Annotated in this window: 101 protein-coding genes and 1 pseudogene (1 of these 102 running past the window's edge); 45 read left to right on the top strand and 57 right to left on the bottom strand. The window is 66.0% G+C overall.

Annotation, left to right across the window (positions count from 1 at the left end; genetic code table 11):
- On the top strand, positions 1-377 hold the end of the coding sequence (locus VK92_RS00585; protein ID WP_048021497.1) for an acyltransferase family protein. 763 nt of this gene lie to the left of the window's left edge; only the last 377 of its 1,140 coding nucleotides appear in the window; its start codon lies off the left edge, out of view; it ends in the stop codon at positions 375-377.
- 172 nt (positions 378-549) lie between these two features.
- Here the strand turns inward: VK92_RS00585 and VK92_RS00580 are convergent, their stop codons facing one another.
- From VK92_RS00580 to VK92_RS00555, 6 genes are all read right to left on the bottom strand, one after another.
- Positions 550-1,293 (bottom strand): hypothetical protein, encoded by a 744-nt coding sequence (locus VK92_RS00580; RefSeq protein WP_048021495.1) that lies wholly within the window; start codon positions 1,291-1,293, stop codon positions 550-552.
- Between the two features lie 33 nt (positions 1,294-1,326).
- Complete coding sequence (locus VK92_RS00575) at positions 1,327-2,718, bottom strand: alkaline phosphatase (protein WP_048021494.1); 1,392 nt, start codon at positions 2,716-2,718, stop codon at positions 1,327-1,329.
- A gap of 32 nt (positions 2,719-2,750) precedes the next feature.
- Positions 2,751-4,190: an alkaline phosphatase gene (locus VK92_RS00570; RefSeq protein ID WP_048021492.1), complete on the bottom strand. Its 1,440-nt coding sequence runs from the start codon at positions 4,188-4,190 to the stop codon at positions 2,751-2,753.
- Between the two features lie 154 nt (positions 4,191-4,344).
- The gene (locus VK92_RS00565) at positions 4,345-4,935 is read right to left on the bottom strand and encodes a class I SAM-dependent methyltransferase (protein WP_048021490.1); all 591 of its coding nucleotides are present in this window, start codon (positions 4,933-4,935) and stop codon (positions 4,345-4,347) included.
- Between the two features lie 243 nt (positions 4,936-5,178).
- Complete coding sequence (gene poxB, locus VK92_RS00560) at positions 5,179-6,900, bottom strand: ubiquinone-dependent pyruvate dehydrogenase (protein WP_048021573.1); 1,722 nt, start codon at positions 6,898-6,900, stop codon at positions 5,179-5,181.
- A gap of 257 nt (positions 6,901-7,157) precedes the next feature.
- Positions 7,158-7,685: an Lrp/AsnC family transcriptional regulator gene (locus VK92_RS00555; RefSeq protein WP_027789923.1), complete on the bottom strand. Its 528-nt coding sequence runs from the start codon at positions 7,683-7,685 to the stop codon at positions 7,158-7,160.
- Positions 7,686-7,848: 163 nt separating this feature from the next.
- Here VK92_RS00555 and mdeB point away from each other — a divergent pair, with 163 nt between their 5' ends.
- Positions 7,849-10,581, top strand: coding sequence for an alpha-ketoglutarate dehydrogenase (mdeB, locus tag VK92_RS00550; RefSeq protein WP_048021488.1), 2,733 nt, complete (start codon positions 7,849-7,851; stop codon positions 10,579-10,581).
- 113 nt (positions 10,582-10,694) lie between these two features.
- On the opposite strand, the gene VK92_RS00545 is transcribed toward mdeB, so the two are convergent.
- Positions 10,695-11,195: an Lrp/AsnC family transcriptional regulator gene (locus VK92_RS00545; RefSeq protein ID WP_048021486.1), complete on the bottom strand. Its 501-nt coding sequence runs from the start codon at positions 11,193-11,195 to the stop codon at positions 10,695-10,697.
- 198 nt (positions 11,196-11,393) lie between these two features.
- On the opposite strand from VK92_RS00545, the gene VK92_RS00540 reads away from it, so the two are divergent.
- The 10 genes from VK92_RS00540 to VK92_RS00495 all read left to right on the top strand — a co-directional run bounded on the left by VK92_RS00540 (position 11,394) and on the right by VK92_RS00495 (position 24,232).
- Positions 11,394-12,410 (top strand): 1-aminocyclopropane-1-carboxylate deaminase, encoded by a 1,017-nt coding sequence (locus tag VK92_RS00540; RefSeq protein WP_048021484.1) that lies wholly within the window; start codon positions 11,394-11,396, stop codon positions 12,408-12,410.
- A 595-nt stretch (positions 12,411-13,005) separates the two neighbouring features.
- The gene (locus VK92_RS00535; protein WP_048021482.1) at positions 13,006-14,418 is read left to right on the top strand and encodes an undecaprenyl-phosphate glucose phosphotransferase; all 1,413 of its coding nucleotides are present in this window, start codon (positions 13,006-13,008) and stop codon (positions 14,416-14,418) included.
- 52 nt (positions 14,419-14,470) lie between these two features.
- Positions 14,471-15,622 (top strand): polysaccharide biosynthesis/export family protein, encoded by a 1,152-nt coding sequence (locus tag VK92_RS00530; RefSeq protein WP_048021481.1) that lies wholly within the window; start codon positions 14,471-14,473, stop codon positions 15,620-15,622.
- A complete protein-coding gene (locus VK92_RS00525; RefSeq protein WP_048021480.1) occupies positions 15,619-16,116 on the top strand; it encodes a low molecular weight protein-tyrosine-phosphatase in 498 nt (165 codons plus the stop codon). The genes VK92_RS00530 and VK92_RS00525 overlap by 4 nt, the downstream gene beginning before the upstream one ends.
- The gene (locus VK92_RS00520; protein WP_048021478.1) at positions 16,113-18,410 is read left to right on the top strand and encodes a polysaccharide biosynthesis tyrosine autokinase; all 2,298 of its coding nucleotides are present in this window, start codon (positions 16,113-16,115) and stop codon (positions 18,408-18,410) included. Before VK92_RS00525 ends, VK92_RS00520 begins: the two co-directional genes overlap by 4 nt.
- A 113-nt stretch (positions 18,411-18,523) precedes the next feature.
- Positions 18,524-19,654 carry a glycosyltransferase family 4 protein gene (locus tag VK92_RS00515; RefSeq protein WP_231600487.1) on the top strand — a complete coding sequence of 377 codons (1,131 nt, stop codon included), beginning with the start codon at positions 18,524-18,526 and terminating at the stop codon, positions 19,652-19,654.
- Entirely contained in the window at positions 19,651-20,823 is a 1,173-nt protein-coding gene (locus VK92_RS00510) for a polysaccharide pyruvyl transferase family protein (protein WP_048021474.1), read from the top strand. Before VK92_RS00515 ends, VK92_RS00510 begins: the two co-directional genes overlap by 4 nt.
- Positions 20,817-22,109, top strand: a complete 1,293-nt coding sequence (locus VK92_RS00505) for a polysaccharide biosynthesis protein (protein WP_048021472.1) — start codon at positions 20,817-20,819, stop codon at positions 22,107-22,109. Before VK92_RS00510 ends, VK92_RS00505 begins: the two co-directional genes overlap by 7 nt.
- Complete coding sequence (locus VK92_RS00500; RefSeq protein ID WP_231600486.1) at positions 22,099-23,226, top strand: hypothetical protein; 1,128 nt, start codon at positions 22,099-22,101, stop codon at positions 23,224-23,226. The genes VK92_RS00505 and VK92_RS00500 overlap by 11 nt, the downstream gene beginning before the upstream one ends.
- Positions 23,219-24,232 (top strand): acyltransferase family protein, encoded by a 1,014-nt coding sequence (locus VK92_RS00495; RefSeq protein WP_048021470.1) that lies wholly within the window; start codon positions 23,219-23,221, stop codon positions 24,230-24,232. Before VK92_RS00500 ends, VK92_RS00495 begins: the two co-directional genes overlap by 8 nt.
- A gap of 619 nt (positions 24,233-24,851) precedes the next feature.
- Here VK92_RS00495 and VK92_RS00490 read toward each other — a convergent pair.
- The 14 genes from VK92_RS00490 to VK92_RS00430 form a co-directional block, all read right to left on the bottom strand.
- Positions 24,852-25,526: a hypothetical protein gene (locus VK92_RS00490; protein ID WP_048021469.1), complete on the bottom strand. Its 675-nt coding sequence runs from the start codon at positions 25,524-25,526 to the stop codon at positions 24,852-24,854.
- A gap of 176 nt (positions 25,527-25,702) precedes the next feature.
- A complete protein-coding gene (locus tag VK92_RS00485; RefSeq protein WP_048021467.1) occupies positions 25,703-26,251 on the bottom strand; it encodes a hypothetical protein in 549 nt (182 codons plus the stop codon).
- A gap of 7 nt (positions 26,252-26,258) precedes the next feature.
- Complete coding sequence (locus VK92_RS41400; protein ID WP_131723275.1) at positions 26,259-27,281, bottom strand: hypothetical protein; 1,023 nt, start codon at positions 27,279-27,281, stop codon at positions 26,259-26,261.
- A 94-nt stretch (positions 27,282-27,375) separates the two neighbouring features.
- Positions 27,376-27,855, bottom strand: a complete 480-nt coding sequence (locus VK92_RS00480; RefSeq protein ID WP_048021465.1) for a hypothetical protein — start codon at positions 27,853-27,855, stop codon at positions 27,376-27,378.
- Complete coding sequence (locus VK92_RS00475; protein ID WP_156187216.1) at positions 27,846-28,526, bottom strand: pilus assembly protein; 681 nt, start codon at positions 28,524-28,526, stop codon at positions 27,846-27,848. Before VK92_RS00475 ends, VK92_RS00480 begins: the two co-directional genes overlap by 10 nt.
- Positions 28,527-28,555: 29 nt before the next feature.
- The gene (locus VK92_RS00470) at positions 28,556-30,685 is read right to left on the bottom strand and encodes a TcfC E-set like domain-containing protein (RefSeq protein WP_048021569.1); all 2,130 of its coding nucleotides are present in this window, start codon (positions 30,683-30,685) and stop codon (positions 28,556-28,558) included.
- 237 nt (positions 30,686-30,922) lie between these two features.
- On the bottom strand, positions 30,923-31,603 hold the full coding sequence (locus tag VK92_RS00465) for a CS1 type fimbrial major subunit (protein ID WP_331457504.1): 681 nt from the start codon (positions 31,601-31,603) through the stop codon (positions 30,923-30,925).
- 332 nt (positions 31,604-31,935) lie between these two features.
- Positions 31,936-34,977, bottom strand: a complete 3,042-nt coding sequence (locus tag VK92_RS00460) for an ATP-binding protein (protein WP_048021460.1) — start codon at positions 34,975-34,977, stop codon at positions 31,936-31,938.
- A gap of 174 nt (positions 34,978-35,151) precedes the next feature.
- Complete coding sequence (locus tag VK92_RS00455) at positions 35,152-35,817, bottom strand: response regulator (protein ID WP_048021458.1); 666 nt, start codon at positions 35,815-35,817, stop codon at positions 35,152-35,154.
- A 399-nt stretch (positions 35,818-36,216) separates the two neighbouring features.
- On the bottom strand, positions 36,217-36,414 hold the full coding sequence (locus VK92_RS00450) for a hypothetical protein (RefSeq protein WP_021160564.1): 198 nt from the start codon (positions 36,412-36,414) through the stop codon (positions 36,217-36,219).
- A 100-nt stretch (positions 36,415-36,514) separates the two neighbouring features.
- A complete protein-coding gene (locus tag VK92_RS00445) occupies positions 36,515-39,598 on the bottom strand; it encodes a hybrid sensor histidine kinase/response regulator (RefSeq protein WP_048021457.1) in 3,084 nt (1,027 codons plus the stop codon).
- Positions 39,599-39,962: 364 nt separating this feature from the next.
- Positions 39,963-40,994: a hypothetical protein gene (locus VK92_RS00440; RefSeq protein WP_048021456.1), complete on the bottom strand. Its 1,032-nt coding sequence runs from the start codon at positions 40,992-40,994 to the stop codon at positions 39,963-39,965.
- Between the two features lie 123 nt (positions 40,995-41,117).
- Complete coding sequence (locus tag VK92_RS00435) at positions 41,118-41,945, bottom strand: hypothetical protein (protein WP_021160568.1); 828 nt, start codon at positions 41,943-41,945, stop codon at positions 41,118-41,120.
- 120 nt (positions 41,946-42,065) lie between these two features.
- Complete coding sequence (locus VK92_RS00430; RefSeq protein ID WP_021160569.1) at positions 42,066-42,653, bottom strand: tetratricopeptide repeat protein; 588 nt, start codon at positions 42,651-42,653, stop codon at positions 42,066-42,068.
- Positions 42,654-43,012: 359 nt separating this feature from the next.
- Here VK92_RS00430 and VK92_RS00425 point away from each other — a divergent pair, with 359 nt between their 5' ends.
- From VK92_RS00425 to atsR, 3 genes are read left to right on the top strand one after another with little or no spacing between them, the layout of a single operon-like run.
- Positions 43,013-43,885, top strand: coding sequence for a response regulator (locus VK92_RS00425; protein ID WP_021160570.1), 873 nt, complete (start codon positions 43,013-43,015; stop codon positions 43,883-43,885).
- A gap of 49 nt (positions 43,886-43,934) precedes the next feature.
- A complete protein-coding gene (locus VK92_RS00420) occupies positions 43,935-44,438 on the top strand; it encodes a molybdopterin-dependent oxidoreductase (RefSeq protein ID WP_048021454.1) in 504 nt (167 codons plus the stop codon).
- Positions 44,435-46,255: a hybrid sensor histidine kinase/response regulator AtsR gene (gene atsR / locus VK92_RS00415; protein ID WP_048021452.1), complete on the top strand. Its 1,821-nt coding sequence runs from the start codon at positions 44,435-44,437 to the stop codon at positions 46,253-46,255. Before VK92_RS00420 ends, atsR begins: the two co-directional genes overlap by 4 nt.
- Before the next feature lie 63 nt (positions 46,256-46,318).
- Here the strand turns inward: atsR and VK92_RS00410 are convergent, their stop codons facing one another.
- Both VK92_RS00410 and VK92_RS00405 read right to left on the bottom strand, forming a co-directional pair.
- On the bottom strand, positions 46,319-46,738 hold the full coding sequence (locus VK92_RS00410) for a secondary thiamine-phosphate synthase enzyme YjbQ (protein ID WP_048021450.1): 420 nt from the start codon (positions 46,736-46,738) through the stop codon (positions 46,319-46,321).
- Positions 46,739-46,748: 10 nt separating this feature from the next.
- On the bottom strand, positions 46,749-47,075 hold the full coding sequence (locus VK92_RS00405) for a thioredoxin family protein (protein ID WP_021160574.1): 327 nt from the start codon (positions 47,073-47,075) through the stop codon (positions 46,749-46,751).
- Between the two features lie 226 nt (positions 47,076-47,301).
- On the opposite strand from VK92_RS00405, the gene VK92_RS00400 reads away from it, so the two are divergent.
- A complete protein-coding gene (locus tag VK92_RS00400; RefSeq protein ID WP_021160575.1) occupies positions 47,302-48,003 on the top strand; it encodes a flavin reductase family protein in 702 nt (233 codons plus the stop codon).
- Between the two features lie 155 nt (positions 48,004-48,158).
- Here the strand turns inward: VK92_RS00400 and gcvA are convergent, their stop codons facing one another.
- Complete coding sequence (gene gcvA, locus VK92_RS00395; RefSeq protein WP_021160576.1) at positions 48,159-49,091, bottom strand: transcriptional regulator GcvA; 933 nt, start codon at positions 49,089-49,091, stop codon at positions 48,159-48,161.
- Between the two features lie 138 nt (positions 49,092-49,229).
- Here gcvA and VK92_RS00390 point away from each other — a divergent pair, with 138 nt between their 5' ends.
- The 5 genes from VK92_RS00390 to VK92_RS00370 all read left to right on the top strand — a co-directional run bounded on the left by VK92_RS00390 (position 49,230) and on the right by VK92_RS00370 (position 53,586).
- Positions 49,230-50,432 (top strand): MFS transporter, encoded by a 1,203-nt coding sequence (locus VK92_RS00390; protein ID WP_048021567.1) that lies wholly within the window; start codon positions 49,230-49,232, stop codon positions 50,430-50,432.
- Positions 50,433-50,446: 14 nt separating this feature from the next.
- The gene (locus VK92_RS00385; RefSeq protein WP_048021565.1) at positions 50,447-51,343 is read left to right on the top strand and encodes an oxidoreductase; all 897 of its coding nucleotides are present in this window, start codon (positions 50,447-50,449) and stop codon (positions 51,341-51,343) included.
- 198 nt (positions 51,344-51,541) lie between these two features.
- Entirely contained in the window at positions 51,542-51,874 is a 333-nt protein-coding gene (locus VK92_RS00380) for a DUF2322 family protein (protein ID WP_048021448.1), read from the top strand.
- Between the two features lie 88 nt (positions 51,875-51,962).
- The gene (locus VK92_RS00375; protein WP_419761806.1) at positions 51,963-52,823 is read left to right on the top strand and encodes a hypothetical protein; all 861 of its coding nucleotides are present in this window, start codon (positions 51,963-51,965) and stop codon (positions 52,821-52,823) included.
- A 130-nt stretch (positions 52,824-52,953) separates the two neighbouring features.
- Positions 52,954-53,586 carry a LysE family translocator gene (locus VK92_RS00370; RefSeq protein ID WP_048021444.1) on the top strand — a complete coding sequence of 211 codons (633 nt, stop codon included), beginning with the start codon at positions 52,954-52,956 and terminating at the stop codon, positions 53,584-53,586.
- Between the two features lie 18 nt (positions 53,587-53,604).
- On the opposite strand, the gene VK92_RS00365 is transcribed toward VK92_RS00370, so the two are convergent.
- From VK92_RS00365 to VK92_RS00355, 3 genes are all read right to left on the bottom strand, one after another.
- Complete coding sequence (locus VK92_RS00365) at positions 53,605-54,306, bottom strand: YebB family permuted papain-like enzyme (RefSeq protein ID WP_048021442.1); 702 nt, start codon at positions 54,304-54,306, stop codon at positions 53,605-53,607.
- A 144-nt stretch (positions 54,307-54,450) separates the two neighbouring features.
- Positions 54,451-55,020: a hypothetical protein gene (locus VK92_RS00360; protein ID WP_048021440.1), complete on the bottom strand. Its 570-nt coding sequence runs from the start codon at positions 55,018-55,020 to the stop codon at positions 54,451-54,453.
- A 228-nt stretch (positions 55,021-55,248) separates the two neighbouring features.
- Positions 55,249-55,707 (bottom strand): Lrp/AsnC family transcriptional regulator, encoded by a 459-nt coding sequence (locus tag VK92_RS00355; protein ID WP_012365188.1) that lies wholly within the window; start codon positions 55,705-55,707, stop codon positions 55,249-55,251.
- A 125-nt stretch (positions 55,708-55,832) separates the two neighbouring features.
- On the opposite strand from VK92_RS00355, the gene VK92_RS00350 reads away from it, so the two are divergent.
- The 3 genes from VK92_RS00350 to surE all read left to right on the top strand — a co-directional run bounded on the left by VK92_RS00350 (position 55,833) and on the right by surE (position 57,844).
- The gene (locus VK92_RS00350; protein WP_048021436.1) at positions 55,833-56,567 is read left to right on the top strand and encodes an AzlC family ABC transporter permease; all 735 of its coding nucleotides are present in this window, start codon (positions 55,833-55,835) and stop codon (positions 56,565-56,567) included.
- Positions 56,560-56,868: an AzlD family protein gene (locus tag VK92_RS00345; protein ID WP_048021434.1), complete on the top strand. Its 309-nt coding sequence runs from the start codon at positions 56,560-56,562 to the stop codon at positions 56,866-56,868. The genes VK92_RS00350 and VK92_RS00345 overlap by 8 nt, the downstream gene beginning before the upstream one ends.
- A 196-nt stretch (positions 56,869-57,064) precedes the next feature.
- Positions 57,065-57,844, top strand: coding sequence for a 5'/3'-nucleotidase SurE (gene surE / locus VK92_RS00340; protein ID WP_048021432.1), 780 nt, complete (start codon positions 57,065-57,067; stop codon positions 57,842-57,844).
- 201 nt (positions 57,845-58,045) lie between these two features.
- Here the strand turns inward: surE and VK92_RS00335 are convergent, their stop codons facing one another.
- The 7 genes from VK92_RS00335 to VK92_RS00305 all read right to left on the bottom strand — a co-directional run bounded on the left by VK92_RS00335 (position 58,046) and on the right by VK92_RS00305 (position 68,084).
- Positions 58,046-58,867, bottom strand: coding sequence for an SDR family NAD(P)-dependent oxidoreductase (locus VK92_RS00335; RefSeq protein ID WP_021160587.1), 822 nt, complete (start codon positions 58,865-58,867; stop codon positions 58,046-58,048).
- Positions 58,868-59,119: 252 nt separating this feature from the next.
- Complete coding sequence (locus VK92_RS00330) at positions 59,120-61,783, bottom strand: GH92 family glycosyl hydrolase (RefSeq protein ID WP_048021430.1); 2,664 nt, start codon at positions 61,781-61,783, stop codon at positions 59,120-59,122.
- 67 nt (positions 61,784-61,850) lie between these two features.
- Positions 61,851-64,310 (bottom strand): GH92 family glycosyl hydrolase, encoded by a 2,460-nt coding sequence (locus VK92_RS00325; protein WP_048021428.1) that lies wholly within the window; start codon positions 64,308-64,310, stop codon positions 61,851-61,853.
- Positions 64,311-64,637: 327 nt separating this feature from the next.
- A complete protein-coding gene (locus tag VK92_RS00320) occupies positions 64,638-65,105 on the bottom strand; it encodes a cupin domain-containing protein (protein WP_048021426.1) in 468 nt (155 codons plus the stop codon).
- 239 nt (positions 65,106-65,344) lie between these two features.
- Positions 65,345-66,697 (bottom strand): pyridoxal phosphate-dependent decarboxylase family protein, encoded by a 1,353-nt coding sequence (locus tag VK92_RS00315; RefSeq protein ID WP_021160593.1) that lies wholly within the window; start codon positions 66,695-66,697, stop codon positions 65,345-65,347.
- 25 nt (positions 66,698-66,722) lie between these two features.
- The gene (locus VK92_RS00310; protein WP_021160594.1) at positions 66,723-67,022 is read right to left on the bottom strand and encodes an ArsR/SmtB family transcription factor; all 300 of its coding nucleotides are present in this window, start codon (positions 67,020-67,022) and stop codon (positions 66,723-66,725) included.
- 174 nt (positions 67,023-67,196) lie between these two features.
- Complete coding sequence (locus tag VK92_RS00305) at positions 67,197-68,084, bottom strand: LysR family transcriptional regulator (protein ID WP_048021423.1); 888 nt, start codon at positions 68,082-68,084, stop codon at positions 67,197-67,199.
- Positions 68,085-68,217: 133 nt separating this feature from the next.
- On the opposite strand from VK92_RS00305, the gene VK92_RS00300 reads away from it, so the two are divergent.
- Positions 68,218-69,255, top strand: coding sequence for an aldo/keto reductase (locus tag VK92_RS00300; protein WP_048021421.1), 1,038 nt, complete (start codon positions 68,218-68,220; stop codon positions 69,253-69,255).
- A 34-nt stretch (positions 69,256-69,289) separates the two neighbouring features.
- Here VK92_RS00300 and VK92_RS00295 read toward each other — a convergent pair whose 3' ends face one another.
- On the bottom strand, positions 69,290-71,116 hold the full coding sequence (locus tag VK92_RS00295) for an ABC transporter ATP-binding protein (protein ID WP_230965846.1): 1,827 nt from the start codon (positions 71,114-71,116) through the stop codon (positions 69,290-69,292).
- Between the two features lie 36 nt (positions 71,117-71,152).
- Here VK92_RS00295 and VK92_RS00290 point away from each other — a divergent pair, with 36 nt between their 5' ends.
- From VK92_RS00290 to VK92_RS00280, 3 genes are all read left to right on the top strand, one after another.
- A complete protein-coding gene (locus VK92_RS00290; RefSeq protein ID WP_048021417.1) occupies positions 71,153-71,455 on the top strand; it encodes an ArsR/SmtB family transcription factor in 303 nt (100 codons plus the stop codon).
- A 61-nt stretch (positions 71,456-71,516) separates the two neighbouring features.
- Positions 71,517-72,512, top strand: coding sequence for a zinc-dependent alcohol dehydrogenase family protein (locus tag VK92_RS00285; RefSeq protein ID WP_048021415.1), 996 nt, complete (start codon positions 71,517-71,519; stop codon positions 72,510-72,512).
- 157 nt (positions 72,513-72,669) lie between these two features.
- Positions 72,670-73,146: a GNAT family N-acetyltransferase gene (locus tag VK92_RS00280; RefSeq protein WP_048021413.1), complete on the top strand. Its 477-nt coding sequence runs from the start codon at positions 72,670-72,672 to the stop codon at positions 73,144-73,146.
- Positions 73,147-73,332: 186 nt separating this feature from the next.
- On the opposite strand, the gene VK92_RS00275 is transcribed toward VK92_RS00280, so the two are convergent.
- Complete coding sequence (locus VK92_RS00275; RefSeq protein WP_048021411.1) at positions 73,333-74,058, bottom strand: class I SAM-dependent methyltransferase; 726 nt, start codon at positions 74,056-74,058, stop codon at positions 73,333-73,335.
- 193 nt (positions 74,059-74,251) lie between these two features.
- Here VK92_RS00275 and VK92_RS00270 point away from each other — a divergent pair, with 193 nt between their 5' ends.
- From VK92_RS00270 to VK92_RS00260, 3 genes are all read left to right on the top strand, one after another.
- The gene (locus VK92_RS00270; protein ID WP_048021409.1) at positions 74,252-75,259 is read left to right on the top strand and encodes a hypothetical protein; all 1,008 of its coding nucleotides are present in this window, start codon (positions 74,252-74,254) and stop codon (positions 75,257-75,259) included.
- A 258-nt stretch (positions 75,260-75,517) separates the two neighbouring features.
- Complete coding sequence (locus tag VK92_RS00265) at positions 75,518-76,105, top strand: DUF4410 domain-containing protein (RefSeq protein ID WP_048021408.1); 588 nt, start codon at positions 75,518-75,520, stop codon at positions 76,103-76,105.
- Between the two features lie 727 nt (positions 76,106-76,832).
- Positions 76,833-77,642, top strand: coding sequence for a TlpA disulfide reductase family protein (locus VK92_RS00260; RefSeq protein WP_021160604.1), 810 nt, complete (start codon positions 76,833-76,835; stop codon positions 77,640-77,642).
- A gap of 34 nt (positions 77,643-77,676) precedes the next feature.
- On the opposite strand, the gene VK92_RS43270 is transcribed toward VK92_RS00260, so the two are convergent.
- Entirely contained in the window at positions 77,677-77,808 is a 132-nt protein-coding gene (locus VK92_RS43270) for a hypothetical protein (RefSeq protein WP_269431937.1), read from the bottom strand.
- Positions 77,809-78,305: 497 nt separating this feature from the next.
- Between VK92_RS43270 and VK92_RS42740 the strand changes: the two genes are divergently transcribed.
- Together VK92_RS42740 and VK92_RS00250 are read left to right on the top strand one after the other, a co-directional pair.
- Positions 78,306-78,500: a SymE family type I addiction module toxin gene (locus tag VK92_RS42740; protein WP_226167818.1), complete on the top strand. Its 195-nt coding sequence runs from the start codon at positions 78,306-78,308 to the stop codon at positions 78,498-78,500.
- Positions 78,497-78,817 (top strand): helix-turn-helix domain-containing protein, encoded by a 321-nt coding sequence (locus VK92_RS00250; RefSeq protein ID WP_048021404.1) that lies wholly within the window; start codon positions 78,497-78,499, stop codon positions 78,815-78,817. The genes VK92_RS42740 and VK92_RS00250 overlap by 4 nt, the downstream gene beginning before the upstream one ends.
- A gap of 173 nt (positions 78,818-78,990) precedes the next feature.
- Here VK92_RS00250 and VK92_RS00245 read toward each other — a convergent pair whose 3' ends face one another.
- The 4 genes from VK92_RS00245 to VK92_RS00230 form a co-directional block, all read right to left on the bottom strand.
- Positions 78,991-79,395, bottom strand: coding sequence for a hypothetical protein (locus VK92_RS00245; protein ID WP_021160608.1), 405 nt, complete (start codon positions 79,393-79,395; stop codon positions 78,991-78,993).
- 264 nt (positions 79,396-79,659) lie between these two features.
- A complete protein-coding gene (locus VK92_RS00240) occupies positions 79,660-81,246 on the bottom strand; it encodes a DHA2 family efflux MFS transporter permease subunit (RefSeq protein WP_048021403.1) in 1,587 nt (528 codons plus the stop codon).
- On the bottom strand, positions 81,243-82,361 hold the full coding sequence (locus tag VK92_RS00235; RefSeq protein ID WP_048021401.1) for an HlyD family secretion protein: 1,119 nt from the start codon (positions 82,359-82,361) through the stop codon (positions 81,243-81,245). Before VK92_RS00235 ends, VK92_RS00240 begins: the two co-directional genes overlap by 4 nt.
- A 47-nt stretch (positions 82,362-82,408) precedes the next feature.
- Positions 82,409-83,833, bottom strand: coding sequence for an efflux transporter outer membrane subunit (locus VK92_RS00230; protein WP_122982914.1), 1,425 nt, complete (start codon positions 83,831-83,833; stop codon positions 82,409-82,411).
- A gap of 194 nt (positions 83,834-84,027) precedes the next feature.
- Here VK92_RS00230 and VK92_RS00225 point away from each other — a divergent pair, with 194 nt between their 5' ends.
- The gene (locus VK92_RS00225) at positions 84,028-84,801 is read left to right on the top strand and encodes an AraC family transcriptional regulator (protein WP_048021399.1); all 774 of its coding nucleotides are present in this window, start codon (positions 84,028-84,030) and stop codon (positions 84,799-84,801) included.
- Between the two features lie 95 nt (positions 84,802-84,896).
- On the opposite strand, the gene leuA is transcribed toward VK92_RS00225, so the two are convergent.
- A complete protein-coding gene (gene leuA, locus VK92_RS00220) occupies positions 84,897-86,606 on the bottom strand; it encodes a 2-isopropylmalate synthase (RefSeq protein WP_042975707.1) in 1,710 nt (569 codons plus the stop codon).
- Positions 86,607-87,566: 960 nt separating this feature from the next.
- Between leuA and VK92_RS00215 the strand changes: the two genes are divergently transcribed.
- From VK92_RS00215 to VK92_RS00205, 3 genes are all read left to right on the top strand, one after another.
- Complete coding sequence (locus VK92_RS00215) at positions 87,567-87,956, top strand: fucose-binding lectin II (RefSeq protein WP_021160613.1); 390 nt, start codon at positions 87,567-87,569, stop codon at positions 87,954-87,956.
- A 124-nt stretch (positions 87,957-88,080) separates the two neighbouring features.
- Positions 88,081-88,899, top strand: a complete 819-nt coding sequence (locus VK92_RS00210; RefSeq protein ID WP_048021396.1) for a fucose-binding lectin II — start codon at positions 88,081-88,083, stop codon at positions 88,897-88,899.
- Between the two features lie 153 nt (positions 88,900-89,052).
- A complete protein-coding gene (locus VK92_RS00205) occupies positions 89,053-89,898 on the top strand; it encodes an AraC family transcriptional regulator (protein WP_048021394.1) in 846 nt (281 codons plus the stop codon).
- Here the strand turns inward: VK92_RS00205 and VK92_RS39280 are convergent.
- Both VK92_RS39280 and VK92_RS00200 read right to left on the bottom strand, forming a co-directional pair.
- The gene (locus tag VK92_RS39280) at positions 89,786-90,220 is read right to left on the bottom strand and encodes a type II toxin-antitoxin system RelE/ParE family toxin (protein WP_231600499.1); all 435 of its coding nucleotides are present in this window, start codon (positions 90,218-90,220) and stop codon (positions 89,786-89,788) included. The two genes, VK92_RS00205 and VK92_RS39280, sit on opposite strands and share 113 nt — an antisense overlap.
- Before the next feature lie 286 nt (positions 90,221-90,506).
- Entirely contained in the window at positions 90,507-91,871 is a 1,365-nt protein-coding gene (locus tag VK92_RS00200) for a M23 family metallopeptidase (RefSeq protein ID WP_048021392.1), read from the bottom strand.
- A gap of 339 nt (positions 91,872-92,210) precedes the next feature.
- Here VK92_RS00200 and VK92_RS00195 point away from each other — a divergent pair, with 339 nt between their 5' ends.
- Positions 92,211-93,080: a mechanosensitive ion channel family protein gene (locus tag VK92_RS00195; protein WP_021160618.1), complete on the top strand. Its 870-nt coding sequence runs from the start codon at positions 92,211-92,213 to the stop codon at positions 93,078-93,080.
- Positions 93,081-93,160: 80 nt separating this feature from the next.
- Here VK92_RS00195 and VK92_RS00190 read toward each other — a convergent pair whose 3' ends face one another.
- Both VK92_RS00190 and VK92_RS00185 read right to left on the bottom strand, forming a co-directional pair.
- On the bottom strand, positions 93,161-94,303 hold the full coding sequence (locus VK92_RS00190; RefSeq protein ID WP_048021390.1) for a branched-chain amino acid ABC transporter substrate-binding protein: 1,143 nt from the start codon (positions 94,301-94,303) through the stop codon (positions 93,161-93,163).
- Between the two features lie 69 nt (positions 94,304-94,372).
- Entirely contained in the window at positions 94,373-95,410 is a 1,038-nt protein-coding gene (locus VK92_RS00185; RefSeq protein ID WP_048021388.1) for a histone deacetylase family protein, read from the bottom strand.
- Positions 95,411-95,525: 115 nt separating this feature from the next.
- Between VK92_RS00185 and VK92_RS00180 the strand changes: the two genes are divergently transcribed.
- The 3 genes from VK92_RS00180 (at position 95,526) to mqo (ending at position 98,551) form a co-directional block, all read left to right on the top strand.
- On the top strand, positions 95,526-96,014 hold the full coding sequence (locus tag VK92_RS00180; protein ID WP_048021386.1) for an Lrp/AsnC family transcriptional regulator: 489 nt from the start codon (positions 95,526-95,528) through the stop codon (positions 96,012-96,014).
- Positions 96,015-96,079: 65 nt separating this feature from the next.
- A complete protein-coding gene (locus tag VK92_RS00175) occupies positions 96,080-96,367 on the top strand; it encodes a hypothetical protein (protein WP_048021384.1) in 288 nt (95 codons plus the stop codon).
- Positions 96,368-96,889: 522 nt separating this feature from the next.
- Positions 96,890-98,551 carry a malate dehydrogenase (quinone) gene (gene mqo / locus VK92_RS00170; RefSeq protein ID WP_197092526.1) on the top strand — a complete coding sequence of 554 codons (1,662 nt, stop codon included), beginning with the start codon at positions 96,890-96,892 and terminating at the stop codon, positions 98,549-98,551.
- Between the two features lie 31 nt (positions 98,552-98,582).
- On the opposite strand, the gene VK92_RS00165 is transcribed toward mqo, so the two are convergent.
- The 8 genes from VK92_RS00165 to VK92_RS00130 all read right to left on the bottom strand — a co-directional run bounded on the left by VK92_RS00165 (position 98,583) and on the right by VK92_RS00130 (position 107,952).
- Positions 98,583-98,843: a hypothetical protein gene (locus VK92_RS00165; RefSeq protein ID WP_124469656.1), complete on the bottom strand. Its 261-nt coding sequence runs from the start codon at positions 98,841-98,843 to the stop codon at positions 98,583-98,585.
- A 223-nt stretch (positions 98,844-99,066) separates the two neighbouring features.
- Positions 99,067-99,393 carry a PAAR domain-containing protein gene (locus VK92_RS00160; RefSeq protein ID WP_330769699.1) on the bottom strand — a complete coding sequence of 109 codons (327 nt, stop codon included), beginning with the start codon at positions 99,391-99,393 and terminating at the stop codon, positions 99,067-99,069.
- A complete protein-coding gene (locus VK92_RS00155; protein ID WP_048021378.1) occupies positions 99,347-100,006 on the bottom strand; it encodes a hypothetical protein in 660 nt (219 codons plus the stop codon). Before VK92_RS00155 ends, VK92_RS00160 begins: the two co-directional genes overlap by 47 nt.
- Before the next feature lie 99 nt (positions 100,007-100,105).
- Positions 100,106-101,005, bottom strand: a complete 900-nt coding sequence (locus VK92_RS00150; RefSeq protein ID WP_048021376.1) for a DUF6708 domain-containing protein — start codon at positions 101,003-101,005, stop codon at positions 100,106-100,108.
- 4 nt (positions 101,006-101,009) lie between these two features.
- Entirely contained in the window at positions 101,010-101,735 is a 726-nt protein-coding gene (locus tag VK92_RS00145) for a DUF6708 domain-containing protein (RefSeq protein WP_231600485.1), read from the bottom strand.
- 133 nt (positions 101,736-101,868) lie between these two features.
- Positions 101,869-104,871: a T6SS effector BTH_I2691 family protein gene (locus VK92_RS00140; RefSeq protein ID WP_048021371.1), complete on the bottom strand. Its 3,003-nt coding sequence runs from the start codon at positions 104,869-104,871 to the stop codon at positions 101,869-101,871.
- Positions 104,864-105,814, bottom strand: a complete 951-nt coding sequence (locus VK92_RS00135; RefSeq protein WP_053076240.1) for a DUF4123 domain-containing protein — start codon at positions 105,812-105,814, stop codon at positions 104,864-104,866. The genes VK92_RS00140 and VK92_RS00135 overlap by 8 nt, the downstream gene beginning before the upstream one ends.
- On the bottom strand, positions 105,811-107,952 hold the full coding sequence (locus VK92_RS00130) for a type VI secretion system Vgr family protein (protein WP_231616423.1): 2,142 nt from the start codon (positions 107,950-107,952) through the stop codon (positions 105,811-105,813). Before VK92_RS00130 ends, VK92_RS00135 begins: the two co-directional genes overlap by 4 nt.
- Before the next feature lie 822 nt (positions 107,953-108,774).
- Between VK92_RS00130 and VK92_RS00125 the strand changes: the two genes are divergently transcribed.
- Positions 108,775-108,972: a hypothetical protein gene (locus tag VK92_RS00125; protein WP_021157994.1), complete on the top strand. Its 198-nt coding sequence runs from the start codon at positions 108,775-108,777 to the stop codon at positions 108,970-108,972.
- A complete protein-coding gene (gene dbpA, locus VK92_RS00120) occupies positions 108,969-110,366 on the top strand; it encodes an ATP-dependent RNA helicase DbpA (RefSeq protein WP_048021368.1) in 1,398 nt (465 codons plus the stop codon). Before VK92_RS00125 ends, dbpA begins: the two co-directional genes overlap by 4 nt.
- Positions 110,367-110,495: 129 nt before the next feature.
- Here dbpA and VK92_RS00115 read toward each other — a convergent pair whose 3' ends face one another.
- Positions 110,496-111,320: a phosphate/phosphite/phosphonate ABC transporter substrate-binding protein gene (locus VK92_RS00115; RefSeq protein WP_048021366.1), complete on the bottom strand. Its 825-nt coding sequence runs from the start codon at positions 111,318-111,320 to the stop codon at positions 110,496-110,498.
- A gap of 298 nt (positions 111,321-111,618) precedes the next feature.
- Between VK92_RS00115 and VK92_RS00110 the strand changes: the two genes are divergently transcribed.
- Positions 111,619-112,644 (top strand): fatty acid desaturase, encoded by a 1,026-nt coding sequence (locus tag VK92_RS00110; RefSeq protein ID WP_048021364.1) that lies wholly within the window; start codon positions 111,619-111,621, stop codon positions 112,642-112,644.
- Between the two features lie 240 nt (positions 112,645-112,884).
- Positions 112,885-114,087 (top strand): benzoate/H(+) symporter BenE family transporter, encoded by a 1,203-nt coding sequence (locus VK92_RS00105; RefSeq protein WP_048021361.1) that lies wholly within the window; start codon positions 112,885-112,887, stop codon positions 114,085-114,087.
- A 34-nt stretch (positions 114,088-114,121) separates the two neighbouring features.
- Here VK92_RS00105 and VK92_RS00100 read toward each other — a convergent pair whose 3' ends face one another.
- Together VK92_RS00100 and VK92_RS42735 are read right to left on the bottom strand one after the other, a co-directional pair.
- A complete protein-coding gene (locus tag VK92_RS00100) occupies positions 114,122-115,009 on the bottom strand; it encodes an NmrA family NAD(P)-binding protein (RefSeq protein ID WP_048021360.1) in 888 nt (295 codons plus the stop codon).
- Between the two features lie 153 nt (positions 115,010-115,162).
- Positions 115,163-115,343: pseudogene (locus tag VK92_RS42735) on the bottom strand (AraC family transcriptional regulator); the annotation flags it as partial.

Here is a 115,343-nt window from a genome sequence, read left to right as displayed (position 1 = left end):
ATCTGGCCTGGCCGATCGCGGAAAGCCACGTCGCCGGCGTCACCGCGATGGCGCTCGGCACGGCCGTGCTGCTGATCGGCGCGCACGTCAACGGCACGCGCGCGCCGGGCCGGCTGCTCGCGCCGTTGCGCCGGGCCGGCACGCTGAGCTATGAGCTGTACCTGTTTCACCTGATCGTGCTCGGCGGGCTGCGCACGTTCTGGCCGCCGTCGGCCACGCATGGCGACACCCGGCTGCTGTTGCTGATCGCGTATCTGGCGTTGTCGGCAGTGCTGAGCGCGGCGATCGCGCGCGGCTATGCGACACCGCTCGACCGCTTCATCAAGCGGGTCGCGTCGCGACCGTCAACGCGCGTGCCGGACGGCGCGCGGTTCTAGCGGATCGTCGGCATCTCCTGCCGGGCGACATCAATTCGGAAAAAGAAAAAAGCGGCCAGCGCCCGGCCGTATCGCGATGGCGATACCGGCCGGCCTGACCGCAAACCCCGCGTATGCATCGCACGATCGGCCGAAGCCGTCGGGTGATCGGTAGCGTGTCGCCGCCCGCCGGTCAATCCAGATAGTCGGCGTATTCCTTGCGCGCGTAGCGGGCGAGCGTCGTCCACGGCGGCGGCTCGCGCCGCGCGGCCGGCGCCGGTGTCAACGTCAGCTTGCGCACGACGCGGCCATCGGCGCTCCGGTATTCGACCGACAGCGGCGCCTGCAGCGTCTCGCTCCACAGGATCCGGTTCACGCCGCGCGCGCCGGGCGTATCGACCGCCTGCTCGTACCAGAGGGTGCCGGGCGCGTCGCCGCGCTTCGCGACCGCGAGCCGCTTCAGCTGCGACGGCGGCGTGACGTAGTACGCGTTGTCCCACGAGCCGTCGAAACCCGTGGTTTCGTACTCGGCCGGCGGCACGCTGACGACCGTCCGGTTCGCCGCGTCGACGTACTCGATGCGGGCCGTCTTGCCGTCGTAAGTCACATGCCGTGCAGCCGCCTGGAAGTTGAAATGCCTGTGGCCCGCGTGGGCGGACGCCGGTTGCACGCCGGCGCGGCGGCCCGGGCCCGCGTCGTGGTCATGATCGTGATCGTCGCCCTGCCCGCCGCCGGCCGACGCGGCGGGCAGCACGCGTTCGACCCACACGTGCCCGTCGCGCCGCACCATCCGTTCGCGATACAGCGTCGTGCGCGTCACGCCGTCGGCCGTCACCGTTCGGCTCTCGTGCAGCAGCACGGCGTCGAGATCGGCCGCTGCACAAGCCGGCAGCGCAATCATCCCGCCGGCGAGCGCACAGAAGATCTGGCGTTTCATCGCGCGTTCCTGTTCATCGTCCCATCACCCGCCTCAGAAACCGAACGCCGAGCGCACGAGACCGAACACCTTCGTGTTGTCGATCGTGCCCTTGAACGCCTTCGCTTCGGCGCCGTCGGCGAACAGCATCACGTCGCCGCCGCCGTGCGTTTCCGACCCGGCGCTGCCCATCCGCACGCCCACTTCCTGCAGATACGCATCGTTCGTCGCGGTGGCCGAATCGACCGACGCGCGCACGTTCGGCCGGTTCGCGCCGTTGCCGAACACCAGCGTCGTGTAGGTATTGCCGTCGGCGTCCTTGCTCGGCTGGCCGTCGCGATAGTTGCGGCTGATGTCGAGAATCGGGTTGCCGCGCTTCGAATAACCGTTGATCGTCATCGTGTGGTCGTGGTCGGCCGTCACGACGATCAGCGTGTTCGACAGGTCGACCTTCGACAGCGCGACGCGGATCGCTTCGTCGAATGCCGCCGTGTCCTCGAGCGCGCGCTTCGCGTTGGTGCCGTGCAGCGCGTGATCGATCCGGCCGCCTTCGACCATCAGGAAATAGCCGTTCGAATTCTTCGACAGCACGTCGATCGCCTTCGACGTCATCTCGGCAAGGCTCGGCTGCGACGGCCCTTCGCCCTTGCCCGCGACGCGGTCCAGCTCGTACTCGAGATGGCTCGTCGAACTGAACAGGCCGACCAGCTTGCCGTTGCCGGCCTGCGCGAGCTGATCCTTCGTTGCGACGACCGTGTAGCCCTTCGCCTTCATCTCGTTGAGCAGGTTGCGCCCGTCCGCGCGGCCGCGCTTGTTGGCCACCGGATCGAACGGCGTCCAGTGGTTGCGGCCGCCGCCCATCAGCACGTCGACGCCGTCGCCGAGCGCCGCGTTGTAGCCCGCGCCGCCCGGCGCCGCCTGCGCGGCGATGTCGTATTGCGCGTCGCGATGGCAGATGTGCGAATAGGTCGCGGCAGGCGTCGCGTGCGTGAGCTCGGTCGTCGTGATCGCGCCGACCGCCTTGCCGCGCGCCTTCGCCAGTTCCAGCAGCGTCGCGACCGGCTGGCCGTTGCCCGGCGCGCAGTTGTTGACCGTCTTGTTGCCGTTCGCGTCGCTGCCCGGCGCAACCGCGCGCGTGTCGGACGACATCGACAGCACTTCGTTGTTCATCTTCACGCCGGTCATGTACGCGGCCATCGACGGCGCACTGTCGGTCGTCTGCGCGTCGTTCGAGAAGGTCTTGATGCGCGCGGTGCGCGCCAGCTTCTCCATCGTCAGTTGTCCCGACTCACCGACCTTGTAGATCCGGCTCGCCGTCACGGTCGTCGGCCCCATGCCGTCGCCGAGAAAGAAAATCACGTTCTTCGCCTGGCCGGCGGCCTGCGCCGCGCCGCATGCGAAACCCGCGACGGCCAGCGCCGCCGCGATGCACTTGATGGTCGACATCCTGTATTCCCCTGTACCCGTGTAGTCGGCGCTCACAGCTGCACCGCGTTGCGCACCAGCTCGAAGACCTTGTTGTTCTCGATCACGCCGTGGAACGCATCCGCGCCGCGGCCGATCGCACCGAGGAACACATCCGTGCCGCCGTGCGTCTCGTTGCCCTTGTCCATGCGCACGACCGCCTCCTGGCGATAGTCGTCGGCGCCGGTCACCGCGTCGGTGAGTGCGGTGCCCGCGCGGCTGCCCTGCACGCGGTTCTCGCCGTTGCCGAAGCCGATGATCGTGTACGGCGCGCCGTCCGCGTCCTTCGCGACCGCGCCCGTCTGGTAGTTGCGCAGCACGCCCAGCACGCCGGCCTTGCCCGCTTCGGTCTTGCCGGTGCGCGCCGCATAGCCGTTCAGCACCAGCGTGTGGTCGTGGTCGGCCGTGACGACGATCAGCGTGTTCTTCAGGTCGGGATCGGTCTTGCGCACCTTGTCGATCGTGGCCTTGATCGCGTTGTCGAACGCGACCGTGTCCTGCAGCGCGCGCTTCGCATTGGTGTCGTGCAGCGCATGGTCGATCCGGCCGCCTTCGACCATCAGGAAATAACCGTTCGGGTTCTTCTGCAGCACGTCGAGCGCGCGCGTCGCCATGTCGGTGAGGCTCGGCTCCTTCGTCGCGCCGCGATCGAGGTCGTAGCTCATGTGGCTCGACGAGAACAGGCCGACCAGCTTGCCGCTCTTCGTCGCATCGGCCGCCAGCAGGTCGTCGCGGTTCTGCGCGAACGCGTAGCCCTTCGCCTTCAGCTCGTTGACGAGGTTGCGCCCGTCGGTGCGCTTGCCGCCGCCGTCCTTCGGCACGAAGAATTGCGTGCCGCCGCCGAGCACGACGTCGACGCCGTCGCCGAGCGCACCGTTGTAGCCCGCGCCGCCCGGCACGAGCTGCGCCGCGATGTCGTTCTCGGCGTCGCGATGGCACACGTGCGCGTAGGTCGCGGCGGGTGTCGCGTGCGTGACGCGCGTGGTCGTCACGACACCGGTGGCCATGCCCTTCGCCTTCGCGATCTCGAGCAGCGTCGTCGCCGATTTGCCGTTGTTCGCGCCGCAATTGCCGGTCAGGCTCGCGCTCGGCTCGATCGCCTTCGTGTCGGGCGACATCGAGATCACTTCGTTGTTGGTCTTCACGCCGGTCATGTACGCCGACATCGACGGCGCGCTGTCCGTCACCTGCGCATCGTTCGAATAGGTCTTCACGAACGCGGTTTCCGGCAGCGTGTCGATCGTGAGCGCGCCCTCTTCACCGACACCGTAGATGCGTGCGGCCGTCAGCGTCGTCATCCCCATGCCGTCGCCGAGGAAGAAGATCACGTTGCGCGCGGCCGTCTGAACGGGCGGCTGGGTGGGCGACGTGCTGGTCGGGCCGTCATCGCTGCCGCAGCCGGCGAGCGCAAGGGCGCCCGCGCACAGCAGCGCCGCCGTTTTGATTCGATTCATGGTGCCGGTTCTCCCCGCCGTTGATGCTTTCGAAATGAAAGGCGATGGTAGGAACCCGATGTGACGGCAATGTGAATGGAAACTGGAAGGTATCGAATGAATTATGAAAGGCGACGGCGAGGCGCCACGGCCGGGCGCCGCGCGTGCTGCGGCGTCATTCCGCGTGTTCGGCGGCGATGTTGCGCACGGTCACGATGCGCGCTGGCGGAATGTTTGCCCACACGATCCGGCTGTCGCAGGCAACGAATGCCGAATCGCCGAGCGGGTGACGGCCGGGCGGCCGCAGGTCGTACGTGAACTGGATCATCACGCCGTCAGCGGACAGCACGCGATGGCACTGGCCGACGATCGCCGTCACGTCCTGCCGCGGCAGCGTGCGCAGCGGCAGGCACGACACGATCGCGTCGACGCGCGCGTCGGGCGGCAGCAGGCGTCCGAGCTGCCGCGCGTCGCCCGACACGATCGAGATGCCCGGAAAACGTCGCCGCAGATGCTGGACGAACGCCGGCGAACGCTCGACCACGACGAGCCGCCGCGGCGCGACGCCGCGTTCGAGCAAGGCCGCGGTGATCGCGCCGGTGCCGCCGCCGAGCTCGACGACGAGCCCGTCGCCGTCCGGCACCGCATCGGCCATCTCGCGCGCCAGCTGCCGCGAACTCGGGCACAACGCGCCCACCGCAGCCGGACGGCCGACCCACTCGCGCACGAACAGTGCCGACACTCGCCACGCATTCGGCCAGATCATGGGCAGCCCTTGAGCGATTGCGCCGCCGGCAACGACGCGTCAAAGACTTCATGGAACAGGGCTACGGCGACACGGGGCTTTGGCATGCGCATCCTCCTGGACGAATCGGTCCGTCGCAGGAAGCGCGACGATCAAATCGATTCTAGGAAACGCAAACTTAAGGCGACGTGAAGATTGACCCTGATTCCCCTGATCAATTCGTACCGGATCAACGGCCGACGCCCGCCCCGTGCGCGGCCCGTCTCACCGCAGGTTGGTTCTCGCCAGCTCGACGATCTCGTCACCGCGCCCGCTGAGGATCGCGCGCAGCATGAACAGGCTGAAGCCCTTCGCATGCGCGAGTTCGATCTTCGGCGGCATCGCGAGCTCGTACTTCGACGTGACGACGTCGACGACGGCCGGCCCGTCATGCGCGAACGCCATGCGCAGCGCTTCCTCGACGTTCTCCGAGTGCTCGACCCGCACGCTGAAGATGCCCGCGCCCTTCGCGATCGCCGCGAAATCGGTCGGGCTCAGGTCGACGTTCGTGTCCAGATAACCGGCCGCCTTCAGCTCCATCGACACGAAGCCGAGCAGGCTGTTGTTGTACACGACGATCTTGACCGGTAGCTTGAGCTGGCGCGCGGTGAGCAGGTCGCCGAGCAGCATCGACAGCCCGCCGTCGCCGGACAGCGACACCACCTGCCGCCCCGGATGCGCGCCCTGCGCGCCGAGCGCCTGCGGCATCGCATTCGCCATCGAGCCGTGATTGAACGAACCGTGCAGTTGCCGCTTGCCGTTCATCGTCAGGTAGCGCGCGGCCCACAGCGTCGGCGTGCCGACGTCGGCCGTGAAGATCGCGTCCTCCGCCGCGACTTCGTCGACGATCTTCGTCAGGTATTGCGGATGAATCGCGCGGCCCGGCGGCTCGGCCACCGCGAGATCGTCGAGCCCCTTGCGCGCGGCCGCGTAGTGCTTCAGCGCATTCTCGAGGAAACGCCGCTGCGTCTTGCGCGTCAGGCGCGGCAGCAGCGCCGCGATCGTTTCCTTCACGGTGCCGACGAGGCCGAGCGCGAGCGGCGCGCGATGGCCGAGCTGCGAGCCTTTCCAGTCGATCTGCGCGATCTTCGCGTTCGACGGATAGAACGGCCGGTACGGGAAATCCGTGCCGAGCATCAGCAGCGTGTCGCACGATTCCATCGCGTGATAGCCCGAGCTGAAGCCGATCAGCCCCGTCATCCCGACGTCGAACGGGTTGTCCCATTCGACGAACTGCTTGCCGCGCAGCGCATGCACGACCGGCGCGCCGAGCGTGTCGGCCAGCGCGACCACCTCGTCGTGCGCGCCCTGCGTGCCGCTGCCGCACAGCAGCGTGACCGCGTCCGAGCCGTTCAGCAGCGCCGCCAGCCGGTCGAGATCGGCGTCGGCCGGCAGGATCGACGGCGGCGCCGCTTCGCTCCATGCCGGCGCTTCGTCCGGGCCGTCGCCCAGCGCGATGTCGCCCGGCAGCACGATCACCGCGACGCCGCGTTCGTCGATCGCGGTGCGCATCGCGCGCGCGAGCACGCGCGGGAACTGCGATGCGTTGGTCACGAGCTCGGCGAAATGGCTGCACTCGCGGAACAGCTCCTGCGGATGCGTTTCCTGGAAGTAGCCGAGGCCGATCTCGGTCGACGGGATGTGCGCGGCGATCGCGAGCACCGGCTGATGATTGCGGTGACAGTCGTAGAGGCCGTTGATCAGGTGCAGGTTGCCGGGGCCGCAACTGCCCGCGCACACCGCGAGCCGCCCGGTCGACGCGGCATCCGCGCCGGCCGCGAACGCGGCGCTTTCCTCGTGCCGCGTATGCATCCAGCGGATCGAGCCGATCTGGCTCAAGCTGAACGACAGGCCGTTCAGGCTGTCGCCCGTCACGCCCCAGATACGCTCGACGCCCGCTGCCGCCAGCGTCTTCGCCAGGTATTCCGCCATCGTCTGTCTAGCCATCATGCCCTCGCTCGTTGATCGGTCGTCACACGATTGATCCGGCAACGGCGGCCGCCGTTGCCGCTGACGGGACGAGCATACGCGATCGTCCCGCGCGGCGTCGTGACGATGCAAGCGCCCTGCACGCCGCCGCGGCAGCGATCCGTCATGCCGCACGCGGCCCCTTTCGACGGCGTCGGGCAATCGTCGGCGCTTTGTCATGGTTCCGACTCCAGCCGGCAGCCGAAAAGCGGGCAGGCGCGCCTGCGATGCCCCGCTCAGCTCCAGTCGGATGCCGCCTCGTCCGGATCGACGAGCGTCAGTCCGGACGCCGGCAACGGCAGCGCGGTCTTGTAGCGCACCTGCTTCAGCGCGAAGCTCGACCGGATGTTCGATACACCGGGGATCGTCGTCAGGCGCTCGATGATGAAACGCTCGAGCGTGCGCATGTCGGGCATCACGACGCGCAGCAGGTAGTCGGCGTCGCCCGACATCAGGTAGCACTCCATCACCTCGGGCCGCTGCGAGATCGCTTCCTCGAAGCGCTGCAGCGCGTCCTCGACCTGCTTCTCGAGGCTGACCTGGATGAACACGTTGATCCGCAGCCCGAGCGGCTCGGGGTCGAGCAGCGTGACCTGCTGCCGGAACAGCCCGAGCTTCTCCAGCGCGCGCACGCGGTTGAAGCACGGCGTGGCCGACAGGTTCACCGCACGCGCGAGTTCCGCGTTCGTGATCCGCGCGTTCTGCTGCAGCTGGTTCAGGATGCCGATGTCGATGCGGTCGAGCCGCCGCGGGTTTGAACTCATGGTCGAAATATTCCGGAAGAGTGGCCACAACCGGAATATTTACACTATCGGCGCGTGAAATCCGAATGAAATCAGACGCATATTTTGCGGATCGGCGGGTAGCATGATCCGACCGATTGCCACTGATGCGCGCCGCTCTGAACCGGCGCGCGGGAGACCTGCGATGACGGACCTGTCGAACGGTATCGACGCCACGCGGCGCGCGGGCGGCGCTCACGCCGACACCGACCCTGAAGAAACCGCCGAATGGCTGGAGGCGCTCGACGCCGTCGTCGCGCACGTCGGCAAGGAGCGCGCCCAGTACCTGCTCGGCCGCCTCGCCGCGCATGCGCACACCCGCGGGCTCGCGGCGCCGCGCGGCCCGGTCACGCCGTACATGAACACGATCGCCGCGCACGAGCAGCCGCCCTATCCGGGCGACGCCGATCTCGAGGAACGGCTGTCCGCCGCGCTGCGCTGGAACGCGCTCGCGATGGTCGTGCGCGCGAACCGTGCGTACGGCGAGCTCGGCGGCCACATCGCGAGCTACGCGTCGGCATCCGACCTGTTCGAAGTCGGCTTCAACCACTTCTTCCGCGCGACGCCGGCCGGCGCGGGCGATGAAAGCGGCCCGGGCGGCGATCTCGTGTACTTCCAGCCGCATTCGTCGCCGGGCGTCTATGCACGTGCGTATCTCGAAGGTTTTCTCGGCGAGGACCACCTCACGCACTATCGCCGTGAAATCACCGGGCCCGGGCTGTGCTCGTATCCGCACCCGTGGCTGATGCCCGATTTCTGGCAGTTCCCGACCGGCTCGATGGGCATCGGCCCGATCAACGCGATCTACCAGGCGCGCTTCATGCGCTACCTGCAGCATCGCGGGCTCGCGAACACCGCGGGCCGCACCGTGTGGGGCTTCTTCGGCGACGGCGAGATGGACGAACCCGAATCGCTCGGCGCGCTGTCGCTCGCCGCGCGCGAGGGGCTCGACAACCTCGTGTTCGTGATCAACTGCAACCTGCAGCGGCTCGACGGCCCGGTGCGCGGCAACGGCCGCGTGATCGACGAACTCGAGGCGCAATTCGCGGGTGCCGGCTGGAACACGATCAAGGTGCTGTGGGGCTCCGACTGGGATCCTCTGTTCGCGCGCGACCACGCCGGCGCACTCGCACGCGCATTCGCCCATACCGTCGACGGGCAGTTCCAGACCTTCTCCGCGAACGACGGCGCCTACAACCGCGCGCGCTTCTTCAGCCAGGACCCTGCGCTCGAAGCGCTCGCCGCGCAGCTCACCGACGCGGAGATCGACCGCCTGCGCCGCGGCGGCCACGACGCGCGCAAGCTGCACGCCGCGTATGCGCGTGCGCTCGCGCACCGCGGCCAGCCGACGGTGATCCTCGCGAAGACGATGAAGGGATACGGGATGGGTGCGGCCGGCCAGGGCCGGATGACGACCCATCAGCAGAAGAAGCTCGACGTCGACGATCTGAAGGCGTTTCGCGACCGCTTCCGGTTGCCGCTGTCGGACAGCGACGTCGAGCAGTTGACGTTTTACAAGCCAGCGGAAGACAGCCCGGAAATGCGTTACCTGCATGCCCGCCGGGCTGCCCTGGGAGGCTATCTGCCCAGAAGGCGGATGGCGGCATCGAAGGGGCTGACCGTCCCTTCGATGCCGGCCTGGGGTGCGTTCGCGCTGGATGCGGCCGGCCGCGAGATGTCGACGACGATGGCGCTCGTGCGCATGCTCGCTGCGCTGATCAAGGATCGCGAGCTCGGCCCGCGCGTCGTGCCGATCGTCGCTGACGAAGCGCGCACGTTCGGCATGGCGAGCCTGTTCCGGCAGGTCGGCATCTACTCGCCGCTCGGCCAGCGCTACGAGCCGGAGGATCTCGGCTCGATGCTCTATTACCGCGAGGACACGCGCGGCCAGATTCTCGAGGAAGGCATTTCGGAAGCGGGTGCGATCTCGTCGTGGATCGCCGCCGCGACGTCGTACAGCGTGCACGACCTGCCGATGCTGCCGTTCTACATCTACTACTCGATGTTCGGCTTCCAGCGCATCGGCGACCTGATCTGGGCCGCCGCCGACCAGCGCGCGCGCGGCTTCCTCGTCGGCGCGACGTCCGGGCGCACGACGCTCGGCGGCGAAGGGTTGCAGCACCAGGACGGCAGCAGCCACCTCGCCGCGTCGACGATTCCGAACTGCCGCGCATACGATCCCGCGTTCGCGTACGAAGTCGCGACGATCGTCGATGCCGGCATGCGCGAGATGGTCGAGCAGCAGCGCGACGTGTTCTATTACGTGACGGTGACGAACGAGAACTACGCGCAGCCTTCGCTGCCCGGCGGCGATGCGCAAGCCTTGCGCGAAGGAATCCTGAAGGGGATGTATCCGCTGGCGGCGGAATCGCATGCGACCGCGCAAGTGCAGTTGCTCGGCGCGGGCGCGATCCTCGGCGAAGTCATCGCCGCGCAGCGCATGCTGAAGGAAGACTGGGGCATCGATGCGGCCGTGTGGAGCGTCACGAGCTTCACGGAACTGCAGCGCGACGGGATGGAGGCCGAGCGTCGCGCGCGGCTCGACGACGACAGCCCGCACGCAATGCCGTATGTCACCGCCGCGCTCGCCGCGACGCGCGGGCCCGTGATCGCCGCGACCGACTACTTGCGCGCGGTGCCCGAACTGATCCGCGCGTACGTGCCGCGCCGCTACGTGACGCTGGGCACCGACGGATTCGGCCGCAGCGACACGCGCGACGCGCTGCGCGCGTTCTTCGAGGTCGATCGTGCAAGCATCGTGCTCGCGGCGCTGAAGGCGCTGGCGGACGAGCACGAGATCGACCCGGCCATCGTGCGGGCCGCGCGCGAACGCTACCGGCACGACACATCGCCGGATACGCCGCCCTGGCAACGCTGACGCGAAACGCCGCGCGACCTGCGCGGCGTTTTTGCATGGATCGGCCGTTGCGTGCCGTGACCGCCGACGGTCATTGATGCCTCGCGCTCAACACCACCCGCTGCCGAACCGCACTACACCGGCAACGCGTGCGTGGACAGAATCTCCTTGAGCACCATGAACGAGCGCACCTGCCGCACGCCCGGCAGATAGATCAGCTGCTCCGCATGCAGCCGGTTGAAGCTCTCGTTGTCGCGCGTGCGCACCAGCATGAAGTAGTCGAACTCGCCGGTCACGACGTGACATTCGACACACCCCGACACCTTCTGCGCGGCCTTCTCGAACGCGGCGAACGCCTCCGGCGTCGAGCGGTCGAGCACGAAGCCGATCACGACGAGCATGCCGGCCCCGAGCGGCTTCGGGTCGAGCAGCGCGACGATCCCGCGAATCATCCCCATCTCCTTGAGCCGCTCGACGCGCCGCAGGCACGCCGGCGCGCTCAACTTCACCTTCGCGGCGAGGCTCACGTTCGAGATCGACGCGTCCTGCTGAAGCTGCCTGAGGATCGCGCGATCGATGCGGTCGAGCGCGGGCGCCGCATCGGCCGTCTCCGCCGAATTTCTACTTAATTTCATTGCGTCATCCTCCGTTTCTTCGAACCAGAATTGCTTAGACAGCTCCCGATTCCTCACCAACGTAGGCCGACGATATTTATTTCGCAAGCTCATTTCGTGTGTGCTTGCCTATCATTTTTACATCGGGAGGCCGCGTGCCGGCGCTTCCCGAACGTGCTGCTTCCCGTACCCACCCTGTCTTTCCGGAGACCCGAGTCGATGAACCTGCAACGTTTCCCCCGTTATCCGCTGACGTTCGGCCCGACCCCGATCCAGCCGCTCAAGCGCCTGAGTGCGCACCTCGGCGGCAAGGTCGAGCTGTATGCGAAACGCGAGGACTGCAACAGCGGCCTCGCGTTCGGCGGCAACAAGACCCGCAAGCTCGAATACCTGATCCCGGACGCGCTTGCGCAGGGCGCGGATACGCTCGTGTCGATCGGCGGCGTCCAGTCGAACCAGACGCGCCAGGTCGCGGCCGTCGCCGCGCATCTCGGGATGAAGTGCGTGCTCGTGCAGGAGCACTGGGTCAACTACGACGATCCGGTATACGACCGCGTCGGCAACATCCAGCTGTCGCGCATGATGGGCGCCGACGTGCGACTCGTGGCGGACGGCTTCGACATCGGCATTCGCCGCAGTTGGGAAGACGCGATGGAAAGCGTGCGGCAGGCGGGCGGCAAGCCGTATCCGGTGCCGGCCGGCTGCTCCGAGCATCCTCTCGGCGGGCTCGGCTTCGTCGGCTTCGCCGAAGAAGTACGCGCGCAGGAAGCGCAACTCGGCTTCAAGTTCGACTACATCGTCGTGTGCTCGGTGACGGGCAGCACGCAGGCGGGGATGGTCGTCGGCTTCGCGGCGGACGGGCGCGCGGATCGCGTGATCGGCATCGACGCGTCGGCGACGCCGGAAAAAACACATGCGCAGATCACGCGTATTGCCCGGCACACGGCTGAAATCGTCGAGCTCGGGCGCCGCATCGACGAACAGGACGTCGTGCTCGACACGCGTTATGCCGGCCCGGAATACGGCCTGCCGAACGACGGCACGCTGGAAGCGATCCGGCTGTGCGCGCGGCTCGAAGGCGTGCTGACCGACCCCGTCTATGAAGGGAAATCGATGCACGGGATGATCGACAAGGTGCGCAACGGAGAATTCGAGCCGGGGTCGAAGGTGCTGTATGCGCATCTCGGCGGCGTGCCGGCGTTGAGTGCGTATGCGGAGATTTTCCGCAACGGGTAACGCCCGAGCGATCGCGATCCGGCGCGCCAGCGTGCGCGCCGTCACGGCGCCGGCCCGGTCGACTTTGTCGACATCGGGACGGCGCCGTTTCTTCGTTGTGACACGTCCTGCGTCCTCTGGCTGCCGCTTGCTCCGTCCCATCGCGGTGCTCAGCCGCTTTCACGCCCTCCCCCAGCCGCTTCGCACGCGGCATCCCCCGTTTCCTCCTCGCTGATCATCGCCCGCATCGGACGCGACTTGTCTGTCAAAAAACATTGACCATAGGACGTGCTCTCAAATCATTCGTACCTGTACTAAGCCTCACGTGTCCCATTTAGTAGGCGTTCTATTTAAATCACCTCCCTGCTTACCGAAAATTGACACGGTCGAGTCGATTGCAACGTTTCGCAAACATTCGCCCGCAACAGCACGGCCAAAACCGCCGATGCACGCGCGCAACCGGCCGACAAAGTCAGGCGCCGTCGTCGTCCATCGATTGCCCATCCCATGCACTGCAAGACCGCCGCCCCTCGGCCCGATCCGGGGGTGGCAACGCATCGGCATCGAAAACGCACGACGCACCGCCCATCCGACCAATCGACAGGGGCAGGGGTATATGGATACGCCATTCGAAATCCGGCAAGCACACGAGTCGCCCGTCGCAGGGGGATCGCTCGCACGCGTGTCCGATGTCGCGCTGATCTCGATCGGCGCGCTGGCCGCGGCACTGATGCTGCCCGATACAGGCACCGACCGATCGCCCGAACTGGCTGCCGTTGCCTGCGCGGCGACGTTCGCGCTGATGCTGTTCCCCGCGTTCGGCATCTACCGGATGCCGGACGGACGGACGAAACGCCGCGCGGCGATCCTCACCGTACTCGCGTGGCTGCTCGCGCAAGGCTGCGCGGCGCTCGTGATGCACACGCTGGCGCCCGAGTCGAGCATCCCGACGAACTGGTACCTCCTCTGGACGGCCGCAAGCGGCGCCGCGCTCTGCGTGCCTCGGCTCGTCGCCAGCCGAACGCTCGGGCGGATCGGGCATCCGCCCGCAGGCGGCCATCCGGTCGCGATCGTCGGCACCGGCGCCCATTGCGACGCGGTGCGCGACCGGATTGCGCGGATGCCGTCGGCAGGATTCCGCGCCGCCGCCACATTCGATCCCGACCATGCCCGCCCCGATGTCCGCGCCGACGTCCCGCACTTCGATGCGCTTGACACGTTCGCGCAGCACGTACGCGCGCACGCGATCCCCGAAGTCTGGCTCGCGCTGCCGATCGGCGACACGCGCACCGTGATGGCCGTGATCGATGCGTTTCGAAACGATCTCGTCAACATCCGGCTCATGCCTGACGTCAGCGCGATGACGATGTTCGACGGCGGCATGGTCGACCTCGTCGGCGCGCCGGCGATCAATCTCGTTGCGTCGCCGCTGTCGTCCCGCGCGCTGCTTCAGAAAGCCGTTTTCGATCGCCTCTTCGCGGCCGCGGTGCTGATCGGCACGGCGCCGCTGCTGCTCGCGATCGCGGCGGCGGTGCGGCTCTCGTCGAAGGGCCCTGCGTTGTTCCGGCAGCAGCGCCAGGGCGCGAACGGCAGCACCTTCACGATCCTCAAGTTCCGCACGATGCGGCTGCACGACGACGGCCGTGAAGTGCGGCAGGCCACGCGCGGCGATCCCCGCGTCACGCGCATCGGCGCGTTCCTGCGCCGCACGAGCCTCGACGAACTGCCGCAGTTCGTCAACGTGCTGCGCGGCGAGATGTCCGTCGTCGGGCCGCGCCCGCACGCGCTCCAGCACGACAACCTGTATCAGCCGATCGTCGACGGCTACATCCATCGCTATCGCGTGAAGCCGGGCATCACGGGCTGGGCCCAGATCAACGGGCTGCGCGGCGAAACCGACTCGATCGAGAAGATGCAGCGCCGCGTCGAGGCCGATCTCCATTACCTGCGCAACTGGTCGTTCTCGCTCGACATGCGGATCGTCTCGGCCACCGTTCTGCGCGGCTGGGTGCATCACAACGCGTACTGACCTGCACGCAACGCGCGCCTTTCGAAGCGCCGCCCATCACTAAGGATAACTGATGACAAACCCGACACCCGAGCGATCCGATACCGTCCATCCGCGTTGCATGCGTTTGCTGCTGGCCATGGCCGCGAGCGTCACGCTGTCAGCCTGCGTTCTCGCGCCCGGCATGCGGATGAGCCCGCCGTCCGACGCGGCAGACGCGCACGCCGCCAGCGGTGCCCCCGCGTTCCGGATCACGCCGATCGATGCCGGCCTGATTCGCGAACTCGATGCGCAATCGGCGAGCCGGCAAACCGGGCAGTCCGATCGGCTTGCCGCATCGCCCGGCCCATACCGGATCGGCCCCGGCGACGTATTGCAGATCACCGTGTGGGACCACCCCGAACTCGCGGCGTCGCAAGGCCCCGCGCCACAGAACGCGCCGCGCGCGGCGGATCCGGCATCCGGCTTCGTCGTCGATCCGAAAGGCAACGTGTCGTTCCCGTTCGCGGGCACCGTGCACGTCGCGGGGTTGACCGCCGACGCCGCGCAGGCGCGGATCGTCGCCGCGCTGTCGCGCGTGTATCGCGGCCCGCAGGTGACGTTGCGCGTCGCGTCGTTCCGCTCGCAGCAGGTCTACATCGACGGCGAGGTTCGCACGCCGGGCGCCCAGCCCGTCAACGACGTACCGATGACGCTGTACGAGGCGCTGGGCCGCTCGGGCGGCCTCAGTCCGGCCGCCGACCAGAGCCGCATGACGCTGGTGCGCGACGGCGTGACCTATCCGCTCGACCTGAGCCGGATGCTGCGCAACGGCCGCAATCCGGCCGACGTCGTGCTCGCCGCCGGCGATCTTCTTCACGTGCCGGCCCGCAGCGACTACGGCGTATACGTGATGGGCGAAGTCAACAAGCCGTCGCTCGCGGTGCCGCTGCGCGACGGGCGCCTGACGCTGTCCGACGCGCTGTCCCAGGCCGGCAGCGTGAACGCCGGCACGGCCGACGCAGCCCAAATGTTCGTGATCCGCGGCTCAGGCACGGACAGCCCGCAAGTGTTCCATCTCGACGCGCGCTCGCCGGTGTCGATGGTGCTCGCGAACGAGTTCGAGCTGCAGCCGAAGGACATCGTCTACGTCGACGGCAACGGCCTCGTGCGCTTCAGCCGCGTGCTCAGCCTGCTGCTGCCGGGCGTCAATACCAGCGCCACCGCGGCGCTCGCCGTCAAATGAGCGCGATCTCGACGCTGCTCGTCGTGTGCATCGGCAACGTCTGCCGCAGCCCGATGGCCGAAGCGCTGTTGCGCGCGCGGCTGCCGGGCGTCGACGTGCAATCGGCCGGCCTCGGCGCGCGCGACGGCCAGTCGGCCGATCCGCATGCGGTCGACCTGATGCGCGAGCGCGGCCTCGACATCGCCGCGCACCGCGCACGGCGCGTGCCGCCCGGGCTCGCGATGCGCGCCGACCTGATCCTGACGATGGACGCCGACCAGCAACAGCGGCTCGAACGCCGCCTGCCGGCGATGCGCGGCCGCGTGTTCCGGCTCGGCATGCCCGATCCGTCCACCGGCCGCGCGCACGGCTTCGACGTCCCCGATCCCTATCTGGGCCCGCGCGCGTCGTTCGAGCACAGCCTGCGGCTCATCGAATGCGGCGTCGACGCATGGTGCGCGCGCATCGCGCCGGCCGCCCCTTCCACACCTGCCCTTTCCGATTCGAACCGATGACATCCACACCTTCCCACGAGCATGCGCACGACCGCGACGCCGAGCTCGATCTCGCCGGCGCGATCGACGTACTCGTTTCCCGACGCTGGCTGATCGCCGCCGTCACCGCCGCCTGCATGGGTGCCGGCACGCTGTACGCGCTCCTCGCACCGCGCCAGTACCAGGCCGACATCATGGTGCAGGTCGAGGACAGCGGCGACACGTCGGCCGCCAAGAGCGCACTCGGCGACGTGTCGTCGCTGTTCGACATCAAGTCGAGCGCCGCGGCCGAAGCGCAGATTCTCGCGTCGCGGCTCGTCGTCACGCGTGCGGTCGACGAGCTGCGCAGCTACATCGTCGTACAGCCGAAGCGCTTCCCGGTGGTCGGCGAATTCGTGTCGCGCTTCAACACCGGGATAGCACAGCCCGGCCTGCTGGGCATCGGCGGTTATGCATGGGGCACCGAAAGCGCCGAGCCGGCACGCTTCGACGTGCCGAAACCGCTGGAGGGCGAGCGTTTCGAACTCGTGCTGCTCGACGGCGGACGCTACCGCCTGACGGGTGGCGCGTTGCCCGCGCCGGTCACGGGCGCGATCGGCCGCCTGGAGACGATCCCGACCGCCTACGGCCCGATCTCGATCGACATCGCCGGCATCGACGCGCATCCAGGCACCCGCTTCACGCTCGTGCGCGAATCGCGTGCCGGCACGATCGACGCGCTGCGCCGCGGGCTCGACGTCCAGGAAAAGATCAAGCAGTCGGGCGTAATCGTCGCGACGCTGCGCGGCGCCGACCCGCAGCGCGTGCAGGCACAGTTGCAGGCCGTCGCAAGCCACTACGTGCGCCAGCACATCGAGCGCAAGTCCGCCGACGCCGCGCAATCGCTCGCGTTCCTCAACGCGCAGCTGCCGGTGCTCAAGAAGCAGTTGCAGGACGCCGAACAGCGCTACACGAACATGCGCAACGCGAACGGCGCGATCGACCTGGACGAGGAAGCAAAGCTGATCCTCCAGCAATCGGCCGACGCGAAAACGCGCAGGCTCGAACTGGAGCAGAAGCGCGACGCGATGAATGCGCGCTTCGCGCCGGGCCATCCCGACATGATCGCGCTCGATGCGCAGATTGCGACGCTCGCACGCGAACAGCAGTCGTTCGAACGTCAGGTCGGCCGCCTGCCCGAGCTGCAGCAGAACGCCGTGCGCCTGATGCTCGACGTGAAGGTCGACACCGATCTCTACACGGCGCTGCTCGCCAACGCGCAGCAGCTCGAACTGGTCAAGGCCGGCAAGACCGGCAGCGTGCGGCTCGTCGACACGCCGATCGCGCCTGAAGACCCGGTGCGCCCGAACCGGCCCGTCGTGATCGCGGCCGCCGCGCTGCTCGGTTTCGCGCTCGGCGTCGCGCTCGCGTTCGTGCGCGACTATCTGTTCGGCGGCGTGCGCAGCGCCGACGAGATCGAGCGGCCGCTCGGCATCGACGTCTATGCGACCGTTCCCGCATCGTCCGGCCAGCGGCAGGTCGCCCGGCGCAGCGCGCAACGGCTGCCGGGGCCGCACCTGCTGAGTGTGCTCCAGCCGCACGACCCGGCAGTCGAGAGCCTGCGCAGCCTGCGCACCGCGCTGCGCTTCGCGATGCAACGCGCGCGCAACAACGTGCTGCTGCTGACGGGCCCCGTGCCCGGCGCCGGCAAGTCGTTCGTCGCGTCGAACTTCGCGGCGCTGCTGGCCGCCAACGGCGAGCGCGTGTTGCTCGTCGACGGCGACCTGCGCCGCGGCTACCTGCACGACGCGCTCGGCGTCGGGCGCGAGCCGGGCCTTGCCGACCTGCTGTCCGGCACCGCGACGCCGGACGCCGCGATCCGCCGCGACGTGATCCCCAACCTCGACTTCATTTCGACCGGCACCATCCCCGAACACCCGTCGGAGCTGCTCGTCGACGAGCGTGTCGGCGCGCTGCTCGACACGCTGTCGGCCCGCTACGACCGCGTCGTGATCGATGCCGCGCCGATCCTCGCCGTGACCGACGCCGTCGTGCTCGGCCGCCATGCGGGCACCGTGCTGCTCGCGGCCCGCGCGGCGTCGACGCGCGTGGCCGAACTCGGCGAAGCGATCCGGCGTCTCGCACACAACGGCGTCGATGCGAGCGGCGTGCTGCTCAACGGCGTCGATCCGCGCTCGGGCCGCTACGGTTCGCGCTATGGCGCGTATCGCTACACCGAGTATTGCTACACGCCACCGCGTCGTGGCTTGACGTTGTCGATCGGACGGTCGCTGCGCTCGCTCGTCGCGCGCTTTCGGCGAGGCGCACCGCGATGAACGATCTCCGACACCTCGAACGCCGAGCCGCCGGTCAAGCAACGCGCCCCGCCGCGTCGCCAGCGGCCGGCACATCCGTCCCGTCGCGCGCACCCCGCATTCGACCGCTTCGTGTGGCACTCGTCGTCGAGGCGGCTGGCGGCGGCGTGGCAGTCCATCTCGCCGACCTGATCGACGGACTGAGCAAAACCGGCGACGTCGAACTTCACCTGATCGCGCCGCGCGGCCCGCGCTTCGACGGCACGATCCTCGATGCGCGCGTGCTGGCGCTGTGCGCGAGCGTGCACCATGTCCCCATGCATCGCGCCGTCGGCTGGCGCGATGCGTGGGCCGTCGCGCACGTGTATCGGTGCCTGCTGCGGATTCGTCCGGACATCGTGCACAGCCACAGTTCGAAGGCCGGCGCAGTCGCGCGTCTGTGCATCGGCCCGTGGCGGCACGTGTATACCCCGCACGCAATCTACACGCTCAACCCGACCCTGAGCAGCCTGCAGCGCCGCGTGTACGGCACGATCGAAGCGTTGCTCGGCCACTTCCGCTCGCACCGGATCGTCGCCGTCTCGCGCGACGAAGCGCGGCATCTGCACGACGCGCTCGGCATCCCCGCCCATCGCGTCGCGACGATCTCCAATGGTGTCGCGGCGTCCGCGACACTGCCGCGCCGCACCGCGCGGCAGGCGCTGAGCCTCCCGGACGACGCGATCGTCGTCGGTTTCGTCGGGCGCCTCAGCCACCAGAAAGGCGTCGACCGGCTCGTGCGGATCGCGCGCGGCGTCTATCGCCAGTGCGGCCTCGACGTGCGCTTCGTCGCGATCGGCCCCGGCGACTTCGCGGCGGCGGCCGGCCCCGAGGCCGACGACGTGCCGCCGAATCTTCATGTCGTCGGCCCGGTCGATCGCGCCAGCCGATATTTCTCCGCATTCGACCTGTTCGCGCTGCCGAGCCGCTATGAAGGGTTTCCTTACGTGTGCCTCGAAGCGATGGCCGCCCAGGTACCGATCGTCGCATCGCGCGTTGCGGGCGTGACCGAACTGGTCGAGGGGCACGCCATCGGCGAAGTCGTGCCGAACGACGACGACACGACGCAATTCGCCCGCACCGTCGTCGCACTCGCCCGCGACGCGGCGCGACGTGACGTCATGCGCGAACACTGCGCGGCGACGCTCGACCACTTCTCCGCCGCGACGATGGTGCGGCACACGCACGAACTGTATCGCGCACTCGTACAAGGACACTCCGCATGACTTCATCCCCCCATGTCGCGCTGCTGCACGCGTACAGCGCCTGCAACACCGGCGACGGCCTGCTGGTCGACCTGTCGGTCTCGCTGCTGCGCGAGGCGTTCGGCGATGCGACGCGCGTGTCGATCGTCGCCGCCGATCCCGCGTCGTTTCCCCGGCACGACGACGTGCGTCCGGCCCCGGTGCTCGCCGATCGCGGCTGGCGCCGGCTCACCGCGGCCGCCCGCGCCGCGCTGCCCGTGCGCGCGAATGGCCGGTTGCGCCCGACCGTCGAACTGCTCGACCGGGCCGACCTGATCGTCGGCGTCGGCGGTGGCTACCTGCGTGCGCGCAATCCCGTCGAGGCGCTCAAGCTCGAAGCCGGGCACCTTCTGCAGATGCGTGCAGCGCGCGCATCGGGCAAACCGGCCGTGTATCTGCCGCAGAGCATCGGGCCCGTACTCTCGGCCCATCCGGTCGGCGCGCACCAGCGCTCGCTACTCGCCGGGTTCGATACGGTGTTCGTTCGCGATGACCGTTCCGCAGCCTTCCTCGCCGAGAATCCGAACACGCGTCGCGCACCCGATCTCGCCGTACTCGATTTCGAGCATCGCAGCGATGCGATCCTGCAGCGCGCGGCACGCGCGAATCACGATGTGCGGCACATCGCATTCGTGCTGCGCCGTGCGCCTGCGTGGTCCGCCGCGCAACGCGCACGCTACGACGCGTCGATCCGGCGGCTCGTCAAACAGGCGAACGCGTTGTGCCGGATCAGCTTCGCGGTACAAAGCACCGGCCGCGGCAACGACGATCTCGCGTACTACCGCAGTCTCGGCATCCGCGAAACACCGGTGCCGCTCAGGGCATTGCTCGAGCACGACCGGCCCGACGTCACGGTGTCGGTGCGGCTGCACGGCGCGCTCGAATCGATCCTGCACGGCGTGCCGGCGTTCCACGTCAGCTACGAGCGCAAGGGCTTCGGCGCCTACTTGGACATGCGGCTCGACGATTGGGTCGCCAACGGCGCGGATTTCGATCCCGCCGACGTCTTCGATACGATCTTCGCGCCCGGCGCGACGGCCGCGTTCTGGGACGCCGCGCAAACCGGCTTCGCCAGCATCCGTGCGGCACGCGTGCGCGTGATCGATGCGCTGCGCGCCGCGGGCGGCGCCAACGAAGGTGGACGATGCTGACACGCCTTCTGTTGCGCTTCTCGGCGCTCGGCCTGAAATTCGCGCTCGCGATCGTCGTCGCGCGCACGCTCGGCTTCGATGCGATCGCCGCGTACGGGCTGGCTGTCGCCGCATCGGTCATTGCGTCGAAAGTGCTGGGCCTCGGCTTCAGTCCGGAACTGAACCGGCGCCTGAGCGACACCAACCCGCTGCCGGCGATCGCTCACGTGCGCCGGCTGTGCGTCGTCTATGGCGCGCTCTACGTACTGCTCGCCGCCGCGCTTGCCGTGGCGACGCTGAACGCGCCCGCCGCTGCGCTGCTCACACGATTCGGGCTACCGGCATCGCTTGCCTGGAGCGTGCTGCTTGTCGCGCTGTCCGAGCATGCGGCGTTCGAAGCAAACGGATGGCTGTTCTCGCTGCACCAGCCGCGCGCGGCTTCGCTGCTGCTGTTCGTGCGGACCGGCGCGTGGGCCGGCATCGCTTGCGCCGGACTGCTTTCCGGCGCGATGCAATCGATCGAAGCGGTGTTCGCGATCTGGGTCGCGGTCAACGCATGCGTCGTGATCGCTTGCCTGCGCCGGATCGCCACGTTCGCGCGCCGCGTGCGCGGCATCCGGTTTCCCGGGTGTGAGGCTGATCCAGGCGGCGTGCTGCCGGTCTGGCTGCAGGGGCTGCCCTTCTACGCGGCCGGCGTGCTCCTCGCGGCGCTGCAGTATGCGGAACGCTTCGTCGCGGGCGGCCAGGTGAGCGTCGACGCGCTCGGCCAGTACGTGTTCGCGTGGTCGATCGCCAATGCCGTGCAGACGGTCGCGTTTGCGACGGTCGTCGCGACGGCCGGCCCGCGCTTCGTGCGCACGCTGGCCGAGACGCCCGGCGCGTTTCTCCGGCAAGTCCGCCGCGCGGTGGCGGCCAGCGCGGCGGTGACGCTGCTCGCGTCGGCCGCCATCGCGGTCGCTTACCGCGACCTGTTCGCGTTCGCGCACCAACCGGCGGACGCCGATCACGCCGCGCTGCTCGCGGTACTGCTCGCGTCGTTCGTGCTGCGCGCGGCGGCGGACGTGCTGTGGACCGCCGCCATCGCAGTACGTGCAGGCAGCATCGTGCTGGTCGCGTTGACGGCCATCGCACTGCTGTATCTGCCGCTCGCGTCGCAACTGATTGCTCGCGAAGGCATCGTGGGCGCCGCGTTCGCTCATCTGGCGACGAGCGTCGCGATCGCCGCGATGCTCGCGCTGAGCGTCGTGCGGCTCGCGCGCCGGCATCGACTCGCCGCGCGGGCAACGGAGCTGCGTCATGCTGGATAAGCTGCTTTGCGCAGGCCCGCGGCTCAGCCGCGGCCTGGTACGCGCGATCGCCGCGCTGGCCGTACTCGCTTACTGGGGCATCTATGCGAAAGCCGGCGCGTTCCTGCCCGAGTTCGTGTTTCGCGACGCGGAGAAGATCCAGAGCCAGATCGGCGGCGCGAGCACCTACGAAGGCACGTCGTTCGACGCGGTCGCGCAGGTCTATGCCGCGCTCGGCACGACCGGCACGCACCTGTTCGTCGCGTCGATCGGCGCACTCTGTATCTGGCGCGTGCTCGGCCAGGGCACGCGCGTCGGATCGATGGCGGCCTGCATCGTGCTGCTCGCGCCGTGCGTGTTCTTCAACCTGTTCGTCGCGAGCAAGGACACGCTCGTCGTGCTGATGGCCATCGTGCTCGCGCGAATCGCGCAGCGTCGCACCGCGCTCGTCGCGATCGCGGCCGCGGTCGTGCTGTACGGCGCGTACGCAGCCATCGTGCGCAGCTATTTCGCGCTGATCCTCGCGGTCGCGGTCGGCGTGCTGCTGTTTCGGCATGGTGGGTGGCCGCGCAGGATGCTGCTGATTCTCGCCGTGCCGCTCGCGATCTTCCTGCTGCCGAACGACGCGTATTACCTGCTGCTGCATCCGCGCGACATGGCGTCGGACTATCTCGCCTACCAATCCCCTTTCGGCGCGCGCACCAGTTTCCGCAACCCGCTCGAGCCGGTTTCGTTCGTCGCGTTCTGTGTCGACTACCTGTATGCGGTGCTGCGCCTGAATCTGCCGGTGCTGTTTTCGCCCGGGCCGAAGGAAATCGCGATGCAGGCGTTCGTCTGGATCACGCTGGCCGCCGTGTGGCGTCGCGCGCGCGGCGACGGCGGCGCCGGCCGCGACGTGCTCGCCGCGCTCGTCATCGGGCATGCGGCCGTATCGATGCTGTTCGAGCCCGATCTGGGCAGCTACACGCGCCATTTGTCGAGCGTGTCGTTGCTGTGCGCGATGCAGTTTGCGGGCATGTCGCGTTCGACGCGAGGAACGGGACGGGCATCCGACACAATCAGTCCATCCCGAGCCGCAGGCCGGCGGCGCTCCCCGGCGACACGACAAGCAGCCCGGTATGGAGGAACACATGCGTGACGACATCGTGCAACCGCGCGCGTTCTTCCCCAATATTCAGGCTGCCCGCGCATTCGCGGCCCTCGCGGTCGTCGCCTATCACATGCACGTGCTGCCGTTCGGGCAGGCCGGCGTCGACGTCTTCTTCGTGATCAGCGGGTTCATCATGTCGTGGGTCGCACCGGGCGAAGGTCGTATGTTCTTCCGCAAGCGCCTGGTACGGATCGTGCCGCTCTATTGGGTGACGACGCTCGGCATCTACGCGATTGCTGTGCTGCGCCCGCACTGGCTGAACAGCACGACTGCTGCCCCCGAATATCTCGTGAAGTCGTTGCTGTTCGTGCCGTACATCAAGGAAAACGGTCATTGGGGGCCGCTCAACCTGAACGGGTGGACCCTCGAGTACGAAATGCTGTTCTACGTGGTAGTCGCAGCAAGTCTGGCGTGCGTCCGCGCGCGCTTCGCGACGGCGTTCGCCGCGCTGATGCTCGCGTCGTTTTGCCTGTGGGCAGTCATCGGAGGTACACCGGGTACCGTCGCCCACCATCTGGGGCAACCGATCGTGCTGGAGTTCGGCCTGGGTGTGGTGGCGTACTGGGGGCTGCAAACCGGTTTCGTGCGTCGCATCGCCAGACCGGCGTGGGTGTTCGCGGCATGCATCTCCATCGCGGCGATTCCGTTGTCTCATGCGCTATTCGGCACGCCTCAAGCGTTCGCTCGTATTGCACTGTGGGGCATGCCGGCGTGCGTGCTGATCGTCTCGCTGGTCGCGCTCGACATGCGGAACGTGTCGATCACGAACCGGATCGTGACCGCACTGGGCGCCGCCAGCTATTCGATCTACCTGATCCATCCATATGCGATCGGCGTCGCCGAGAAAATCGTCGGCGTGCGCGCGGATCTTCAGACGTGGTCCGGCGCCGTGGCTGCGTGCGCGATGCTCGGCGCGGTGTGTGTATCCGGATACGCGTGCTATATCCGGGTTGAGCGACCGATGGTGGCGGCGCTAAATCGATGGCTTCGATGAGCGCAGGCTCCGATGCACGATTTATGATCGACTCACGACCAACGGGCGACGAGCGTTCCCAGCCAGTTCATCGGAGGATTGCCCTCAAGGCGCCCCGTATCGCTCGTTGGCATGCGACCGACCTGAGCCGATAAGCAACACCATCGCACGGGTGCAATCGAGCGTCTGGCTGCGACGGAGCCCCTACGCGGCTCACCGTTGCGGGCTCGGCATCCCGGTCAGTTAAACCTCGCTGGGCGACCAGGGCAGCTAAGCACGCAGCGTGCCCGAGCCTTGTGTGGCCACATTCCGCCGGCCGGCACGTGAGAGGGATCGAGAAGCCTTCGAGACAAGCGCAGAGGTAACAAGGCCACTCAGTTGAGTTGCCAGGTGTAACGGATGATCTCGAAAGGAGTATTTCGACGGTCTTGATACCAGCCCCAGCCATACAAGTCAGGGCCAGTCCAATTGGAGGGCGAGAGGGAACGAACAACAGCCGCTCAACGTTGAGCGGCAATTTCGTCGCGCAGCCTGCGCAAGGAAGCGGGTCGTGTGGTCGGTTGACGCATGACGATCTCGAAAGGCATCGATTTGTCGAAACCGGTTCGATTCATATGCCGATACGATCGAGGCCCTACCCTCAACCCGAAACACCCGCCCTGCAAGCCGAATGTTCCGGAATCTCGACGACATGGCCCGGCAAGGCCTGCGGCACGCCCGGATAGACATTGAAGTTATCGAGTTTTCGCCCATCCACTTTCGCCGCCTTCACGCGATAGCGAACATTGCCCGTGGCAGTGAGATGTGCGCCCGATGCATCACACGTGACCGACAGTTTCGCGCGTCCGCTCGCCGGCAATTGACGGACAAGTACGCTGAATCCGAGGTTGACGATAATGTTGCCCGCAGTCTTCTGTTCCCCCTCGGTCGACGCCTCGATCACGGGCGTGACGTTGAGCCGATACACCGTCTCCGCTTCAACCGAACGCAACGGCTTCAATACGATGTTCTTCGCTTGCCCGGGCGCGAGACTCAGCTTGAACGGATACGCGTACAGCGACGGCTTGCTCGCATTCACAATCGGCTCGACCTTTTCATCGGCCAACGGTACGCCGGGATTGAGCAGGCGCGACAAGGAAATGTTCACGTACTCGGGACGCATACCGTTATTGACGAGTTGCACGATCGTCGCGTCCTTGTCTATCTCGACCTCTTTCGGCAGCACGTCGATCGCCGCAAGGCTCGACCCGGAAAGGAGCCCGCCTACGACACAGGCCATCGCTCGAAACCTGGCAGTACAAAAACTGGAACTCATATCTGAATATCGATCAATTGGCGTTGGAAGGAAATTGCCGAGACTGCTGTGGAACTCGCTTCACCACTTGCGACTCGGCGGCCCCGATCGGCGGATCAGGGACTCGCCGAACTGTACGCACACCGCCGCCCGCAACAGATGGACCGTTCATCCACTACGACCGGAAACGAATACCCTCACTGCTTGGTGATGATCGGCTCGAAGGTCAAGGACAGGGTGCCCGTGTATGTGCCGACGGTACTCTTGAAATCTCCCGCCGGCGGAAATGCCGAAACGAGAAGCGTGTAGTACCCCCTGGAATCCGCATTCGGTTCAGGCGGGGCCGGGTTCTGGAATTCGACACCCTGATCCACGCTCAACTGCGAAAGCGCGGCGCCTTCGGCGCCCAGGCTGACGGTCGGGGTCCGAAACGCAAGCGTCGGCTTTGCCTGATTCACGATTTGCAGCGGCTGATCCATGCGGACACGAAATCTTCCGGTGGTTGAATCGACGCGCAGCCGTGCCTGCACGTCATACGCCGTTTCCCAGCCACCGAGCTGCTGCATTTCCAGCCCGTTTCCGAACCACCCGCCCTTATCATCGGTCACGATCAGGTTGTTCGCACGCGTAACGCTTGCGGTTACCTTGCTCGTCGTCTTACCGTTAACCAGTATGATCTGAGCAGACGCCAGCACCGGCAACGCCACGAGTCCGATCAGCATCAGCTTAAAAAGTCGCTTTCTCATCTCGCCCCTAGGTTTTTGTAACAATAGTAAACGTCAATATGTCAGAATAATTCCCGACATCGACACTCATCCCAACCGATGTCTTGAAGGTCGGAACAAAACATGTTCTGTTGCCGTTATTTAACGAGACAGGACTACCACTCCCATTTGGAACGGTGAATTTATCAACACCACTATCCAGCGTCACCTTATACGGGATCTTTTGCGCCGCATTGGTGACGTTTTTCAAGAAAAAGGTTCCGCCCGAGGTTCCATTCTCGCCTTTCGCATCAATAACGAACTGACGAGAACTGTTCACACCCGAATAAGTGAAACAGAGTTGTTCAGTCAAACCTGAAAGCGTCTTTTCGCCTTCACCCCGCGGCAATTCGCCGAGATTCCAGTCCGGCGCAGCCACATCGACCGTAATGGCGGCCGGCGGTGGCGGCGGCGGCAAGGTCGGCTCCAGGAGGTCGCACTTGCTGGTGCCCATTTTGCTCAAATAGGCAGCCCCCGTCACTTCGCCGACGTCCGCTTTAGTGGTGTATGCTCCAGCACGAACCCCGATACCCGGCCACTTGGCGATAACCGAGTTATCGATAATGACCTCTACTTCAGCGACGAGGTATGACTGCTTTTTCCAGTCGCCCTTCAAACCATAGTAGATAAAATAGTCATCACCTCTGTATATCTGATCTGACGACACACCATTCAGCGTGATCGACTTTGCAGCCCTGCTGCTTGGCAAGATCTTCCCATTTTCATCATACGTATAAATCAATATCCCACGCGCCGTCCAAATACCCAAACCAATTTTATCAGGGGCCGTCTTGAATTCCATGCTGACATTAATCTTACTCGTTCCATCTCCATTGTTCGTCCACGAGCACGATTTATAGCTCCACAGAACGTCCGATGTGATAAGCGTAAAAGCCTTTGCGCCTTCCGCCACAAACAAAAGAGATAATAGGAGCACGTTGCAACACAATAAACTTAATGCCCGCTGCGTCAACATTCTTCGCATCATGTCGCCTGTATAAAATTTGCTCAATTTAATTTCATCGAGAAGACCGATCTCGCGAATTCGCCGAGAATTCAACCGATACCCGACAACGGCTCACAAACCGGAAAGATCCGCACTGCTATCAACCCGCGTCGCCCCGCTGATAAATCACGACTCCGTAGCCGATGCTGATCGACAGGGGGGCCGCCCGGCTGCCCTGCATATCGTTGGACACCACGATGCGTTCCGTCGGCCGAAAGGTGACTCGCCATACCTGCGTTTGGGGCGGCGTATCGAATTTCTTCATGACCATCTGATATTTCTGCCCCGGCGCGAGCACGAGCCGACTCGGCTGAATCAACAACCCGGGCCGTTCGACCTCCGTCACCGGAACGAGACGCTCCGGGGACTCGCCCGGGTTCGCCACCCAATGCTGTTCGACGTTCAGATATAGCGGCGCATCTCCGACGTTTTCGACGTACAACTCGCCTGCCGGTTTGCCGGGTTCCAGCGTCAGTTCCACACGCGACAACTTCAGGACGCCGGCGGCCATGCTGGATGCGCACGTCAGCGCGGCCAGCAGGGCCACGGCACCACGCAGCCCGGTTTTCATCACGGACATACGAGTTCCGTCGGCTTGTCGTCGACATTCATCGACATGCGCTTCGTCGCAAAATGCTGCGGCGTGCCTGGAAAGACAGCCAATGTCTGCGGCCCCTTGACCTTGTCATAAACGACCTGGGTAAAGAGCTGGCGCACATTCCCCGTGTTTTCCAGCGTCAACCCGCCGCCTTCGCACCGATGCGTCCAGCCCGTCACCTGCTTGCCCGGCGCCGGCATGTGTCGCACCAGCACGCCATACCCGATCGCCACCGACATCGGCGCGGTGATCTTGTCCACCGGCACGTCGTCGACCTTCAGCGATCGGACCGGCAGGATGTAGAGCCGATAGAGTTCCTCCCGCTCCGGTTCCGACAACGACTTCAGGACGATCGACCGTGTCTGGCTCGGGCCGAGCGTCAGCTTGTCGGGGCTGGCCAGCATGCCGGGATGCGCGACATCGCCGAGATCCACCTTCTTCTCCGGTATCGCACCCGGATTCGTCACCTTCTGAACGGTGATGTTCAGGTACAACGGCGCATCGCCCATGTTCTTCACGGTCACGGTCTGTTCGTGTGCGTTGAAGACCTTCGTCGTGGCCGGCATGACCATCAGTTCGCCTTCCGCATGAGCGGATTGGACGACTGCCATCACCAGACCGAACAACAGTGAAAATGGGGTATAACGTTTCATCGCTTTTCCTCTCCGATATTCTCCGGACGTTATTTGCAAAGGAAATTGCTGCCCTTTGCGTCCTTCAGATCGCACGTCAACCGGCGCCCTTCTCCTTCGACGGTAACGATCCCCAGCATCTTCTTGCTGACGATCGAGAACAATCCATTCCGATGCACCGTATCGTCCGTTTCGACAATCTTTCCGCTGACGGGCTGGCCATTTTCATCGATCATGAATCCGCTATAGATCATGTTGATGTCGACCCGCGCCTTGGCCGAATACACTTGCCCCGGATGGGCGCGCATGATGTTTGCCGGCACCTCGATGTTCATGTCGAGATTGTCGCTATTGCCAAACACGCGTGCGAACGGCACATCTCTGTATGCATTGAGCGGCACCGCGTAAGTTCCGTTTCCGGCAACCGGGCTACCTTCGACGCTGAAGCCATACTTCATGCCGTCAATTTTCGGTGTCCTCAGCAGCAATGCGCTTCCGCTCGAACTGTAGCGCCCGAATGCCACGCCATCCTTGCTTGCCGCAACCATGCCGCGGTAGTTGAAGTCGACGTTGCTGCCCGCGTTGCTGGTGCCAAGATTCAGCGATGCGTCGCCACGCGTGCCGGAGCGCGTACCGTAAAGGTTGACGCCATAATTGCTGCCGACCCGGTTGGCCGTGGCGCCAATAGTCGACGTGCCGAAGCTGTCCACGAAGTCCTTCCGGACGTCCCCGCTCAGCTGTGTCTGACCACCCACATGCGCGACATTGACCGTCCCCTGAACCTTGTCCAGGGTCATTGTCGTGTTGAAGTACACGCCATAGCCGCCGCTACCGCTCTGGTAACCGCCTTTCTGCACGCCAAGCGCAAACGTGGCCCACAAGCCGTTCGGACGATAGTTCCAGCGGACTTCCGCCTGATGCGACGGGCCGCCCATCGACTGCATATAGTTGTAGCCGAGCATCACCTTGCGCAGGCTGCGGCTATAGGACACGCTCGTGCTCGGTCGTCCGGTATAGAAGCGCGACACGTCGGTGCTCTGGTAGCGGCTCACCGACAGACTGCCAAGCGCTTCGCTGGCCATCGAGATGTTCACGTAGCCACCGACGCCTCGCTCCCCGGCCAGTAAACCAAGCGTCGGTTGAATATCGATGTCGGCAATCTGCGTCGGGCGCGTGATATTGACTTCCCCCGCCCATTTGCCGCCCTCGCCTGCAAGCGCAGACGCGTTCAGGTAGAACTGCTTGAGGTTCCGGCTCACCCCGGCCTCGAGCAAGTAGCTGCCGCTGCCCATTTCCTTGCCGGCCGTGAAATGCCAGGCATTGCCACCCGTCGCGTTGAAATTCAGGTTGTTGATTTCACGGCGCTCACTGCTCACCACATTACCGTTTCGGTCGACCAGCCGGACCTCGAGCGGATAGTAGCCACCAGGCAAATCGGCAAAACTGATTTCATTGCGTCCGATCGCGGCCGGCCGTTTGAAGATCAGGCGACCGTTGCGATAGAACTCGTAATTCCCTTCGGCCGTCGCATAGAGAATCAGCGAGCCGACATTGTTGTTCACCTGCAAGTTCGCCTGACTGCCGACCGTCACGAACTGATCGAAGCTCGGCGACAGCATCGTGCTGACGGAGCCCGCCGAGTAGTCGATGCTGTTCTGCTTACCCATGCGCACGTAGGTGCTGGCGAAGTTCTTCTGCAGATAGTACGAAGACACGCCGCGGTCGCCACCGCTGTAGCCGCGCGAGCTGGTCTGGTTCGCGTACCAGCTCACATAACCGAAGCTCTGCGACGGCAGCCCGACCCATGTATTGGCGCTGACGTTTGCCGCGCGATACCCATCGGATCCGGCGCGCAAATCGATCGATTGATTGTTGACGATGCCCAGGTTCGTCTGCGGCGCAATGTAGTCCTCTTTCGCATCACGAATCGAGATCGATCGCTTCATTTTGTCGACGGTCACGTGATAACCATCGATCTCCACGTCGCAGCCCTTGCTGCAACGCTTGTAATCCAGTTGTGAAACGACACGCTTGATCGTCGAGACATCCTCCGCCGGAATGCCGTTTTCCTCGAACTTGCTCTCATCGAAAGTCAGTGCGCCATCCGCTTGCGAGAAACCGATGAAGTCGGGCAAAGTACGGCCGTTGAACGTCGCGACATAATTTGCGCTATCGTCCATCTCGGCCGCACCGAACCCTTCCGGCACTCCGTACGAAACCTTAAGCTCTGCGAATGAATGCGACGAAACAAAAAGAAACGCACCCAGCCACAGCTTGTTGAATCGGAAAGGAACTTTATCGGCTAACACGTTTTTCTTATCGAGGAGTTGGACGGATGGACACGCGCTTGCTTCCTGTCACTGCGCTGAAGAGGAAGCCCCCTGATGCGGGGCTTCCCGTCAACCTGGTGAGGTGATTTACGGCGCGGTCGCTGCGGCCGGTTCGAACACCATGATGAGATCGCCGCTGTAGCTGCCGTTGGTGCTCTGGGTGCCAGCTTGCGTCGGCGCATCCACGTTGATCTTCAGGCTGTGGATTTCGTCGAAGCCGCCGTTGCCAGCAACGGTTTGCGTGACCTTCTGGACGCCGGTCGTGATGTCATGGTCGCCCGCCTGGCTGGTCAGCTGGACCTTTGCGTTCTTCATTTCGTAGTGGCCGTTCGACATCTTCAGCGCCGATGCCAGCGAAACGTTGAAATCGGCATTCTTCGTCCACACGCGGACCGGCAGCGTCTTGGAGAACTTCGCCTGGGTGTAATCGGTGGCTTCGAGTTCTTCCGTGCCATACCACGTCGAACCGTCCGGCTTCGACACGAAGATGCCGTCGTTGATTTGCGCGGTCAGCGTGATCTTCTTCGACACGGACTCGGCTTGAGCCGTATGTGCCATGCCGAACAGTGCCGTGGTCATGCCCAGTGCCAGAACGAGTTTGCTGAGTTTCATCTGATGCTCTCTTTTTAACGAGTTTTGAAAATGAAATGCCGTATTGAACCGGCACGCGTTAGGTGGAAGATCATTTCCACTGACGCTATTTTCCAAGAGCACCGCCATACGATGAATAGGACGATTTTTATAAACATTCGAGAAATACTCGTACATGTACGAATATTCTCTTTCGGAAAACTCAAACCGTTGATTGTCAAATCAATCTGACACTTGTGTGTCATCGCATGCTTCATGCAAGCGACAGCACATGCTGGAAATGATTCGGGAAGACACGCTGCAAGCTTTGCCGCACGCGCAAAAGGAAGAGGCGCCCGGTCGACGCGGGCGCTCGACTCACGCGTCGGGGACGGTCAAGTGCGATCTGTCGTTTCGACGGATCGCGCGACGCCTGAGGAGATGACGCCGCTATTCGCGTTGCTTCGGCAGACTCGCCGCTGCGTAGCGTGCATCGATCAGATGTGCTTGCCGGACTCCGCGAATCCCGTTCAGCTCAAGCGCATCAACGCAGCTGCAATCACCGCCCTGCACTCAGGCCACGCCAGTCCAAGTGCATCCGAACCGTCGTGAAGCAACACGCGTTCGGCCTGCGCACAGGCATCCCGCGCCACGGTATCGCAGGCAAGCGCAAATCCGCCCCGCATCGAATGCAACTCGACCTTGATCGATTCGATATCGTTTTTCGGCAGTGCCGCTTCGATCACCGCCAGCGAACGCAGCGTCGCCTCGCGCAATCTCTGCTGCATCTCGTCGGTCACCGCAAGCGGCACGTCATGCGCCGGCGCACGCGCGTCATCACTCACCGCCACCCGCCTCCCGCCGTGCCGCCGCAGCACCGCTTCGAGCGCGCCGATCGACAACGGCTTCAGCACGACCTCCACCGCGCCAGCCCGTTCGCAGCGTCGGCGGTCCTCGTCGGTGGCATGTGCGGTCATCGCGATCACCGGCACTGTCGAACCCTGCTCCCGCAGAAAATTCGCCAGCGCGAACCCGTCCAGCTCGGGCATGCCGAGATCCGTCAGCACGACGTCGAACGGATGCTCGAAAAACGCGCGCATCGCTTCGACGCCGTTGGACACGATCGTCGCATCGTAGTGCAGCGCGTCGAGCTGGTCGTGCAGCAAAGCGCGGCTCGCCGGATGATCCTCGGCGACGAGCACGCGCAACGGTTCTTCTTCGTCGCCGGCCGACGACACATGCGTTTCGGTGTCCGCCGCCGCGTCGAATGCTTCATCGGATTCAGACGTCGCCCCGTACCCACGCACCGCATCCACGAACGCCGGCAGTTCCGGCGTATCGACCCGCCACCCGTGCGGCGCTGCAGTCAGCGGCAACCCGGCAACGAACGTCGAGCCTTCGCCCAGCCGGCTGTCGACGCTCAGTTCACCGCCCATCAACGCAACGATGCGTCGGCACAGCGGCAACCCGAGCCCGGTGCCGCCGAAGCGGCGATAAATCGATGCATCGGCCTGGATATAGACGTCGAACAGCGTCGGCAGGCTGTCCTCGGGAATGCCGACACCCGTGTCGCGAACGACGATCTCAACCCGCTGCCCAGCCTCGCCGCCCGTCGCGAGCCGCGCATCGATCGTCACGCTGCCACGCTTCGTGAACTTGATCGCGTTGCTGACGAGGTTCGACACCAGTTGACGCAGCCGCGTCGGGTCGCCCACGTAGCCGTCGGCCAGCTCCGGCGCAATACAGCATACGAGTTCGAGGTGTTTCGCATCCGCGAGCGGCCGAAACATTGCCGTCACGTCGTTCAGAATCCGGCGCAGATCGAACGGAATATGTTCGAGCACCATCTGGTTCGACTCGGCCTTCGACAGGTCGAGCACGTCGTTGATCACGCGCAGCAACACGTCCGACGACGATGCAACCGTCTTCAGGCGCCGCCGCTCGACCAACGGCAGCGACGCACGCGCCATCAGTTCGAGATTGCCGATGATCGCGTTGAGCGGCGTACGGATCTCGTGGCTCATCGTCGCGAGGAACGTCGATTTCGCCTTGTTCGCCTGCTCGGCCGCCGCGCGCGCATCGCGCAGCGTCGCCTCCACTTCCTTGCGCGCGGTGATGTCGATCAGCGTGCACAGCAGCACGTCGATGCCGCGATACTTGGCGCGCACCATGTGCGCATCGAGATACGCAAAACCGTGTTCCTCGCGCTCGATCGCGAATTCGTGCGTGACGAGCCTGCGCGCACCGCCGTCGCACACCGCGTCGCGATAGACCTGCCACAGCCGCTTGCCGAGCGGCGCGCCCGACACAGCCTTGTCGTACGCGGCCATCGCGTCGTTGCGCACGATCGCGTCGCCGTCGGCGAGCGACAGCAGCGCGAGGCCGGCCGGTGCCGTGCGAATCAGCGTCCGGTTGAGTGCCTCGCTTTCGATCAGGCGCATTGCGCGCCGGTTCGCGGGGCGCAACGCGCGCCGGTCGAACAGCACGATCGCGGTCCACAGCACCGCGATGCCGAACAGCGTCAGCACGCATGTGAAACCGATGCGCGTCGCATTGGCGAGCGCCACGCTTCGCCATGTGTAGCTCTTGATCAGCACGAGGTCGGTGTCGGCCAGGCGATCGCCGAGTACGAACCGGCCGCCGGTGCGATACGGGATAACCGGAATGGGGCTGCGATTCAGGACGCGCTGAAGTGTGTCCCCGACGAGCCTGCCGTCGTGCGGCCGGCCGAACACGATATGCGCGTTCGTGTCGACGAGCACGTTCTCGACGTCGGGCGTCGACGGCGTCATGATCCGGTCGAACTCGGGACGGCCGTTGAGGACGATCCACGCGAACGGCTTTCCGTCCGCATCGCGCAAAAGTTGTGCGAATCGGGTGACGGGCCTGCCAAGCAGCGGATCGTCACGCGTCTCGATGACGATGCCGTCGTCGGCATCCGTCGGCTCGAGCCGGCGCGTCAGCGCTTTCAGGTCGGACGCGGCCAGCCGCGCAGGGGCCCGCGCAACCAGTTCGCCGCCGATCAACATCAGGAAGTCGCTGCGCGCGCCGATCACGTAGGCGGTGAAATTCGGCGCAGCGGCAAGCGGCGACGGCGAGTAGGCGGATTCGCCGAACCGGTAGAGCGTACCGATCGCGTCGGCGCGCGCGCCTGCCCCGTTGCCCGGCGCGACATCGGAAAACACCGCGATTCCGGGTTTTCCGTAGCGATCGGGCCAGCTCAGCCGGCCGCCGTCATCAGTCAGCCGCTGCACGACGTCCGGCGGCACGACGCCGGGAAGCCGGTTGGCCTGCGTCACGTTGTCGACGAGACGCGCCAGCAACACCCGCGACATCTGCACCTCGCCTACCATCTGTGCGGCTTCTTGCTGAAACGTCGAGCGCATTTGCGCAACGTAGTCGCCGATGGCAAGCCGCACGACGAGCAGCGCGCACAGCACGATGAACACGGTCATCGCCGCGCCGCCACCGTACAGCAATGCCTGCTGCTGACGCCGGACCCGGCCCGGATCGAACGGCTTTCGGCCGACGGCGGCAGCCTGCGCGGCAAGCCTTTTCAGTTTTTCAGGCATACGATTCGCTGGGGTTTCGCTTTCGTCGGACAAGCGCCGGCATGCGTCCGGGCTCGCATCCGCTCGCCTCGCGTGCGACCGTCACACGTCGAACCCGCGAGCCGGAACGGCATCGGCGCCGCGCCAGGCGCGCGCCACGTCCGCCCGCGGCCCGCGCCGAGCCGTGTGCTCACGTCAATCACGCGCGTCCGGGCCGCCCGGATCCTGCACGTCGCCTTCGTCCGCATACCGGATCAGGTCCGCGTCGCGAACGATCCCCAGCTTCTTCATCGCGCTCGACTTCTGGGAACTGATGGTCTGCTTGCTGCGATGCAGCTGCGTGGCGATCTCGCCCACCGTGTAGCCGGCGCCGAAGAGCCGGACCACCTCGATCTCGCGCGTCGTCAGCGCGCGCGCGACGGGCATCGCATCGCCATCCTGAAGCAGTTGCTTCACGAACGGCGACATGTAGTTCGCGCCGACATAGGCCGCGTGCACGGCGCCGATCAGGTGCGACAGCGCATCCGACTTGCTGAGGATGCAGTGCACGCCCTGCTTCTGGATCGCGCGCAGCACGCTCGGGTTGTCGATCATCGTGATCGTCACGATACGCAGCGCGGGGTAACGACGCTGCAGGAACGACAGCAGCACGAGGCCATCGCCGTACTTGCCGCCTGGCATCACGTAGTCGAGCACGAGCACGTCGCTCGGCTGCGCATCGAGCGCCGTGACCAGATCCGTCGAGTTCGAAACGGCGCCCACCAGCTTGATCGTGCTGTTGCCTTGCATCGCCTGCGACATCCCGAGCGCCGACGCCGGATGATCATCCGCCACCATCACGCGCACTGAAAATTCGTCCATGCTCCTGTTTCTCCCCGAGGCTTCCCGTCACGCATCCGGCGCACGACGCAACGCTCGCATCCTCGCGCCGTCGGCCGATCGTCAGCTACATACGGCCGCCGGACAATAGTGACCTAATTTTAAGATAAATCCGGCCGCGGTTGCCGGTCGGGCGGTCGATGCATCGCGCATCCTGCGCGCCAACTGGCGAACGGGCTGCGATGGCCGCGTCGCGCAGTTTGAGGGATCGAACACGCGTCACCGGGGAAATCGGCTACGCGGCGCGCCCGTACGTGCCAGAGGCGGCACCTGCAAGCGGCTGGCCCGTGCGGGTCCTCACCGCCTGCCGCCATCATACGGAGGGCGTCTCGGCGGACGGGCGCGGGGAGATCCCGCTACGTACCGCCCCGCCACCACGCACTATCGGTGCACCGACTCGCCGGGTTCGTCATGCCGCGCACCTTCCTGGCGCATTTTCCAATCGTTGATCGCGCGCCGTCTCTGAGTCGGCGACATCAGCAGATACTCGTTCATTATCGTCAGAAATTCCTTGCGCGACCGCTCGGACAGCGCCGCGAATTCGATCAGCAATGCGAATATCTTCCCCAGGTGACGCATGGTCTTCCCCTCCAGTGTGATTTGAAATGTGCACTGCGACCGGCGCAGGCACTCTGCCTCTGTTATGTCGGACATGCGTTGCTGGATTCCGTGTTGCCGGTTACTTGCCATGCAGTGCCACCTCGCGATCGACCGGCCCGCTCGTCACGTTTTCGGGCGCAGCACCACCCCGCTGCCACACGGATGCAAGCGCACCGCGCAGGTGCGCGAGCGTCACGGGTTTCGTCAGGACGCGCCGCACGCCTGCCGACAGGTAGCGGCGCATGCCATCGGGCGACACGTGCGACGTGATGACCAGTACGTCGCACGCGGCACCTTGGTCGCGCGCGGCTTCCGCCAGCTCGTGCGCACGCAGATCGGGAAGATCGGCGCCGATCAGCAGCACGTCCCAGTCGCCGCCGGCCAGCGATTCGAGCACCGCGCGCCCGGACCCGACCTCGGCCACCGTGCAGCCGAGTGCATGCAGTTGCTCGCGGAAAATCGACCCGTCGACGGCTTCGTCGCGAGCGACCAGCACGCGCGGCGCACGAGCGATGGAGGGCTGTGGCCGCGTCATCCCGGCGCGCCGCCGGCCGGGCATGGCGACAAGCGCAAGTTCGCCACCGGATGAAGCGGCAATCGCGCTTTCACCGCGACACGACGCGCAACACGACAGCGCGGCGCGCAGGCCGCCGAGCGAATAACTCGATACGCGCACCGTGCCGCTTGCGCGGTGCGGTTCGAGCGGGCCATCGCGCGTGGCGAGGATCAGGGGCGCACAGCCGCGCAGGTTGCCCAGTTCGGCGTGCGACCAGGTGTCGGGATCGCCGAGCAGCACGACCGGGCCTGCCAGATCGCCCGGCAGGCTCGACAGGGTGTCGTACACGTCGACGTCGAACCCCCATGCATGCAGGTGCGGCAACGCGAATTCGCGCCATTCGCGATGCGCGGCAACGAGCGTCAGCGCACATGCATGCGCGCGCACGCCGTGCGGCCGGCCGAGCATCGCGACTTTCGTGCCGAGCGGCAGACGGATCGTGAAGCGACTGCCGACACCCGGCTCGCTCTCCACGCCGATGCTGCCGCCCATCGCCGCGACGAGGCGGTCGCACAGCGCGAGCCCGAGCCCCGTGCCGCCATAGCGCCGCGTGATCGACGTATCGACCTGCGTGAACGCCTTGAACAGCTTGCGCCGATGCTCGTCGGCAATGCCGATGCCGGTATCCTCGACCGCGACCGACAGCACCGGCGCGCCGTGGCCGTCCGCAACGACGGCCACGCGCACCGTCACGCGGCCCGTGCTCGTAAACTTGATCGCGTTGTTCAGCAGGTTGCCGAGCACCTGCGCGAATCGCGTCGGATCACCGCGCACCCGCTGCGTATCGGCCGCGTCGATTTCGCAGAACAGCTGCAGGCCCTTCGCCTTCGCGATCGGCGCGAACGCGCTCAGCTCGCGTGCGACCGTCGCGATCACGTCGAACTCGATCGACTCGACCTGCATCGCGCCGGCCTCGATCTTCGAGAAATCGAGAATGTCGTTGACGAGCGCGAGCAGGCTCGTCGCCGACGTGCGCAACGTGCCGATGCGGCCGTGCTGGACCGCATCGAGCGCCGAGCGTTCGAGCAGTTCGAGGTTGCCGAGGATCACGTTCAGCGGCGTGCGGATCTCGTGGCTCGTCGCCGCGAGGAACGACGATTTCGCGGCATTGGCCGAATCGGCCGCGCGCACGGCCTCTTCGAGCTTCTGCATCAGCTGGTGCTTCGCGGTGGTATCGGTGACCGCGGCGATCAGCACGTCCGCGCCCTGATAGCGTGCGCCGCACGCGATGAATTCGAGATGCAGGTGCGCGGCTTCGCCGCTGCCGATCACGAGATCGTCGTGCAGCACACGGCCCGCGCCACCGCTCGCGACGTGCGCCTGCCACGCGGTGGCGATCTGGTTCGACAGCTCGCGATGATCGCCGCCGTTGCGGGCGACCATCTCCCTGAGCGCGGGACTCGCCAGCATGCAGCGCCCGTCGTCGCGCGCGATCAGCCCAAGGCCGATCGGCGCCATCTCGATCACGCTGCGGCACAGCGCCTCGCTGTCGAACACGCGCTGCGAGCGCGCATAGAGCGGCGCGAATTCGCGCCGGTGAAAGCGCAGCAGCAACACCCACATGACGGTGAGTGTCAGCAGCGTCGCCGCCGCCAGCGTGCCCGCCGAATGCGCGACGCCGGCCGCAACGTCGGCCCACGACAACGCATACGTGAACGTCCAGCCCGTCGATTCGAGCTTGCCGTGAAACATCAGGAAGCCGTCGCGGAACACCGGCGAACCCGACGGGCCGCCGCCACGCCACCGGGCCAGTTCCAGCAGGCGCGCCGCGCGGCCGGCGTCGCCCACGGCGGGATCCATCGCGACGAGCCGGCCGTCGGCCGTCGCGATGGTGAACACGCCGTCGGGCCGATAGTCGGCCAGCCATGACAGCAGGTACTCGGGCGGATATTCGGTGACGAGCACGGCAAACGTTTTACCGTTGTCGTGCGCTTCGGCCGCGATCCGGATGCGCGGCTGCCCCGACACGGGATCGATGAAGGGCGCGAGCCAGCGCACGTGCGGACGGCTATCGACGACACCCGGATACGCGCGCTCGAAATCGATGCGCAGCGCGTCCAGCACGCGTGCGCGATCGTCAGGCGACACCAGCGCGGGATCGTCGCGGTTCCGGTTCGGCACCAGCCCGAACATGCCCGTGCGCGTGCTGTAGTGGTAGCCCTCCAGCGTGCGCCCGCGATTGATCGAGCTCGCCGCGCAGATGCGCGCCAGCAGCACCGACAGCGACAGGTAGCGCGCCACCTCGATGCGATCGCCGGTCTGCCCCGGCACGCCGAGCACGAGCGACGGATGCGGCCGGATCGCGACGCGCTGGTCGTCGCCGAAGAAGGCATCGACGACCGATTCCGGCGCGCTATCGGCCTCGCGCCAGATCAGCTGCGCATTCGCGACGCCGTTGCGGAACGAGGTTTCGCTCACCTGGATCTCGTTGAGCGTCTGCTCCAGCCCGTTCAGGTAATTGCGCCGCTCGCCCTCAACATGCCCCGAGACGATCGCCGTCATCCCGAGACCGCATGCGATCAGGACCAGGATGGTAACGACGATGCCGCCACCGAACACCGAGATGCTCAGATAGCGGCGGAGGGATTGAAGCGGACTCTGCGGCATGACGCGCGACGAGGGTCGCGCCCTCGAACGATGCCGATTCGAAGTGCGACGCCTGGCCGGAATTCACCATGGAAAAGATGGAATGAATTCCGACGATGCCAAACGGGTATGGGAGCGTCCACCCCAAATGAACTGTTTCGTACACGTCAAATTCTATTGAGCAGATATTTAGAACTTGACCGAAATTCGATGCGGGAAAAAGCGGCGTTAGGACGCATCCCAGCTGCACGTCGGAACATGCGACGCGCAACCGGGAGGAAGATGAGGCGAGGAAAAAGGCGGGGGCGGGCCATCAAGCGGCATACCCCCACGGAAGCGCCGCTCAGGCGGCGAGGCACTTCGGCGGCCGTCGAACGACGGCAGGTCAGTTCTGCGTGAGCGGGTTGAGCGTCGTGCACAGGAACCCCGTGCAGTTCGCCGGCTTGAAATAGAACGACGCCATCACCGGCGTGGGGGCGCCGAGCGCGAGATCGCTCAGATACGCGGTACCCTGCGCGCCGAACGTGTTCGACTGCTGGACGAAGCTGGCGCCGCTCGACTGGATCGCGGCCGACTGGTACGTGAAGGTCGGCGACTGCGTCTGGTCCTTCACGTAGACCCACGAGATCGTGCTGCCGAACACCATCGCGCCCTTCGCGCGATAACCCTTCGCACCTTCGCTGTTGGCCTGCGCGATGAAGTCGCTAACGCTCGTCGTCGGCGTGAGCGCATCGTACGTGTAGGTTGCGCTCGACGCGTTGTTCTTCATGTACACGTTCGACTGCACCGAGCCGATCACCATCGGGCCCAGGAACCAGTAGCCCGACTGGCCCTGGCCGTTCGCCTGCGTGAGGAACGCGTTCGGGTCGGCCGGCAGGCCGGTCGTCGTATACGTATAGGTGGCCGACGAACCGCCATCCTTGCGATACAGGTAGCCGTACGTGAGCGGCCCTTCGTAGCGATAGCCGTTCGTGCCCTGCGTGTTGGCCTGGTTGAGGAAGGTCGTCCAGTCGCCCGGCGCGGATTGCAACTGGTACGTGTAGGTCTGCACGGTGCCGTCGTTCACGAAGATCGAGCGCGAGCCGCCGTCGGACGGGGCGTAGTAGTAGTCGCCCAGGTAGCGGTAGCCCTTCGCGCCTTCGCTGTTGAGCAGCGTCAGGAAGCTCGCCTGGTCCGCCGCGGTCGGCTGCGCGTCGTAGCGCAGCGTCAGCGTGCCGCTGCCTGAGCCGCCGGAGCCGCCCGACCCACCCGAGCCGCCGCTACCGCCGCTTCCCGTTCCGCCGGAACCCGTCCCACCGGTGCCGCCGTTGTTGCTCGTGCCCGATCCGCCGCCGGACGACGCAGGTGATGAATTGTCGTCGCCGCCGCAGGCGGTCAGCGCGAGACAGGTCAATGCGATCAATGCAACGGCTTTCATCGGAATCACCTCGAAACGAACGGGACACACAGGACGAACGAAGCCGGCGCGCGCGGCTCACGCCGCACGCACGGACGATTGCGAAGCGGAAACCGGCCGGCGGCGCACCGCCGGCCCTGGACGTCAGTTGACCTGGAGCTGGCCACCGCGGCCGAGGCCGCCCTTGACGTCCTGCGCCTTGTAGCTGCGCAGTGCGACGACCATCTTGTTGTACGCGTCGATGAACGCGACGACGGTCGCCTTGCCTTCCGGCGTCGACGAGAAGCCCGCGAGCGCACCGCCCACGCCGCCGCCGAAGCCGCCCAGCGCGGCACCGTAGTTGGTCGCCGTCGAGCTGCCTTCCGATGCCGCGATCTGCACGGCCGAGCGCACGTCGAACAGCGTCAGCGTGACGACCGATGCCTTCGTCTGCAGGTGGCCGGCCACCGCCGCCACCGCGCTGTTGCCGATCAGCCCGCCGATCATGCTGCCGATGCCGCCGATCGGCGAATCGTTGATGACGATCTGCGGTTCCATGTAGTAGTCGGCCGCGACACGCTGGCCCTTCTGCTGCTTCGAGCCCGCGCGGTATTCGCCCGAGTTGCGCTGCAGCTGCGTGATGCGCGACAGGCGCGCGTCGCTCTTCTGGTTGCCGATCGACGTGATCACGAAGCAGTTCGACTGCTGGACGGCCAGGCGCAGCAGCGGGTCGATCGTCGTCATCTTGGTCGCGCTGCCGAACGGGCCCCACCAGTCGGCATTGCGGCCGTCGTCGACGGCGATCGTGCCGAGCGGCGACGCGCAGCGCTGCAGCCCCGTGTCGGCGCCGGCGCTCGTGCCGCCCGCGGCGGCACCGGTCACGCCCGCGTTCTGACCGCCGGGCGTCACGACGCCGCCGCAGCCCGCCACGGACGCGCAAAGCGCTGCAACCAGCGCACCTTGAGTGAGACGTTGGGAAAGGTTGGTCTTCATGTCGTTGTCGATCGATTAGAGTCGTTGTTCGGCTTATGTGTTCGTGCGAACTTCGATAAGCCCCCCGGCTGGCGCGCGATGGTGGTCTCCCCGCTGCTGCCCCCGTTGCTTCAGGCCCGGTCAGTAGTACCAGTACGTCTGCTGCCAGACGCCGTAGTACGGATAGCCCGAGTACCAGTAGCCGTAATAGACGTCACGCCATTGCGTGCGCCATTTCCAGTCTTCTTCGTCTTCCTTCTTGGCCTTGCGTGCAAGGTCGAGCAGCTTCTTCGACTCCTTGTCGCCGCGGGCGGCTGCGATCGACAGCCACTTCTCCGCTTCGCGCGCATCGGAGCCCATTTCCTCGAGGCCGAACAGGTAGAAACTGCCGAGCGCCTTCTGCGCCTGCAGGTCGCCACGCTCCGCGGCCTCGCGCATCCACTTGAGGGCCTGGTAGCTGTCCTGGCGCACGCCGTCGCCGCGGAAATAGCGCAGGCCGAGGTCGTAGGCGGCCTTCGGCTGGGTCTTCGCGGTCTGCTTCAGCGCGGCGATGCGCGGATCTTCCCGGTCTTCCGAATCGTCCTTTTTCTGATAGGACACCTGATCTTTAGGACGGTCAGAACAGCCTGTGTCGTCGCAGATCCGCACCGTGTTGCCAGTGACGGACGGATCCTGCGCGCACGCGGCCAATAGCAACAGCAGCCCCGGTGCGAGTAGACGGCGGAACATTGGTACTTTCCTCAAGTTTTATTGGCGCCGCAATTCTTCGAGCTTTTCACCCCCGTGAGCTCGCACCCGGCGGCGCGCGGCGCAACGGATACAATCCGTCGACGCCGACACGCACTCCAAGGCTCTCTCAGGTTCTCTCTTCGAATCGTTCAGTCACCGCTTCATTGTTGTCGCTTTTCGTTGTACCGGCTGTTGCCGGCTGCGATCTCCAAACATGACGCGACAAACAAAGGTGACGTGGTGAGCAATAATAATGGAGAAAAATAGCATGTCAAGGTGATTCGCTTTTTCAAAGTTTGCGTGTCACGTCAGTTTTGATATGCTCTCCCTCGCCAAAAACCCCTGGAGACCCCATCGAGATGTCCAACAGCGAGCAGGCCAACGTCGATCTGATCACCGCCAACAAGGTGCGCGACCTACTGAACCGGAACGGCATTCCGCCGCGAAGTCACAACACGACGATCGCGAACGTGCTCGGCCTCAGCTTCTCTGTCGTCACCCGCAAGATGAAGGGCATGATCCCGTGGAACCTGTCGCAATTGCAGGACATCGCGACGCATTTCGGCGTGCCGCCAGCGATCCTGCTCGACGACAAGGGCACGCAGCCGGCCGCCGCCGAGATGATCGACGCGACGCTCGTGATCGAGTCGCGGCGCTTTCGCTGCCGCGCCGCGATCTCGACCAAGGCCAGCAGCCAGATCGAGACGGACTTCGTCGCGCTGCAGTGGCAGGGCGAGTGGCTCATCACCGAGCGTCAGCACGCGCGCGAGGGCCGCACGTATCCGGTCGACGTGATCGAGCTGCGCTCGACCCAGCCGAACGTGTATGCGGCGCGGATCGCCGTGGTCGACGATTCGCAGGACGTCGCCGAAACCATCTGTGAATATTTCATCGAAAAAGGCGTGAACGCGATTCCGTACTTCGACGGCGCATCGTTCCGCAAGGCACTCGAAGTGGAGGATTTCGACGGCTACATCCTCGACTGGATGCTCGGCGACCAGACCGCCGCCGAACTCGTGCGCGGCATCCGCTCGAGCGAGAACAGCGGCGCGCCGATCTTCCTGCTGACCGGCAAGATCTCGACCGGTGAAGCGAGCGAAGACGAAATCGCGCACATCGTGTCGCACTACAACGCGCGCTGCGAGGAAAAGCCGGTGCGCCTGCCGATCCTGTTCGCCGAAGTGGCGCGCGAACTGAAAATCACGCTGCCGGCCGCGGCCGCCGCGAACTGAGACCAGAAACACAAGCCACCACACAACACGACAAAACCGAGGGAATGACATGCGAATTCCGACCATCTGGACCAAGGGCCTGCTGACGGCCTGCCTGCTCGGCATGGCCGCAGCGGCGTGGGCTGCCTCGTCGTTCACGTTCACCGTCGACGGCAGGATCGACAGGCACAACCAGCCGGGCAAGACGGCCTACGTCTTCTCCGAACAGGCGCTGATGGCGCTGCCCCAGCACACGATCGTCACGTCGACGAGCTGGACACCGAAGGCGACCTTCACCGGCCCGCGCCTGTCCGACATCCTGAAGACCGTCGGCGCGCACGGCACGCAGATCGAGTTCCGCTGCATCGACGAGTACACGTTCACGATTCCCGTGTCCGACGCCGATCGCTACGGCGTGATCCTCGCGCGGACGATGAACGGCAAGGTGCTCGACAACGACAACTACGGCCCGCTGTGGATCATGTACCCGCGCGACCAGTATCCCGACGAACTGAAGACGCCGCTCGGCGAAGCCAAGTTCGCATGGCAGATCATCGGCCTGACGGTGAAATGAAACGCGGGCGATGGAAAAATAGAAAAATCATCCTGGTCCTCGGCTCGCTGTGGATCATGGGGTTCGCCGCGTGGGCGTTCCTGCTGTGGGACCTCCTCGCCACCTCGGTCAACGAAGGCGTACTCGAGGGGCCGCGCGAAGGCGTGTTCTGGACCGCTGCGCAATACCGGAACGTCTATACGCGGTTCGACCGGCAACTGATCCTCTACGCGACGCACGAGGACGACGACTTCAATCACGTCCAGATGCAGCTCGACAGCCTGTCGGTGTCGTTCGGCTTTCTGCAGCGGCCGTCGGAAGTGTCCCAATACTGGCTGCGCATCCCGCGCGCGCGCAACGAGATCGACGCGCTCGGCGAATTCATGACGCGCCTGAAGCGCGACGTGCCGCCGTTGCGCGATTCGCCGCAGCGCGCACGGCAGGTGATCGACGACGTGAACGCGTACTGGCCGAAGGTCAACGGCCTCGCGAACTACTTCCGCGCGATCGAGATGGCGCAGCGCGACTTCACGTTCCATCAGCTGAAGGAAAAACAGCGCGCGATCCTGATCCTCGGCATCGTGCTCGGCGTCATCCTGTGCGCGCTGTTCCTGCTGCTGTTCTATACGATGCGCACGCGTGACGACCTGCTCGAACGGCAGGACGCAGCGCTCGACGCGGAACGCAAGGCGTCCGATCGTGCATTCGAGATGATCGAGGCGAAGAACGCGTTCCTCGGGATGGTCAGCCATGAGTTGCGCACGCCGCTGCAGGCGATCTGCGGATCGGTCGAGATCCTGCTCGCGCGCCCGCAGTCGGACGCGAACCTGAAGACGATCCGGCGGCTGCAGAATTCCGCGCTGTCCCTCGAGGCGCTCGTCAAGGACCTGACCGACTACATCAAGCTGCGCTCGACGAAACGTCTCGCCGAGCTGGATACCGTCGCCATCGCGCCGCTGCTGGCCGAAGTGCTCGACCCGCTGCGCGAGAAGATCGCGGCCAGGCGGATCGTGGTCACGCAGCAAGTCGAGCCGCACGACCTCGCGATCCGCTCCGATCGCAAGCTGCTGCGCCAGGTGCTGTCGAACCTGATCGAGAACTCGGTCAAGTACACGCTCGGCGGATCGATCAAGGTGTCGATCACGCTCGCCGACGCGCCGGCCGGCCGGCAATTGAAGATCGCCGTGCGCGACACGGGCGCCGGCATCGCGAAACAGCACCTGTCGAAGATCTTCGAGCCGTTCTATCGCGCGAACGACGCGGTCGGGCTGCATGTCGACGGAATCGGCATGGGGCTCGCCGTCGTGCGCGAAATCGTGACGACGCTGCGCGGGCATGTGGACGTGCGCAGCACGGTGGGCGAAGGCAGCGAGTTCGTCGTGACGCTGCCGGCCGAAGTGCCCGGCATCGACACCGCCGGCAACGCGGCCGGCGACGCGCCCGCGCTGCCGCACGCGGCCGCATACCGCGGCCGGCGCGCGCTGGTGGTCGACGACGACGACAACGCACGCGAAACGCTCGGCGCGATGCTGTCGGCGCTCGGCATCGACGTCGATCTGTGCAGCACCGGACAGGAAGGCATCGCGCGCTTCGGTGCGAGCCGCTACGACATCGTCGTGCTCGATCTCGAACTGCCGGACCTGAGCGGTTTCGACGTCGCACGGCGCATTCGCGCGGTGGCGCAACCCGACGACGACGGCCGGCATCCGGCGATCCTCGGCGTCAGCGCGTATGAATCGGCTGCGCTCGGCGAAAACAAGCGGGTATTCGACGCATTCCTGCCGAAGCCCGTCCACCTGCGCGAACTCGGCGCGCTCGTCGAGAAACTGCTCGCGTAAGCCCGCGATGCCGTCCGCACAGGCACCGCATTGCGAGCCGCGCGCGGCGTCACCCGTCGAGACTCATTCGCCGATCAGGTGCAGCACGATGTCGCGACGGTGCGCGGCGCGGCGATGCTCGAACAGGTAGATGCCCTGCCACGTGCCGAGCACCATGCGTCCGTGCTCGACCGGGATCGACAGCTGTACCTGCGTGAGCGCCGTGCGCAGATGCGCGGGCATGTCGTCTGCGCCTTCGGTGTCGTGCTCGTAGCGCGTGGCGTCCTCCGGTGCGAGCGTCGCGAAGTAGCGTTCGAGATCGCGCTGCACCGACGGATCCGCATTCTCCTGGATCAGCAGCGACGCCGACGTATGGCGGCAGAACACGGTGAGCAGGCCGGTGCGGATCGCCTGCTGGTCGACGAACGCACGCACCTGCGGCGTGAATTCGACGAGGCCGCTGCCGCGCGTGTCGACGCCGATGTGCGTGAGGGCCTGTTGCATCTCGGCGACCTCAGGCCAGCGCGGCGAAGCCGTCGGCTTCGATCTGCTTCGCGTCGGCCGGGCGCACGACGCGCGCGACCTCGACACCGTCGCGCAGGAACACCAGCGTCGGCCACAGCTTCACGCCGAACGAACGGCCGAGCGGGCGGCCCGGGCCATCCTCGATCTTCAGGTGCCGCACCGCAGGATGCGCGGAGAACGACGCGACGATCGCGGGCTGCGCGCCCGCGCAGATCCCGCACCAGTTCGCGCCGAATTCGATGACGGTTGCGCCGCCCAGTGCGTCGACTTCCGCGCGCGTCGGTGCATTGGCGGTATAGCGTTGCTCGGTATCCATCGGGCCCTCGTGTGCGTTGGCGGAACGTGGCCGCGCCCGCATGCGTGGTGCGGCGGGCGCGGCCTGCGATTTCCTACTCTAGCGGAAAAGCGCGCGCGATGCCGGCCGGCCCGTTGCGGCGCCCATGCCGCCTGCGCCCCTCCGGAATGACACGACAAGATTCGGAGCGCCGCGCCGCCGCGACAGGATCAGCATGCGGACTGATCCGTCACCGAGGGCACCCGCCATGAATGCACCGCATTGCGTCACCGAACCGAACATCCTCTATTTCGGCACGCCCGTCGTGCTGGTCAGCACGCTGAACGAAAACGGCACGCCCAATCTCGCGCCGATCTCGTCCGCGTTCTGGCTCGGCTGGCGCGGCGTGATCGGCATCGCCGCCAGCTCGCAGACCACCCGCAACCTGATGCGCACCGGCGAATGCGTGCTGAACCTGCCGTCGTCGGCGCAGGCGGACGCGGTCGACCGGATCGCGCGCACGACGGGCACGCACCCGGTGCCCGACGGCAAGCGCGCGAAAGGCTACGTCTTCGAACCCGACAAGTTCGGCACGGCCGGGCTCACCGCAACCGCGTCGCAAACCGTCGCGCCGCCGCGTGCGCTCGAATGCCCGGTGCACATGGAAGCGGTCGTCGCGGCCACGCACGGGATCGGCGACGAGGCGCCGGACCTGCGCGGCCATATCCGCGTGTTCGAGTTGCGCATCCAGCGCGTGCACGTGCATCCCGACCTGCTGATGGACGGCTACGCCGACCGCATCGATCCGGACAAGTGGTCGCCGCTGATCATGAGCTTCCAGAAGTTCTACGGGCTGGAGCCGCGGCAGGTGCATGCGTCGCGGCTCGCGGAGATTCCGGAGCGCGCGTATCGCAGCCCCGACATCGAACGTTCGCGTGAAGCGGGCATGTTGACCGGCGCCGGACGGTAACGAAGCGCCCGGCGCATTCGCAGTGAACCGGGCGCTTCGTCATGCCTCCACCGACGGTAGCGAGGCGGCTGCGCCGACCCCGCACCGCCTCGTTCCGCCTCGCACTGCCGCCCCTGTGCATCGCGGTGCCGATCGCGCGGATCGACACCGCGAGCCTATTCCGCCTCGCGGCCCGCCATGCGTTCCATCCACTGCTCGAACGCGGACACCGCGGCATCGTCGGCACGATCGGCGTTCGTCACCAGCATGTAGTCGTCGGCACGCCATACAGGCGACGCGATCGGACACACGAGGCGCCCCTCGGCGAGATCGCGCCCGATCAGCGGCAGCGATGCCAGGGCCACGCCGAGCCCCTCGATGGCCGCGCCGAGCTGAAGATTCACATGATCGAATTCGACATGACGCGCGGCGCGCAGATCGGAAGCCCCCGCTTCCTGCAACCAGTGCGACCAGGCGGAGCGCGTCGTGGCCGAATGCAGCAGGGTGTGATGGCGCAGGTCGGCCACGCCCTGTATCGGATGCCGGCGCAGCAATGCGGGATTGCAGGCCGGCACGCGCAGGTCGGGCATCAACGGGCGCGATACGACGCCCGCGCCCTGCTCGGGACCGGAACGCACACCGATATCGAAAGCGTCGGCGACATAGCGCAACTTGCGCGATGTCGTCGACACCCTCACGTCGATGTCGGGGTACCTCGAATGGAAGTCGGCGAGCCGCGGCAGCAGCCAGCACAGCGCAAAGCTCATCGGCACATTCACCCGCACGACGCCCGATATCCGGTGCTTGAACGTGTCGTGGCGCAGCCGCCCCACCGCGGTACCGAGGCGCTCGAACACGTGGCTGACGTCGTTCAGCAACGCGGCCCCTTCGTCGGTCAGCACGACACCGCGCGGACGACGGTCGAACAACGGCAGCCCGAACCAGTCCTCCAGCAGCCGGATCTGCTTGCCTACGGCCCAGTGGGTGACATGCAGTTCCACCGCCGCCCCCGCGAAGCTGCCGTGCCGCGCGACCGCATCGAAAGCGCGCAGCGCATTGAGCGGGGGCAACTCGCCCCGATGCTTCGCCGTGTCCTGGTTGTCGTTCATGACGTGACTTTTTCTCTCTGTTGACGCGATTTTAGTTCAATTGAAATGGCCGCTGCCTCCCCCATAAAATTGACGCATCGAGCGTGAAAACGATGCCACGAGCGGCTTCCACCGACCGCTCGCACGGAGCAAATGACGATGCGCCTGCCGGTTTTTTCCCCTCCCGTGACGCAGGAGACTGCAACGCCCCGACGGCGCGTGCTGTGGCTGTCCTGCATTGCGCACGCAATGCACGATGGTTATACGGACATGATCTACGCGCTACTACCCGTGTGGCAGTCGGAATTCGGGCTCGACTTTGCGGCCCTGGCGATCCTGCGCGGCATCTATGCCGGCACGATGGCGACGCTGCAGTTGTCTGCGGGGCGCCTCGCGCAACACCTGGGCAGCGGCACGACCCTCGCATTCGGCACACTGCTCGCCGCGCTCGGTTATGCGCTCGCGGGCCTGTCGGGTGGCCTGCTCGGTCTGGGCGTGGCGCTGGCGATTTCGGGCGGCGGATCCAGCACGCAGCATCCGATCGCATCGGGCGCCGTCTCCCGCCTCTATGGACGCGACGCGAGAGGCCCGCTGAGCATCTACAACTTTGCCGGCGATCTGGGGAAATCCGCACTGCCGGCCGCCATTTCGCTGCTCGTGACCCTGATGCCGTGGCGTCACGCGCTATGGATCGTCGCCGGATTGGGCTGCGTCGTGGCCGCCGTCATCGCGCTCTGGTTTCCCGCCGTGCCGCGTGGCGCAAGCAAGACGGCGGCCAAAGAACAGGCGTCCGCTCAATGCAGCGGCACCGGAGGAAGCGGCTTCCCCACGCTGTTTTCGATCGGCGTGCTCGATACGGCGGTACGCATGGGACTGCTGACATTCCTGCCTTTCCTGCTCAAGGCAAAGGGTGTCTCGCCGCAACTGCTGGGAACGGCGCTTGCGCTCGTGTTCATAGGCGGTGCGGCCGGCAAATTCCTGTGTGGCTGGTTGGGCGCGCGCCTGGGTATGGTCAGGACGGTGCTGCTCACGGAGGGCGGTACAGCCGCGTGCATCGTCGCGGTGATGTATCTCCCGTTGGCACTCGCCATGGTGCTGCTGCCGATTCTGGGTATGATGCTCAACGGCACTTCGTCGGTGCTGTACGGAACCGTTCCGGAGATGTCCGCACCCGAGCGCACCGAGCGCGCATTCGCGATCTTCTACACGGGGACGATCGCATCCGGCGCGATATCGCCTGTTCTCTACGGTTTCCTGGGCGACAGGATCGGTGTGCATGGCGCCACGTATGCAACCGCGCTGACCGCCCTCGCGATTTTTCCGCTCGCCCTCGCACTGCGCCCGCATCTGGCGGATGACTGAACAGGATGAACACCATGACGAACGCTGGCTACCCGACCGTCGCCCTCGTCGGTCCGGGCGCAATCGGAACGACCGTCGCCGCGGCCCTTCATGAAGCCGGCCGCACGCCGGTGATCTGCGGCCGCTCGGCGCACGAACAGTTGAAGCTGCGCTTCGACGGCGGCGAGATCGTCGTGCCCGGGCCCGTACTGACCGATCCGCACGCGGTCGAGGAAAGGTTCGATCTCGTGTTCGTTGCGGTCAAGTCGACGCAGATCGCGAGTGCGGCACCCTGGGTCTCCGCGCTATGCGATGCGAATACCGTCGTCTGCGTGCTGCAAAACGGCGTCGAGCAGAAAGCCGCGTTCGCGCCGTATGCGGCCGGCGCCACGGTCGTGCCGTCGGTCGTCTGGTTTCCGGCGCAGCGCGAATCGGGTGCATCGGTGTGGCTGCGGGGCAAGCCTCGGCTCACGCTGCCCGATACGCCGGCGAGCAACGTGGTGGTCGCCGCTTTGCACGGCACGCGCTGCGCGCCGGAGGTGGCGGAGGATTTCATCTCGCTCGCGTGGCGCAAGCTCTTGCAGAACGCAGTGGCGGGACTCATGGTGCTGACCGGCCGCCGCGCCGGCATGTACACGCGAAGCGACATCACCGAACTGTCGCTCGCCTACCTGCGGGAATGTCTCGAGGTCGCGCGGGCGGAGGGCGCGAAGCTGGGCGATGACGTGCCGCAGGAAATCGTCGATGGATTGCATGGCTTTCCGCCCGATTTAGGGACGTCCATCCTTGCCGACCGACAAGGCAACCATCCGCTCGAATGGGACTGCCGGAACGGCGTCGTGCAGCGCTACGGACGAACGCACGGCATTCCGACGCCGATCAGCGATCTGGTCGTTCCGCTTCTCGCAGCCGCCAGCGATGGCCCGGGCTAGCCGCAAGCAAACCCAAGGGATCGGATCGACGCGAGACTCACCGCCTCGTCGGTCATGAAATTCGGCCGCCGTGCGCGTCCGCGATCGGATGATCAGACTCCGTGCAAATCGCCCGGTTGCGTCGGAAAGTGCATCGCGGCGAATCAGATAACATACAGGCCGCCACCTTTCCACGATCAGACCGACGGAGTGTTATCAGTGATTCAACCGACCCCTGTATTCAAGGACAACCTCGCGCAACTGCCGGCCATCGACGGTATCGCGCGCATCGATCTCGCCGGCGCGAACGGCGACGTGGTCGCGACCATCGAGAACCAGCCGGGCAAGCAAGGCTCGCTCGCGGTGTACAACTATCTGCAGCAGGCATTCGGCACGCTCGACGCGAAAGCGGCCGAGCACGGCCTCGCCGTATTCGCCGAACATACGGCCGACGCACGCAACCGCCCGGGCGCGCACCCGAACGTCGATCGTCTGCTGGCGATCGTCGACGGCGGTGAAGCGCTGCGCATCGACGTCGTCGCGAAGGGCTGAGTCGTTGGCGGCACACGTGCGGAACACCACAATCGTCGCATCCGTATCCGCTTCCCTGGAGATCGCCCGCGTGTCTCGCTTGAGTGCTCTGGCTTCGGGCCGTCGTTTCGCGACGGCCACCGCGATCACGGCCGTTGTCTGGGCCGCGCTCGGCGGCACGGCATCGGCCGCCCCGCTGCGGACAGCATCCGATATCGCCGGCGCGTCGCTCGTGCCGCTCGGCGTGCTGCCGCATTCGCCGGAGGACGGTTCGCTCGATCCGTTTTGCGAGCGATATCGCGCGAAGACAACCACCGCGGCCGGCCGCGAAGTCGCGAAGCGCGACTGGATCGTGACGTCCGAGGCGCCGCTCGGGCGCTACACGGTCGTCACGTTCTCGAGCGGCTTCCGCGCCGGCACGAGCGCGATCTGCTTCGCGCGTAACGGCAACATCGGCGTATTCGACGGCACGACGCTCGTCGCGCTCGGCTATACCGCGCGCAAGGCCGGCTGGCAGCTCGGCTCGGTCGATCGGCTGGAAAACGGCGCGCTGCTGATCTGGGGCGGCGACGGCCCGGCACCGCCCGTCGGCGAACTGCATGAAGAGAACGGCGGCCTGCGCTTGACCGGTGTCGCCGCCGAAAGCACACACTGCGGCGGCCGCGCGGTCGTGCCGAACGTGTACGGCGAGCCGCTCGATGCGGCACGCAGGATCCTGATCGCGCACGGCTGGCAACCGCTGCGCCCGCGCGAGAAGCCGGAAGCAACGGACGGTGCGGCAACGCTCGCGAAGCACGGCATCTTCGAAGCCGAAGCGTGTTCGGGTACCGGAATGGGGTATTGCGCGCTGCGCTACCGGAATGCAGCCGGCGTGCTCGGCGTGACGACGGCCGGCGGCGAGCCGGACAAGCCTTCGGCGAATACCGTGATCGACTACCAGGTCGCGTGCCGCAAGCCGGGGGCGCGCTGATCGCGCGAGCATGATCCATGTGTCATGCGATCCGCGCCGTCCGGCCATCGTCCGTTCGCTCGATTGACCGCGCTCACGTGCCCTCCTAAACTGACCTCCCTTTTACGCCGCACCGACAAAAGGGACTGCCATGATCGACCTCTCCACGCTCGCGCTGTTCTCCGGCGCATGTCTCGCCCTGACGGCCACGCCCGGCCCCGACATGCTGCTGATCGCGTCCCGCAGCGTGAGCCAGGGCCGGCGTGCAGGCTTCGCGACGCTCGCGGGCATTCAGGCCGGCACCTACTGCCACGCGCTCGCGGCCGCGCTGGGCTTGTCGCAGCTTTTTGTCGCGGTGCCGCTCGCGTATGACGCCGTGCGCTTCGCAGGCGCCGCGTATTTGCTGTATCTCGCGTGGAAAACCTTCCGTTCGGATGCGACCGCGCTGTCGCCCGTCGCGTCGCCACACCGCCACTCGACCGCGACGATCTTCCGTCAGGGCCTGACGACGAACCTGCTGAATCCGAAGATGGCGTTGTTCGTGCTCGCGCTGTTTCCGCAGTTCGTGCGCCCCGAGCACGGTTCGATCGCCGGGCAGATTCTCGTGCTCGCGACGGTGCTGAACCTGATCGGACTCGTCGTGAACGGCGCGGTCATTCTTTCCGCGAGCCGGCTGAGCCAGCGGATCGGCGCGCGCCGCCGGCCGTCGAAGCTGCCTCAGTATCTGCTTGGATCGGTGTTCGTCGGATTGGCGGCGCGGCTTGCGGTGGCGGGGCGGCAGTAGTCGTAGCCGCCGCCCGATTCAGGTGCCGCCCGAACGGCCAGGTTCAGGCCCGTTCTCGACACACCCGCGCGTATCCGCCACCACCCGCAACGCGTCGCTCTCGAGCAAGCTCGCCGGCGTCACCGTGCGGCGGCGCCACGGGATTCGCCCGAAATACCAGATTTTCCAGAAACCGAGCGGATGATCGGGATTCCGGCGCAGCAGCATGTCGAAGGTCTCGACGTCGCCGAGCACGATCCGCGTCGCATCGCGCACGACTTCGCGCACGAACCGCGAGCAGAACTGCCGGCGCGACGCGAGATTGAAACCCGTGTCGTAGACCACGCCGGTCCGGCGCATCGCCGCGTCGACAAGCCGCCGCCGCTGCTCTGCATCGAGCGGCTGCTTCAGCCGCGCGATCACGCATGCGCCGCGATCGGAGCGTGCGAGAAATCGCGACATCGTCGTCACGCGCGATAGCGGAAACGTGCTCTCCGCGATCAGCGTTTCACCGCCGCGCGCGCCGACGACGATGCCGACGTGATTCGTCCATGAGCGCGTTGCGCTCGCTACCTCGAGGAACGGCCGCACGGTCACACGAATGAACACGATGTCGCCGATCTCCGGTGCGACCGGCAACGACACATGATGCGTTTCGGGAGAACCGACGCAGAAGAGGCGCCGCCGGCCCGCGCCGGGCGAGCGGATCATGAGCGGCTGGCGGCCGGTGTCGACGACCATACGGACCTCGCGCAAGTGGTGATGGCGCGAGCATGTCAGCAGCGGCCGGACTCCGCATCCGCTTCGTGTGCGAGGCCAGGTATTCGCGCCGCCCGGTGGCGGATTTCGATACCGGGGTGAGGCGGCGCGCGGGCGCCGCCGCCTTCAGCGCGTCGCGCCCAGCGCCACGCGCAGCCGTTCCATCAACTGCGTGTAGTGGCGCAGCACGTCGTCCTTCGGCACGACATTCGCCGTCGCGAAACGGTCGGACCACACCGGTTTCCACTCATACGAACCGTGCAGGCTGCGGTCGCCGTCGGGCGCCTGGATCAGCGAGCGGATCCGCGCATCGCGGCCCGGGCCCGTATGCATGTCGAACAGCGCATGGATATACGTGTGATACGCGTCGTACACGTCGTCGTCGAACAGGTAACGATAGATGTGGAACGTGCGGTCGAGCTCGCGCTTCGCGCGGATCACGTCGTCCGGCGAGATGTCCTTCCAGTAGCCGATCCACGTGTAGAAGCACAGCAGCGCATTGAGCTGCGGCGCGACCGCGTCGTACAACGCGAGCCGCTTCTCGATCAATCGCTGGTTGGTCCATTGCACCAGTTCAAGGCGCTTCAGCCGGCGCGCGACGAGCCAGCCGAGACACGCGACCGACAACGGCGTCAGCACGCCGAGCACGAGCTTGACGATTTCCAGCGAATTCCACGGATTGTTGAATGGCTGCATGAATGGCCCGACAAGAAGGAACGTACCTGCGCCGGCGCATGACCCGGCGCGCCGCGCCGCTTGCCCATTTGCGTCGACATTGACCGTTAGTTGCTTGCGCATCGAACGTCGCGCGACAACACGGGCGACATGCCCGAAGCGGCGCGATGCGTCAGTCTATCGGGCGATTGTCACCGAGCCGTGACCGTTCGTCGACCCGTCGTCGCAAGTCCGCGCGCCCGCGTCGCGTTACGTCGGCAGCGCCGACGTGAGCTTGACCTTCTGCATCGGAATGTCTGTCTTCACGCTCAGCACGCCCGGGATGCGCGTGAGGGTTTCCATCTGGAAGCGCCGGTAGTCGTCGATATCGGCCGCGACGACGCGCAGCAGGAAATCGCAGTCGCCGGCCATCAGGTGGCATTCGACGACTTCCGGCATCTGCTGGACCGCCTCGGCGAAACGGTTCACCGATTCCGCGTCCTGCCCCTTCAGCCACACGCGCGTGAAGATCGTCAGGCCCTTGCCGACTTTCGCGGGATTCAGCACGGCCACGTATTTCTCGATCACGCCGGCCTCCTCGAGGAGCCGCACGCGCCGCAGGCACGGCGATGGCGACAACCCGACCTCGTGCGCGAGCTCCACGTTCTGCATGCGGCCGTCGCGCTGGAGCGCGCTCAGGATCCGGCGGTCGATGGCGTCAAGTTTCATTTGGCATCCGATTCCAAGAAATTCCCAAATCCTTCGTTCGATGCCAAATTCTCCGAAAATCATGGCCACAACGCAACCCGATTCGAGTCAAAAAAGCAGACAATCCCTCCCCCGAAGGAGGAGTAATGAGCAGTAGCGTTTCAACGTCGTCAGGGCTTCGCGACAAGCCCGCCTATGTCGCCGAGATGGGCCGCGGATTGCGCGCGGCGCTGCCCGTCATGCTGGGTTTCGTGCCGTTCGCGCTCGTGCTGGGCGCGCAGGCCGCGCAGAAAGGGCTGAGCCTGTTCGAAGTGCCGATGATGACCGGCATGAACTTCGGCGGCGGCTCCGAATTCGCGGCGATCCACCTGTGGACGTCGCCGCCGCACATCGCGCTGATCGTCGCGATGTCGTTCCTCGTGAATTCGCGCCACATCCTGATGGGCGCCGCATTCGCGCCGTATATCCGCCGCCTGCCCCGCCGCCGCGCGTTCTTCGCCCTGTTCTTCATGTGCGACGAAAGCTGGGCGATGTCGCTCGCCGACGCCCGGGCGCGCTCGGCCACCCACATCAGCGTGCCCTACTACGCCGGTATCTGCGTGGGGCTCTACCTGACATGGATCTCGATGACCACGCTCGGCGCGGCGGTCGGCCCGACGATCGGCGACGTCGAGCAGTACGGCTTCGACATGGCGTTCACGGCCGTCTTCCTGGTGCTGCTGCGCGGGATGTGGAAAGGGATGCGCGCGAGCCGCCCGTGGTTCGTGAGCCTCGTCGTCGCGGCGGCCACGCACCTGGCCGTGCCCGGCGCGTGGTACGTCGCTGCCGGCGCCTGCGCGGGGCTGATCGCCGCGCTGCTGTGGGAGCCGCGCGATGCCTGATTTCCCGGATCTCAACACGGTCGTGACGATCGTGCTGATGGCGTCGACGACTTACCTGTCGCGCATCCTCGGCTACGTGCTGCTGCGCAACCGCACGCTGAGCCCGCGCATGGCGTCGGTGATGGAGAACGTGCCCGGCTGCGTGCTGATCTCGGTGATCGCGCCGGCCTTCGTGTCGACGCGCCCGGCCGACCTGCTCGCGCTGGCCGTTACGCTGATGGCGGCGACGCGCCTGTCGATCCTGCCGACCGTCATCGTCGGCGTCGTGTCGGCCGGCGTGTTGCGGCACCTGCTCGGATAACGCGGGTAACGCCGATCCGACCCGCCGCATGGGCGGTCTGCCGAACCCGAGAACGGGCGCGCGATGCGCCCGTTTTCGCATGCGCGCACGGTGCAAGGCACTGCGCGGCGCGACAGGCGTCGCGACGGGATGCTAGCCTTGCGGGTGTACCCGCGATGCCTTCTCCCCTCATTCCTTACCTGCGAGGATCGTCCCGATGCAAGAAACCCGCCCGCTGTTCGATCGTGTCCTGCTCACCAACGACGACGGATTCGACGCCCCCGGCCTTGAAGTGCTCGAACAGGTCGCCACGCAACTGGCGCGCGAAGTGTGGATCGTCGCGCCGGCGGAAGACCAGAGCGGCACGTCGCATTCGCTGAGCCTGCACGAACCGCTGCGCGTGCATCGCAAGGGCGAACGCCGTTTCGCGGTGCGCGGCACGCCCGGTGACTGCGTCGCGATCGCGATCAGCCACCTGATGAAGGATGCGCGGCCCGACGTCGTGTTGTCCGGCGTGAATCGCGGCGCGAACCTCGGCACCGAAACGGTGTTCTCCGGCACGGTCGGCGCCGCGATGACGAGCATGCTGGTCGGCGTGCCGGCCATCGCGCTGAGCCAGGCCTTCACCGATCGCAATGCGGTGCCGTGGGGCACCTCGCTGGCGCTCGCGCCGGACGTCATTCGCCGGCTCGTCGCCGCCGGCTGGGACCGCGATGCGTGCCTCAACGTGAATTTCCCGGCGCGGCCGGCCGAGGACGTGCGCGGCCTGAAGGTGACGAACCAGGGGGCCGGTACGCTGCAGGGCGTCGAGATCGTGTCGGGCCGCGATCCGCGCGAGATCGACTATCACTGGCTGAAACTCGCTCGCGCGCCGCGTGAGGACGATCCGGATTCGGAAACGGTCGCACTCGGCGAAGGGTATGTCGCCGTCACGCCGCTGAAGTTCGAGCGCACGCACGACCATGCGCTCACGCAACTGCGGTCGCGCCTCGGCTGATCCGCGTACGGAGGCAAAAAAGCGGTCGCGGCAATCGCGTGCATGATTCTTGCGCGCGGCTGTCCGGCCGCGACATTGCGTCACCGCATCGCCAAAACACCGCGACGCTGTATCCCCACATCACTTGCATCACTGCACTACCGCACTACCGCACTACCGCATCACCGCATCACCGCATCACCGCATCACCACTTCACCGCATCACGTCAGGTTCATTCCCCCATCGAGCATCACGATCTCGCCCGTCACGTAATCAGACGCGACGAGCATCGCGACCGTCTGCGCGATGTCATCCGGCGCCGCCGCCCGGCGCATCGGCGCGCGCTCGCGCCAGAGCTGCTGCGCGTCCGTCCAGTCGGCCGTGAGCGGCGTATCGACGAGCCCCGGTGCGACCGCGTTGACGCGAATCGCCGGCGCGAGCGTGCGCGCGAGCAGCCGCGTCGTGTGATTGAGCGCGGCCTTCGCGGCCGCATAGGGAATCGACGCGCCCTTCGGCCGCACGCCCGCATGCGAACTGACGTTCACGACGCACCCGGCCCGCCCGTGCGACGCCGCCTCACGCAGCGCGGCCTCCGCTTCGGCGACGAGCCGGAATGGCGCGATCACGTTGATCTCGTGCATCTCACGCCACACGTCGGGCGTCGCCGCGGCAAGGTCGTCATGCGGAATCACGCGGCTGACGCCCGCATTGTTGACGAGGACGTCGAGCCGCCCGTGCACGGCCAGGGCGTCGCGGATCAGCCGCACGCGTTCGGCATCGTCGGCGAGATCGGCCTGCACGTAGGCCGCGCCGAGCTCGCGCGCCATTGCTCGCCCCACGTCCGCCGAACTGCGCGAATGCAGGATCACCGCATAACCGTCCGCCGCCAGGCGGCGCGCGATCGCCGCGCCGATGCCCGACGTCGATCCGGTGACGAGCGCGACCGGCCGATGCAGCCGCGACGCGCGCGGCTCGGCGACGGTTTCGGTTTCAGGTTCCGTTTCGGGAATCGGGGCAGAAATCGGCGGAAGCGGCGCGTCCATGTCGGGGACCCCTGTCAGTGGCGTTCCCGCATCATAAGCGCGATCGGCGCACACCCGGCCGCCGGCACCCACATCCCGGCGACGATCAGCCCCTTGCGGCCACAGCGGTCGCTCAGCGGCCCGGTGACGATCCGGCAACTTGCCCTATACGGCCGGACAGACGGCCTCAAGGAGGCGATCCGCTCGAAACCGGCACCACCGGACGAAGCCATTCGGCCCGCATCGAGGCGGGCCGCTCGCTGTTGCCTGCTGCTACTTCCCTGCCAACGCCAGTGAAGGCGCGAGCGCGCTGTTCGGATCCTGGCCGTTCCACTGGCTGACCCAACCATCGTTCGGCGTCGCCCCCATCACGAAATCGAGCGTGCCGCCGGCCTTCATCTCGTCGTAGGTGATGTACGGCCGATGCAGCGGCACGCCGTTCAGGCTCACCGACTGCACATAGCGATTGACCGACGACGGCGCGCCGCCGCCGGCCGTGTGCGCGGTCACGGTGAAGCGCCGCGACTTGCCGAACTTCAGCGCACCGCCGTCTCCGCCGCCCGATGCGACCGGGATGTCGATCGTCGCTTCCTCGAACAGCGGCGTGCCAAGGTAGAACACGCCGCCCACCGGATTCAGCGAGTAGATGCCGAGCGCGGACAGCACGTACCACGCGGACAGTTGCCCGCAGTCGTCGTTGCCGGGAATGGCCGAATCGCGCACGCGGCGCGGGTCGGCCAGCGCGGCCTTCAGGCTGTCGCCGCTGAGCAGCGCGCGATCGCCGGCCGTCAACGTCAGCGAATACATGTCGTCCATCACCGTGCGCACGCGGTCCTGCGTCTTCGACGGCATGCCCGCGACGTCGTACAGGTACGGCAGATGGTTCGCCGGCTCGTTCCCGGCGAAAAACTGGCCGCTGCGGCCGGTCAGGTCCGGAAAGCCCTGGTTGTCGAGGAAGGTCAGCGGGTTGGCCGGATCGAACGTGCGATCGAGCTGCGCGATGAACTGGCTTTTCCCGCCGAGCAACGCAACGAGCCCCGGGAAGTCGTGGAAGATGTTCCACGTATCGATCCACGCATTCGATTCGGAGAAGTCCGTCTTCTCCGCCGCCGTCGGGTCGAAGCCCGCCACCCAGTTGCCCTGCGCATCCTTCGGCTGCGAGAACTTCCAGCCGTTGTTCAGCGTCGGGTTGAACACGTTCCGGTAATTCTGGCTGCGCTGCAGGTAGGGCCGGTAGTCGGCCGTGCTCTTGCCCGCCGCCTTGCCGACCGCGGCCGTCGCCCAGTCGTCGAACGCATAGTCCTGCGTCGTCGACACCGATGCGTTGTCGCCCGCGACCACGTAGCCGCGCTGGCGATACTGGTCGAAGCCGTGCGCGCTCGCGCCCTGCGTGGTGGCCAACGCGGTCCAGATGTCGTCGATGCCCGCGTTCGTCAGGTGCTTCAGGTACGCATCGGCGATCAGCGGGATCGACGGGTGGCCGGCCATCGTGAAGGTTTCCGTTTGCGCGAGCGGCCACACCGGCAGCTCGCCCTTGCCGTTCTGCCTGAACTGCGTGAGCAGCGACTTGACCCAGCCGTCGACGCGCTCGGGCTGCACGAGCGTCATCAACGGCGACTCGGCACGGAAGGTGTCCCACAGCGAGAACGTCGACGAATAATCGAAGCCCGGATTCGCATGCTTGCTCGTCGTCGGCGGCGACGTCGTGCCGTCGTTGGTCGAATCGGTGCCGACGTAGCTGCCTTCCGCGTTGTTGTAGACCGTCGGCGCGAGCATCGTGCGATACAGCGACGTATAGAACATCGTCCGCTGGTCGGCGCTGCCGCCCTTGACGTGGATCCGGTCGAGCGCGTCGGCCCACACGCGTTCGGCGGCGCCGCGCACCTGGTCGAACGACTTTGCTCCGACTTCCGCGGCGAGATTGGCCTGTGCATCCGCGATGCTCGACGGCGAGATGCCGACCTTCACCGTAACCGCGCCGCTGTCGTTGCCGTCGGCGAACGTCAGGTAGGCCTTGAAGCCGTCGGCGCTGAACGCGACGTGTTTCGTATCGAACGGCTTCGAGAAACGCGCGACGAAATACGTCGGCTTGTTGTTCGCCCAGTTGTTCGTGATCTCCCAGCCGGCGATCGTCTGCGCATCGATGACCTGGATCTTGCCGCTCGCGGTCGAGCCGCCGATCGGGTTGTCGATGCTGACGATCATGCTGCGCTTCTGTGCTGCCGCGCTCGGGAAATACGTGTAGCGATGCACGCCCGCATGCGCGGTGGCCGTCATCTCCGCGAGAATCTTCGCGCCCTTCACGTTCCACGGCGTGTTGCCGCTGCCGACCGGCGCCATCTTCACGCGGTAGTAACCGGGGCTCGCGGTTTCGTCGTCGTGGCTGAACGACGCGTTGTAGGTGATCGACGCATCGGCGGCCACCTTGGCCAGCGTCGCGGTGTCGACCGGCGCCAGCGTCGGCAGGAACCGCACGTCGCCGCCCGAACCGATGCCGGTACCCGACAGGTGCGTGTGCGTGAAGCCGGTGATGAGCGGATCGTCGTACTGATAGCCGGACGTGCGATCCCAGTTCCACGGCAGCGTGTGCGCGCCGCCGGTCGTGTCCGGCCCGAGCTGCACCATCCCGAACGGCACGGTCGCGCCCGGGTACACGTGGCCGTGGCCGCGCACGCCGCTGCCCCAGTCCGCGTTGATGTCGAGGTTCGCGGTGCCGATCATCGGATCGACGCTGCGCAGCACCGATCGCTTGCCCGCGCCGCCGCTCTCGCCCGGGTCGTTCTGATCGCCCTGGTCGTTCTGGTTGCCCTGGTCATTCTGGTTGCCCTGCGCGTTCGACATCTGCGCGAGCACGCTCGCATCCGTCGAAGCCTGATCGCCCCCGCACCCCGCCAACACGGCAAGGCACCCGATACCCACCACATGACGTAGCTTCATCCGTTCGTCCCTCCCTCTCTCTGCGTCGATCCTGTCGGCAAGAACCGCTCGTTGATCTTCTCGACCGTTACGGCGCGCTGGCCGCCTGCGGGAACGACGGCATCGCGGATGCGTCGGTGCCCCACGTCGCCGCGCTCGCGTCGGCCGTCATCGAATACGACAGCTTTCCGCCCTTCGCGATGTGCTCGAACGGCAGCCACGCGGTCGGGTACGGTGCGCCGTTCAGCTTCAGCGACTTCACGTAGAACGACGCGGCATCGCCCGAACCCGCGCCCGGCGCGACGATGTGCAGCAGGCGGTAGCTGCCGTCCTGCTGCCCGACGCGCACGACGATCTTCTCGAACTGCGGGCTCGACAGCGCGACGCCGCTCACGCCCGGCACGACCGGGTAGAGACCGAGCGCGGCCCACACGTACCAGCCCGAGATCGCACCGAGATCGTCGTTGCCGGGCAGCCCGGCCGCACCGGTGCCGAACGCGTTCGCGAGCGACGCGTGCAGCACGCGCTGCGTATGCGACGGCGCGCCGGCCCACGCATAGACCCACGGCACGGCCATCGTCACTTCGTTGCCGACGTAGAAGTACGGCTGCACGGTGCCGATGTTCAGGTGCGTGAAGAACGTGTCGAGCCGCTTGACGACCGATGCAGCGCCGCCGACCTGCGCGACCACGCCGCCGAGATCGTGCGGCACGTACCACGTGTACTGCTCCGAGTTGCCTTCCATGAAGCCGGTGCCGTCGGTGACCCACGCGCCCGCCGCGGTCTTCGGCTGGATCGCGTTCCTGTCGAACAGGTTCTGCCAGTTGCCGCTCGACTTCAGCAGCGTGCCGGCCGTCGCCGTATCGCCGAGCGCCGTCGCGAAGCGCGACACCGCGAAGTCGCGCACCGCATATTCGAGCGTGTTCGACGCGGTCTGGTTGTCGCCCGGGCCCGACGACGGCACGTAGCCGAGCCGGTCGTAATCCGCGCGGCTGCCCATCACCGGCGTGCCGGCGCATGCGGCGCCCGGCGCCGTGCTGCGCTTCATGATCGACAGCGCGGCCTGCGTGTCGAAGTTCGTCGCGCCGAACGCATGCGCGTTCGCGACGATGATCGAGCCCGCATCGCCCGGCATCACGGCCGTCTCGGTATTGAAGTACGCCCAGCGCGGGAACGCGCCGCACGCTTTTGCATCGAGCACGAGCGACTGCACGATGTCGCTGGTCCGCACCGGATCGAGCAATGCCTGAAGCTGCATGAACGAGCGGTCGATGTCCCAGCCGGAGAAGTTCGCGTACATCGTGCGGCCTTGCTCGACCTGACGCGTCGGCGCGGCCGATGCGCCGTTCGACGCGTAGAAGTCCGGATACTGGCCGTTCACGTCGTTGAACACGTTCGGGTGCAGCGAAGCGTGATAGAGCGCGGTGTAGAACTTCGTCTTGTCGGCGTCGCTGCCGCCCGTGACCTGGATCGCGTTCAGGCGCGCGTTCCACGCGGCGCTCGCCGCGCTGCGTACCTTGTCGAAACGCCAGTTCCGGTTGCCTTGCGCGTCGGTGCCCGGATTCTCGGCGAGCAGGTTCGCCTTCGCATTCGCTTCGCTGACGAACGAAATGCCGAGCTTCATCATCACGTCCGGGTGCTTGCGGTCGACATTGAACGTCAACGCCACGGGGCTGTCGTTCGACAGCGCCGGCTTCGCCGCGAACGGCTGGCTGAATTCCGCGTAGTAGTAGACGGGTACCGCATGCCCGGCCCAGCAGAATCCGCCGCCCGCGATCGTGCCCGACAACGCGCGGTCGCCGACCTGGCTGATCGTGTCGCCCGTCGAGCCTTGCGCGCGATTGTTCAGCACGGTCGGATCGATCGCGATCGTCGCCTGCTGGCCCTGCGCGAGTGCCGGATACGTGAAGCGCGCGAAGCCGGTGCGCAGCGTCGTCGTCAGCTCGGCCTTGATGCCGTTGCCGAGCGTGACACCGTAATAGCCGGCCTGCACGGTTTCGTTCGCGTGGCTGAAGCTGGCCGGCGTGCCGGCGTCGCCGGGCGCGAGCTGCGGCATCACGTTCAGGTAGCCGCCGTTCGCCCAGCAGCCGGTGCCGCTCAGGTGCAGGATGCTGAATGCGTTGATCGACGTGTCGCCGTACCAGTAGCCGCCGGAGAAACCGGAGCCGTCGCCTTTGCGGCTGTCGTACTGGGCGGTGGGCGTCATCGGGCTCCACTGCATCATCCCGAACGGGACCGTCGGCCCCGGGAACGTGCCGCCGCCCAGACCCGAGCCGACCGGGTCGGCCGGCTGGTCGGTCGCGTAGTCGGTGCCGATCAGCGGATTGACGTACTGAACGACACGAATGTCGGCGTTCTTCTTCGCTGCTGCGTTGCCGTTGTCGTTTCCATTGCCGTTGCCGCCGTTGCCGTCTTCGTTGCCTTGCGACTGCGCCGCGGCCGACAGATTCGAAGCGGCTGCCGACGGCGAATCGCCATCGCCCCCGCACGAAGCCAGGCCAACGCTGAGCGCCAGCAGCGCCGCTCCCAACCCCCAGTTCCTCGACATCGCCTGTCTCCGTTTCGTTCTTGAATCAAGCTGTTGGTTCGAACTACTGAGCTTTAAATCAGGAATCTTTTCGTGACTTGTCGCGTACGCGGTCAGTCGGTCGAAACTGCCGGACGCGTGTATTTATTTCCGTACCCGGATGCCGAAAAAGACGTGCCGGCAGGTCGAAATGCCGGCACCCGGGGACGGACAATGCGCACAAGCGTGCCCAAATAAACGTGGTTTCTCTACCCCGTATTTTTACGAATTTTTATTTTGTTTATCTAAACAATATGTAATTGATTCGGTTTTTTATACGGAATTCGACATTGCGAATGCGATTGGCAATCAGGGCTGTTTCGGCAGCTCGACGTAGTCTTCAAGCTCGCCGGCGATATAAAGCCGCTTGCCGATACGCGGGTATTCGCAGACATCGTGTTCGAGCCGCTGTCCGCCGACGAGCAGTTCCAGCGGCGCATCGCCGGTGTTCTGCACCGTGTGCGCTTCACCGCCACGCGGAAAGCCGATGAAATCACCGGGCCCGATTTCACTGACGCGTTCGCCGATCGTGACGGAGCCCGTGCCGGACAGCACATAGACGAATTCTTCCTCGTACAGGTGACGGTGATACTCGGCCGATTCGTGACCGGGCATCAGCGTGAGCAGGTGAACACCGAATTGCGTCAGGCCGGTCAGGTCGCTGAGTTGTCGTTTGAGCCGGACGGCATTGGGATTCAGCGAATGCACCGCGCGCGTCGGTTCCATCTTCGCGATATCGGCGGCCTTCAGCAGTTCCCGGGGAAAGGGAGTCGACATGGGGGTCTCGCAAGCGTGAATGCATCGGTTGAACGCTGCGCCGGCGCGGCGCGCGAGCGGCTATTGTCCGACATTTTCACGCCGGCAGACGTGGCATTCGCACCGCTGTCGCACGCGGCTCACACCCCCCCGTTCGTTGCGCGAGCGCATCGATGCGAATGGTGCGCACCGCGCTGCACGTCATCGCATGCATGAAGGTTGCGCCCGCCAACGTGACGGGCGCGGACGCCGCGTGACGCTCAGCGCACGTGCACGCCGCGCAACGCCGTCAGCAACGCGATGAGCCGATCGATGTGCGCATCTTCCGTGCGCCACGACGACACGCTGATCCGGAACGCCGGCCGCCCCTGCCACACGGTCGCGCCGAACCACACGTCGCCCGATGCCTGTGCGGCTTCGAGGATCGCCGCGGTTTCGTCGTCGGTGCCGGCGCGCACGAGCACCTGGTTCAGCACGACGCGATTCAGCACGTCGTAACCGGCCGCACGCAGGCCGTCCGCAACCCGCGCCGCCTGCGCGCAATGTCGCTCGACCATCGTCGCCACGCCGGCGCGGCCGAGCGCACGCAACGCAGCCCACACGGGAATGCCGCGCGCCCGCCGCGAGAATTCGAGGTTCAGGTTCTTCTGCGCATCCTGCGCGCCGCTCAGGTAGACGGCGTCGCTGTTCATCGCGGTGGCGAGCGCCGCCGCGTCGCGGCAGATCACCATCGCGCCGTCGTACGGCGTGTTGAGCCACTTGTGGCCGTCGGTCGTCCAGCTGTCCGCGCCGTCGATGCCGTCCGTCAGCGCGCGCTTCGACGATGCGCGTGCCCACAGGCCGAACGCGCCGTCCACGTGCACCCATGCGCCGGCCGCCTTCGCGGGCGGAATCAGCGCCGCGAACGGATCGAATTCGCCGGTGTTCACTTCGCCGGCCTGCACGCAGAGGATCGTCATGTCGTCGAGCGGCGGCAACTGGGCGGGGTCGATGCGGCCGTGCGCATCGACCGGCGCGACGACGATGCGCTTCATCCCGAAGCCGAGCACGCGCAGCGCCTTCTTCACCGTGATGTGCGCGAGCGCGGAAATCACGACCTTCACTTCGGGCGCGCCGATCAGCCCGTCCTCGTCGATATCCCAGCCCTTGCGCGCGAGCAGCGCACGCCGCGCGGCCACCAGCGCGACGAGCGTGCAGGCTGTCGCGCTCGTACCGAAGCCGACCGCGCTGCCTTCGGGCAACGCGAGCGCATCGACGACCCAGCGCGCGGCCTGACGTTCGATCGTCGCCGCGACCGGCGAATTCGCGTACGACGACGCGCACTGGTCCCACGCGAGCATCAGTCGCTCGGCCGCGGCAGCAGCCGGGAGCGCCGCGCCGATCACGAAGCCGAAGTAGTTCGGGCCGTTCGACGCGACCGTCGCGGGCGTGCCGTGCTCGTCGAGCAGGCGCAGCACGTCGTCGGCCGGGCGGCCCGCGTCGGGCAGCGGCTCGTCGAAGGCGGCGAGGCCGGCCAGCGCGGCCGCGTCGGGAAACGCGCGTCGTTCGCCGGTTGCAGCCAGATACGCGTGCGCGCGCCGGTCGGCGTCGGCGAGCAGTGCAAGTTCGTCCATGTCGGTTGCCTCGGGGGAAATGGAATCAGAGTTGCGAGAGATCTTGGCCGAGCTGCTGCAGCGCGCCGTCGATCCGCTTGTAGTACGTGAACTTGCCGACGCGGGTCGCCCGCACGAGCCCGGCATCCGCGAGGATGCGCATGTGGCGCGTGGTCGTGGCCGGCGCGATGCCGAGCTTCTCGGTGATGTACGTGCAGCACACGCCGAGCTCGTCGAAGTCGCCGTGCGGCTGCGGCGGGAAATGTTTGCGCGGCTGCTTGAGCCAGCGCATCACGGCCAGACGGCTTTCGTTGGCCAAGGCGCTGATGCGGGTAACGTCGTCCATGGGGTGCGGTTTCGTTTGACGTTTCGAATATTAGCTAAATGACGAAATGTGGGCAATCGATTTGAAGGACGATTTCGGCTGGCGATGTGGCATGCAGGGGCGTTGCGTCGACACGCGACGCAAGCGCAGCGGGATCGCTGCTTCAACGTTTCGCGACAGCCCGTGTAATCTGCATTACGCCGCAGTCAGTGCCTGCGCCATCCGCTCGATCAGCGCACGCACGCGTCTCGGCTGCGCGGCACTGCCGGGATAGACGATCTGCAAGTCGACGTCGCCCGGCGAGAAATCGCGAAGGATCTCGACGAGCGCGCCGGACGCCAGATCCTGCTCGACGTCGACCAGCGACTTCAGCGCGACGCCATGCCCCGCGATGCACCACGCTCGCACGAGCGCGCCGTCATTGGCCACGCGCCGGCCGCGTACCATCACGCGCTTCGCTTCGCCATCGATGCTGAACGGCCATTCGGCATACAGGTCCGGCCCGAAACGCATCACGATGCAGTCGTGAGAAACGAGATCGTCCGGATGCGTTGGCGTGCCGTGCGCGGCGAGATACGCAGGCGACGCACATACCACGCGCCGCGCGCGGCCGAGCGAGCGACTGCGCAGCGAACTGTCCGCGAGCGTGCCGCGGCGAATCGCGAAATCGAGCCCCTGCCCGACGAGATCGACGTAACCGTCGCCGAGATGCAGGTCGACCGTCACACCCGGGTGCTCCGCCAGGAACGCATCGACGACCGGCACGACGCGCTCGCGCCCGAGATCGGCCGGTGCGCTCAGCCGCACGGGCCCCGACAGCGTCTGCACGCCCAGCCGCACGCGGCTTTCGAGTTCGTCGGCTTCGGCCAGCAGGCGCCGCGCGCCGTCGACGAGCGTGCGGCCCTCGTCGGTCAGGCTGATCGCGCGCGTCGTGCGCGTGAGCAGCGCCGCGCCGTAGTGGCGCTCGAGCGCCGTCAGTCGCTCGGACACCGTGGCCGGCGACAGCCCGACCTCGCGGCCCGCCGCGGCCAGCCCGCCCTTCTCCACGATGCGCAGGAACAGCGCGAGATTGTCGAGCAGCATTGTTCGCTCCTTCCGAAGGATATTTTCGAAGCCTGCCCGATTATCCGAAATGTCCGCAAGCGATACAGTGCGGCAACGCTCGATGTCACGGCCGTCCACCCCAGCGCTTCGATCATCCACAGGAAACCCCGCCATGGAATACCGCACCCTCGGCCGCTCCGGCCTCACGGTTCCCGTCCTGAGCTTCGGCGCCGGCACATTCGGCGGCACCGGCCCGCTGTTCAGCGCATGGGGCAACACGGGCGTCGACGAAGCGCGCCGCCTGATCGACATCTGCCTCGAAGCCGGGGTGAACCTGTTCGACACGGCCGACGTGTATTCGGACGGCGAATCCGAGCGCGTGCTCGGCGCCGCGATCAAGGGGCGTCGCGACCAGGTGCTGATCTCGACGAAGACGGGCCTGCCGACCGGCGACGGCCCGAACGACGCGGGCACGTCGCGCGCGCGACTGGTGCGCGCCGTCGACGATGCGCTGCGCCGCCTCGACACCGACTACATCGACCTGCTGCAACTGCACGCGTTCGACGCGGGCACGCCGGTCGAGGAAGTGATGTCGACGCTCGACGATCTCGTGCGCGCGGGCAAGCTGCGCTACATCGGCGTGTCGAACTTCGCGGGGTGGCAGATCATGAAGTCGCTGGCGGTGGCGGATCGGCACGGCTGGTCGCGTTACGTCGCGAACCAGGTGTATTACTCGCTCGTCGGCCGCGACTACGAGTGGGACCTGATGCCGCTCGGCGCCGACCAGGGCCTCGGCGCACTCGTGTGGAGCCCGCTCGGCTGGGGCCGGCTCACCGGCAAGATCCGGCGCAACGCACCGCTGCCCGAAGGCAGCCGCCTGCATGAAACGGCGAGCTACGGGGCGCCGGTCGACGAAGAACGCCTGTACGACGTGGTCGATGTGCTCGACGCGATCGCGGAGGAAACCGGCAAGACGGTGCCGCAGATCGCGCTGAACTGGCTGCTGCAACGGCCGACCGTGTCGTCGGTGATCATCGGCGCGCGCAACGAGGAACAGTTGCGCCAGAACCTCGGCGCGGCAGGCTGGGCGCTGACCGATGCGCAGGTCGCGAAGCTCGATGCGGCGAGTGCTGTCGAAGCGCCTTATCCGTACTTCCCGTATCGCCGGCAGGCGGCGTTCGCGCGGCTCAATCCGCCGATGCGCGGGTAAGGGACGGTAGCGGCGACGCGGTTGCGTGCCTGTGTCAGGCCGGCACGCCTGCGTGGCCGAGCCGCACGACCTTGTCGGCCGCGCCGATGACCGAGCGCCGGTGGGTGATCGCGATCACCGTGACATCGCGGGCGAGCAGTCGCACGTGTTCCATGATGTCGCGCTCCGTCGCTTCATCCAGCGCGGAACTCGCCTCGTCGAGAAACAGTACGGTCGGGTTGCCGTACAGCGCCCGCGCGATCGCGATGCGCTGGCGCTCGCCGCCGGACAGCTTCAGCCCGCGCTCGCCCACCGTCGTGTGGAAGCCGTCCGGCAGGCCGTCGATGAACGTCAGGATCGTGGCCCTCGCAGCGGCTTCCCGCAAACGCCGAGCATCGTGCGGCCGGCCGAGCAGGATGTTGTCCTCCAGGCTTTCGTTCAGCAGCACTACGTCCTGCGGCACGACGGCGACCGCACCGTACCAGTCGGCGCGATCGATGTCCGCGAGATCGACGCCGTCGACGAGAATGCGTCCGCCGGTCGGTTCGATCGACTTCAGCGCCAGCTTGAAGATCGTCGATTTCCCCGCCCCCGTTTCGCCGACGATGAACGTGACGGCCCCGCGCTCGGCGACGAAATCGACATCGGTCACGCCGCGCCCGTTGCCGTACGCGTAACCGACATGGTCGAACACCACGCGCCCTTCGCGCGGCACGAACGCCGATGCGTGCGACACCTGCCGCTCCTCGGGTGCCGTCCAGAGCGCCGCGAACGGCACGAGGGCCGCGCGGGAGCGCGCACTCTCGTCGATCGAGCGCGCGAGCATTTCGAACGGCAGGTTCAGTTGCAACAGCAACGTGTTGAACAGCACGATGTCGCCGATCGACAGCGCACCTGCCTCATGGCGCGGCAGCAGCAACCAGAACGTCACCGAGAACTGGACCGCGAGGCCGAGACCCAGCAGCGCGAGATAGCCGACGTGCTGCAGCACGTATGCGCGCCAGCTGTCGCGCTCGACGCGCGCTTTCTCGGAGAAACGTTCGCTCATCCACCGATGGCTGCCGAAATGCCGAAGCGTCTCCATCGCATTGATCGCGCCGCCGACGAAACGCGCATTCTCCTGCCCGGCCTCGATGGCGCGGTCGAGAAACGCGCGCGAGCGCCGCGCGGCAACGATCGCGATCGTCACTGCGACCGCGCCGTAGGCGGCCGTGATGGCCACGACCTCGAAATTGATCAGCGCGCCGAGCGTGGCGAGCGTCAGCACGATCTGAAGCGTGCCGGGAATCAGGTCCATCAGCGCGAGTTGCACGAGCACCGACAGTGCGCGGCTGCCGCGTTCGTTCGCATTCTGGATTTCAGCCGGATTGTGTTCGACGAAGAAGGCCGTGGTCTTCTTCAGGATGCGCTCGAAGAAGCGCGTGCCGGTGATGAATCCGAGATTCTCGGAACTCATGAAGGACAGGTACTGCACCACGCGTTGCAGCGCGCTGGACAGGCCCAGCAACACCGCATAGAGCACAAAGCCCGGGATCAGCGCATGGAGCACGCCGCGATGCGACAGCGCGTCGATCAGGCGCGAGAACAGATAGGGCGCGGCGACGGCGCTCGCACTCGACAGCACGACAACCGACGCGACCGTCAGCAGCATCCAGCGATCGGCCTTCCAGTAGGCTCGCAGCACCTCGGCAATCGGATTCGGCGCGTGGTGTTCGTTCATGACGCGAAAAACCGGGGGCGACCCGGATGGCGACAGACGGCCGAAAAGTCTAACAGACCGAAAGAAAAGACACGGCGGCGTTCGGGCGGCATGGCGGCAGCAACACGAGGCCTTCGAAGACCGGTTAGCCGTGGACGCTACCAAACGGCGGATGTCCCTCACATTGACATATCGGTAAATCTCGATATACTCCGCGCCATGGAATTGCTCGACATTTTCAAGGCCCTCTCGAACCGGACACGTCTCGAGATCCTCCAAGGCTTGAAGGATCCCGTGAAAAACTTCCCTCCACAGGACGAAGGGGACGTGCTCACGGTGGGCGTCTGCGTCAGCAGCATTCAGGAGGGTGTCGGGCTGTCGCAGTCGACGGTGTCCGATTATCTTGCCACGCTGCAACGCGCCGGCCTGGTCGAGGTCAGGCGCATCGGTCAGTGGACCTACTACAAGCGCAACGAAGCAGCCATCAGTGCGCTTGCCAAGGCCATTGGCAAAGAGCTGTAATTTTTTGCCGCATTATATCGATAATTCCCGATATCTCTTTTTATCGAAACAAGGAGTTCCAGTGAAAGCGCTCATGCTCAAATCATTTGGCGGCCCGGAATCGTTCGAACTGAGTGACGTACCCAAGCCCGTGCCGCTCGCGGGACAAGTCCTGGTTCGCGTCCATGCGACGTCCATCAACCCGCTGGATTACCAGGTCCGGCGCGGCGACTATCCCGACCTGGTGCCGCTGCCGGCCATTACCGGGCATGACGTCTCCGGCGTGGTCGAAGCAGTCGGGCCGGGTGTGACGGCCTTCTCTCCGGGAGACGAAGTCTGGTACACCCCGCAAATCTTCGACGGGCCGGGCAGTTATGCCGAGTACCACGTCGCCGCCGAACACATCGTCGGGAAGAAGCCGCCGTCACTGAGCCATCTCGAAGCGGCAAGCCTGACCCTGGTCGGCGGGACGGCATGGGAAGCACTGGTCGTGCGTGCGGCGCTGCGCGTGGGGGAAAGCATTCTGGTACACGGTGGCGCGGGAGGCGTCGGCCATGTGGCGATCCAGCTCGCCAAAGCCATCGGCGCGAGGGTGTTCACGACCGTGCGCGCAGCCAACGTCGAATTCGCCCGAAGTCTGGGGGCCGACGAGGTCATCGACTACGAAAAGGACGATTACGTCGACGCCGTCATGCGGACCACGGGTGGCCGCGGAGTCGACGTCGTGTTCGACACCATCGGCGGCAACACCTTGTCGCGCAGCCCCGACGCGCTCGCACAGCTTGGCCGCGTCGTCACGATCGTGGACATCGCACAGCCGCAAAACGTCATTCAGGCCTGGGGCAAGAACGCGAGCTATCACTTCGTTTTCACGAGGCAAAACCGTGGCAAGCTGGATGAGCTGAGCGCATTGGTTGCGCGCGGACAGCTGCGGCCACACGTCGGCGCCGTCTATTCCCTTGCCGATATCCCGCTCGCCCATGCCCGGCTGGAAAGTCCCCGCCACGGTGTTCGCGGAAAGATCGCGATCGCGGTCGAGCCATTGGCTCATCCCGGCCGTGTCGACGGGTCTTCATGATCCTGTTGCGCGGATGCTCGACCGTTGGCCGTGGCACCATGAAATACTGTCGCCATGGGCCTACCCATGGTGCCGCGAGCTTCCTATCGTAGAGACCTGCGACGCGCCGGCCGGATCGGCGGCGCGCGCCCTTCTCATCGAAAGGTTCGCCAACAACATGAATGCCGACGACACAGGACTGACCGTACGCGCGGTCACTGAAAACGACTACGACCAGTGGCTGCCGCTATGGGACGGCTATAACCGCTTCTACGGCCGCTTCGACAATACGGCCCTGCCGCTGCGCATCACGCAGCTTACGTGGTCGCGCTTCTTCGACGGCTACGAGCCTGTCCATGCTTTCGTCGCGGAACGTGGCGGCAAGCTCGTCGGGCTCGTGCATTTCCTGTATCACCGCAGCACGACGCACGCCGGGCCGGTCTGCTACCTGCAGGATCTGTTCACGCTCGACAGCGAGCGCGGCAAGGGCGTCGGCCGCGCGCTGATCGAAGCCGTGTACGACGCCGCGCGTGCGCATCGCGCCGAACGCGTGTCCTGGCAGACACACGAATCGAACCACACGGCGATGCGCCTCTACGACACCGTCGCGGACAAGCCGGGAGCCGTGCTCTACCGGAAGGAGTTGTTGCGCTGAAATGGATGCAAATGGGTGTCGGAATGCTGGCCGTCTCACGTCGACAGGCCACAGTAGCCCGAGGGATACAAGATCCGTCATTCCATCGGTTTCTGTATCCCCACGGCTACCCATTCAACGCGTCAATTTGTGTTCCCTTTCGTACAGGCGAACCCATCGTCGTCGCCCGACATTGACCGCCCGCGCTCACCCCACCGGCCGCGCCTTGATCCACAGAAACAGCGGCACGCGCGCCCACTGCTTCAGTTGATCCGTATCGGCCTGATCGGGCGGCGGCTCGCGCAGCGACACGATCGCGAACCCGGCCGCCTCCAGTGCTTCCATATACGCCTGCAGCGGCAGCGACCAGCCGGCGAAATGCATCGACAGCCCGTCACGCGTTTCCACGCCGTCGAAGTGCTCGCGCCCGAAATAGCTGCCCTTCAGCACGAACGGCGCATCGGGTTGCGGCCCCGCGAAGCCGCCGCGATCGCGAAACGGATGCACGAGCGAGATGAACAGCAGCCCGCCCGGCTTCAGCACGCGGCGCGCCTCGTTCAACGCGCGCTGCATGTCGTCGAGATCCATCAGCACGTTGTACGCCATCACGAGATCGAAGCTGGCCGCGTCGAACGGCAGCGACGCCGCGTCGGCCAGCTCGTAGCGATGCGCGGAATCCGCGTGCCGGGCGGCGTCGAGCATCGCGGGCACCACGTCGGTCGCGGTCACGTCGTAGCCGAGCGCCTTCAGCTCGCGGCTCACGCGGCCTTCGCCGCAGCCGATCTCCAGCGCGCGGCCGGTGTCGCGGCCGATATAGGCCGCGAGCCCCGCGCGGTATTTCCAGAACGCATCGTGCCCGGGCTTGCCGGCCCAGCCGATCCATTGGGCGGCGACCTGTGTCCAGTGTTCGGTGATGGCTTTCGTGTCGGTCATGCGCGCTCCCGCCCGGTGGGCGTCGTTGGCTCAGGATGCGCATGGTAAGCCGATGCGGCGGAACGCGCGACCAGGCGGCACCGCGCGGCCGGTTTCCGTTTCCGGCGGCGACGTTCTACAGTGACATAAAACAATCCGCGCCGCCGCGCGTCGCCCCCGCCCGGCGATGCGCACCCGATTCCGAGGACACCCCATGCCGAGCATCCTGGCCGCGCCAGCCAATCTCCCCCCGAGCCCCGTCGCGGCGGAAACGCGCATGGTGCACGACGTCGCGACGCTGAAGCCGTCCGACTACCGCTCGGCGGACGGCGTGTCGTGGGTCATCTCCACCATCACGCCGGCCGCGGACAGCGGATCGAACGTGACCGGCACGACGTACTTCGACACCGTGAAAGGCCGGACCGTCCCGCTGCCCGACGCGCGCCGCCGCTATGCGAATCGCGGCACGTGGCAGGTCGTCGCGAGCTCGAGCCCTGCCGTGCCCGCTACCGGCCGCTACGACTGGCTGACGCTCGCCTGGCTGCCGATCAACCGGCGGCCGCTGCCGCAAACGCCCGAACACCTGTATTCGCCGTTCATTCGCGGCGGCACGATAGTGTATCGATGGAATCCGGCGGCGGAAGGCGGCGAGCAGTTCGGCAACGTGCGGATGATCTTCCCGGAATGGACGCGACAGGTGGCCGATGCGTTGCGGTCTGCGCCGGCAGAGTCGCCGGACGGCGCCAGCACGTCCGCCGCACCGTCGGCGCTCGATCGCCTGACCGCGGACACGAACCCGATGACCGCCGTGCTCGACTTCGGCGACGCACTGCGCGACGAGCCGGTCGAGCGAATCGTCGCGCGGCTGCCGGCGCTGCTGCGCGTGAAGGACCTGCACGAACTGTCGGCGATCGTGTTCCTGTGCCTGTCCGGATCACGCGCAGAAGACCGGCCGCGCCTCGCCGAAGCGATCAACGGATCGATCGCGTCGACCGACGACAGCGCACGCCTGCTCGCGATTGCATATGGCGCGTTCGCGGCCGGCCGGGCACGGCCCTATCCGTTCAACGACGCGGGGCAGGCCGCGCGTATCAACGACGTGTTCGGCGCGTTGAAGCGGCGGACCGCGGCACTCGACGTGCCGGTCGCGGAAGGCTCGCCGTGGTACGAGTTCTTCACGGCATATCGGCTCGGCGGGGCGGCGCCGGGGAACAACCCGTGACGACGGGCACATAGCCGGTGCGGCCACGGCGGAAGCCGGCCTCCCGCTTGCGCGTGGAACCCGTCGCTACGGTGAACCGCGCGCCGTCATCGCCCGTCACGTGAGTGGCGCATGTCTGCATCAGCGCCGAAGGCCGCGACGAATCCGGATCAAATGGAACGTTCGATCTATTCGACCATTTGAACCGGATCGCCCTGTGCTAGATTCGCGCCCGGCCATAGAGCCATCTCAAATAACCCGAACCAAAAAGACCAAATCATGAAATCTGTATTCCGTCATGCCGCTCTGGCATTGGTGACGATCGGCTTCCTGTCGGGCTGCGCCAGCAGCGTGACACGCGACGCCAGCGATCCGGCGGGGGCCGCCGTGACTGCTTCGACGATGAAATTCGGCACGAAACCCGTGGTCGTGAAGGTCACGCTCGACAATACCGCGCAGGAAGCGTTGAAAGACAACCTGAAGTTCGACGCGAAGAAACTGCAGGAAAAAATCGAAAGCGCGCTGGATGCACGCAAGCTGCTGGCAAAAGCGGATTCGACCGATGCAATGCACCTGAACGTCGAAGTCAACGGCATTCGCGTGCGCTCGAGCTTCTCGGCCGTCATGTTCGGCTTCATGGCGGGCAACGATCACGTCGACGGCACCGTGACGCTGCTCGACGCCGACAATCATCAGATCGACCGCTTCAAGGTATCGGCTTCGTACGCGCTCGGCGGCATCGCCGGCGGCATGGACGATACGCGCATGAGCTGGCTGTACGAGAAGTTCACCGAGCAGACGCTGACGACGCTCGAATCGGCAACCGGCGCGCAACAGGCGAACGCCACGCAGACGAAGACGCAGTAATGCCCGCCGCCCGGCCGGCCGCGGATGCGCGGCCCGCCGGGCGGCTGCGGTCGTGCTCATCCGCCGGCGACGATGCGGATGTCGCACGCAACGATCGTCGTCGACCGGGGGCCTTTCAGCCTGCCCCGCCTCTCACCGCGCTCCCGCGCGCGGCATGACTCCATCGCCGAATTCCTCGATACGGTCGCAAGCCCCGCTTGCGCAAATGCTCAGCCATCGGTCGGCCGATCAGCAACGACGGTTCATGTGTGTTGCCTCCATCGGAACCCTGTGCCTGCCACCAACCTCGCACCACGCCGTGCGCGAGTGCATGCCCGGTGCCCGAATCCGGCGACGATCCCGTTCCGTCGAATCAGCCGGCATGAATCGGATCGCGGCCGTGCCCATCTGCCGCCACAACGCATACACGATCGCATGTGAAACGATGGAAATGCAGCCGCTCGGGGGAGTCGACCATCAGGCGGAGATCCCTTTCGAGACACCGGCGGACACCACGCCGGACCGGCGACCGCATTGTCGATGAGCGATTCTCAACCGGTCATCAGACCAGCCCGAATGACTGCGCGCTTACCGGAAAATGACGGCATCCTGACTATGCACGCGCCGCGCCGGGAACCCGCGCGCATCGGGCCATGTCGAATCGCATCACGACCGTTGACTGCATCGCGTTCATCGGCCGATCATCGTCCTCCTGCCCCCGCTCGATCAAGTCGCCCCTTTCCTGCTCATGTTAAGCATCGGTCCCTTCTCGATCCGCGTCGTCGCGGTGGCCGTCGCCGCGCTGCTCGCGTGGCTCGTCGCCCGTTTCATCCAGCGCCGCCCGCCGGACGGCCAGCACAAGACCGCATCGAGCCTGATCCTCGATACCTTGCTGCTCGGGCTGATCGCCGCGCGCATCGGCTACGTCGCGCAGTGGTGGCACGAGTACGCCGCCGCACCGCGCGCGATCGTCGCGCTCGGCGACGGCGGCTTCGACTGGCGCATCGGCCTCGCGGCCGGAATCGTGTTCGCGGGCTGGCGCGTGCGCCGCCTGCCCGCGCTGCGTCGCCCGGTGATGGCCGGCATGCTCGCAGGCCTCGCCGCGTGGGGCATCGCGCAGGGCACGCTCGCAACGTTGCAGCACGGCGCGCCGCCGCTTGCCGCGTTGCGGCTCGAAGCACTCGACGCCACGCCGGTGCCGGTGCAACGCTTCGCGGGCAAGCCGGTCGTCGTGAACCTGTGGGCCACGTGGTGCCCGCCGTGCCAGCGCGAAATGCCGATCCTCGCGCAAGCGCAGCAGGATCATCCGGGGATGACGGTGCTGATGGTCAACCAGGGCGAAGACGCGCAAGCGGTGCGCGCGTTCCTCGAACAGAAAGGGCTGCGGTTCGATCACGTGCTGCTCGATCGCACACTACACGCAATGCAGGCCTATGGTTCGCGCGGGCTGCCGACGACGCTCTTCTTCGATGCGAAAGGCAATCTCGTCGAATCGCACATGGGCGAGATCACCGCCGCGCGGCTGAAGGACGCCGTGGCGGACCGCTTCGGCCAGTAACGCGCGTCGGCCGAACGGCCGCGGCATCGCTGCGTCACATCCGCGCCTCGACCGCGGCGAGCCGGGCCGGCAGATGGACGCGCTGCACGCATGATGCGCGGCCGCCGTTGCGGAAAGCACCGCGGCGTTCCCGCGCAAGTTCGGGCGGCACCTGCACGACGCCCATGACATCGTCGTGGGACGTGTGGCGGGCGAATCGGAGTATTCGACCGACACGCTTTCTGACATATCGTCGATAAAGTGACGACACGGCCCGCCGGCGCAATCGCCGGGGAAGCGTTTCGCAGCAAGCCTGCAAGACATCGGGGCATCCATCCGTGCAGACGAAGACGCTCCGGACCGACACCTGATGCCGGCCGATCTCGGCTAGAGTGATTGCACGTTTTCGCGTGGAATGTCATTTCATTTCGTCATGCCAACCATGTGACGGGATGTCGATCGAAATCCACTGCGTAAACGAGCGCGGCCCGCGCGTGCACTACCACGCGCGGGCCGCTGACCACAACCCACTCTGTACAGGAGTCAGTCATGGCTGACGGGAATCATAACGCACCGGTTCGCTTTCACGATTGTTCCGTGCCCGCTCGCACGTCTTTTCAGACTCGCCGCATCGTTCCACATCTCAGGCTCGCCGACACGGCACCGCCGGCCCTCCATCTGTGGATGAAACTGTCCGGCCGCTGGATCGACGCAGCGGGTTTCGAACCCGGGCAGCGCTTGCGGATCGAGGTGATGCACAAGCGGCTGGTGGTCACGCCGATCGAAGACGGGCCCGGCGACGATTTCGGCCAGGATGCCGATCGCGCAACACGACGGCCGCGGCCGACGTTCTCGGTGATCACGGGAGGCGCACAATGAATCGCAACGACTCGCGACAACGTGCCGACACGTTGCCAGCCGACTTCGGCCTCGATGACGCGGGAGCACTGTCGGCCAAATCCGCGCTCGTTCTGAAGATCAACGCACTGACCGTCTCGCGCGGCCTGAGCGAAGACGAGGCGGCGGCGCTCGCGGAGATGGCCCGGCCGGTCGTCACGCCCGAGCAACGCGAAATGCTCCGGAACGTCTCGCTGGAACTGCTGATGCAGACGCTGGTGTCGCTGGGTCAGCAGGTGGAAATCGTGGTGCGGCCTGCGGGGCCATCGAATTCGGCAGGCATCACGGTTTCGGTCTGACAGTCGGCAACATGAACGAAGGGGGGCGTAGCGGCCGGGCCCGGCCGCCGCCGGATGCCCGTCACGGGCGAGCGGGAGGAAGCACAGTGCCGGCTCGCAGCAACCATCCTCGGCACATCGGCCCGGCCGCGCCCCCGTCGCCCCGCGTTCCGGCGATGCGCCGGACCTGACGGTCAGGGCCGCGACAACACCATCACACGACCCGACACACGCTGCAGCTTCAGCCAGCCCGTGTCGGCCGTAAATTGAAGCTGCTGCAGCGGAAAATCGAACTCCGCGCGCTGCGCGGCGCTGATCACCGCATCGGCGATCCAGCGGATCAGTTCCTTGCCTTCGTCAGTCGTCTGGTGGCCGTTCTGGACACCATAAAAATAGCGGTTCCCGGCGTTGACCTCGTTCTGAACCTGCATCCAGTGCCCCGGCAGGCCCCGCTGCGTCCTGAACAGATCGGCCACCCGCTGCGTCGTCAGTCCGCGCGCCCACAATGCGCCGTTCACGGCGGGGCGCGCCAGGTTGTGGCGATCGGCTTCCTGGGCTTGCTCCTTGATGTCGCCTTTCAGGGAATCGGGTTTCGTCATGACGCTTTCCTCGCGATGGGCCCGACAAAGGGCCGGTTGAATGGACAAGGACCACGGAGAGGGAGGCTGACGCGCGAACCTGCGCGACCCTGGCGTCCGTGGCCACCACGAACGACAGGCCGGCGACATGCGCCGGCCTGGCTCACGATATCGGCCGCAGGCCGGTCGTCCCGCCTGCGCCGGGTGAACGATACGCCCATTGCAGGAATTCTTCGCCTGTCAGGTATGTCAGGCTTCAATATCGGGCGTCCGTCCCCATCATGCTTACCTTTTCCCCTTCAACAGGAACGCCGCCGCCGTACATCCCGCCATCGCAACACCCGCGATCAGAAACGTATCGCTGTACGCCATCAACAGCGCCTCACGCATCACGCGCTGGTTCACGAGCGCGAGCGCCAGCTCGTGCACGCCGCCGGTCGCCGAACCCGGCAACGCATCGGCACGCGGCACATGCACGCGCGACAGCAACCGCACCAGCATCGCCATCCGCTCCTGAAACGCTTCCGAGAACGGCGTCACGGCCTCGCCGATCCGCATCGCATGCAGCTTCTGCCGCTCGACGACGATCTGGCTCGCCACCGCGATGCCGATCGCACCGCCGACGTTGCGCACCATGTTGAACACGCCGGACGCCGAACCGAGCTGCGCCTTCTCGATTCCGTCGACGGCCATCACCGACAGCGCGATCACGACGAGCGACTGCCCGATCCCGCGCACGACGAGCGACGGCACGATCACGTTCGACGCGGCGTCGGCGGTCAGGTGGATGTTCATCAGGCAACCGGCCGCGACGAGCGCGAAGCCGAGCACGATCGTCGCACGCGGGCTCGTGCGGCGCATCAGCGGCGGCGTCAGGAACGACATCACGAACTGCACGAGCCCGTACGGGATCATCGCGAGGCCGATGTCGCGCGCGCTGTAGCCGTGCAGCTCGGCGAAATAGTTCGGCACGAGAAACACGACGCCGAACACCACCGCGCCGAACAGGAACTGCATCAGGCTCGCGATCCCGAAGTTGTAGCGGCCGAGCAGCCGCAGGTTGATGAACGGCGCCTCGCGCCGCAGCTCGATCGCGACGAACGCGACGAGCCCCGCCACCGCGACGATCGACAGCTCGACGATCAGGTCGGACGCGAACCAGTCCTTGCGCCCGCCCTCTTCCAGCACGATCTGCAGCGCGCTCAAGCCGATCGCCATCGTCGCGATCCCGAACCAGTCGGCCTGCCGCAGCTTCGACAACTGCACGGGCACCGGGCGGATCGCCCACGCGATCGCCGCGATCAGCGCGATCGCGGGCGGAATCTGCAGATAGAAGATCCAGCGCCACGAATACATGTCGGTGAGCCAGCCGCCGAGCGACGGCCCGGCCGCCTGCGCGACGTTGTTCGCGACCGCGAACAGCGCCATCCCGAGCGGATGCTTCGACGGTGGCAGCTCGGTGACGATCAGCTGGAACGACAGCGGAATCAGCACGCCGCCGAACGCGCCCTGCAGCGCGCGCGCGACGATCATCGTCGAAATGGTCGGCGCGACCGAGCACGCGATCGAGAACGCGAGGAAACCCGTTGCGCCGACGAGCAGCACGCGGCGCGCGGAGAACACCTGCACGAGCCAGCCGGTGAGCGGAATCACGACGATCTCGGCAACGAGGTACGCGGTCGAGATCCACGAGCCTTCCTCGAAGCTCGCGCCCAGCGACCCGCGGATGTCGGGCAGCGACGCGTTCGTCACGTGCACGTTCATCCCCGCCATGAAGCAGCCGAACACGCCGCCGAGCACCGCGACCCACGCGCGCAGCGAGACGGTTTCATCTTGCGCGGCCTGCGCGGCCCGCGATGCCGCGGCCGTCACGATCCGGCTCCCGGTGCGCCGCGCGTATCGACGCGCGCGATCACCGACATGCCGGGCCTCAGCACGAGGCCCGGCGGCGGCGCATCGAGGCGGATCTTCACGGGTACGCGCTGCACGATCTTCGTGAAGTTGCCGGTCGCGTTGTCGGGCGGCAGCAGCGCGAATTCGGCACCCGAGCCCGGGGCGAGCCCCAGCACGCGGCCGTGCAGCGTGCGGCCCGAGTAGGTATCGACGTCGATCTCGACCGGCTGCCCGTCGCGCATCGCGCCGAGCTGCGTCTCCTTGAAGTTCGCGACGACGTACACGTCGCGCAGCGGCACGACCGCGAGCAACGGCATCCCGACCTCGACGTACTGGCCCGCGCGCACCGCCCGCTGGCCGATCGTGCCGTCGCGGGTCGCGCGGATCACCGTGTGCTCGAGATCGAGTTGCGCCAGCGCGAGCTTCGCGCGGGACGCCGCAAGGCGCGCACGCGCCTGCTCGATCGCGGCCGTGCTTTGCGCACGGCGCCGGCGCAACACCGTCTGCTGGTCGTCCTGCGCGCGCACGGCCGCGCCGGCGCGCGCCAGTTCCGCGCGCGCCTTCAGCGCGTCGGCGTGCGCCTGTTCCCAGCGCTGCCCGCTGGCGGCCGATTCGGCGAGCAACTGCTTGTAGCGCGCCGCATCCGCGTCGCGTCGGGTCGCCTCGGCACGCGCGGCGGCCGCGTCGGCCTGCGCCTGCTCGATCACGCTGCGCTGCTGGCCGACCTGCGCGTCGAGCGTCGCGGCCGCGGCTTCCTCGGCCTGCAACGTCGCATCGGCGGCGGCAACGGCCGCCTGCGCGTCGTCGAGCTTCGCGCGATAGTCGCGATCGTCGAGCGTGACGAGCACGTCGCCGCGCTTCACGGGCTGGTTGTCGTCGACGGCCACGCTCGCGACATAACCGGCCACCCGCGGGCTGACGGTCACGATGTCGGCGCGCACGTATGCATCGTCGGTGTGTTCGATGAAGCGGCCGACCGTCCACCAGCGCCAGCCGAACCCGGCCAGCACGATGACGGTGATGAAGGCGCCGGCGGCGATCCAGTGGCGCCGCGCAAAACGGGCGGATTTCTCGGGTACGGCTGTGGTGCTCATGATCGGAATCGGAAGGGTTGAGTGCGTGCGGATTCACGAACGGCCGGTCAGGGCCCGTTCACGTCAACAACGGGCTTGCGCTGGCCCTGACGCTGCCAGCCGCCCCCCAGTGCCTTGAAGACGGCAACCTGATCGAGCGCGACCTGCTGCGTCGACGCGGCCAGTGCCGCATCGACCGCGACGAGGCTGCGCTGCGCGTCGAGCACGCCGAGAAAATCCAGCGCGCCCGCGTCGTAGTTCAGTTCCGCGAGCCGGAAAGCGCGCGCGTGTTCGGCGCGCGCGGTTTCGAGCGCGGCCTTGCGGCGCCACTCGGCGCCATATCGCGCGAGCGCCTGTTCGGTTTCCTTCAGCGCGCGCAGCACCTGCGCGTCGAACGACGCGCGTGCGGCGGCATCGTCCGCGCGTGCCTGCGCGAGCTGCGCGCGGCTCGCCGCGAGATTCGGAAAGCGCCAGGTAATCAGCGGCCCGACGCCCCACGCGATCGCGTACTTGTCGCCGAGCGACGACGGATCGCCGGTCGTCGACAGCCAGTTCACCGACCCACCGAGCACGATCGACGGATACAGCTCGGCCGTGGCGGCACCGATCCGCGCGTTCGACGCGGCGAGCCGGCGCTCGCTTTCGCGCAGGTCGGGCCGGCGCCGGAGCAGCGCGGCACCATCGCCGACCGGAAACGGCCGCGCCAGCGCCGGCGTCGCATGGCAGCGCGCGGCCGCATCGGGAATCGCGCCGGGCGCGTGCCCGGTCAGCACCGCCAGCTCATACAACGCGGCGCGGCGCGCGCCAGTCAGCGCCGGCAGTTCGGCGCGCGTATCGTCGGCGAACGCGCGCGAACGCGCGACTTCCAGATCGGACACGAGACCGTGCGTGCGCTGCCGTGCGGTCAGCGCGGCGAGGCGGTCGGCGATCGCGACCGAACGCTCGGCCACGTCGATCCGCTCGCCGTACGCGCACGCCTGCGCGTAGGCGGCCGTCGTCTCGGCGGCCACCGCGACGCGCATCGCATCCGATGCCGCCTGCACGGCCTCCGAATCGGCGCGCGCGGCATCGACGAGATGGCCGACACGCCCCCACAGATCGACTTCCCACGACAACGCGAACGACGGTGCGAATCCCCGGCGCGTACGCGCATCGGTGCCGTTCGCGCTCGCGACGATCTGGTCGGGCGCGTGCTTGCCGTAGTCGACACCGAAGCCGGCCGTCGTATCGGGCAATCGCGCGGCACCCGCTTCGTCGAGCACGGCGCGCGCACGCGCGACGCGTGCCGCGGCCACCGCGAGATCGCGGTTTTGCGCGAGCGCTTCGCGCACGAGTGCGTCCAGCGCCGGATCGTCGAACAGCTGCCACCAGCGATCGGGCAACGCACCGCTCGACGCGACGGGTGCATCGACGGCGGCATCGAACGGCGCGCGATGTGCCGCATCGATCGACGGCGGACGATACGGCTCGCCGACGGAACATGCGCCAAGCATTGCCGCGCTCAGCAGCGTGGCGGCAATGCGCGGCGCGCAAGACGAGGCGGCAAAGGGTAAATCGAAGGAAAGCGAAGCAAGGAAGGAGGCGCGCATCGTGCGGTGGCAGTCGAACAAACGATGGGCCTATGGTAATTTCGGCACATTCAGTCGATCTCGCGCGCAAAGCGCATTCGTCGTCGAGAAAAGGACAAGTGGACCCATTTTTCAGCGCGCTCGAGCGCAAGGACAAGCACAAGCAGATCGCGGTCGCCGTGTCCGACGCGGCGTCCGGTGTCCTGTATCCGACGCATTCGCACCGGCACGGCCAGCTGATTCACGCGATCTCCGGCGTGATGCTCGTGTATGCGGATGCCGGCAGCTGGGTCGTGCCGACCGGGCGCGCGGTGTGGGTGCCGGCGGGCACGCAGCACGAGATCCGGATGGCCGGCGACGTGCAGATGCGCTCGGTGTTCGTCGCGCGCGAAGTGCGGCCGAGCCTGCCGGCCGAGTGCCGCGTGATCGAGGTCGGCACGTTGCTGCGCGAACTGATCGTGACCGCGTGCGAACTGCCGGCCGACTACGACCTTTCGCATCGCGCGGGACGCGTGCTCGCGCTGATCCTCGACGAAATCGAAATCGCGCCGCTGCTGTCGCTGCATGTGCCGATGCCACGCCATCCGGCACTCGCCGCGCTGTGCACGCAGCTGATCAGCGACCCGTCGGTGACCGTCACGCTGCAGTCGTGGGCGCGCGATGCGCACATGAACGAGCGCACGCTCGCACGCACGTTCAAGCGCGAGACGGGCATGACGCACGGCGCATGGTGCCGCCATGCGCGATTGCTGCTGAGCCTGCCGCGCCTCGCGGCAGGCACGCCGATCCTCGAACTCGCGCTCGAGCACGGCTACGACAGCCCGAGCGCGTTCGCGGCGATGTTCCGCAAGGCGCTCGGCGTGCCGCCGAGCGAATACTTCCGGCGCCGATAAGCGGCGCTGTCCGTTTCGCGACGATCGCGCGCTGCCGCGCGGCGGCGGCGACGCGACCGCGCCGGGCACCGCCGGCGCAGCCGCCACGACGCCGCTTACGCGACAGCCTTCACCGCCTGCTGCGCGCCAAAAAACGTCGCCTGCGCCGCTTCGTCCGCGCGCGCATACGCGCGGTTGACCCCGCTGATCACCGCGCGGATCGACGCGGTCGTCAGGTTCGCGTCGATGCCGACGCCGAACGCGCTGCCGCGCACGCCCGTGCCGGCCAGTTCCGCGATCGCGATCGCCTTCGCATCGGCGCCTTGCGACAGCGCGCGTTCCTCATAGTGCTGGATGCGCAGCGGCGTACGCAGCGCGTGCATCAGCGCGTCGAGCGGGCCGTTGCCTTCACCGCGCAGCACGCGGCGCTCGCCGTGCACGTCGGCGGTCAGCACGATCGTCTCGCGGCCGTCGCGTTCACTCAGCTCGTGGCCGACATAACGCAGCGGCGCATCGCCTTCCACGTATTCCTGTTGGAACAGCGACCAGATCTGCGCGCTCGTCACCTCGAGCCCGCTGTCGTCGGTCAGGCGCTGCACGGCCGCGCTGAAGTCGACCTGCAGGCGGCGCGGCAGCGCGACGCCATAACTCTGCTCGAGCAGGTACGCGATACCGCCCTTGCCCGACTGGCTGTTCACGCGAATGATCGAGTCGTACGTGCGGCCGACATCGCTCGGATCGATCGGCAGGTACGGCATTTCCCATACGGCGTCGGGTTTCTGTACCGCGAAGCCCTTCTTGATCGCGTCCTGATGCGAGCCGGAGAACGCGGTGAACACGAGGTCGCCGACATACGGATGGCGCGGATGGATCGGCAATTGCGTGCATTCCTCGGACGTGCGCGCGACTTCGTTGATCTGCGAGAAATCGAGGCCCGGATCGACGCCCTGCGAGTAGAGGTTCAACGCGAGCGTGACGAGATCGACGTTACCGGTGCGCTCGCCGTTGCCGAACAGGCAGCCCTCGATCCGGTCCGCGCCGGCCATCACCGCGAGCTCGGCCGCCGCGACCGCGGTGCCGCGGTCGTTGTGCGGATGCACGGATACGATCAGCGCATCACGGCGGGCGAGGTTGCGGTGCATCCATTCGATCTGGTCCGCGTAGAAGTTCGGCGTGCCGACTTCGACCGTGGCGGGCAGGTTCACGATCGCCTTGTGCTCCGGCGTCGGCTGCCAGACGTCGAACACGGCGTCGCAGACTTCCTTCGCGAAATCCAGCTCGGTCGCCGTGAAGGTTTCCGGGCTGTATTGCAGCGTGAAATGCGTGTCGGTCGCGGCGTCGGCGAAGCGCTTGATCGTGCGCGCCGCGTTCACCGCGAGTGCCTTCACGCCGTCGCGGTCGAGGCCGAACACGATCTTGCGGAATTCCGGCGCGGTCGCGTTGTACAGGTGCACGATCGCGCGCTTCGCGCCGCGCAGCGAGTCGAAGGTACGCTCGATCAGGTCGTCGCGGGCCTGCGTGAGCACCTCGATCGTCACGTCGTCGGGAATGTGGCCGCCTTCGATCAGTTCGCGCACGAAGTTGAAGTCGGTCTCCGACGCCGACGGAAACGCGACCTCGATCTCCTTGAAGCCGATCGCGACCAGCATCTTGAACATCCGCATCTTGCGCGCCGCGTCCATCGGCTCGAACAGCGACTGGTTGCCGTCGCGCAGGTCGGTGCTCATCCAGATCGGCGCTTGCGTGATCGTGCGCGTCGGCCACATGCGGTTCGGCAGGTTGACGGGCGTGAACGGTCGGTACTTCGTCGCGGGGTTCTTCAGCATCATGATGTTCGGTCCTCGGTCGGTTGGTCGGGAAACCGCGGCGCGATCGCCATCAGTCGTGGTGGCAGGCTGCGCGCACAGCGGTGAAAACGGTGGAAAGCGGCACAACGGCAAAGCGGTACGGCAAACGACAGCCTTGGCGGTTGAGCGACCGGGACGGAGCGGAACGATTCGGAAGAAAGACGAACTCAGGCGCCGGTCGACAACCGGGGCCAGGTCGGTGATGCGGGGGAAATCTGGCGCTTCAGGAAAGAAGCAGATGGAAAGCGCGCAGCCGCAGACCCAGCCCGGAGAAACGGGCTAGTAGTCGTAGCGAGAAGAGGGGCTGGGCGGCTTGCATGGCCGGAATCAAATCACAAGGTGACGGGGGCTGTCAACGGGCCGGGCGCAAATGGCGCCGAATTTGATCGCTCAGAATCGGTCGTGTCCGATAGGCATCGCGCAGCCCGGTCGATATGCTTCATGGGTGCGGCGCCGGTGGGGCCCTGTTCGCGTTCGGAGTGAGTGGGTCAATCCACTTCGCCGGTTGCCGCACCCCATTTCCGTTGCGATCGGGTTTCGGCGCGGGCGTTCGGTGGTGGCCGGTGGGCGCGGCCATGACCGAGATGCTGATGTTGAAACGAACGCTGCCAAATGCGAACACCGAACGTCCGCGCCCAAGCCCGCTTGCTGTCGCCTCACCTGCCACCCCCGCCTCCCCTGCCCCGCCGGCGCAATCACGCATCGTTCAGAAAAGCGATATACACGCCGATATAGTTTCCCGAATATTTCCAAATAACGCCAATTAAACACGCTTCATTAAATCGATTAACCCTGGTTTTCGATTTACTGAACAATAGTCATTCCTCGGTGAATATTTTCTGATTTATTTTTCGGCATGCTCGATGCGTCGCATTTCAAACGGCAAACGTTTGTGCGACATGGCTCCAAGCCTTACCCATCATTCCTCAGGAGGAAAGCATGGCCGATTCTCAAACGTCATCCAATCGCGCCGGCGAGTTTTCGATTCCGCCGAATACCGATTTCCGCGCGATTTTCTTCGCGAATGCCGCCGAGCAGCAACACATCAAGCTGTTCATCGGCGACAGCCAGGAACCCGCCGCGTATCACAAGCTGACGACGCGCGACGGCCCGCGTGAAGCGACGCTGAATTCCGGCAACGGCAAGATCCGCTTCGAAGTGTCGGTGAACGGCAAGCCGTCAGCCACCGACGCGCGCCTCGCGCCGATCAACGGCAAGAAATCGGACGGCTCGCCGTACACGGTCAACTTCGGGATCGTCGTGTCGGAAGACGGCCACGACAGCGACTACAACGACGGCATCGTCGTGCTCCAGTGGCCGATCGGCTGACCTGACGCACGGCTGACAACCGACCACCGCCGGCCGCCTCCGGGCCGGCCGGCGGTCGGGCACCGCATTCAGCGGCACCTCGCGCCGCACTCCACGAAAACCCGCCCAACCAACGGAGACATCCATGCCCCTCCTTTCGGCTTCGATCGTCAGTGCCCCCGTGACGACCTCGGAGACCTACGTCGACATCCCGGGCCTGTACATCGACATCGCCAAGGCAGAGATTCGAAACGGGAAACTGCAGGTCATCCTCAACGTGCCGACGCCGTACGCGACCGGCAACAACTTCCCCGGCATCTATTTCGCGATCGCGACCGACAAGGGTGTCGTCGCGGACGGCTGCTTCACCTATTCGTCGAAGGTGCCCGAAAGCACCGGGCGCATGCCGTTCACGCTCGTTGCTACGATCGACGTCGGCACCGGCGTCACGTTCGTGAAGGGCCAGTGGAAAAGCGTGCGCGGCAGCGCGATGCATATCGACTCGTACGCGAGCCTGTCCGCGATCGGAGAAACCGCTGCATCGTCGTCGCCCGCCGGCGGCGGCAGCGAAACCGGTGCGGAGGGCGGCAGCGGTGCCGGCGGCATCGGCGGCGGCGAGCGCGACGGCACGTTCAACCTGCCGCCGAACATCAAGTTCGGCGTCACCGCGCTCACCAACGCGGCGAACGACCAGACGATCGACATCTACGTCGACGACAACCCGAACCCGGCCGCCACGTTCAAGGGTGCCGGCGCGCAGGACCAGAACCTCGGCACCAAGGTGCTCGACTCCGGCAAGGGACGCGTGCGCGTGATCGTGATGGCGAACGGCAAGCCGTCGCGGCTCGGCTCTCGGCAGGTCGATATCTTCAAGAAGTCGTATTTCGGGATCGTCGGCTCGGAAGACGGCGCCGACGACGACTACAACGACGGCATCGTGTTCCTGAACTGGCCGTTGGGCTGAGTAGCACCGCCCTGCCTGCCGTCGCCACGCCGCCCGGCGTGGCGATCCGTTCCAGTGCGTCAGCCGGCGCACTCCCCGCCCGCGCCGCAAGAACGATCAAGTGCCCCCGGCGCCGATACCATATAGTCCGACCGACACCCTCATTGGCACGCCATGAACCCGGTAGGAAAAGCACTTTGGTTGATCGAAACCGAACTGGACAGGGAACTGACGCTCGACAGGATCTCCACCGGTTGCGACATGTCGCGCTTCGGCTTCTCGCGCCTGTTCTCGATGAATACCGGCTGGCCGGTGATGCGCTATGTGCGGTCGAGGCGGCTCACGCGCGCGGCACGTGCGCTGGCGCAAGGCGCGCCGGACATCCTGCACGTGGCGCTCGATGCCGGCTATGGCTCCCATGAGGCGTTCACGCGCGCCTTCCGCGATCTCTTCGGCGTCACGCCCGAGGACGTGCGGGCACGGCGCACCCTCGACGGATTGTCTCTTGTGGAGCCGCTGCGCATGAAAGAACTGAAGATCATCGACGTGAGGCCGTCGCGCTTCGAAACCGCCGGCAAGCGGTTGATCGCGGGCATGAGCGACCGCTATACGTTTGACACCAATGAAGGGATTCCGGCGCTCTGGCAAGCGTTCATCCCATACATCGGTACCCTTCCCGGCCAGGTCGGCGACGTGACGTACGGCGTGTGCTGCAACCCCGATGCGGACGGCAGCTTCGAATACATTGCGGGCGTGGAAGTCACGAGCCGCGACCGGCTGCCCGCGCCGTTTCGCTGGGTCGAACTGGCGCCACAGCGGTACGCGGTGTTCGAACACGCCGGGCATATCTCGACGTTGCACCAGACCTTCTACAGCATCTGGAACGGCTGGCTGCCGACGTCGGGATTCAAGGCGGTGGACGCACCCGAGTTCGAGCGCTACAGCGGCGACTACGATCCGGTGACGGGCGCCGGCGTGCTGGAGATCTGGTTGCCGGTCGAACCTGTGGCGTCAACGTGAACGAACGTGACAACCCATCGGACCACGCTGATTCTGCAGCCAACGTGTTCGACCAGGATGTGCCCACACGATGAACCGGACGGGTTGCCGTTTCCCGAGGTGCGCGATTCACAGCCAGGGTCGTGGCCGCGTATGCGGTCTCCCGACAAAGTTCATTTGCGAAATCAGCGCCTGACATGTGCAACTCGTCGTTGGGTGTTTCCTGCGTCTTCCTGACGAAGGAATGCAGGACGACGAGTTCATCTCCCACCCGGATGCAATGGAACACACGCCCGATTCCTTCACGGCCTCGCGGGCGCAATTCAAGCAATCCTTCCCCCATCGCGCGCGAATACGGCATCCGCAAATCCGCACCGTGTTCTTCCATCGTCTCGACGCGCTACGTGCACGTGACCCTCCGCATGTATTGCGACTCCTGCGACAAAGCGACATGCCCGCTGCCGGCCACGAGCCCCGATCGGGTACCTCTCGTCAGGCCGGGTGAACCGGGTATCCGGCTGCCGTTTGTCAATTCGTCTTCTACACGCTTCCTTCAGACTCCAAGGCGACGGCTTCGCGATTCGTAAGCTAACCGAACGATCCCATTCTCACGTTTCACGTCCGCAGGCTCAACCATCGCGCGACGGGGAAAGCGTCGTCATCGCAACCGGCTGCAGCCAGGCGGCAGACGCGAGCTGCGTGCGTGCATCGAGCGCCACCTGGTTGAACGCCACGCGCCGCTCGCCCGTCAGCTTCGCCGCGTCGCCCGCCTGTACGAGCGCGACCGGGTCGACGAGACGGTCATGCCTGCGCACCTCGAAATGCAGATGCGGGCCGGTTGCCGTCCCGGTGCTGCCGACCGCACCGACACGCTCGCCGCGCGCGACCCGCATGCCGGTTCGCAGTGTCGGCTCGAACGCCGACAGATGCGCGTAGTACGACGCATAGCCGCCGTCATGGCGAATCACCACGTACTTGCCATAGCCGCGCGGCTCGGTGCCGATGAACGTCACGACCCCACGTTCCGACGCATGAACCGCGCGCCCGGCCGGCGCCGCGAGATCGACGCCGGAATGCACATGACGCACGCCGGTCACCGGATGCACGCGCGCCCCGAAATGCGAGCTGATCCGCGTGGCGTTGACCGGCATCGCAAACCGCGAACCGGCGAGCGGCATGCCGTCGAAGTCGTAATAGCCCCCCGACGCGCCGTCAGCGGGCGCAAACCACACGCCCGCGACGTACTGGCCGCGGAAGCGGAGCTCGAGTGCCGTCACGCGCGTGCCGCCCGGCTGCATCGCGCTGTCGTCGGGTTCGTATGCGACGCGGAAGGTGTCGCCGAGTGCGCCGTGCTGTTTCAGGTCGATGCGCCCGGCGACCAAGCGGATGACCTGCGCGGCAACGCCGGCCGGCAGATCGGCGCGCGCCAGCGACGCCCGCAGGTTGCCGACGATCGCGCCGCTACGCGCACCGCGCTCGACCTCTTCGAGCACGAACGGTTCAGCGGCGGCGAGATCGACGGGACGCCGTTCGTACGCGGCCCGTTCACCCATCGCGGGCAACGCCGATGCAAGACCGTAATCGAACCTCGACGCGTACGCGCGTTCGACCGCACCGCGCGCCGCATCGCACAGCACGCGGTAGGCCGCGCATGCACCGAAGCGCGCAACGGCGCCGTCGCGTTCATGCGCGCTCGGCACGGTCAACGCAGGCGACGCATAGGCCACGTCGAGCGGCGCTGCCGACGATGCGTGCAAGCCGCCCCACGTCGTTCGCGCGGCATTGAAAAAGGGCACGTCGACAAGGTCGGCCGTCACGGACGGGAACGGCGCGGTGTCGTTGGACACATGCGCCGGCGCGCCCGGTGCACCCGCCACACAGGCGGCCGCGACGACACCGCGCAGCAGCGCGCGGCGCATCGGGAAACCGCAAGCGCCGCGGAGCGCGGGTAGACCTTGTTCGCGTGCGAGACGGAAACGCAGGTCTAACCGCATGACGTCGTCACTCGCTGTCTGTCAATGAAAAATCGGGAAAGAACCGGGTATCGCGGAGGAACGATCGTCGCGACCCGGCAACGTGAAGACGAGTGTATCGGCGCGATCGAAACAGCTGAATAGGACACGTCTTATTTACAGGAAAAGCCATTTCGTACTAAATCGAAATCGCGATGTCGCGCGCCGGCGGCACGGCTGTGCGGCATTCGACCCCACCCATGCGGGCGAACCATCGTGCCGCAGGGACAGTCGAACGCTGCCGGCGCGTGAACGCGAGCGTGCCCGACCACGGCACGCTCGCGTCGCATCGCGCACTGCTCCCCAACCCGGAATCCCTTCATGTTTCTCGACCAACTACATCCGGAACGCTGGACGTTCCTGTGGAACGCGTTGTCCACCCTCTCCCTCAAGCTGTCCGCCGGCCTGGCGTTGCTCGTCGTCGGCTGGTGGCTGTCGAAGCGCATCGGCAACTGGCTGAACCGTCTGCTCTCGAACAAGGAGCGCGTCGACGACACGCTGCGGCCGATCCTCTGCGACGTCGCCGTGTGGGGCATCCGCATCGTCGCGATTGTCGGCGCGCTGTCGCAGCTCGGCATCGAGACCGCGAGCATCGTCGCGGTGCTCGGCGCCGCAGGCCTCGCGATCGGGCTCGCGCTGCAAGGCACGATGCAGAACATCGCGGCCGGCATCATGCTCCTGCTGCTGCGGCCGTTCAAGGTCGGCGACTATATCGACGGCGGCACGGGTGTCGCGGGTACCGTCGACGAGGTCGGGCTCTTCATGACGCGGCTGACGAAACCGGACGGCATCTGCGAATACGTGCCGAACAGCGCGCTGTGGGGCAGCTCGATTCGCAACTACACGCGCAATCCGACACGCCGCCTCGATCTCGAAGTGGAAGTATCGGTACACGACGACATCGACCGTGCGCTCGATGCGCTGCGCAAGCTGGCGCTCGCCGATCCCGACGTGCTCCGCGAGCCGGAACCGGACGTGATGGTGATGCGGTTCGACGACAGCACGGCGGTCGCGAACATGCGCGTGTGGACGCACACCGACAAGTTCTGGGCGATGCGCTGGCGCCTCGCGCGCCAGGTGCGCAAGACGCTTGCCGATGCGGATTGCGTGCTGCCGATCCGCGCACGCGAGCTGCACATCGTGCACGACGCGGAGCGCCGCGCCGACAGCACGCGAGTGCGCGCGCTGTAAACGGCGAGGGCCGCGAAGCCTGTCCCGCTTCGCGGCCCCCGCGACATCAGGCGCAACATCAACGCAACGTCACCGCCGCATCACATCTTCACGATATCGAGCAGCGCCTTCTTGCCGCTCTTGTACGTGAACACCGAGATCGCGCCGTGCTTCAGGTCGCCCTGCGACGTGAAGTTCGTTTCGCCGATCACGCCGCGATAGTCGGTGGCCGGCATCGCGGCCAGCACCTTCGCCGGATCGGTGGAGTTCGCGCGTTTCATCGCGTCGACGATGATGTGGACGGCGTCGTACGAGAACGGCGCATACACCTGCATCGGCTGGTGGTAACGCGCTTCGTAGCGTTTCGCGAACGCCGCGCCGCCCGGCATCTTCTCGAGCGCGATCCCGGCTTCGGAGCACACGACGTTGTCGGAGGCCGGCCCCGCAAGCTTCGGCAGGTCGGTCGAGCACACGCCGTCGCCCGCGAGGATCTTCGCCCGCATGCCGAGCTGGCGTGCCTGCTTCGCGAGCGGGCCGCCCGTCGCGTCCATTCCGCCGTACATGATCGCGTCCGGGTTCGCGCCCTTGATCTTCGTGAGGATCGCGCGGAAGTCGATCGCCTTGTCGTTGGTCGCGTCGCGCGACACGACCTTCATGCCGGCCGCCTTCGCGGCCTTCTCGAACTCGGTCGCGAGGCCCTGCCCGTACGCGGTCGAATCGTCGACCACGGCCACCGTCCTGATGCCCATGTTCTTCGCCGCATACATCGCGAGCGCGGGCCCCTGCTGCGCGTCGGTCGCGACGACGCGATAGGTCGTCTTGAAGCCCTGCTGCGTGTACGTCGGATTGGTCGCGGCCTGCGAGATCTGCACGACGCCGCCGTCGCGATAGACGCGCGACGCCGGAATCGACGTGCCCGAGTTGTGATGGCCGACGACACCGATCACCTTGTCGTCGACGAGCCGCTGCGCGACCTGCGTCGCGGTGCGCGGATCGCCCGCGTCGTCCTGCGCGTCGAGTTGCAGCGTGACCTTCTTGCCGCCGATCACGAGCCCCTTCGCATTGATTTCCTCGACCGCGAGGCGCGCGCCGTTCTCGCTGTCCTTGCCGAGATGCGCGATCGCGCCGGTCAGCGGCGCGACGTGGCCGATGCGCACAATCTCGTCCGCGTGCGCGGGCAATGCGGACAGCGCGCACGTCAGTGCGGCCGCGCTGGCGAGTACCGTCTTGTGATGTCGATTCATGGTTGTCTCCGTCCTTGTCGCGCTTCGTTCGTGTTCAGATCCGTCGTTCGTCGAAGTCATCCCGCACGCTCACACGCGCCCTTCGAATCCCAGCAGTACGTTCACCGCGTTGATGCCGATCTCGTCGACCATGTAGCCGCCTTCCATCACGAACAGCGTCGGCAGGTTCAGGCGCGCGAGCGCCGCGCCGATGCGCAGGTAGTCGGGCGAGCGCAGCCGGAAATGGCTGATCGGGTCGTGCTCGAAGGTATCGACGCCGAGCGAGACGACGAGCGCGTCGGGCGCATGCGCGGCGATCGCGGTTGCCGCCTGGTCGAGCGCCGCCGAATAGGTGTCCCACAGCGTGCCCTTCGGCAGCGGCAGGTTCAGGTTGAAGCCTTCGCCCGCGCCGATGCCGCGCTCCTCCGCGTAGCCGGAGAAGTACGGGTACGACACCGGCGCCTCGCCGTGGATCGACGCGAACAGCACGTCCGCACGGTCGTAGAAGATGTCCTGCGTGCCGTTGCCGTGGTGGAAATCGACGTCGAGCACCGCGACGCGAGCGGCACCCTGCGCGATGCAGTGCTGCGCGGCGATCGCCGCGTTGTTCAGGTAGCAATAACCGCCCATGTACTCGCGGCCCGCGTGATGGCCGGGCGGGCGGCACAGCGCGAACGCCGCGCGCGCGGCGCCGCTCGACAGCAGGTCGGCGCCGGTGAGCGCCGAGTTCGCGCTCGCGCTCACGGCGTCCCACGTGCCGGCGTTGATCGGCGCGCCGGCGTCCATCGCGTAGAAGCCGAGCTTGCCGTCGATGAACGCGGGCGGCGTCGCGGCGGCCGGCATCGCGCGCACCGGCCACACGAGCGGCAGCGCCTGGCAGGTGCGGCCCGTCGCGGCCCACTCGTCCCACGCGCCGGCGAGGAAATCGACGTAGCGCGCGCTGTGCGCGGCCGCGTAGTGCGCGCGGTCGAACGGTTTCGGCGCGATGACGTCGCCCAGTCCCGCGGCACGCACCTGCGCGAGCACCGTCTCGGCGCGAAGGGGGTTTTCAAACGAATCGGTGATCGCGCCGTCCTTCAGTTCGACGCCGCGATGCAACTGGTGATCGCTGCTGTAGACCGTGAGCATGGTTGACTGTTGCGGTGAGGGTGGCAACAGTTTATTGACCGCAGGCGGCAATAACTTTGCTTTCGACGCGCGCCTTTCGTACAATTTTGAGAAAACCGCCTACGGAATCCCGGAAATGAGCAAAATTCGCGCTTCGGTCGAACTGGATGGCGTGGACCGCGCCATGCTCCGCCTGCTGCAGGACGATGGCGCACTGTCGAACGCGACGCTCGGCGAGAAGCTGTCGCTGAGCGTCACGCCCTGCTGGCGCCGCCGCAAGCGGCTCGAGGACGAAGGCGTCATCACCGGCTACCAGGCGAATCTCGACCGGCGCGCGCTCGGCATGAACGTGTTCGCGTTCGTGCAGGTGACGTTCAACATGCATTCCGACCAGGATTCCGATCACTTCGAGGAGGTGATGCGACGGCACGACGAAGTGACGTCGTGCCACAAGATCACCGGCGCGGCCGACTACATCCTGCAGGTCGTCGCGGCCGATCTCGATGCGTACGCCGAATTCGTCGAGCGCGTGCTGCGCAAGCAGGGCGGGGTTTCGTCGATCCAGTCGAGCCTCGCGTTGCGCGAAGTGAAGTTTTCGTCGCGCGTGCCGGTGCCGGGCGCCTGAACGACGCGGCGAACGCAGGGGCCGTCAGCCGATTCTCCGAATACTCATCCCATGGAGCACCACCTATGACGCGTTTCGTCCCTTCCCTGTCGCTGGCCGCCACGCTGGCCTGCGCGTTCGCCCTGAGCGCCTGTGCCGCACCATCCACGCCGCCGGCCCAATCGTCGGCGCCGCCCGCACCGCCGATGGTCGGCAGCGATCGCGACGCGCACGGCTGCATCGGCTCGGCCGGCTATTCGTGGTGCGAAACGACCCAACGATGCGAGCGCCCGTGGGAACTCGCGAAGCAGAAGGGTTTCGCGAATTCGGCGCAAGCGTACGACCAGTTCTGCCGGAACGCTGCCGCCAGGTAAAGTGACGTGACGTCGCGCGATCGTGTCGCGGCACGCTGCCGCGACACGACGAGACACAAGCAAGACGCTCCCGAAAAACCGTCGCGATCCCGCGCAGTTATCCACACGTTTCCCGGTTCCGCCGACCGTCATTCCGGAAACCCGGACACGCAAAAAACCCCACGAAAACAACGGTATTTTTCGTTTGTGACACAGCAAACGAGTTCGGTTACATTACGCGCCCCTTGCCACCCCGCCCCCCGCAAAACGCGTCGCGCGCGGCCTCTTTCCACGCAGCCTGAAGCGCCTTCCGCCCAGGCTTGCCGCAAGGGCCCGGGCGCGTCGTGCGCCACTGTGACGCAGGCGCTTGCCTGCCCGCGGGAAGCCGATCCGAAGGTGTCCTTCCCGATGGTTTCGCGTGCGCAAATGCAACGCGGCGCGGCGTCGATCCGGAATTCCGGATTCGCGATCCGGATCTCCGGATCGACGTTTCACCGCGGTCGACACGCACGCCGGGCGGCTTGGCAAACCGATGCATCCAAGTTGAAAAAGGGATCTGCTGTGATCAAAACGTTACGGGTAATACTGTCGGCGCTCGCGCTGTGCGTCGCCGCGTCGTCCGCGCACGCCGCCGATACGAAGAAGGTCGACGTCCTGCTGGTGGGCGGCGGCATCATGAGCTCGACGCTCGGCGTCTGGCTGCACGAGCTCCAACCTGACTGGTCGATGACGATGGTCGAGCGCCTCGACGGCGTCGCGCTGGAAAGCTCGAACGGCTGGAACAACGCCGGCACCGGCCACTCGGCGCTCGCCGAACTCAACTACACGCCGGAGAAGGCGGACGGCAAGGTCGACATCTCGAAGGCCATCGAGATCAACGAGTCGTTCCAGATCTCGCGCCAGTTCTGGGCGTGGCAGGTCAGGCAGGGCGTGCTGAAGAACCCGCACTCTTTCATCAACTCGACGCCGCACATGAGCTTCGTGTGGGGCGACGACAACGTCCGCTTCCTGAAGAAGCGCTACGAGGCGCTGCAGGCCAGCCCGCTGTTCCGCGGCATGCAGTATTCGGAAGACTACGACCAGATCAAGCAGTGGGTGCCGCTGATGATGGAAGGCCGCGACCGCAACCAGAAGGTCGCGGCGACGTGGACGCCGATCGGCACCGACGTGAACTTCGGCGAGATCACGCGCCAGTTCGTCGGCTACCTGAAGACGCAGCCGAACTTCACGTTGTCGCTGTCGAGCGAAGTCCGCGAGATCACGCGCAATGCCGACGGCACGTGGCACGTGACGTGGGTCAAGCTGCACTCGGATGAACCGGCGCAGTCGGTCGACGCGAAGTTCGTGTTCATCGGCGCGGGCGGCGGTGCGCTGCATCTGCTGCAGGCGTCGGGCATCCCCGAGGCGAAGGACTACGGCGCGTTCCCGGTCGGCGGCTCGTTCCTCGTGACGGACAACCCCGAGGTCGTGAAGCAGCATCTCGCGAAGGCGTACGGCAAGGCGTCGGTCGGCTCGCCGCCGATGTCGGTGCCGCACCTCGACACGCGGATCATCGACGGCAAGAAGATCATCCTGTTCGGGCCGTTCGCGACGTTCTCGACCAAGTTCCTGAAGAACGGTTCGTACTTCGACCTGGCGAAGAGCACCAACCTGCACAACGTCGCGCCGATGATGCGCGTGGGCGTCGACGAATTCCCGCTGGTCCAGTACCTCGCCGGCCAGCTGATGCTGTCCGACGACGACCGTTTCAACGCGCTGAAGGAATACTTCCCGAACGCGAAGAAGGAAGACTGGCGCCTGTGGCAGGCCGGCCAGCGCGTGCAGATCATCAAGCGCGACCCGGTGAAGGGTGGCGTGCTGAAGCTCGGCACCGAGATCGTCAGCTCGCAGGACGGCAGCATCGCGGGCCTGCTCGGCGCGTCGCCGGGTGCGTCGACGGCCGCGCCGATCATGCTGAACCTGATGAAGAAGGTGTTCAAGGACAAGGTCGCGACGCCCGAGTGGCAGCAGAAGATTCGCCAGATCGTGCCGAGCTACGGCACGAAGCTGAACGACAGCCCGGCGAAGGTCGTCGAGGAATGGACCTACACGAGCGACGTGCTGCAACTGGCGCCGCCGCCGAAGATCGACATGGCGACGCCGTCGCAGGCAACGGGCACGGTCCCGGCACGCCCCGCGAAGGCGTCGGCCGACATGGCGCTGTAACGCGCTGAGCGGCAACGCGTGATTTGAACGGCTATCCGCGAGGATGGCCGTTTTTACGTGCGCGGGCCGCGCCTCCTGCATGGTGGTCCTTGCCGCAGGACTCCAGGACGTTGGCGAACGTGACCGACTCAGGCTCGATCAGTGCGAGGAAGGCTTCGCACTGCGGCGGCCCCCGCCAGCCGTCGCAGATGTCCCAAACAGACTGCTGGCTGGTAGCGAACAGAAGGTCGAGATAGGTGCCGTCTCGCAGCGTCACCAGATGACGCGACAGGAATCCCGGTTGATGCCGCAAGTTGCAGGTATCCGAATACACCACTTTCCACGAAATGCATGGTATGCGAGATCGTGTCGTGGATCTGCACGACTTCGTGGGGTATAACCTGGCGCAGGTCATCGACTTGCACACGGCGGATCGCCGGGACATTCCCACTCATGTTGCCTGACTCCGAGACGAGTACCTGCTCGCCATCGGGACCTTCGAACAGATAACTTCCGACTGATTTCAACAGCCGCTGTCACTCCACCTGCCATCCTGCTTCGCCCTCGACCAGAGTGCCGCCATGGCTCGTGGTGTCGCCTTCGCGCGCCACCGGCTGGCCTTCGATCTCCGTGCCGGGCGAGCCGGTTTGAATCTCCGCACCGCAACTGATGCGATCGCCGACGCGCGCGATCGCTCGGCCGTTAATGGCAGCGGACTCGGCGCCGCTGACAACGGTTCCGTCGCCGTGGATGGGACAGCTGTGTCGGTGACCGACGAGTACGACAGGTCGCATATCAAGCTCCTTATGGTTTGTACTACTTTTGAATATCCTGGCGCTTACTAGCGAGCAGGCGGAGACCACCGAAGATGCCGATCGCCAAGGCAGGTAATGAGGCCAGGGCGAGCTTCATAGTCACGACGGTGATGGCGAGACCGACGCAACTGACCACGATCAGCGCGCCGAGCACCTTTGCTAGCCACGTGCCCTGGAAATGGCTCTGCTTGATCGGCACCGTCGGGTGGTGCGACCGCCACGTCGCCATGGCTGGGCCAAGCGCCGCCTGGAAGTCCTTGTAGCCGGGTGTCTTGCGGTTACCGAGCAACGTGAGCGTTGGCTGCTCCCGGCGCGTGAGTCGGATCAGTCCGTCCAAGGTATACGCGGTGATACTGTCAAAGGGGATTGTTCCATAGCGCTTGAAGACCAATGAATCGGGTGTGATGTGCACCACGTCTTTGGCAGGCGGGTACACCACGTGGGCCAAGATCAACGGGGTGACGATGCAAACGACTGTCAGCGCCGCGATGGCAAGAAGAGATACTTCGGTGAGCGATGGGAATAGCGCGAGTATCGCCACGACGAACAGGGGAGAAAAAAGCGCCGACAGCGGGGCGACCTGGTGCCACTTGGTGTAGATAACCACGTTAGGTAGGTCGTTGACTCCGTTGGTGTCCGTTTCGAGGCCGGGGTTGTTCATGCAAGCGCACTCCAGAAAATATTTGATCGGCAGCTTCGAGACCGTTGGGGTGTGATGTTGTGTTTCCGGTCGTTCGATAGAGTGGATAATCGCGTCGCCTCACCTCGTGCAGCGCGTCGGCTCTCCCCCATTCAGTGCTTCCGAAGGTGGCGGTGCGCTGCGCACGTTGAACACGCGGCACACCACATACCAGCACAAGGCGGAGAACAGGTTGTACGGGAACAGGATCAGCCACATCGGCAACAGCCAGTTCTTCTTGCCTTGCCACTCGCCCGGCTCGCCGCTGCGCCATGGCGCATAGTGGCGCCAGGCTTCGGCTGGGGTCAGGCAGATGCGGTGTAGCGGCACGTACCACCAGTTGGGCTCGCCGGGTGGCGGCAAGTGGTCCGGGCCCTTCTCCATGAACTGGCAGATGTATTCCCACACCTCAGCGACGTAGCGCGGGTCGGGGTCATTGGGCGCATTGCTGTCGACCCAGAGGACGGTGCGATCTTGCTCGTCACCCGGTGCCGGCCGTGGGCCGAAGGCCAATGCGAAATTCGTGCTGAAGGATCGGCCGCCGAACTCGTTGCGCACGAATTCGGCGCCTTCGGTCCGTGCCCAGTCGAACGCAATCAGGGTCTTGTTGCGCTGGTAGTAGACCTTACGCGTCTTGCGGTTGAAGTAGAAATTGGAAAGCCGCTTGATGAAGAAGATGCGGTACCACGTTAGAGCAACGAAGAAGCTTATAAATACGGCCGACCCTACGATATACGTCCAGATCAAGATATCGAAACCAGGTAATTGAGACGAATTGAGCGGCAGTTGGAAGAACATATAAACCAGAAATACGAACACAATGGTATTACCTACCGTATACATCCTCCCCATGAACACCGAGTCCGCTACCCATGCGTTACGCACACACAAGACATCCCGATCAACGCTGACCAACTGATCGCGGATGGCCGGTGCCACACCAGTTCGCGTTTGCCGGGAAAATCGCCATGTCATCGCCATCGATTCAACGCTCCAAGGCTTCCGCCGGCGGCGGTGCGCTGCGCACGTTGAACACGCGGCACACCACATACCAGCACAAGGCGGAGAACAGGTTGTACGGGAACAGGATCAGCCACATCGGCAACAGCCAATTCTTCTTGCCTTGCCACTCGCCCGGCTCGCCGCTGCGCCATGGCGCATAGTGGCGCCAGGCTTCGGCCGGGGTCAGGCAGATGCGGTGTAGCGGCACGTACCACCAGTTGGGCTCGCCGGGTGGCGGCAAGTGGTCCGGGCCCTTCTCCATGAACTGGCAGATGTATTCCCACACCTCAGCGATGTAGCGCGGGTCGGGGTCATTGGGCGCATTGCTGTCGACCCAGAGGACGGTGCGATCTTGCTCGTCACCCGGTGCCGCCCGTGGGCCGAAGGCCAATGCGAAATTCGTGCTGAAGGATCGGCCGCCGAATTCGTTGCGCACGAATTCGGCGCCTTCGGTCCGTGCCCAGTCGAACGCAATCAGGGTCTTGTTGCGCTGGTAGTAGACCTTACGCGTTTTGCGATTGAAGTAGAAGTTGGATAACCGCTTGATAAAGAAGATGCGGTACCAGACAAGAATACAAACAAACGCGGGAAACACCATGATTATCGAGTAACCTATCAATAGATCGGCACTGACATTCCCCGTGAAAAATACCAAGTACGTAATGACAAAAACGCCAGCCAAGGTCATGGAGATATACATCTTTCCCATGAATATGGAATCCGCTACCGACGGATTCCGTAGACAGAGGACATCCCGATCAACGCTGACCAACTGATCGCGGATGGCCGGCGCCACACCAGTACGCGTCTGTCGAGAAAATCGCCATGTCATCGCCATCGGTTCAACGCTCCAATTGAAATTGCTCGGTGGCCTGTGCGCTTTCATCCAGGCCCTGATTAGGCATGTAATAGATGCGCAAAGCCATCCGGTAGACCTCCGTAACTTCCTTCTTGAAATGGATGACCAAGCCGCTGCGTGTGTCATAGCAGGTCGGGTTACCGACAACGCAGATGTTGCCTTGCTCCAATATCTCGGACCAATGGCTTTGCCCCATAACATAGCCGCGTAGCAGGACCGCGAATTCCACGGTGGTCGTGGTTTGTGGTATCTGATTTGTCGCGATCCTGCCCCAATCCGGGTATGACCACTCCAACAGTTGGCGGTGCCAGGTGCTGTCGATGCCTTTTATCCCGATGGCCTCGGCGTCTTTCTTGGTCAGCAGCACAGGGGCGTAATAGGCGGCGTACCAGGCCTTGATTTCTTCGTGGACGCCGGGAAACGGCGGCAGTTTCCCGTTGGCGTCCAGCTTGATGTCATCGCGCTTTTCACCATCGTTCAGGCGCTTGCCAAAGATGCCGCGTGCCGCCCAGAGTTCGATGGGGCTATGAATGCGGGCCGCTGCTTGCGCGTGGAGCCAAACTCCGCCGGCAAGAACACCTGCCCCAAAAAGCACAATCGCGGCGGCGGCCCAGCCAGCTACCGGAATCACCGCCGTCGGGGCAGCGATAGCCAAACCGGCCTCTAGGATTAAGGCAGACCCTGCCGCCACTGCTATTCCACCTGTAGCGGTATAGAAGCCAGCAGTACTATCACCGTTCCGGATCTGTCGGACCATCTTCGCAGAGTCCGAAAGGAACCCGGAGACAATCGTCGGATACCCCAACAACCGACTGAACAGATTGCCGGTAATAAAACTCATCACGCCGTTACCGAACGCCATACCAGGCGCGTTGGCGGTGTAGCGCAGCACGATGATCTTATAGGTGGAGCGAGCGCTGGCGCCCGTTGCCACCAACGCTCCAGTCACACCCAAGATGGCGGAAGCGAAGCCCGCCGCGTTTTCGAAGGACGGGTCGCTGCAAAGGCTGGCATAAGCGCTCTTGAGAGCGATGACGTTGAAGTAAAGCATGGCAACGTTCAGTGCGCCGCCACCGGCGGTGGTCGCCAGCGCAGCGATATTAGGGCGTACCCGCTTGATCAACGTCGCTTCGACGGTGACGGTGCGGCTGCCACTGACACGTACGCGCTTGATCTCCTCGAAGTCCGCCATGCCGGACTTCACGAACTTGTCCACCTCTTTGCTGAGGGGATCGGTGAGCGCCTTCGTATTGGTGACGCCGTAGCGTGCGCTTAGCAGACCCAAGGCCTTCTCTGCATTGGCTTCGGCAGCAGCGGCGAGCACCTGCTGACGCAGGTTGCGGCTGGCGTCCCAGCGGGTCTTGCCCTGCAGGCGCTTGAGCGTCACGGTGGTCACCGCTTCGGCGGTGAGATCGGTGATGCCGGCGGCGGCCGGGAAGCGTCCAGCCAGACCCTCGATGACGCCATCGGCAGCGCCCAGCAGCACGCCCACCGCATCGGCCTTCTGCTTGAACGGGTTGTATGGGGCGAGCGCGAGATAGAGCGGACTGTCGTGCTGGTCCAGCCAGGCGCTCAACCGTTGGAAGCGCGCATCCTCGCCGTCCGTACCCGGCAGGGCCTGGCTCATCGGATGGAGCATCAAGGCCAGGGTCATTTCGAGGCCCCGGGCGGACGACTGCTCATCGCGGTCATAGGTCGCCAGGGCGGCAGCCAGACTGGTGGGCTCGTTGCGATGGCGGGATTCGGCGGTAGCCAGCCATTGGTCGTGGTCGGTGCAGGCCTGGAGCGCGGTGCGCAGGTGGTTGCGTAGTTGCGCTTCGCGTTGATCGCGTTGGGCCAGGAACTGGTGGTATTTGGCGGTATCGATACGATCGCCCAGGCGGTTGCCGATGGGTGACACCCCCTTGTCGGTGAGCACCTGGTAACGCAGTTCGGAGGGCGTCGCCCGGCGCTGCTTTCCCCCCACCTGCTTGTGCTGATACTCGTCGCGTAGCTTGACCAAGTCGTCTGGCTTCGGCTTGTTGACGGGGTACATGCTTTGCAGCGTTTGATCCAGCACCGCGGCGACCAAGTTCTTGTGGTGGTAGTCCTTGCTTTGGGCGCTGAGTTTTTCCACGTCCAGGCGGAAGCAGGTGGGCACGCTGGGCACTTGGGGCTGGTCCTTGCCTTGGCCCGCGGCAGCCTGACCCTGCTGCGTCGGCAGAATGTCGCGCAGTTGATGCTGATAGGCGGCAACCGACAGGCCGAGATCCAGGCTGATGCCTTCGGCGTCGTTGAGCACGACCACCACGGGCACGCGCGGCTGGGTGAAGCGATAGTGCTGGCCTTGGGCCAGGAAGGTGCTGACGGGCAAGTCGTCCTTGCCGGCGTGGCTGCTCCAGTTTAGGGCGATGCGCTGGCTCTTGGGCTTGCAGTCTTCAACCCACTTGCTCAGGGCACTGGCGGGCAGCACGTGCGGCTGGCTGGACGGGGCCTTTTCACCGGAGGTCAGCTCGGCCATGTCGAGCCGGCGCATATGGCGCTGGCGCATGGCCGGGTCGGACGTGATCCTGGTGGTCATGGCGTTGGTCCACAGGTGCGGGCTGTAGCCGATCCAGACCTCTTTGGCCTTGTCCTGGCAGGTGTCGGCCCACACCCAACCCATGCTGTTTCCGGTTTTGTAACGATCCTTGCGGTGGTACTGCTCGAGGCTGCCGTACTTGAGTTCCTTGTAGCGCCCTTCACCGTCGTATTCGTGGATGACCAGCTGTTCGCCCTTCGTTCCTTTCATGAACACGTAGACGTAGCCCGGTCGCAGGGCGCGCAGGGTGTAGGCCGAGCGCTTGAGCGGCCTGAAGCCCTTTTCCAATTTGAAGCCAGCGTCGGCATATCGGTAGAACGGTGCCTTGTCGTCGCGCGGCACGATGGCATAGCGAATCGGCAGGATGGGCACGCGCGAACTGCACGAAGGAGCCGAGGACGAGCCACCGGCCGTGGGCTTAGTCATGGGAGGACTCCTTGGTGTTCGCCAAGGCGGCGAGCTGGCGCACCCGCGCCTGCGGAGATTCAGTGAGGTCGTTGAGGATGGCGACAGCTTCCCTGTCTTCGAGCAACCAGGGATGACGAGCCACCAGGTCGACGTAGCGTCTCGCCACGTCGTCGTCGCTGATGTAGAGCTGAGCAGCGACCTGCAACAGTTGGGCGACCCACTGCCGGATGTCATCGAGGGATCGACGCGCGTGCTGCGGCAGTGCCTGGACTTCGTAGCTGCGGCTGAGCAGGAAGTGCTCGCTGGTGTTGGCGTCGAAGCGGGTCCATTCGTGTGGCCGCAAGGTGAACGGCGCGGCGTTGTCGTCACGGCTGGGCGTGGCTGTGCGATCCAGGCGCATCCACGCCTTGACCGGCCCCCAGTGGGTACGCCAAAGCAGGCTGGTCATGGGACCGAGCCATACGTTGCGCTGATCCTCGTCGAGGGCATCGAGCCACGCGGCGAGGTGGTGAGGCTGGATGTCGAGATGCGCCTGGCTCTCGTCCGGCAAGGCAATCTGCACGAGGCTGCTGAGATGGGTGGCGAGCGTGTCCAGGTCAGCGTCGGCGCCGATGACGACGGCACCTCCGACGGGCACCCATTCAGCCAGCGCTTGCTGCATCAGGGCATGCTGCGCGGTGGCGTCCACCAACAGGGGGCCTTGGTCGTAGATATCGTCGAGCGAGCCGTGCTGCCAGAGCCAGGCGCGATGCGGAAACGGGTCCCACGCCTGAACCAGATCCAGTACCCCGGGCGCGTAGGCGGGCTGCCACTCCCCTTCCTGCGGGGGTGGGCGGTAGACCCAGTTCTGCAAGGGCAGGGTCATCAGCAGAAGATGGCGGAAGGGGCTGTCGGGTAGCGCGTCTACAGGAAGGTCCAGGCGCTGCCATGTGAGCAGCGGCGACGCCGGTGTATTGATCATTTCGCTCGCCCCCCCAGGCAGGTGCAATCAGCGAGCGGACATGTGCCATCCGGACGGCGACCGCACCGCCGATCGAGCGGCTTGCCGGAGGCCGGTGCACCCGTAATGGCGAAGGGATTGCTCGCTCCCCCGCTCTGCTGGGTCATCGGCCCGTTCGTACGAATCGCCACGCCTTCCAGCGTGATGCCGCCGTTGTCGATGCGCACGGTGCCACCGGGGCCTTTGACTTCCAGTACTCCGGCGGCCCGGATTTCATAGACCTTGGTGCGATGCCGAATGGCTTGCCCCGCCTCCAGCTCGGCATGGCCTGCCACGCGCTGTTTCAGATGCCCGCCAATATCGACCGTGTGATTGGCTGCGGTCTTGTCGCGACGATGGTTGCCGACTTCCTCCGTGCGGTCCTTACCCGTGTGGATGGTGTGGTTTCGGCCGATGGTCAGGAAGTCGTCTTGCCCGATGTCGTGGCGTCGGTCCTGGCCGATGGTGACCTGCTCGTCGTGACCCACGGTTTCGGTACGATCGTTGCCGATGGCAATCGTTTCGTCGTGTTCCACCTGCTCGCTGCGGTCATGCCCGACGAAGATGGTTTCGTCGTGGTTGACGTGGATGTTCTGGTCCTTCTGCGCGTGGACGTAGATTTCCTCCTGATCCTTCTCGTCCTCGAAGCGCAGTTCGTTGTAGCCCTCGCCCTTGTGCGTCTGGCTCTTGATCGTCATCCGCGTCTTGTGCCGCGGCAGTTCGTACGGCGGCAACTGCAGGCGGTTGTACGCCCGCCCAATGATGAGAGGCTGGTCCGGATCGCCATCCAGGTTGACCACGATCACTTCCTGCCCGATGCGCGGGATCGCCATGTGGCCCCACGTCGCGCCGGCCCAGTTCTGCGCGACCTGAATCCAGCACGAGCTGTGCTCGTCGTACTTGCCCTCGCGATCCCACGGGAACTGCACCTTTACCCGGCCGTACGCGTCGGTGTAGATCTCCTCGCCTTCCGGGCCGACCACCGTCGCCGGCTGCGGACCGTCGATACGCGGGCGCGGCAGCGGCTCGGCGCGCCACTCGGCATCGTCCGGCACCAGCACCGCTTCGTAGCGGTAGTGCGTGCCTTGCTGCGCGTCAGCGCCCTCCTCCGCCTGGCTGGTGTATTGCACGCCGTGATGGACGATGCTGACCGGACGCCAGCCGCGGTTCATGTCCTCACGCGGGTGGCCGGTGAGATCGAAAGCGATGCCCGGTTGCAGGCGCGCATCGTCACCGCTCACGTTGGCCATACGCGCATCGCGACGGTGACCGCGCAGGCGGTCCTGCGTAAAAGCCTTGCCGCTGCCCTCGTGCTTGTAGCGGCCCGGATAGTCGTAGCGCGCGTAGCCGCGGCCCTGATGATCGAGGTCTGTGCCCTCGCGCGGGTACTCGTGCGGAAAGCGTGGGCTCTTGAAGGTGTAGTCGCGCTGCACCTGCCGCGCGGTGCGCACGTTCTCCGTATAGGCGAAGGTGCGCAGGCAAGGCTGCGGCTGGTCGCCGCCCGGTGTCGGGTTATACAGCACCGGCTCGCCCTGCTGCCGGCCGAAGATAAACAGCCGATCGCAGTGGATCAACCGATGACCGTCGGCCTTGTGCTGGAAGGCGTAGAAGAAGCCTTCCTCGCGCAAGATACGTTCGATGAAGTCGTAGTCGGTGTCGCCAGCCTGCACGCAATACTCGCGCGCCAGATGCTCGTTGGTGACACGCTGCTCGTAGTCCAGCGTTTGATTGTGTGCCTTGAGCACGGCCGTAGCGATCTCGGGTACGCTCAGCGTCTGGAAGATGCGCCAATCAGAGGACAGCTTCAGTCGTGCCAAACGCGGCTCGACCACGGCGGAATAGCGAGTGCGTCGAAAGCCCGTGTCACGCTGCACGAACGATGAGATGGCGCCATGCACGTAACGCACGGGCAAGCCGCCCTGCCAGATCGTGAGCAGGCCGTTGTGATCGAGCACTTGGCCGAAGTCGATGGCAGGATTCGCGCTGGCCAATTCCACCTGCAACAGGAAGGTCTCGGACAGGCCCTCGTGCAGGCTGAACTCGACGACCTCGAACGATTCGTTGCCAGCGGTGAAGGTAAAGCGCAGGTCAGACTGGGTGAAGCATAGGTCAGATTGCATGGGCATCGTGAGCTCTCTGCCACAACAAACCTATCGCGTCTTGCGTCGCCCGATAGATGGTGGCGAATGAATGGCAAACGCACAGGCCAGCGCGGAACTTTCGCCGAGTCGGCCGTCGCAGATGGACATCCATGAACTTCCTACCTTGACAGGCTGCACAACTGCCCTGGTCAGCGGCATTGGAAAACAGAAGCGCCCCGGTGACTCGCATCAGTGATGCAACGTAGTCTCTCAGGAGAGTCGATGGTGTATGACAGCGCATGCTGGACGTCCGGCAGCGATAGTTATCTATTGCCACACTCGCGTCTATGGGACAAATTCGAAAACAGTTGCATTCGAAACTAAACCACGGCCAGTCGAATGAAAGGTCACAGACAAAGAACGGTGGCGAGACAAGTATCTGAACAGATTCGAGCAGAAGCGCCGCAAGATCGCCAATTTCGTACCGCGTGGTCAATGCGAATCCGGCATCGGTCTCCGCCGAAAGCCAATGCCGGCACCCAGTGCATGTTGTTCTCGATGCGCCAACACGCTCGCCGGCCTACGCAACTCGCGCTGCGCCGGAACGCAGGTTCGACACGTGGTAACGCCGCACGCCGTCGCGAAACAGCCTGCGCCACCACGTATCCGCTAGAATTGCGCCACGCGCGTTCCTGTCCTGTGATCGCGCCCCGATCCATCACCATCCCGACGAACCATCACGCGAACGGCTGCACCGCGCCCCGCCCTTTCGCGCGGACGCCGCGCGCCACGACCGCGCAATACCGGCGCCCTTACCCGACATGCCGGGGCGCCCAACCGAATTCAGCTGGAGAAAAATCCGTGTTTACCTGCCGAAACCAGAGCTGCGGCACGCAGTGGGAACAGTCCGACGTCGTCATCAAGGACGAAGGCCAGGGGCTGCTGTTCCGCTGCCCGCTGTGCGGCGCCCGCAACTACCTCGAGCGCTTCGAGGACGATGAAGGCAACGTCGCCTACGAACAGATGGAAGGCAAGCCTTACCTCGGAGACCTCGAATGACCCAGCCGACCGCCACGCCCTTCAGCGCGCTGCCGCTGACGCCGGCCACGCTCGCCAACCTCGCCCAGCTCGGTTATGTCGACATGACGCCGATCCAGGCCGCGAGCCTGCCGATCGCGCTGGCCGGCCAGGACCTGATCGCGCAGGCGAAGACGGGCAGCGGCAAGACCGCCGCGTTCTCGCTCGCGCTGCTGGCCCGCCTCGACGCGCGCCGCTTCGACGTGCAGGCGATGATCCTGTGCCCGACGCGCGAACTCGCCGACCAGGTCGCGCAGGAAGTGCGCCGCCTCGCGCGCGCCGAGGAGAACGTGAAGGTGCTGACGCTCTGCGGCGGCACGCCGATGCGCCCACAGGCGCAGAGCCTCGAGCACGGCGCGCACATCGTCGTCGGCACGCCGGGCCGCATCATGGATCACCTCGATCGCGGCAACCTGAAGCTCGACGCACTGAACACGCTGGTGCTCGACGAAGCCGACCGGATGCTCGACATGGGCTTCTTCGACGACATCGCGAAGGTCGCACGGATGTGCCCGACCACGCGCCAGACGCTGCTGTTCTCCGCGACCTATCCGGACGGCATCGTCAAGCTGAGCCAGCAGTTCCTGCGGAATCCGAAGGAAGTGAAGCTCGAGGAGCGTCACGACAACAGCAAGATCCGCCAGCGTTTCTACGAAGTGACGGAGAACGAGCGTCTGCATGCGGTCGGCCAGTTGCTGAACCATTACCGGCCGGTGAGCACGATCGCGTTCTGCAACACGAAGCAGCAGTGCCGCGACCTGCTCGACGTGCTGCACGCGCAGGGCTTCCACGCGCTCGCGCTGCACGGCGAGCTCGACCAGCGCGAACGCGACCAGGTGCTGATCCAGTTCGCGAACCGCAGTTGCTCGGTGCTGGTGGCGACCGACGTCGCCGCGCGCGGGCTCGACATCGCGCAGCTCGAGGCGGTGATCAACGTCGACGTGACGCCCGACCCGGAAGTGCACGTGCACCGCATCGGCCGCACGGGCCGCGCGGATCAGGACGGTTGGGCGCTGAGCCTCGCGAGCATGGACGAGATGGGCCGCGTCGGTGCGATCGAGCAGGCGCAGAAGCGTGACGTCGAATGGCATCCGCTCGCGGAACTGAAGCCGGCCGACGACGGCGTGCTGACGCCGCCGATGGAAACGCTGCAGATCCTCGGCGGACGCAAGGACAAGATCCGCCCGGGCGACGTGCTCGGCGCGCTGACCGGCGACGCCGGGTTCGACGGCAAGCAGATCGGCAAGATCAACGTGACCGAGTTCTCGACCTATGTCGCGATCGAGCGCGGCGTCGCGCGCGACGCGCTGCGCAAGCTCAATGCGGGGAAGATCAAGGGCAAGCGGGTCAAGGTCCGGTTGATGGACGAGGAGTAATGCCTGCGCGCGCCGTGCGACTTGCGCGGCGCGCGCCCGGCATCGTCGGATAATGACGCCTCCCGTTGCGCGTCGATCCGGTTGAGCGCGGCGCAGCGGTGCTCACAACGATCATGCTGCTCACATCGTTCACGCCAGCGCGGGATACCCGTGCGCGGCGGCCTCCTGCGCGAATCGCTCGATCGTGTCGTAGTCGTTCGGCGACAGCCGCTCGAATCCCTTCAGCCGCAGCACGCGCGCCCGTTCGTCATCGGCCGCGGCCGCGACGTCGAGCGCATCCTGCAATGCGGCGACCCGTGTGTCTTCCAGCGCCCGCGATGAGACGAACGGCAACCCCGGCGCGGCGGCGCTCATGCCGATGACCCGGATGTCCTTCAGCAACCCGGGCAGCGCGTCGTGCACATACGCGAACGTTACGCAGTCGATCGCCGCGCAATCTACCTCTTCCGCAGCCAGCGCACGCAGCACGTTCAGGTGCGAGCCGAGCGCGGTAACCGAGCCGAAGAAGCGTCCGTCGAGCGCATGCGGCGCGACCGCATGCCGGAGCGCGTTCATCCCGCTGTGAGAGTCGTCACCGTTGAATGCGGCCCGCAGCCCCCGGCAGGCAGCAAGCGTCGTCGCGCCGCCGGCATGTGCGCGTGCCGACACGACCAGCATGCTGCGGTATCGCGGGCCGTCGCAGCCGTCCGCATCGAAACGCGGTGTCGCGATCAATCGCACGTCGTCGCGCAAGCCCAGCATCCGGTACGGAAAGCCGCAAGTCTGCGACAGCAGCAGATCACCACGCCGCCACAGCGCGTGCAGGTCGCCGAACGGTTCGTCGGGCAGCGCGACGTCGGTAGGGCCGCCTGCGTTCGCGAACGTGGCGAGCGCGTCGCGCAGCAGCGCGCGCCACAGCACGGCATGGCGCGGCGTCACGTTGTACATCGGCAGGGCGGCGATCCATTGGCTCATGCGGGCATTCTACGCAGCGACGGCGGCACAGTGGAACCCGGTTCATCGCGCCGGAACGGGGCACGACCGTCAGGCCGCGCGCCCGAAGCTTATCGGCCGCGCGGCGATAAGCAAATGCGAATCGATTGGTTGGCCGTGCTGGGCGATCCCGGTACCGTCGTGATGCCTGCCCGAGCATCGCGATCGCCGCAATGCCGGACAGGCCGACCGTGATCCGCGAGACACCTGCGCACCGGGCCGAGCGCACCGGTTCAACCGCTCGTTCCCCGCACTGCCCGTTCAATCCTGCCTCAACGCCATGGCCGAATACTTCGACGTCGACCACGCACGTGCGATCGCCGCGCTCCACGCCCGCTTCACCGCCCGTACCGAGTGGCCGACCTGGCTGCTGGTCGCCGCGATCTATGGCGGCTGGCTCGCCGTGCTGCTGCTCGTGCGCGAACGATACCTGTCGCTCGCGGCCGCGACGCCGCCGCTGATCCTGCTCGGCGCATGGCACATGTCGCTGCAGCACGAACTGCTGCACGGCCATCCGACGCGTTCCGCGTTCGTGAACAAGCTGCTCGGCTATCCGCCGCTGACGGTCTGGTATCCGTACACGCTGTATCGCGACACGCACCTCGACCATCACCGCGACGAAGACCTGACCGTGCCAGGCGTCGATCCCGAAACGAATTACGTGACGCGCGAACGCTGGGCGCGGCTGCCGCGCTGGCGTCGCGCGCTGACGGTCGCGCGCAAGACTTTCATCGGACGAATCGTCGTGGGGCCGCCGCTCGCCATCGCCGCGACGGCCGCCGATGCGGTCGCCAGGTTCCGGCGCGGCGACTTCCGCCATCTGCCGATGTGGATCATGCACGTAGCCTGCGTGGTCGTGCTGCTCGCATGGCTGCAACGCGAGATCGGCGTGCCGTGGTGGTACTACCTGCTGGCCGTCACGTGGCCCGCGCTGTCGCTCGCGATGATCCGCTCGCTGTACGAGCACCGCGCCGCGCGGCACCCGAAGGCACGCATCACGATCAACGAGGCCGGCTTCGCGATGCGGCTGCTGTACCTGAACAACAACTACCACCTCGTTCATCACGACCTGCCGAAGCTGCCGTGGTACGACCTGCCGCGCGCGTACCGGATGCGGCGCGACGCGTATGCGAAGAAATGCGGCGGCTTCGTGATTCGCGGCGGGTATCGCGCGTTGCTCGCGCGCCATGCGTGGACGCCGACCGATACGCCCGTGCATCCGTTCGACCAGGGTACGGCGTCGCTGTCGACGGGGAGCGGGGTGAAGGTGGCCGTTGTCGACAAGGTGCTGCAGATCAGTACGTGACGTGCGGCGGAGCCGCACTTCTTCGTGAAGCAGCCGGATTCAGCGACGCGGGCGTCAGGCCGTACGGCCGCGGATTCGTCCGCCGCGCCGCCCTTTCCTTACGAAATGCCGACGATGCTGCTCGCGCCCGCGCATTGCCAATTGCGCCGCCAATGCCCAGAATGACGGCTCATCCGGGGCTTCCAACAATCATTCGCCCCGGCTCTGCCTCGCGGCCGCGCGCCGCATTCCCCGACGACGATGCAACCGAACTCCCCGCCCGGCGCAATCCGCGCGATCGGCAACGACTGGTCCATTTCCGCGATCACCGCGGGCTTTCTCGCGGTCCTGATTTCCTACGCGGGCCCGCTCGCGATTTTCTTCCAGGCGTCGCAGGCCGCGCACGTGTCCAATGAAATGGTGTCGTCGTGGGTCTGGGCGATCTCGATCGGCGCGGGCATCTCGGGCCTGTTCGCGAGCTGGAAGCTGAAGGTGCCGGTCGTCACCGCATGGTCGGCACCCGGCACCGCGCTGCTCGTCGGCCTGTTTCCGCAACTGACGCTCAACCAGGCCGTCGGCGCCTACATCACGGCCGCGCTGATCATCCTGCTGATCGGCGTGACCGGCTATTTCGACCGGCTCGTGCGTCACATTCCGCGCGGCATCGCATGCGGGATGATGGCCGGCATCCTGCTGCCGTTCGGCACGCACGCGTTTGCCGCCGCATCGGAGCAGCCCGCGCTCGCGTTCGGGATGATCGCGGCCTACGTGATCTTCAAGCGCCTGCTGCCGCGCTACAGCATCGTGCTCGTGCTGCTGACGGGCGCCGCACTCGCGACGGCGCTCGGGATGACGCATCTCGGCAACGTGTCGCCGAGCATCGCGCACCCGATCTTCATCGCGCCCGAATGGACGCTCGGCACGACGCTCAGCCTCGCGCTGCCGCTCGTCGTCGTGAGCCTCACCGGCCAGTTCCTGCCGGGCATGACGATCCTGCGCGTGTCCGGCTATCACACGCCCGCGCGCCCGATCATCACGGCGACCAGCGTGATGTCGCTCGTAGTCGCGTGCTTCGGCGGGATCACGATCGTCGTCGCGGCGATCACGGCCGCGCTCTGCACCGGCAAGGACGCGCACGAGGATGCGGGCCGGCGCTACGTCGCCGGGCTCGCGAACGGTGCGTTCTACCTGGTCGGCGGGCTCTTCGCGGGCACGATCGTCACGGTGTTCTTCGCGCTGCCGAAGGCGTTCGTCGCGATCCTCGCGGGGCTTGCGTTGATCGGCGCGATCGGCGCGAACGTGCACGGAATCTTCGAGGACGAGAATCACCGCGAGGCGTCGGTGATCACGTTCCTTGCGACGGCGTCAGGCATGACGTGGCTCGGGCTCGGTTCGGCATTCTGGGGGATCGTGATCGGATCGTTTTCGTATGCGGTACTGAACAAGGTGCGGCGACAGGCGTGATGCGCCACGCGCGCAACGCTCGCCGCCGCGTCGCTCAGCGCGCGTGCTGGCGCAATAGCTGCACGAGTGCATCGGCCGGCGCCGTCGCCCCGTAAAGCCGCTCCGACACGCCCTCCTCGACGTCGATCTGTCCGGCGTTGTGCACGTCGTAGAGATCGACGATCAACTGCGCATGGCGTTCGCTGAGGCCCGCGCGCAGCAACGTCGCGGTCCAGGTGTCGCGCGGCAGTTCATGCGCGACGATGGCACGGCCGGCCGCCGCGCCGAGCGTATCCGCAATCGTCGTCACGCTCACCCGCTGCGGCCCTTCGACGCTGACGATGCGCGGCCCGTTGCCGCCCTCGGGCGCATCGAGCAGCAGCCGCGCCGCGACGACGCCCACATCGGGCGCCCAGACCGTCGGGAACACCTTGCCGACAGGATGGTGGAAGCTCGGCAGCACGCCGGTGCCGAGCGCGACCGGCAGCACGCGCGCCCAGTTCTGCAGATGCTCGGCCGAACGTAGCAGCGTCAATTGCGTCGGGATCGTTTTCAGCCGTTCCTCGAGGTAATGGAACAGACGCGTGATGCCCGTGTTGCCTTCGCGCTCCGCGCCGTAATCCGACAGGGCGAGCAGCGCAGGCGGCGGGTTGGCGGCGAGCGCGGCGGTGGCCACGTCGATCGTACGCATCATCGTCGCCGCCGGATCGGGGTCGGCGACCGGCACCGGGCACAGTATCTGTACGGCCTGTGCGCCGTCGATTGCCGCAGCTATCGCGTTTGCGTCCGTCAGCTCGGCGATCACGACATCGCAGCCAAGCCGCGCGAAGCGTTCACGATGGCGTGCGTCGCGCAACACCGCGCGCACGGGATGGCCGGCGTTGCGCAAGGTCGTCACGGTCGACTGGCCGACGTTGCCTGATGCTCCGAAGATCACGAACACGATCCGCTCCTGGGGGGATGAAGGTGGGGTGATTGTCGGGTCGGGCGGAGGGAACGGCGCGCAGGGAGGGATGAATACAGCAGGAAAGGATGACGGGATGCGGGGCCGCGCACGGATCGCGCTGCGCCCCACCCACCCGTCACGCCGCCGAGGCTAGCGACGCGAGGGCTTCGCGTCCCCCTCGCCGTCATACGCCAGCCTCAACCCACCCCGCTCCCCCGATCGCGCAATCCCCGTCGGTGTCGCACCCACCACGCGGTTCATCCAGTTCGCCATGTGACTCTGGTGCGCAAACCCGGCTTCGAGCGCGATCTGGCTGATCCTCAGCCGGCCT

Origin of the sequence: Burkholderia sp. LK4 (assembly GCF_001043615.1) — a bacterium.
Classification (GTDB): domain Bacteria; phylum Pseudomonadota; class Gammaproteobacteria; order Burkholderiales; family Burkholderiaceae; genus Burkholderia; species Burkholderia cepacia.
This window is presented reverse-complemented; position numbering and strand designations above follow the sequence as displayed.

What these genes read in the sequence shown, in the direction of transcription:
- VK92_RS00360 (WP_048021440.1), bottom strand. Translation starts at nt 55,020, where the DNA reads ATGCAGCCATTCAACAATCCGTGGAATTCGCTGGAAATCGTCAAGCTC.
- VK92_RS00105 (WP_048021361.1), top strand. Translation starts at nt 112,885, where the DNA reads ATGCAACCGAACTCCCCGCCCGGCGCAATCCGCGCGATCGGCAACGAC.
- VK92_RS00475 (WP_156187216.1), bottom strand. Translation starts at nt 28,526, where the DNA reads ATGAAACGTTATACCCCATTTTCACTGTTGTTCGGTCTGGTGATGGCA.
- VK92_RS00545 (WP_048021486.1), bottom strand. Translation starts at nt 11,195, where the DNA reads ATGAAATTAAGTAGAAATTCGGCGGAGACGGCCGATGCGGCGCCCGCG.
- VK92_RS00350 (WP_048021436.1), top strand. Translation starts at nt 55,833, where the DNA reads ATGAGCAGTAGCGTTTCAACGTCGTCAGGGCTTCGCGACAAGCCCGCC.
- VK92_RS00520 (WP_048021478.1), top strand. Translation starts at nt 16,113, where the DNA reads ATGACATCCACACCTTCCCACGAGCATGCGCACGACCGCGACGCCGAG.
- VK92_RS00290 (WP_048021417.1), top strand. Translation starts at nt 71,153, where the DNA reads ATGGAATTGCTCGACATTTTCAAGGCCCTCTCGAACCGGACACGTCTC.
- VK92_RS00500 (WP_231600486.1), top strand. Translation starts at nt 22,099, where the DNA reads ATGCTGGATAAGCTGCTTTGCGCAGGCCCGCGGCTCAGCCGCGGCCTG.
- VK92_RS00110 (WP_048021364.1), top strand. Translation starts at nt 111,619, where the DNA reads ATGGCCGAATACTTCGACGTCGACCACGCACGTGCGATCGCCGCGCTC.
- VK92_RS00465 (WP_331457504.1), bottom strand. Translation starts at nt 31,603, where the DNA reads ATGTACGAGTATTTCTCGAATGTTTATAAAAATCGTCCTATTCATCGT.
- VK92_RS00180 (WP_048021386.1), top strand. Translation starts at nt 95,526, where the DNA reads ATGAGCAAAATTCGCGCTTCGGTCGAACTGGATGGCGTGGACCGCGCC.
- VK92_RS00480 (WP_048021465.1), bottom strand. Translation starts at nt 27,855, where the DNA reads ATGTCCGTGATGAAAACCGGGCTGCGTGGTGCCGTGGCCCTGCTGGCC.
- VK92_RS00370 (WP_048021444.1), top strand. Translation starts at nt 52,954, where the DNA reads ATGATCGACCTCTCCACGCTCGCGCTGTTCTCCGGCGCATGTCTCGCC.
- VK92_RS00450 (WP_021160564.1), bottom strand. Translation starts at nt 36,414, where the DNA reads ATGCGTCACCTGGGGAAGATATTCGCATTGCTGATCGAATTCGCGGCG.
- VK92_RS00270 (WP_048021409.1), top strand. Translation starts at nt 74,252, where the DNA reads ATGCCGAGCATCCTGGCCGCGCCAGCCAATCTCCCCCCGAGCCCCGTC.
- leuA (WP_042975707.1), bottom strand. Translation starts at nt 86,606, where the DNA reads ATGCTGAAGAACCCCGCGACGAAGTACCGACCGTTCACGCCCGTCAAC.
- VK92_RS00565 (WP_048021490.1), bottom strand. Translation starts at nt 4,935, where the DNA reads ATGATCTGGCCGAATGCGTGGCGAGTGTCGGCACTGTTCGTGCGCGAG.
- VK92_RS00420 (WP_048021454.1), top strand. Translation starts at nt 43,935, where the DNA reads ATGCGAATTCCGACCATCTGGACCAAGGGCCTGCTGACGGCCTGCCTG.
- VK92_RS00580 (WP_048021495.1), bottom strand. Translation starts at nt 1,293, where the DNA reads ATGAAACGCCAGATCTTCTGTGCGCTCGCCGGCGGGATGATTGCGCTG.
- VK92_RS00425 (WP_021160570.1), top strand. Translation starts at nt 43,013, where the DNA reads ATGTCCAACAGCGAGCAGGCCAACGTCGATCTGATCACCGCCAACAAG.
- VK92_RS00275 (WP_048021411.1), bottom strand. Translation starts at nt 74,058, where the DNA reads ATGACCGACACGAAAGCCATCACCGAACACTGGACACAGGTCGCCGCC.
- VK92_RS00575 (WP_048021494.1), bottom strand. Translation starts at nt 2,718, where the DNA reads ATGTCGACCATCAAGTGCATCGCGGCGGCGCTGGCCGTCGCGGGTTTC.
- VK92_RS00205 (WP_048021394.1), top strand. Translation starts at nt 89,053, where the DNA reads ATGAACCCGGTAGGAAAAGCACTTTGGTTGATCGAAACCGAACTGGAC.
- VK92_RS00365 (WP_048021442.1), bottom strand. Translation starts at nt 54,306, where the DNA reads ATGGTCGTCGACACCGGCCGCCAGCCGCTCATGATCCGCTCGCCCGGC.
- mdeB (WP_048021488.1), top strand. Translation starts at nt 7,849, where the DNA reads ATGACGGACCTGTCGAACGGTATCGACGCCACGCGGCGCGCGGGCGGC.
- VK92_RS00280 (WP_048021413.1), top strand. Translation starts at nt 72,670, where the DNA reads ATGAATGCCGACGACACAGGACTGACCGTACGCGCGGTCACTGAAAAC.
- VK92_RS00200 (WP_048021392.1), bottom strand. Translation starts at nt 91,871, where the DNA reads ATGCGGTTAGACCTGCGTTTCCGTCTCGCACGCGAACAAGGTCTACCC.
- atsR (WP_048021452.1), top strand. Translation starts at nt 44,435, where the DNA reads ATGAAACGCGGGCGATGGAAAAATAGAAAAATCATCCTGGTCCTCGGC.
- VK92_RS00265 (WP_048021408.1), top strand. Translation starts at nt 75,518, where the DNA reads ATGAAATCTGTATTCCGTCATGCCGCTCTGGCATTGGTGACGATCGGC.
- VK92_RS00530 (WP_048021481.1), top strand. Translation starts at nt 14,471, where the DNA reads ATGACAAACCCGACACCCGAGCGATCCGATACCGTCCATCCGCGTTGC.
- VK92_RS00195 (WP_021160618.1), top strand. Translation starts at nt 92,211, where the DNA reads ATGTTTCTCGACCAACTACATCCGGAACGCTGGACGTTCCTGTGGAAC.
- VK92_RS00445 (WP_048021457.1), bottom strand. Translation starts at nt 39,598, where the DNA reads ATGCCGCAGAGTCCGCTTCAATCCCTCCGCCGCTATCTGAGCATCTCG.
- VK92_RS00185 (WP_048021388.1), bottom strand. Translation starts at nt 95,410, where the DNA reads ATGCTCACGGTCTACAGCAGCGATCACCAGTTGCATCGCGGCGTCGAA.
- VK92_RS00490 (WP_048021469.1), bottom strand. Translation starts at nt 25,526, where the DNA reads ATGAGTTCCAGTTTTTGTACTGCCAGGTTTCGAGCGATGGCCTGTGTC.
- VK92_RS00325 (WP_048021428.1), bottom strand. Translation starts at nt 64,310, where the DNA reads ATGTCGAGGAACTGGGGGTTGGGAGCGGCGCTGCTGGCGCTCAGCGTT.
- dbpA (WP_048021368.1), top strand. Translation starts at nt 108,969, where the DNA reads ATGACCCAGCCGACCGCCACGCCCTTCAGCGCGCTGCCGCTGACGCCG.
- poxB (WP_048021573.1), bottom strand. Translation starts at nt 6,900, where the DNA reads ATGGCTAGACAGACGATGGCGGAATACCTGGCGAAGACGCTGGCGGCA.
- VK92_RS00400 (WP_021160575.1), top strand. Translation starts at nt 47,302, where the DNA reads ATGAATGCACCGCATTGCGTCACCGAACCGAACATCCTCTATTTCGGC.
- VK92_RS00145 (WP_231600485.1), bottom strand. Translation starts at nt 101,735, where the DNA reads ATGGGAAAGATGTATATCTCCATGACCTTGGCTGGCGTTTTTGTCATT.
- VK92_RS00355 (WP_012365188.1), bottom strand. Translation starts at nt 55,707, where the DNA reads ATGAAACTTGACGCCATCGACCGCCGGATCCTGAGCGCGCTCCAGCGC.
- VK92_RS00245 (WP_021160608.1), bottom strand. Translation starts at nt 79,395, where the DNA reads ATGACGAAACCCGATTCCCTGAAAGGCGACATCAAGGAGCAAGCCCAG.
- VK92_RS00115 (WP_048021366.1), bottom strand. Translation starts at nt 111,320, where the DNA reads ATGAGCCAATGGATCGCCGCCCTGCCGATGTACAACGTGACGCCGCGC.
- VK92_RS00230 (WP_122982914.1), bottom strand. Translation starts at nt 83,833, where the DNA reads ATGCTTGGCGCATGTTCCGTCGGCGAGCCGTATCGTCCGCCGTCGATC.
- VK92_RS00485 (WP_048021467.1), bottom strand. Translation starts at nt 26,251, where the DNA reads ATGAGAAAGCGACTTTTTAAGCTGATGCTGATCGGACTCGTGGCGTTG.
- VK92_RS00570 (WP_048021492.1), bottom strand. Translation starts at nt 4,190, where the DNA reads ATGAATCGAATCAAAACGGCGGCGCTGCTGTGCGCGGGCGCCCTTGCG.
- VK92_RS00175 (WP_048021384.1), top strand. Translation starts at nt 96,080, where the DNA reads ATGACGCGTTTCGTCCCTTCCCTGTCGCTGGCCGCCACGCTGGCCTGC.
- VK92_RS00505 (WP_048021472.1), top strand. Translation starts at nt 20,817, where the DNA reads ATGCTGACACGCCTTCTGTTGCGCTTCTCGGCGCTCGGCCTGAAATTC.
- VK92_RS00405 (WP_021160574.1), bottom strand. Translation starts at nt 47,075, where the DNA reads ATGGATACCGAGCAACGCTATACCGCCAATGCACCGACGCGCGCGGAA.
- VK92_RS00385 (WP_048021565.1), top strand. Translation starts at nt 50,447, where the DNA reads ATGACGAACGCTGGCTACCCGACCGTCGCCCTCGTCGGTCCGGGCGCA.
- VK92_RS00470 (WP_048021569.1), bottom strand. Translation starts at nt 30,685, where the DNA reads ATGGACGATAGCGCAAATTATGTCGCGACGTTCAACGGCCGTACTTTG.
- VK92_RS00345 (WP_048021434.1), top strand. Translation starts at nt 56,560, where the DNA reads ATGCCTGATTTCCCGGATCTCAACACGGTCGTGACGATCGTGCTGATG.
- VK92_RS43270 (WP_269431937.1), bottom strand. Translation starts at nt 77,808, where the DNA reads ATGGGCGTCGTGCAGGTGCCGCCCGAACTTGCGCGGGAACGCCGCGGT.
- surE (WP_048021432.1), top strand. Translation starts at nt 57,065, where the DNA reads ATGCAAGAAACCCGCCCGCTGTTCGATCGTGTCCTGCTCACCAACGAC.
- gcvA (WP_021160576.1), bottom strand. Translation starts at nt 49,091, where the DNA reads ATGAACGACAACCAGGACACGGCGAAGCATCGGGGCGAGTTGCCCCCG.
- VK92_RS00250 (WP_048021404.1), top strand. Translation starts at nt 78,497, where the DNA reads ATGAATCGCAACGACTCGCGACAACGTGCCGACACGTTGCCAGCCGAC.
- VK92_RS00155 (WP_048021378.1), bottom strand. Translation starts at nt 100,006, where the DNA reads ATGAACAACCCCGGCCTCGAAACGGACACCAACGGAGTCAACGACCTA.
- VK92_RS00455 (WP_048021458.1), bottom strand. Translation starts at nt 35,817, where the DNA reads ATGGACGAATTTTCAGTGCGCGTGATGGTGGCGGATGATCATCCGGCG.
- VK92_RS00210 (WP_048021396.1), top strand. Translation starts at nt 88,081, where the DNA reads ATGCCCCTCCTTTCGGCTTCGATCGTCAGTGCCCCCGTGACGACCTCG.
- VK92_RS39280 (WP_231600499.1), bottom strand. Translation starts at nt 90,220, where the DNA reads ATGGGGGAAGGATTGCTTGAATTGCGCCCGCGAGGCCGTGAAGGAATC.
- VK92_RS00130 (WP_231616423.1), bottom strand. Translation starts at nt 107,952, where the DNA reads ATGCAATCTGACCTATGCTTCACCCAGTCTGACCTGCGCTTTACCTTC.
- VK92_RS00235 (WP_048021401.1), bottom strand. Translation starts at nt 82,361, where the DNA reads ATGAGCACCACAGCCGTACCCGAGAAATCCGCCCGTTTTGCGCGGCGC.
- VK92_RS00150 (WP_048021376.1), bottom strand. Translation starts at nt 101,005, where the DNA reads ATGGCGATGACATGGCGATTTTCCCGGCAAACGCGAACTGGTGTGGCA.
- VK92_RS00460 (WP_048021460.1), bottom strand. Translation starts at nt 34,977, where the DNA reads ATGCCTGAAAAACTGAAAAGGCTTGCCGCGCAGGCTGCCGCCGTCGGC.
- VK92_RS00215 (WP_021160613.1), top strand. Translation starts at nt 87,567, where the DNA reads ATGGCCGATTCTCAAACGTCATCCAATCGCGCCGGCGAGTTTTCGATT.
- VK92_RS00310 (WP_021160594.1), bottom strand. Translation starts at nt 67,022, where the DNA reads ATGGACGACGTTACCCGCATCAGCGCCTTGGCCAACGAAAGCCGTCTG.
- VK92_RS00495 (WP_048021470.1), top strand. Translation starts at nt 23,219, where the DNA reads ATGCGTGACGACATCGTGCAACCGCGCGCGTTCTTCCCCAATATTCAG.
- VK92_RS00135 (WP_053076240.1), bottom strand. Translation starts at nt 105,814, where the DNA reads ATGATCAATACACCGGCGTCGCCGCTGCTCACATGGCAGCGCCTGGAC.
- VK92_RS00330 (WP_048021430.1), bottom strand. Translation starts at nt 61,783, where the DNA reads ATGAAGCTACGTCATGTGGTGGGTATCGGGTGCCTTGCCGTGTTGGCG.
- VK92_RS00540 (WP_048021484.1), top strand. Translation starts at nt 11,394, where the DNA reads ATGAACCTGCAACGTTTCCCCCGTTATCCGCTGACGTTCGGCCCGACC.
- VK92_RS00315 (WP_021160593.1), bottom strand. Translation starts at nt 66,697, where the DNA reads ATGGACGAACTTGCACTGCTCGCCGACGCCGACCGGCGCGCGCACGCG.
- VK92_RS00190 (WP_048021390.1), bottom strand. Translation starts at nt 94,303, where the DNA reads ATGAATCGACATCACAAGACGGTACTCGCCAGCGCGGCCGCACTGACG.
- VK92_RS00430 (WP_021160569.1), bottom strand. Translation starts at nt 42,653, where the DNA reads ATGTTCCGCCGTCTACTCGCACCGGGGCTGCTGTTGCTATTGGCCGCG.
- VK92_RS00555 (WP_027789923.1), bottom strand. Translation starts at nt 7,685, where the DNA reads ATGAGTTCAAACCCGCGGCGGCTCGACCGCATCGACATCGGCATCCTG.
- VK92_RS00300 (WP_048021421.1), top strand. Translation starts at nt 68,218, where the DNA reads ATGGAATACCGCACCCTCGGCCGCTCCGGCCTCACGGTTCCCGTCCTG.
- VK92_RS00410 (WP_048021450.1), bottom strand. Translation starts at nt 46,738, where the DNA reads ATGCAACAGGCCCTCACGCACATCGGCGTCGACACGCGCGGCAGCGGC.
- VK92_RS00260 (WP_021160604.1), top strand. Translation starts at nt 76,833, where the DNA reads ATGTTAAGCATCGGTCCCTTCTCGATCCGCGTCGTCGCGGTGGCCGTC.
- VK92_RS00510 (WP_048021474.1), top strand. Translation starts at nt 19,651, where the DNA reads ATGACTTCATCCCCCCATGTCGCGCTGCTGCACGCGTACAGCGCCTGC.
- VK92_RS00335 (WP_021160587.1), bottom strand. Translation starts at nt 58,867, where the DNA reads ATGGACGCGCCGCTTCCGCCGATTTCTGCCCCGATTCCCGAAACGGAA.
- VK92_RS00390 (WP_048021567.1), top strand. Translation starts at nt 49,230, where the DNA reads ATGCGCCTGCCGGTTTTTTCCCCTCCCGTGACGCAGGAGACTGCAACG.
- VK92_RS00525 (WP_048021480.1), top strand. Translation starts at nt 15,619, where the DNA reads ATGAGCGCGATCTCGACGCTGCTCGTCGTGTGCATCGGCAACGTCTGC.
- VK92_RS00305 (WP_048021423.1), bottom strand. Translation starts at nt 68,084, where the DNA reads ATGCTGCTCGACAATCTCGCGCTGTTCCTGCGCATCGTGGAGAAGGGC.
- VK92_RS42740 (WP_226167818.1), top strand. Translation starts at nt 78,306, where the DNA reads ATGAAACTGTCCGGCCGCTGGATCGACGCAGCGGGTTTCGAACCCGGG.
- VK92_RS00440 (WP_048021456.1), bottom strand. Translation starts at nt 40,994, where the DNA reads ATGAAAGCCGTTGCATTGATCGCATTGACCTGTCTCGCGCTGACCGCC.
- VK92_RS00435 (WP_021160568.1), bottom strand. Translation starts at nt 41,945, where the DNA reads ATGAAGACCAACCTTTCCCAACGTCTCACTCAAGGTGCGCTGGTTGCA.
- VK92_RS00535 (WP_048021482.1), top strand. Translation starts at nt 13,006, where the DNA reads ATGGATACGCCATTCGAAATCCGGCAAGCACACGAGTCGCCCGTCGCA.
- VK92_RS00140 (WP_048021371.1), bottom strand. Translation starts at nt 104,871, where the DNA reads ATGACTAAGCCCACGGCCGGTGGCTCGTCCTCGGCTCCTTCGTGCAGT.
- VK92_RS00320 (WP_048021426.1), bottom strand. Translation starts at nt 65,105, where the DNA reads ATGTCGACTCCCTTTCCCCGGGAACTGCTGAAGGCCGCCGATATCGCG.